We start from the raw sequence: 115,343 nt of genomic DNA, 5'->3' as shown, positions 1-115,343 counted from the left end.
AGCGGGTAAAGAAGTAGGCAAAAAGCCGCCCGGCATACCGTTGGTACAGTACGCTAAAGGCCGCTTCGTCACCCTCCGCCGCCCGGGCCATCAATTGTTGATCCGTAGGGGTCACCGTTACTAATCTACGTATTCCATAATTAAGCGAAAGCCCACGGCGGGATGGGGGGCCGGACGTTCCTGCACTACCCCAATTTGTAGGTAATAATTGGAATCCATCCAGCTACCACCGACAACCTTACCGGGCTCCGTCAGCATTTCCGCGGCGTTGCCGCTGGTCTGGTAAAGGCCAAAATCATTGGGGTAGTAGGAGTCTACGGGAACCGTCAGCCATCCCCCGTCATCACAGCGGTTCTCCGGGGCAGCGGCCCGGTCATACTGGTCTTTTTCCTGCCGGCTGGTCAGATCCTGGGTCACGTCAAAGTTGGCCAGGTAACACCCTTTGGAGTTCCGGAAATAGGGTCCGCCCCAGGGGTAGACCGCATAAGCCCGGCCAGCCGAGGCTGCATAGACCCACTCCTCGCGGGTCGGCAACCGAAAGCGAACCTCCCGGCCGTCGCGTCTTTTGGGGTCCTGGTTGTACGCCTGGGTCAGCCATTCCGCGTAGAGGGTGGCACCCCGGTGGCTGACGTTCAGAATGGGATGATCGTCCATGGAGGGGTGGCCACGCTTCACGAGATCATTCACGGGCAGGGAACGCACGGAATCGGGCAGCAGGCTCATCCAGTCCGTATCCGCAATGGAGGCCGAGTCAATCTCCCGGAAGAGTCGCTGCCGCAGTAAGTCCCGCAGGAAGAGTTGGTAGTCCTGATTGGTCACTTCGGTTTCTCCCATCCGAAACGAGCGTTCAACGCTAATTTCTTCCCCATCCGGACGGGTAATCGCGCCCGCGGGAATGAGGGCGTAGGCCCGTTCTATTTGTCGGGCCTTCAGCCCGTGCTGGGTGCTGGCCAGCTTCCGCCGCGGAGGGGTAGCGGGGGTACTAAGCAATTCCTTAACCGCTTCCTCGATACCCGCCCGGCGACCAATGGATACGATGGTCGCTTCCAGGCGGGCGGCTTCGGCGGGTTCTCCGGTTCGATATTGCTCCCACAGCTCCACCAGGCCCGGCAGGTAATTCCGGTTGAGTTGATCGGCCACGCCCTGGGCGGGGCCATCCGACAGCGGCTGCCGCAGATGGTCGGTGCGCCAACGGTGGGTGTAATTTTGTTGCAGGCTACGCAAGTTGTTTACCGGCAGGTCCGCGTACTGAAAGGCCAGGCCCACGATGTATAACTTTTCCCCCGTCAGCTGAGGAAAAAGAAACTGGCCGGTCGCCGCCAGAAAAACGGGGCGATTTTGTTCGTGGAGGCGCCGAAGGACCTCCTCAGCGTTGTCCATGCCTTCCCGGGGCAGGGGGTCGGTGGAGAGCCCCATACTGGAAAAAATTTCGTTGCGGTATTCGTGGTAGCCAATCAGCAGGGCTAAATTCAGTACCCGCACGTCGGGCCGGACACCGTAGGCGGACTGCAGCAACCAGCTGGGATAAGTATCGGCATCCCCCATCGTCAGCAGGATACCATTCGGTGCCACGGACTGCAGCTGGTTGTGGTTGTACTCCATGACTCCGGCCGGAATGGACTCCGCCCGGTGAAGTTTACGGAGCATTTCGTTTCTCCGTTCCGGAGCCCCCGTAATCTCAAAGTAGGTGGTCATGGAGGTATAGGATTCCGAACGTTCGGGGTCTGCCGCGTAAGCCTTCATCAATTTTGGCCAACGGGAAACGGGGTTTTGGTCTTGCACGAAAGTCAGGTAGTTCATCACGAAGCCTTCCGGGTCGAGTACTTCGCGGGCCGCGTGGTAAATGGCGTCCAGATCATAATTCCCTGAGCCGAAGCGATTGGAATAGTTAGCCGTTTTATAGTAATGGAACCAGGCATCTTCTTCACTACATTCCCCCCGGGCCACGGCCTCCCACCGTTTAGCCTGCTGATCATAAAAACTACCGTCGTGACGGGCGCGCATGATGTCAACGAAGGGTGGCGGATAGTTTTCTTCGGCCACCGGAACGTTGCCACCCGCGAAAAGGGTGCCAATTACGCACCAGAAGACGGTTACCAGAATCGGACGCATGGATTACTTTTTGCCCGGGTGTAAACCAATAAACCTCTTGGGTTCAATTCTGTCCAAGTATTATTGCAGAGCTTACCTCGGGGCTACGGACAAAGAGATTATTGCCTGGGTTCCAATTGCCACCGCTGGTAGGCCACCGATTCAATTTTTTCCCGGGAGAAAAACAATGGGAAGTACTGGTCTTTGCTCCAGAGGTCAAATAGGTTGCGGTAGTGCGGGTGGTCAGGATTACCGTTTTGTCCTGGCGTGTTGGTCCCCAGGCAATGATCCCAATTACCGGTATCCACCAAAATGCGAAAGGAGCCACCTGAAGGCTGGTTATTTCCGTTTCCGGTACTGTTGACCGTGTAAGCATTCCCTCCCCGGGGGGCAGGCCCAACGTCAAGTCGGTTTCTCCACTCTTCGGTTACTGCCCCCGACAAGGGATGCCGCAACAGGATATGCTTGTAGTCTGCCTGTCCGTACGACCATTTCTTCATGTCTGCCCCCAGCTGCTTTTCTAATTGGGTGAGGGCTCGTTCAAGTGCTTCAAGGAGAACTTCATTTCTGCCCACAATGGCATCCTGGCCAAACTTCCCATCCGGAAGTTGTAGGAACTCGATGACCCTTTTCAATTGAATATTGAGGTAGGGACCGGCAGTAGCAGCGAGCCGTTGTTGGGTAATTAGCTTTCTGAGCTCTCGCTCCCACTGATTGTAAATTCCGGCGGGGATGGATTCCGGGTTGAGGCGGCAATCCCATTTTAGTAGCATTTGCCGGGCCAACTCGACCCTGGCGTTGGAAGAGGAACACCCCCCGAGCAGCGGAACCAACTCCCTGGCGGGGATCGACAGATAATCTGTCTGATACTGTGCGAAATCCATCAGGCTGTGTTTTCGCCCACTACCCAGCAGCTCCTGCACCCGGTCTCCTCGGTATGGGTCCGCCCAACTGTACCCGACGGCATCCCAAAATTCGTAGGATTCTGGGGTTACATTTTCGTTGGCCGTATGGATAATTCCACTAGTGGGATCCTTTACGTTGGGCTTTGCGATGATGGGTAAGTATCCTTCCCATTCATAGCTTCCATCTCCGGGCACCGGCACTAGGCCACTCCAATTTTTTCGGACCGGAGCAATACCGACGGCCTGCCAGCCGATGTGTCCGTTGCGATCCGCCCAGACCATATTCTCCCCCGGGATGTGGCTGTAGTTACAGGCGTCACGGAATTCCGCAAAATTTTGGGCCTGGTTCATGCGCAGACTAGCCAGATAAGGAGAGCCCCCTACCTCCAACCACCCACAACGGACGGCGTAGGCCAATTGGTGACCCGAGTCAAAATAAACCACGGGACCATGACGCGTATACCGATGCGTCACGATCTCCGGGCGGGAATCCGCTACGGGGATGGTGTCCCGCTCCAGGGTCATATTTTCCCAATGCCCCTTGTACCAGTATTGATTCTCGTTTTCCGGATTCAAGCGATAGACGTATAAATCCTCGGCGTCGGTGCGGTATACGGTTAGCCCCCAGGCCCCCTGCTCGTTGTGGCCGATAGAAATGCCGGGAATTTCCGGTTCACCCCCACCGATTACGTTCCAGCCGGGGGCCACCAGGTGTGCCATGTAGCGCAGAGAAGGGACCGCCTGCCGGCGGTGAGGATCGTTAGCCATCATCGGGAATCCACTCTGGGTGTGTTCACCACTCACGACCCAGTTATTGGAGCCGATGTGCAGCTCATCGTCCAGAGGAAAATCAGACTGCTCGACGTAGTAAGTGTCATCGTGTATTTTAGTTGCCCCGAGCGTGAGGTCTTCCCGTTGAAAATCGATGGGCTTACGGTAGGCATCATAGAGTTCCAGAATGGGGTCAAATAGTCGATCGGGGTCAATTTTTGGGTCAAGTTCCAATTTGGCCGTCTTGGGATGAAACCAGGCCAACTCCTGCACCGCTTCGGCCCCGAGTCGGGCTACGGCCCGCGCCGTATTGAGCTCTAGTCCAATATTTCCCAGCAGCCCCTGATGCCTGGAGATGACCACCTCGGGGGTCCACGGCTCGGGACGGGTATTCAACAACAAAAATTCCACCGGTAACTCATCAGGACTGGCATTTACGTACCTGATGTAGGCGTTTACTCCAGCCACGAAGGATTCAATTATCAACTTGCCTCGGGGGTGGTAGTGGGCCATTTCGGCCTCCATATCGCCGCGAAACCGAAACAGCCTGGTGCCAATATCCCTCTTGAGCTCACGCTTCCCCAAAAGTTCGGCTACGGTTCCCGTTGCCTGACGTCGCCACACTTCAAATTGAAATAAGCGGTCCTTTGCCGCGTAGTACCCCTGAGCGAAGAATAAATCTGCTTCATTCTTTGCGTAGATATGGGGAACGCCCCATTGATCGGTAATGATTTCTACGGGTTCAGATAGGCCCTCCACCCGGAGGGTAGTGGTTGACTGGGAGTAGCCCAATCCACTTAGGAAGAGCAAGGAAAAGAAAATGATCTGAGGCCACGGAAGCATAATCGTTTGGGTATGAGATTCCCAGAAATGTAGCGAATTATCGATCTTTCTTCCGATAGACAAACTTGAGCGCGCTCCAATCCGCGTCCACGGCACAGACCTTGACGTCCACCAATCCCGCGTTCAGACCGATCTCCCGTACCGGTTCCCGCTTCAGATTAGTGTGGAGTGAAGAGCTGCCCTTGGGCCAGCTGACCCAGAGCATTCCGTCTTTTCGCAGCAGGGGCTTCAGCGCAGCGAATTGTTCGCGCAGGGCCTCCTGATCGGTTGCGAAAAGGTGGATAAAATCTACTGATCCGTCGTCGGCCCGGGTGAGTACTTCGACGTTTTCCGGCCAGTCGGCAAAGAGGTCGGCGTAATGCTCCGGGGCGTTTCGGAGCAGGCAACGGGTTGCAGGCTTAAGGCCAAGCTTGCGGGCCAGGGGAGTACCGGAATAGCCGGCGGGTGGTGGACCAGGCATAACGGCAGAGGCGGTTACGGGAGAAAAGATGCGAAACGCAAACGGGTGCGTTCGCCGCTAAATTTACCATATTACCGGCGTTTCGCCGGACTTTTCCGGTTCATTACCTTAGCCAACCCAAATCCTGATTTGATGCACCGTCGTGAGTTCCTGGCTACCAGCCCCGCCTTATTCTTTGCTCCCTCCGTCATTACCCGGCACCTGCGGCCACGCCCCCTGCAAAATTATCGGGTAGCCCTGATCGGTACGGGTTGGTACGGAAAAATGGATTTACTACGTCTGTTGCAAGTAACGGAAGCCGAGGTGGTCGGTCTTTGTGACGTGGACCAGAAAGTACTGGCGGCAGCCGATCGCCTGATCCGAACCCGCCATCCCGGACAACGCCCCCGGCTCTACGCCAACCACCGGGAGTTGCTGCGCAAGGAACAGCCGGAAATTGTGCTGATTGATACGCCCGACCACTGGCACGCCCTGCACGCCATCGATGCCCTGGCCGCGGGAGCTAACCTTTATCTGCAAAAGCCGATTTCGGTAGACGTAAGGGAGGGACAGGCACTGGTGGCCGCCGCAAAGAAGTATGGCGGAGTAATTCAGGTCGGGCTCCAGCGACGCAATACCCCACACCTGGTCCGGGCAAAGCGGGAGTTTGTGGATAGTGGTCGGCTGGGAAAAATCAGCCACGTGGACCTGTGTTGTTACTACAAGATGCGCGATACGGCCCGCCGGCCGGTTACCGAGATACCGGACCATTTTGATTACGAAACCTGGACGGGTCCCGCCCCGCTGCTCCCCTTCCGGGGGATCCCCCACCGCCGGTGGCGCGCCTTTCAGGAATACGGCAACGGCATTGTGGGGGACATGTGCGTGCACATGTTTGACGCTGCCCGGTGGATGCTGGGGCTGGGCTGGCCAAGCCGCGTCAGCAGCACGGGAGGAATCATCGTACAAACCGAGGCCGACGCCACGACCACGGACACCCAGACCGCCATTTTTGAATACCCCCACCTGCAGTGTGTCTGGCAACACCGTACCTGGGGCACGCCGGCAGACCCCGAATGGCCCTGGGCCTTCATGATCTACGGTAGTGAAGGCACGCTGAAGGGAGATACCCAAAAAGTATCCTTCATCCCAAATGCGAGAGACGGGCAGACCATTACCTACGAGGCCCTCTACGAAAAGGAAAAATATCCCGAAGACCTGGAAGAACAAGGTATCGAGCTGCACGTCGCTTCGGCTACCCGGGCGCACCTGCGCGATTTTCTCCGGGCCATCGACGAGGGCCGCCTACCGGCGGCGACCATTGAGGAAGGTCATATATCCACGGCCAGCTGTATTCTGGCCAACCTTTCCCAGGAACTGGGGCGCCCCCTGGCCTACGATCCGATTAGCGGTAAGGTGATCAATGACCCCGAGGCAACCGCCCGGCTGGCCCGCCCCTACCGGAGCGGATACTCCCATCCCTGGCACGCATAAACCGGAACCCAAACTTCGCTTCATTCGTTCTCCCGGTATGCTGATCAAAACCCGTGGCCTCATTTTCCGGACCATCAAGTACGGAGACTCCAGCCTTATCCTGGAGGTCTATACGGAAGAAAAAGGCATCCGGAAGTACATCGTCAGCGGCGTCCGTAAGGCCCGGAGCCGCACGCCGGCCAGCCTGGTTCAACCCATGAACCTGGTGGACCTCGTGGCCTACGAACGTGGCGGGAAAGATTTGCACCGCCTAAAGGAAGTTAAGCCCGCCCTGGTCTACACCCGAATCCCCTTTGACGTCATGCGGGGTACCCTGGGATTGTTTATGCTGGAAGTCGCCCGCAATGCGATCCGGGAAGAGGCCGAAAACCCTATTTTGTTCAACTTTTTATTCGACAATTTTCGTTTTCTGGACCAAACGGAAGGGCAAATCGCCCACCTGCACCTCCATTTCTTACTGGAACTCTCTGCTCACCTGGGGTTTTTACCCTCGGGCATTCATGATCAGGAGCACCCCCTTTTTGACCTCAAGGAGGGGCAGTTTATCGCGGGGTTCCCCGGCCACACCCACTACCTGGATGAGAAGCGCTCTGCCCTGATGTCCAACATTTTACACACGCCCAAAGAATCCCTTGACGAGATAAAATCCTCCCGGGAAGAGCGGGTTGGTTTGCTGCAGGACCTGGTGCAATACTACCAGTTTCACGTTGAGGGCATGCGCGAAATCAATAGCCTGGACATCCTTCGGGAAGTGATGAAATAAAATTTTCAAAATTTTCTGAAAATTTTCGCTTTCCCCTGAACCAAAGGAGAAATCGGTAGTTTGATAGCCTGAGTAGAATTAAAAGCATCTACCGGGTTTTCAAAACAAACTTTATTCCACCTTTCGCGGACTGTACAAAATTATCTGCCAACTGGCGGAGAGGAAACTCTTTGCCAATTGCGAACAATAATCTTACAGACCTTTGGAATCTACCTGCCAATCAAACCATAAAACACCCGCAGGCGTCCCCCGCCTGGTGTTGGTGCTAACGGGAATTTTCACGTTGTTGGGGCTGCTGGCTCCAGCCTTCCTGTCTTCCTGGGAGCCCTACCTCGTTTTGGGATTGATGCTGGTCCTGGGACTACCCCATGGAGCCACCGACCACGGTCTGTTTCTGGCCATGGAAGACGAGGTGTCGGCCCTGAAGGGAAGGCACTTTTTCGGTCTGTATTTTGCGATTATTGGCCTCTACGCCCTGATCTGGCTCCTGGTTCCATGGTTGGCTTTTGGCATTTTTATGGTAATGGCCATTTATCATTTTGGTCAATCCAACTGGATCAATCTCCGGCACCAAAATTTCTGGGTCGAAAAATCCCACTATTTGCTCTGGGGGGCCGGCGTGCTGCTCACGCCCATCCTCTTACACAGTGAAGAAGCTGCCGCCATCGTTGGTGGCATGACCAAGGGAACGATGGAAGGGCTGTCCGAAACTACGAGTCTGAGCCTCATCGGATTGCTGGGGGCGATGAATGTCGTGATGATCATCGCCGTCTGGCTGCGCGGAGAAATGAATGCCCCCCGCGCCGGTCAGGAACTATTGAGTTATGGCCTATTAATGGCCATGTTCTTCACTAATGGCCTCCTGCTGGGTTTCACCATTTATTTCGTTTTCTGGCACTCCCTGAGTTCCGCCAAGGACCAACTATACTACTTCCAGAAAAAGCTTTCCTACGATCATCGACGCCAGCTGTTCTGGGAAATCGCCGTGGTCGTACTGGGCGCCCTGATGTTTTGCCTGATCGTGTGGTTTGGTCCCGGTCCCGAGGCCGCCCTGCAGCCGGGGATTATCGGAGGAGTATTCATGTTCATTTCTCTGCTGACCCTGCCGCACATGCTCCTCGTCGAGCAACTGTACGGGGTATGGCTACCCACCGCTAAACCAGCTAAAGGGACCGCCCGGAGGCGGTCCACCAAACAACTTTTCGGATCAGCCCAGACGACAAATACTGGCCGCTGAACTACTCAATCTTTCACTAAACATTCCAGATCATGGATTTTCTTTCCACTATGCCCCATTTCCTGGGCGCCCAGATTCAATCCGGCGACTACGTAGGGTTCACGTTCTTCATCGGATCCATGGCCATGATGGCCGCTACGGTCTTCTTCTTTTTCCAGACTACCCAGGTTGAAGGTAAATGGCGGGACAGTATGCTGATTGCCGGCCTGATTACCTTCATTGCTGCCGTGCACTACTTCTACATGCGCGACTTCTGGGCTACCACGGGCACCTCTCCCACGGAGTTCCGCTACATCGACTGGATCCTGACGGTTCCCCTGATGTGCGTAGAATTCTTCCTCATCCTACGGGCCTTTGGGGCTACCCAGTCACTGCTCTGGAAGATGATCGCCTACTCCCTGCTGATGCTGGTTGCCGGCTACCTGGGGGAAACCGTTTTCCGTGAGCAGTCCGTACTCTGGGGTTTCATCTCCACCATCGGTTACGTAGGCATCCTCTACGAAGTATGGTTTGGCTCCGCCAGCAAACTTGCCGGCAACAGTAACGACCCCAAGCTACAGGGAGCCATGAAGGCGCTCGGATGGTTCGTGTTTGCCGGCTGGGCCATTTACCCCATCGGTTACATGACGATCCCCGGTGGATGGCTCGACGGCGTACTGGCCGCCGAAACCCTCGATCTGTTCTACAACATCGGCGATGCCATTAACAAGATTGGCTTCGGTCTGGTCATCTATGCCCTGGCCGTGTCCAAAACCAGCACGCCGGACTATTCCGTAGGTTCAGAATCTTAAGAATATTCGGGATTGCGCGCCCGAATCGGGAGTTCATAGCGCCCGACAAAACCTGGTCGACGTTTCTTCGGGAACGTCGACCATTCTTATTTCAGTTCCAGCCGGACCACACTCTCCACGTGACTGGTCTGGGGGAACATATCCACCGCCCGGGCCCGAACCACCCGGTATTTTTCGGCCATCATCGCCAGATCCCGCGCCTGGGTGGCGGGGTTACAACTCACGTAAACGATGACCGGCGCGGCCAGCTCCAGCAGCATCTCGACAACCTTCGGGTGCATCCCCGCCCGCGGCGGATCGGTAATCAACACGTCGGGTTTGCCGTGGCGCTGGGCAAATTCATCGGTCAGGATATTGCGTACCTGCCCGGCATAAAAAGTGGCATTGTCAATGCCGTTGAGGGTAGCATTCACCTTGGCGTCCTCGATCGCCGCAGCGATTTCTTCGATGCCGACCACCTGCCGACAATCCCTGGCCAGGAAGAGACCGATGGAACCAATGCCGGTGTAGAGATCATAAACGTTCTCCTCCCCCGTCAGCCCCGCAAAGTCTGCGGTGATTTCGTAGAGTCGTTCGCCCTGCCGGGTGTTGGTCTGGAAGAAACTCTTGGGTCCGATGTTGAAGCGGACGTGGCCGAGGCGCTCTTCAATGGCCTTACTACCCGCGAAGTGCACCATCTCCAGGTCCATCATGTATTCGTTGACCTTGGGGTTGATACAGTAGTAGAGGCTCGTGATCTGCTCGCCAAATTGCTCCATTACGGCGGTGAGAAATGCCTGGATGTCGTCCTGCCGATCCTCAAAGAACGCCAGCACGAGCATACACTGCCCGGTGGTGGTCGTCCGAATCATGAATTGCCGGAACAAGCCGGTCCGCTCCCGCATGTCGAAGAACTCCACCTCCATCTTCACCGCCAGTTCACGGATGCCGTTGCGCAGTTCATTGCTCGGTCCGTGCTGCAGGTGGCAGCGTTCAATCTGAATGAGTTTATCGTAAGCGCCCGCCTTGTGGAACCCAATGACGGGCACCTCGTTGGTGATCTCGGTGCCCACTTCCTCCTGGGTCAGCCACCGGCGGTTGGCCACCCCGAATTCGAGTTTGTTTCGGTAAAAGGAGGTCTTCTCGGAGCCCAGAATGGGTTCCCACTCCCCAACTTCCACTTTGCCAATCCTGGTCAGCGCGTCGCGTACAATCCGGTCCTTTTCCCGCAGTTGGCCGGCGTAACTGAATTCCTGCCACTTGCAGCCACCGCAAACGCCAAAATGCTCGCAGAAGGCTTCGACCCGGTCCTCCGACCGCTGGTGAAACGCCAGCGGAGCGGCGAAGAGCACTTTTTTCTTCTTCTTGAAGGGGCGAACGTCCACCACGTCTCCCGGTACGACCTTCTCCACAAAGACCACCTGACCGTCGGGGGTCTTCCCCACACAAAATCCTTTGTCGGCCAGTCCCGTAATGGTAACCTGGTCAATGCGTTCCGGAAAGCGGTTGCGGCGTCTGCGGGCCATGGGGGACAAATATCTGGTGTAAAATGAGCCGCAAAGGTACGAAGCGGGCGGGGAGTTTACCCCGCAAGAGAATACCCGAAACCTTTTTTGCGTGACGCGACCAAAGGCCCCGAAGCACCGGGCTCCACCTTTTGCTAAGGGCAGTTGCTTGTGTTTGGGCAACGGGGTGCAGGTGCCAGGGGATCGTCGAAGGAGCCGTGCGTCAGGTATCCCAGAATTTTTTGTGCCGGTCCTTCTTTGACCGGAAGGGGTAACGGTGAAGCACTTCCAGTCCTTCCGCATCCAGCAAGGGGCCATCGACCACAATTTTTTGCTTTCCCGGATTGATGAGTTCCGGGCAACTGGGTTTCTGGTTACCACCGCTTACTCCCTGAAGCTGGTATTGTGCTACCCCGAAGACCACCCGATCCAGTCGGGCCCAGTGGATGGCGCCACTGCACATGATACAGGGTTCCACGTTACAGTAGAGGGTGTACCCTTCAAGACTGATGAGCTGCCGCTGACGGCAGAATTCGCTAATGAGCACAAGTTCGGCGTGGGCGGTGGGATCGGAATAATCGATGCAGCGATCCCGGGTTTCCGCGACCAGGCTACCTTCCCGGACCAAAACGGCCCCGAAGGGGTCGAAGCCGGCCTCCGCGGATAGGGTCGCCAGTTGAAAAGTTCGTCGCATCCAGGTTTCGTCCATTATGCCTGTTTCTTCCGGAAATTAGGTGTTTTCGCGTAAGCGCCGGGCCAAAACACGTTGCATGACCTCAAATTGGACGTACAGCACCAGCAACAATATCCCCCCCAGGAAGTAGGCACTACCCATTCCGGGTTCCGCGATGAAGCGATCCATTCTGGTCGAGGAATACATGCTTAACAGCAGCAGCACAAAGAGCATCCCTCCACTGATCAGGGCATGCTTTCGGTGCTGTCGGGCACGCGCCCGCTGTTGTTCCATTCGGTAAATGGACTCCATGATGGAAGCCGTCACCTCCGGATCGGGTTGCTCCGGTTCAACCGACTTCATCCACTTGTTGAATTCCTGTTCCTTCATCATTGAATTACTTGAGGTTTTCCTGAGCGTTCTTCACCATAACGTGCTGCTGGGCCTTTTTCCGCCCCCGGTGCAGCAGGGTTTTCACGTTGGATTCGGATAAATCCGTCACCCGCGCTACTTCCCGCACGGATAGTTCTTCGAGGTAGTGCAGCCGCAGCACGAGGGCTTCGTTCGTGGACAGCGAACCCAGCACCGATTCGATGAGTGAATACCGGTCTTGCCGTTCCAGACGATCTTCTCCGACGTTCGCCGAAACTGCCTGCTTACCGACCAGGCTACCTTTTCGCTGCATCCGTTTCAGCTCCTTTTCCCGTCGGCGCAGGCTGATCCTGACGACGATGCGGTACAGCCAGGTGGCAAAGCCGGACTCTCCGCGGAAATCGGCCAGCGACAGGTAGGCCTTCAGGAAGCCTTCCTGCACGGCATCCTTGGCCAGGTGCTGGTCACGCAGCACCGCCATGGCCACCCCGGTGGCTCCCGACTGGTATCGGTTGACGAGCAGTTCAAAGGCCCGGGTGTTTCCGCTCAGTACACGGTCAATACACTCCTGGTCGGTCATGATCAGTCGCGGGCTTGCAGCTGACGAATCACGAAGTAGGAGGCCAGCAGACTGACGCCGCCAAAGAGCAACATAAAGGCGGGATAAAACACTTCCCCTTCGCGGAAGTGAGTCACCTTATCGAAGCCCAGCCCTACCATCAGTCCGACGCCAACGCCCAGCATCATCATGCCCAGTTTGACCTCCAGGTAGTTATTGGCCAGCAGGTTTCCTTCCTCGATCAGGCCCCGCTCAATCATGGCCATTTTTTCCAGATGGCGGCTTCTCAGGTAAAAGGCAAGGGTTACGCCTGCGGTTACGACCAGCAGGGACAGTACTACGCCGGGTCCGATCATCATGTCCATTGTTTATTGCTTAGAGCCTCTTGCGGCAAGAAAGGTTACAAATGGACGAAATTCTTTTCCTCCTGCAGTGGAAATTATCAAATACTCCCAAAGGTAGAGGTGACCGCTAAGGACGATCCGCCGTGTACTCGACGTAGGCCAGGATGGCGGCTACGTCCTGGTCGCTGAGGTGGAGGTAATTCGGCATGGTGGACTTGTATTCCTGCCAGACGGCTACCGCCCGGGGGTGTTCTTCGGCGATGAGTGCGCCACTGTTGCGCACCCAGCGGTAGAGGTCTTCCCTGGGGAAGCGCTCCCACCGGACGCCAACGCCGCCCAGTGCCGGGCCGATGGCCCGGTCCCGCATCCCCTGATCGTGGCACGCCCCGCAGCCGTTTTCCCGCCAGAGGGACTTTCCGGCGAGAATTTCCGGGGACGGTGGCATGACCGTCGCGACGGTCCGCGCCTCGGGCGCGAGGGGTGGAGCCGGAGTGTCGGCCCAAAAATGCCAGCCAACCAGCATGGCCAAAGAAAAAAGGATGCCGAGTACGCCAAGCTGCAGCATGGAAAGAAAGAATCGAATACGCATTGCCGTGGGGTTTAGTGGACGTTAAAAATATTCCCCAAAAACCCGCAACCCTACTGTTGCTGAGACATTTAGATCCGTTGTAAATAAACACCAACGGTCAACCTTTATTGAATACGAGGCAGGAGTTTCCGAACGTTGTTACCCGGGGCGGTCATCAGCTAAGGGGGCGGGAACGCGAAGGCGCTACCCCACTACCCAACCCGGGCACCCGGAGCTTCCCGGATCGCCCATCGGCGGTCGTCGGGGCACGCTTTATCACCGATCCGGGCGACACGACATATCCACTCCGTTCATTAAATTGCGCGCCATCATGCAAAGACTACCCTGGATTTACGCCGGACTGGCCGCCCTTTGCCTGGGCGCCTGGATCTTTTTTGGCAACTACGCCGGTCCCGCCGGTCTGCCGGTTCCCGCGCTGGGGCCCTTCTTCCACCCTCCCCAGGGTTTCTGGACCAATACCCTGACCGACATGACGGACCGCACCGGATCGCGTTCCATCACCATTGATCACCCTTTGGCCAAGGGGGATATATTCTTCGATGAGCGCAGCGTGCCCCACATCTTCGCCGACGATCTGGAAGCGGCCTGTTTCCTCCAGGGGTACGTCATGGCGGCTGATCGTTTGTGGCAGATGGACATCAGCACCCGGTCCACGGAGGGCCGGCTGAGTGAAATCCTGGGTCCCCGCACACAGTCCCGCGACATCGACCAGATTCGCCGGGGCTACCGGGTGGCCGCCCGGCGCACCGTTGACACCATGAAAGTGTACTTCCCCGACGACTACCGGGCGACGGTTGCCTACGCCGACGGCGTCAATGCCTTCATCGACCAACTTACCCCGGACCAATACCCCTTTGAATACAAGCTTCTTGGTCACGCGCCGCTCCGGTGGTCTCCGTATCGGTCCGCCCTCCTCCTGAAGGGTATGGCTCAGGGGTTGAGTGCGCGATACGAGGACGTAGCCGCCGAACGCACCCTGGCCTACCTGGGAGAGGCTACTTACCGAGAATTGTTTCCGGCGCGCTTTCCCGACGCCAGTCCGATTGTCCCGGACGAGGCCTACGCCGGGAAGAAAAAACCAGGGACGACGGCTGCGCGCAGCGCCGCGGTGAGCATGGCACCCGCACCCGTTGCCCAAAAAATTCCGCTTCACGCCTCGCCTCGTCTCCCAAAAACCGATCAATCATCACCAGCCTGGCCTACCGTGGCGGAATTTGCGGAGGAAAAGCTTCCCTACACCATTTTCCCCCAGGACCCGGACAACGGCTCCAACAACTGGGCGGTGAGCGGCAAAAAGTCCAATACGGGCCGGCCATTGATGGCCAACGACCCGCATCTCGGGCTCAGCCTGCCCAGCGTCTGGTACGAAGCCCAGATCAAGTACGGCGAGGTGAATGCCCGCGGGGTCGGCCTGCCCGGTGCCGCCGGACTGGCGATGGGCTTTAACGACCACATCGCCTGGGGAGAAACCAACGTGGGTCACGACGTGACCGACTGGTTCCGAATCACCTGGACGGACAGCTCCCGCACGCATTACCTCCTGGACGGAGAAACCGTGGCTGCGACCATCGTCCGGGACACCCTCCTCGTCAAAGGCCAGGAAGACATGGTGATCGAGACGCCCTGGACCATTTTCGGGCCGGTCCCCTTCACCGAGGGGCCCTACGCCGACATGGCGATGCGCTGGATAGCCCACGATGCTCCGGGGAAGGAGCGCCCCCACTCCAGCAGCGGTACCTTTTTACGCCTTCCGGCGGCTACGGGGTATGATGATTACGTCGATGCGCTGCGGGGGTACGTCAATCCCGCCCAGAACTTCCTGATGGCCTCCCGGCAGGGAGATGTGGCCATGAGACCCAACGGTTATTTCCCCCTACGGACTCGGGGAGACGGGCGGTATCCCTACGCCGGCGACACCCGTGCCTCGGCCTGGAAGGGCTACATTCCCTTTAACGAGCGCCCCGTCCATAAGAATCCATCCCGGGGTTTTGTGGCCTCCGCCAACCAGGTGACCACCGGTCCGCAGTATCCCTATCCCTACCAGGGGCGCTTCGGGGAGTACCGCGGCCGGATCATCAATCGTCAGCTGGCGCGGGAAACGACGATGAACCAGCGGAAAATGAAGGAACTGCAGTTGTCCAGCTATTCACTGCTGGCCGAGGAGCTCGTGCCCTGGCTCATTGCCCGGGTAGACCGGGGCTCTCTGGACGAGGAGGGCCGCAAGCTGCTCCGGGTGCTCTCCGAATGGGATTACAACTTTTCGGCCGAGAGCCGGGGGGCAACCCTGTTTGAAATGTGGCGCAAGCGGGTGTACAACTTCACCTTCGACGAGCTGCCCCGGGATTCGGGGTACCTCCAACCGGAGATCTGGAAGTGGAACGACCTGCTGTCCGAACAGCCGAACCATCCGATATTCGACATTGACTCCACCCGAAACTTCCGGGAGACGGCCGCTACGCTGACCCAGCGGGCCTTCGAAGAAATCCTGGACGAGCTGGACGGCAAGTTGCCCGAGCCCTGGTACATTGCCCGCGACGCCCGGATTCAGCACCTGGGACGGATTCCCGGCTTCGGCACGGATCGCATCAAGGCGCCCGGTGCGCGAATGGTGCCCCGCGTTTTCGACGACGGATTTGGGGCCAGCTGGCGGATGGTGGTGGAGTTGGGCGACAATCCCCGCGCCTGGGGTGCGTTGCCCGGCGGCCCCTCGGGGCAGCCCTCCAGCCAGCACTACACCACCGGACTGGACGACTGGATCAACGGACGCTACCACGAGTTAATCCGGTGGCCCTCCCCGGAAGCGGCCGCATCGCTAGCGACCGGCCACTGGTCCTTTAACTAAAAACTACGCCCGCTCCGGCGGCACTCACCTCCCGACAATCTTTCTGGTATGTATCGCTTTCTTCTGCTCCTGGGGGTCATCACGGCAACCTCAATCTGCTTCTGGACCGGCGCCAGCTGGTGGTCGCCGGCGCTCGCCGCCGCCGCCCTGGGCTTCCTGCTGCCCGTGTGGAAACGCGGGGGCTTCTGGTACGCCTTTTTGGGGGGCTTGATTACCTACGGCGTCTACACCGGCTACCTCCACTTTGACAGCGAAGGGGCGCTGACGGACCGCCTGGCGGTCACCTTCGGCTTCAGCTCCGGCTGGGCGCTGGTGGGGGTCACGGCCGTGTGGGGTGCCATTACGACCGGACTGGGGGGCTTCTGCGGCGCGAGCCTCCGGCGCGCCGTGCGGGGGCGCAATTCCCCCGACAAAGCCGCCGTCGGAGGAGACCTTTAATGCTTCCTTAAGCACTTTGCCCGACGGTAAACGACGTCTTTTTTGTTTCTTTAGCCCATCTAAACGCGAATCATGGCTACAACTCTTTCGCCCACCCCCGACCAGGGTGGCAGCATTTTCGGGCACAAGCCCGGCCTTTTTGTGCTCTTCTTTACCGAAATGTGGGAGCGCTTCAGTTACTACGGCATGCGGGCGCTGCTCGTGCTTTTTCTGGTGCAAGCGGCCTTCGGGGAGGGCCCCTGGGAACGTAGCGAAGCACTGGAGCTTTACGCCATTTACACTGGCTTCGTATACTTTACCCCCATGCTGGGTGGTATTATTGCTGACCGCTTACTGGGATACCGCAAAGCAGTGGTACTCGGTGCCTTCGTAATGACTCTGGGTCACGCAGCAATGGCCGTAGAAACCGAGTACGTCTTCTACCTGGGCCTCCTGTTGCTGATCATCGGAAACGGGCTCTTCAAGCCCAATATTTCCAGTATCGTAGGGCAACTCTATGCCGGCGAAGAAGATCGGAAAGACGGTGCTTACACCATTTTCTACATGGGCATCAACAGTGGTGCCTTCCTCGGAATCCTCCTCTGTGGCTACTTCGGAGAGCAGTGGGGCTGGAGCTGGGGCTTCGGCCTGGCCGGGGTTTTCATGCTCTTCGGACTCATCCAGTTCTGGCTGGCGCAAAACATCTTCGGCAAAATTGGTCTTCCCCCGGAAAATGATGGGGACACCATCAAAGAGGCCGCCAAAGCCGAAGACGAACTGATCCAGGTACCCAAGGGTACGGACATCACGGGGTCCAACAGCGGAGCGGGACGGATTGGCACCTGGGCGGCCATTGCCGCCGCCATTGGTGTGGTACTTTATCTGCTTACCGGAGAAGCTATGGCCGCCGTAATCTTTGCTACCGTCATTGGCTTTATTGGCTGGATTGTCAGCGATCCCACCCTGAAGGGCATCGAAAAGGATCGGGTTTGGGTGATCGTCATCCTTAGCTTCTTCATCATCTTCTTCTGGTGGGCCTTCGAGCAGGCTGGTGGCTCCATGACCATCTTTGCGGCCGACTATACGGAAAGGAACCTGTCGGGGAGCGGAGCGGACATTTACCGCATCGCCAATACGCTGATCACCGTGCTGCCGATGGCCGTATTGACTTACGTACTAATCAAGCTCTTCAACATCACCTTTACTAATTACAGTGCTTCCAACATTGTATTGGGCTTAGCCTTCGTCATCGTTTGGGCGCTGGTCGGCATCATGCTGTACGAGCAATTTAGCACGGACACCACCGAAGTTCCCGCGAGCTGGTTCCAGATTTTCAACAGTCTGTTCATCATTTGCTTTGCTCCCTTGTTCAGCAAGTTGTGGGAGAAGAAAATTTCTTGGCTCAACAGCGGGCCCATCAAATTTGCCCTCGGACTCACCCTCCTTGGTCTTGGCTTTGCCATCCTCGCCTTTGGTTCTATGAGCATTCCCGAAGGGGCGAAGACCGCGAGCGTCAGCATGTTCTGGCTCATTGCCGCCTACCTGCTGCATACGCTCGGCGAACTCTGTATCTCGCCGGTGGGACTGAGCTACGTCTCCAAACTAGCCCCCGTCCGCCTGGTGGGCCTCATGTTCGGGGTATTCTTCGTAGCCAACTTCGTGGCCAACTACGCCGCGGGTAAGACCGGATCGTACATTGATCCCATCGCCGAGGCGGTCGGGCTGAGTGGGTTCTTCCTCATCTTTGCCGCCGTCCCCATTGCTGCGGCCATCGTGCTGGTGCTCATCAATGGTTGGATGAAGCGCATGATGCACGGTATCGACTAGAGCTCGTGTAAGACATTTCTTGTTAAGCGGCCAGATGATTTCGATTGTCTGGCCGTTTATCGTTGGGCACGGCGTGCGGGTGCCGAGAAGGCCAGCGGGAGCAAAGCTTTTACGCCCGGTCGGCTCCCCCACCATCGTCGGACGATTCCCATCGCCATCGGCGACACCATCGTCCGACGAATGCGCCCACCAGCTTTATTGCCCTTCACTCACGACCGGCCGGCAATTGACCGACCAATTATCGACCGGCCTGCGGAGCAAGCCTATTCCGGTATTTCTGCCTCGGCATTTCCCCCACGAACGGCCTGAGCCCCCACGATCGTCGGACGATTCCCATCGCCATCGGCGACACCATCGTCCGACGAATGCGCCCACCAGCTTTATTTCCCTTCACTCACGACCGGCCGGCAATTGACCGACCAATTATCGACCGGCCTGCGGAGCAAGCCTATTCCGGTATTTCTGCCTCGGCATTTCCCCCACGAACGGCCTGAGCCCCCACCATCGTCGGACGATTCCCATCGCCATCGGCGACACCATCGTCCGACGAATGCGCCCACCAGCCCCCTTTTCCCCTCCCGGGCAACCCTCCGGGCTTGCCGAATGTTGACCTGTTTTGATCACCCGACCAAGTTGTAGTCCTTGTCCACCACTTTACCACTCCCACTGGGTATATTTTCTACGGCGACCAACCAGCGCCGCCGTGCGGGCCTGCGGGCCGGCGATGAGGTCATCGACCTGAGCGCCTGTTTCAATCACACGACCGTATCGGCCCGGCTTCCGGAACGGAAGCGCCTCCGGGAAGCACTCCTCCCGGAGGTGCTCAACGACTATCTCCGGCTGGGCCGGAGCTACCACCAGTCCCTCTGCGAAATACTCGAGGAGGTGGGCATGGACCTGCTGCGGGAAAGCGGCTGCCTCCACCCCCTGGCCGACTGTGACCTTCACCTGCCCGTTGCGGTCGGGGATTACACCGATTTTTACGCTAGCCGGGAACACGCCACGCGCGTAGGCTCCCTTTTCCGGGATCCGGAAAATGCCCTCCCGCCGAACTGGCTCCACCTGCCCATCGGCTACCATGGCCGGGCCTCTTCGGTGGTGGTTTCGGGCACCGGTATTGTGCGGCCGAAGGGACAGTTTAAAAAGCACGGGGATGCCGCACCCCGCTTTGGCCCGAGCCAGCGCCTGGATTACGAATATGAACTGGGGGCGGTGATCGGAAAAGATTCTACGCTCGGCCAGCCGGTCCCCCTGGAGGAGGCAGAGGACTACATCTTCGGCTTCGTCATCCTGAATGACTGGAGTGCCCGCGACATCCAGAAGTGGGAATATCAACCATTGGGACCATTCCTGGGGAAAAACTTTGCCACCAGCATTAGTCCGTGGATCATCCCCCTGGACGCACTAAAGGACGCCCGGGTCTCCACGCCCCACCAGGACCCCACCCCACTCCCCTACCTCCGTCAGGGAGCGTTTCCCACCAATTTTGACATTGAACTCCGTACGGAACTGATTACGAAGGAGGGCAAACGCAGCACCATCAGCGAGGGCAACGCCTCGACACTATACTGGAGCTTTGCCCAGCAGCTTACCCACCACACCGTAAACGGCTGTAACCTCCGGGCGGGAGACCTACTGGGTAGTGGCACCATCAGTGGTCCGACGCAGGATACGGCGGGCTGCCTGCTGGAGCTGACGATGGGCGGCCGCGAGCCGCTGACGCTCGCCGACGGCAGCCAGCGGACCTTTCTCGAAGACGGTGACACCGTCATTTTACGAGCCCGGGCTGGTGAGGTGGATTTCGGGGAAGTTCGCGGCACCATCCGGCCCGCCAACGAATAAATAGCCGGTATGCTGCGTAACTTTGCTCCCGGCGCACGCCACGGCACCTGCGTTCTCGCCACCCTACCCTAACATTGAGGTCAATTTTCTACCTAACCTCCGTTCTCACCATGCCTACCATCAAGGACATTACCGATTACCTAGAATCCATTGCTCCGGCCCACCTGCAGGAGAGTTACGACAATGCGGGACTCATCGTCGGGCACCCGGACACCGAAGTTACCGGGGTGCTGACCAGTCTGGACTGCACCGAGACCATCATTGAGGAGGCCGTAGCCCGGGGCTGCAATATGGTAGTGGCCCATCACCCGATTGTGTTCCGCGGCCTGAAGCGCCTCAACGGCAAAAACTACGTGGAGCGAACGGTGATTAAGGCCATTAAAGAAGGCGTGGCCATTTATGCCATTCACACCAACCTGGACAACGTGAGGCACCGCGGCGTAAATGAGCGCATTGCCCAACGACTCGGGCTGGAAAAGCTACAACTCCTCGCGCCGAAAAATGAGGAGGGAACCGTGGGGTCCGGCATGCTGGGGGTGCTCCCGGAGGCGAAAAGTGAAGAGGAATTCCTGGCGCACCTACGCGATCGTATGGGGGCGAAGGTGGTGCGCCATACCGAAAAACTGGGCAAGAAAATCACTACCGTCGCCGTTTGTGGAGGGTCGGGCGGGTTCCTGCTGCCCCAGGCCAAAGCCGCCGGAGCGGAGGTATTCGTGACGGCGGATTACAAATACCACGAATTTTTCGACGCCGACGGGGAGATCATGATTTGTGATATCGGCCACTATGAAAGCGAACAGTTTACAACTCAATTACTTGCAGAGTTGTTAATTGAGAAATTCCCTACCTTTGCGGTCCTTTGCACGGAACGGATCACCAACCCGGTCCGATACTTCGTGTAAGTCCGCTCCACTAACGATTAAAAATATCCTTCCGCATGGCTCAGACCGAAAAGACGGTAGAAGAAAAAATGCGCGAACTGTACAGTTTGCAAGAAATTGACAGCCAGATCGACGAGATCGAAATCCTGAAGGGCGAACTGCCCATGGAAGTCAGTGACCTGGAAGATGAGATTGCCGGTCTCGATACCCGGATCAACCGCCTGTCCGCTACCGTCAAGGAGCTCCAGCAGGAAATCAGCCGTCACGAAGCCAACATTGCCGAATCTGAACAACTCATTCTTCGTTATGAGGATCAGATGAACAACGTGAAAAACAACCGGGAGTACGAGGCCCTGATGAAGGAGACCGAAATGCAACGGCTCGAGATTCAGCTTTCCGACAAGAAGGCCGGTGGTGCCGCCCGCGAACTGGAAGCCAAGCAGGGTACCCTCTCCGCTACTCAGGAACGCCGGGACGACAAAGTAAAACTACTGGAAGTAAAGCAGGAAGAACTGAAGTCCATCATTGCCAAAACGGAGAAGACGGAGAAGAAACTGCGTCGTCAATCCGAAAAGCAGCGCAAGACGATTGAGGATCGTCTGCTGCGTGGCTACGATAAAATCCGGAAGTCCTACCGTAACGGACTGGCCGTGGTGACCGTAGAGCGGAATGCCTGCGGTGGTTGCTTCAACGCCATCCCCCCCCAGCAACAGCTGGAAATCAGCCAGCGCAAGCGGATCATGATCTGTGAGCACTGCAACCGCATCCTGGTGGACCACAACATCAACGAAGAAGTTCCCGCCGAATAGCGTCCGGGAATTCGAATACATCCGGGAAGGGGAGTAAGTCGACCGACTTGCTCCCCTTCTTCATTTTGTATTGTCCACAATGCCAGGGTGCTACCTTCCGGTTGGGAAGGAATTCCCGGAGCTTGGCCACCTAGCTCCCCCCAGTTGCTTACATTTGCCCCAGCCCTTCTGAACGATTTATTCCAAATGCCCGCAAGAATTCTCATTATTGGAGCTGGCCGCTCCTCCTCCGCCCTGATTCAATATGCTTTGAATAAAAGTTCCGAGTTAGGATGGAACGTCACGGTGGCTGATGCCGACCCTTCCGCCGCCGCCAACAAGGTCAAAGATCATCCCCGGGGTAATCCGGTCTGGTTGGACGTCATGAAGACCAATGACCGCCGGGAACTCATCGGACGGGCGGATATTGTGGTTTCCCTCCTTCCCGCCCACCTTCACCTGGAAGTAGCTCAGGATTGTATCCGGCTCAAAAAGCACCTGGTAACGGCCAGCTACGTCAGTCACGAGCTGTACCGACTCGGAGACGAAGCCCGGAACCGCGAACTGATCTTCATGGGGGAGATGGGGCTCGACCCCGGCATCGACCACATGTCCGCGATGCAGCGCATCAACGAAATCCGGGAAAAGGGTGGAAAAATCAAGGCCTTCCGTTCCTTTACCGGCGGACTGATTGCGCCGGAAAGCAACGACAATCCCTGGGGCTACAAATTCACCTGGAACCCCCGCAACGTAGTGCTGGCTGGCCAGGGAACCGCCCAGTACCTGAATAACGACAAGCTCAAGTTCATCCCGTACCAGCGGTTGTTCAAAACCACCTGGGACGTACACATGGAGGGAATCGGCGACTTCGAAGCCTACGCCAACCGGGACAGCCTGCTCTACCGCGAGCAGTATGGGTTGGACGACATCCCGACCATTCTGCGGGGCACCCTCCGCTACCCCGGATTTGCGGCCGCCTGGGCGGCGCTGGTACGCATCGGCCTGACCAACGGAGACTTCCCCATCCTGGACAGCGAGAAAATCACCTACCACGAGCTCATGGAGGCCTTCGCTCCCGCCGGACCAGGTTCCGTCAAGGACCGTATCGCCCAGATGCTGGGAGTAGACCCCAACGGCGACGTGATGGCCCGTCTCGTCTGGCTGGGCTTATTCCGCAAGAAGAAGATTAAAATTCCCAACGCTACGCCCGCGCTGATCCTGGAACGCCTGCTGCTGGACCGCTGGAAGCTCAATCCGCAAGACAAGGACCTCATCGTCATGCAGCACCAGGTCGACTACAAACTGGACGGAAAGCTGTACCGGGACATTTCCAACCTCACCATGAAGGGTAACGACGCCGAAGACACGGCGATGTCTCGTCTGGTGGGGCTACCGATGGGTATCTTCGTGCGCCTGATCAGCCAGAACAAAATTTCCTCCACCGGCGTCCACATTCCCACGATGCGGGAAGTATATGAGCCCGTGCTGGAGGAGATGGCGGAATACGGGCTAGCCTTTACTCACAAGACCGTGCCGCTGGAATAAGGCGGTGCCGGACTGACGAACAGCCCGTATGTCCAGTCGATCCAGCCTACTCATCCGAGCCGGACAAATCGTCCAGGCCTTACGCCAGGGTGCCCTTATCCTGATTGCGCTGGCCTTGCCCCGTCTCGGACTGGGGTTGACGGAAATCGGACACTGGGAAAGCTTACTCTTCGTTGGTTACATTTTAGGATTTGGCTGGCTGACGGGTTTGCTGCAGGCCTATTTGGTGCGAATTCGGCTTACGCGGCCGGAGGCCGCGCGGAAGTTCTCCCGCCTGGCGCTGGGCACCATTTTTGTGGTCTCCCTGCTCCTGCTGGGCGTGGCGGCCGGTGCCCATCAATGGTTTTTCGACCTGCTCCGACTGGGAGAAACGCCCCCGGGCTGGTGGTGGTACTTCCTCTTTTTACTTACCCAGTGGCCGGGACTGTTCTTCGAGCAGGTGCTGGTGGTTGAGGATCGTCCGCGCGGTCTGCTGGTCTTCGGCACGCTCAGCGCCCTGGGGATGATCATGGCCATTCTCGGGCCGCTACTGGCCGGCGATAGCCTGGAGGGCGCCCTGTACTGGCTGGCGGTTTGTGGCGTCGTGAAGGGCATCCTCATCCTGGGCTGGACCCTCTGGGACTACGTGCTGGACAAGCAAAACAAGCAGCGGGCGATCACCGTGAAGCGCCATGGAAAGCTCACCGGAGCCATGACGGGGGGCCAGGATCGCTGGCGGGAGCTGCTTACGGCCTGGTGGTCAGCGGCCTGGCCGCTGATGATCTACGCCTCCCTCGGAGCGATGGTCACGGCCTTTGACCCCTGGTTTGTGAACTACTGGTACGAGGGGGAAGAAGACACCTTTGCGCTGTTCCGCTACGGTGCGCGCGAACTCCCCCTCCTGGCGGCCGTCACTAACGGCATGATCACCGTGGTGCTACCGCAGTTGACCGAATCCCCGACGGTCGGACTCCAGTTACTGCGAAACAGCTCCCGTCGGCTGTTTCACTGGATATTCCCCGGCACCATTTTACTGCTGGCCACGACGGGCTACTGGTGGGAGCCCCTCTTTACGGCCACCTTCGCGGAGAGCGAACCACTCTTTCGGGCCTATCTCTTCGTGATCGTCAGCCGGTTGTTGTTTCCCGTCCCCGTGCTGACGGCCCTCGGGCACACCCGGATGCTGATGGTTTTCGGCGGGCTTGAGCTCCTACTCAACGTGGCTCTTTCCTTTCTGTTAGCACCGGCCTACGGCCTCCTGGGCATCATCTGGGCCACGGTACTGGCCTACTTCCTGGACAAACTCCTGCTGATGTACTATCTCTACCGGCGCACGGGTATCCGTCCGGGTCACTACCTGGACTTGCGTTGGTATGTGGGCTACGTTGCGGTGTTGATGTTGGTGTATTTATTCTTTTGACGGTCCGATGGCAGGCGGACTACCCTGAGCTTGGGGTGCCAGCATCTCCAACCTCAGATTAACAAAGCTACCGTGGCTTACCTTTAGGAGCGACCACCTACACCCAAGTGATGACTGACCGCCAAGCCCGGATACTTACCCTGACTCTATTCTTTTTCCCCTTGCTACTCCACGGACAGCCGAGCCTGTCGCTAATGGGTGGCTATGAAAACACCACGGTAGTAAAAATGGGGGATACCCGGGATCGTCCGGGCAGGCTACTTGAAGGAGAAACGCGGGGGAATACCAACTTCAGCATCGCCTACACCACCGCTCGCGGACGATTGCTTCGGTATCAAATCAAGCTGAATTTTTCCAGTACCCGGCTCTATTTTGAACAGGGGGCCTTCGGGAGGTTAGGTGGAGGAAAGACCAGTGGCGTGGCGAGCATAAATCGCCTGGCGATGGCCTTCATTCCCGAATGGAGGATGGACCAGGGGCTGTACTTTGGAACGGGTATTTACTTCAGCCAAACCCTCAATAACCCGAGCTTCACGGCTACCTCCACGGGCCAGCTTCGCACGGATTCCACCGTCCAGGAACGTCAGTCGGTCCGGACCGCGCGGCGAAATGAATTCTGGGCCGATCACACCTTCGGCCTCCGCGCCCAGCTATCCTACAGCTGGCCGATCAGTAGCCGGATCGCCCTGGTAGGAGAAGCGGGTTTTGATTACGGCCTTACCCGGGCAACCTCGAGCGATCGGTTCGAGGCCAGCTTTCAGCACCTCTGGGGGAATCTGGGTGTAAAGTATTTCTTCGCGGCTCGACGGACGCTTCAACCTTCGGGATAACCCTATCTTTAGACAAAAGATTACCACCACTATGAGAAGCTATTTACTTGCCCTTACCCTGACCGGGTGCCTGTTCGGCTGTACTGCGCCGGAAGAGACCGCCACCGAAGCAACAGACGTCGCCAAGACCGAAGCCCCGGCGGAAGAGCCCAGCGCCAACCTGCAGTCCATTGACACCGACGAAGCGTTGGTCGCCACGGCCCTGATGGCCGCACCGGAAGAAAGCCGGGCGGAATGCACGGTGATCGGTTACAACATGGCCGGAGCGTTCGTCACCTTCCGGGAAGGGACGAACGATTTAATCTGCCTCACCGACGATCCCAGGAGGGATGGCTTTAATGCCGCCTGCTACCACAAAAGTCTGGAACCCTTCATGGCCCGGGGCCGGGAGTTGCGGGCAGAAGGTAAAAACCGCCAGGAGATCTTTGACATCCGGGAGGAGGAAGTCAAGTCCGGTAAACTCTCGATGGGCAAAGAGGGCACCACCTTGCACATCTACTACGGGAAAGAAACCCAGTACGACCCCGAGACCGCCATAGTGGAGGGTGCCGTCTACCGCTACGTAGTCTACCTTCCCTTCGCCACCGCCGCTTCTACGGGGCTGCCCGAAGCCCCGATCGCCCCCAATCACCCCTGGATCATGGACCCGGGCACGCACCGAGCGCACATCATGATTTCCCCGATCAATGAGCCGATGGAATAAATAGGTGGCGGTTCGGAGCTGGCGATCGTCCCTATCTCATTTTTGCCGGCATGGCTCCTTCAGATAATCACTGCTCCCCGGCTGAGCACGAGGGTTCCGTTATCACTGCACCTGCCGCAGGCCAAAATTCAGCTACGGATTTACCTGCGGGCACTACCGCAAACCAGCGACTGAATCTCCGCTACTGGAGAACTATGTATTCCGCCCGGCTGTTAAGGAGGCGTTGACGAAATAAGACGTTCCGTATCCCGCTCCATGGCGAATTCCCCCGATCCGACCCAAACACTACTGCAACGCTACACCGACAGTGAGCGGGTGGCCAAAATTTCCCGTCTGAGTAAGGAGGGAAAGGCCCCGCGTTTGCAGCTTAAAGGTCTGGCGGGTGCCCTGGAGAGTATGCTCATTGCGGCGACCTATCGTCACCGGGGCGGCCACCACCTGGTCGTTGCCGCCGACAAAGAGGAGGCCGCCTACATTCAAAATTCGATTGCGGCGCTTTTGCCAAAAAAGCAGGTGCGGCTGCTGCCGGACAGTTTCCGCCGCCCCCTCTATTTCGAGGTGCTCGACCCCACGAACGTCCTGCTGCGGACCGAGACCATCAATTACCTGACACATTCCAAGTCTAAGGGAGAAATTGTGGTTACCTATCCGGAAGCCCTCTTTGAGCAGGTCGTTGCTCCGGCGGAATTGACCAGCTCCCGGATCGAAATGACCAAAGGGGAGACGCTGGACGTGGATACCATCATTACCGTCCTGGCGGAGTACGGTTTCAAGCGGCAAGACTTCGTCTACGAGCCCGGCCAGTTCAGTATCCGGGCCGGCATCGTGGACATCTTCAGCTACGGCAACGAATTCCCCTACCGAATTGAATTGTTCGACGACGAGATCGAAAGTATCCGAACCTTTGATCCCCTGCAACAGCTTTCCATCGACAAAGTGGAGTACGTCAGTATCGTCCCGAACATCAACACCAAATTCGGACGGGATCAGAAGACCAGCATCTTTGAAGTCCTGCCGGAGGATTCCACCATCTGGATGCGCGACTTTCAGTTGCTGCTGGACCGGCTGGGAGAATGCTTCAAGCGCGCCGAAGCGTTTGCCAAGAACCTGACGATCATTGACGACGAGGAGCTGGCCAACATCTTCCGGGACCGGGCCTTCATCCGGCCCGGAGAAGTACTGGCCGACGTGGAGCAGAAGCCGATCATCTTCATCAGCGATTACCAGCAGAGCATGGGCATCGATCACACCATCGATTGCCGCGCCAAACCCCAGCCCAGCTTCAACAAGAATTTTGAGTTGCTGATTCGCAACCTGAACGAAAACACCAGCAACGGGCTTACCAATTTCCTCTTTACCGATAACCCGAAGCAGATTGAGCGCTTCTACGCCATCTTCAACGACCTGGACGCCAGCGTTCGCTTCGAGCCCATACCCATTGCGATTCACGCGGGCTTTATTGACTCCGAACTCGGGGCCGCCTGCTACACGGACCATCAGATCTTTGAACGCTACCACCGCTACAAGCTTCGGCGGGGCTTCACCAAGGACAAGGCCCTCAACCTGCGGATGCTGCGCGACCTTTCCACCGGGGATCTGGTCGTACACATCGATCACGGCGTAGGAAGGTTCTCCGGCCTCGAAAAGCTGGAAATCAACGGGCACACCCAGGAGAGTGTCCGACTGGTCTACAAAAATAACGACATCCTCTACGTCGGCATCAACTCCCTGCACAAGCTGTCCAAGTACAGCGGAAAGGACGGTGCGTTGCCCCGCCTGGACAAGATCGGTGGGGAAGCCTGGAAGAACCTGAAGAGCCGGACGAAGAAAAAGATGAAGGACATGGCCGGAGAGCTCATCAAGCTCTACGCCAAACGGAAAGCTACGCCGGGGCATGCCTTTCCACCCGACGGCTACCTCCAAAACGAACTGGAGGCCAGTTTCATCTACGAAGACACCCCGGATCAGCTCAAGGCCACCAACGACGTGAAGGAGGACATGATGAAGCCCCATCCGATGGACCGTTTGATCTGCGGTGACGTAGGTTTCGGGAAAACGGAAGTGGCCCTGCGCGCGGCCTTCAAGGCCGCGGCTGACGGGAAGCAGGTCGCCGTGCTGGTGCCCACGACCATCCTGGCCCTGCAACACTACCGTACCTTCAGCGAGCGGCTGGGTGAGTTCGGGGTGGACGTAGACTACATCAACCGCTTCCGCACCGCGAAGCAAAAAACGGACATCTTCAAACGGCTGAAGGAGGGCAAGATCGACGTCCTGATCGGGACGCACGCCATTCTGTCCAAGCGTACCGAGTTCAAGGATCTCGGCCTGCTGATCGTGGACGAAGAGCAAAAATTCGGGGTGAAAGCCAAGGAAAAGCTGCGTTCCATGCAGGTGAACGTAGACACCCTCACCCTAACGGCCACCCCGATCCCCCGAACGCTACAGTTCAGCCTCATGAACGCCCGGGACCTTTCCGTGATCCGCACACCGCCGCCCAACCGTCAGCCCATCCACACCGAGGTTCGGGTCTTCAACGAGGAGGTGATGAAGGAAGCTATCGAAAACGAGGTGTATCGGGGCGGGCAGGTCTTCTTCGTTCATAACCGCGTAAAGTCCCTGGTGGACATGGTCACGATGCTCCGCCGCCTGTGCCCGGACGTACAGTTTGCGCAGGCTCACGGACAGATGGACCCGAAGGAACTCGAGAAAACCCTGATCGAATTCATCGACCGGAAGTACGACGTGCTGGTGTGCACCAACATTATTGAAACGGGACTGGACATCGCCAATGCGAACACCATCATCATCAATAATGCCCACCAGTTCGGGCTCTCCGACCTGCACCAGCTTCGCGGCCGGGTGGGACGCTCCAACAAGAAGGCCTACTGCTACTTGATTGCTCCGCCGCTGAGTGTACTGACGCCCGAAGCCCGTAAACGACTCCGAACACTGGAAGAATTCAGCGATCTGGGCAGCGGCTTCAACATCGCCATGAAGGACCTCGACATCCGGGGAGCGGGCAACCTCCTGGGCGGTGAGCAATCCGGCTTTATCGCCGACATCGGCTACGAGACCTACCAGCGAATTCTGGAGGAAGCCGTACGGGAACTCAAGCAGGGTGAATTCAAGGACATCTTCGCCGATCAGATGACCGAAGCCAGTGACTTCGTGCGCGAGGTAACCATCGAAACCGATACGGAGATGCATCTGCCGACCGCCTACGTGGAAAGTACGCAGGAGCGGCTCCGGCTGTATCAGGAGTTGGACAATATTCCCGACGAGGAAGGACTGCAGCAGTTCGCCGCCGGCCTCGCCGATCGCTTCGGCCCCATCCCCCCCGAAGCGGAAGAACTCTTCGACGGCCTCCGCTTGCGGTGGTTGTGTAGGGAGCTGGGCTTCGAACGGCTCATCCTGAAAAACGATAAGCTGATTCTCTTCTTCGTGGAAGACGCGCAATCGCTGTACTACGATTCCGACACCTTTCGCGCCATCAGTAAAATCATCGCCGAAGAGGGTATGCTGCGGGGACTGCGCCTCAAGCAAACGCCCCGACGCCTGTCGCTGAGCAAGGAAAACGTAAAGTCTCTCGCCGCAGCTCAAGACGTACTGGAGGGGCTCTCCAAGCGCGTAGCGACCATTCGGGAGGAGGAAAAAGTCACCCTCTAAATGCCATAAACGGTTATCAAACAGCGGTATAGGTCATTGTTTCGTTACTTTAGGGTAACTACATCACGCTTCCGATGAAACACCTCCTACCCCTTATCTGTATTTGTGCCCTGCTGTGGACCTGCGACCGGGGAGAACCCTTCACGCCAGAAATCCCGGAGGGACTGGGAGAAAGCGACCACGTCTTAATTTTCGGAGCGGTTGGCGGATTTGGTTTCCGTGATTTCTATCGTTTTGCCGACGGCAAAACTTCCCGTGACCGGTACCCTACTACGCCCGGAAGCCCCACTGCATCGGCTTTACCCTTTACCCAGCCGGAAGCCATTGAACGACGGCACTGGGAGGTAATCCCGGAGGTTGAAGCGGCTTTGATTGGACGGGACCTTCTTGCCGACTTCCCCTTCGAAGCCTTTTCCGAACTGGCATCCGCTCACTATTGTGGAGAATTAGCCGTGGATGGCGTATGCTCCGCCGTGGCGGTTTATGATAAGAAGGAAGGTACTTACTCCTGGTTTAGCGGAAACTTTGCGGATCATCCCGTGCTGGAAGACTATATGAAAAAAGTTTGGCGGGCCTGGGGGCGTGTACATTGAATAGCTGCATTGCTTTTAACAAAGCTTTAGCTAAAAGCCCCCCAACGCCCTTTGGTGATTTTACGTCTAGCCGGATAGATAACCGCCCAAATCACCAAAATTCCTTCAACAATGAAATATCTAGTAATTATCCTTTCTCTGGTATTCGTGTGCTTCTCCGGCTGCGACCAGGAAGACATTCGTAAAAGCCCCGACCAGAACGACGAAGTCTTTATCGTCGGTCACGTCGGTGGTTGGCTGGGTTCCCGGGCCCTGATGCTAAACAAGGGCGTGCTTCTGGTCAGTAAGGAGCAGGCCGGTGTGGAAATGAACGCCGCTCAGATCGTCAACGATCTGGAGTGGGAAGTCCTCGCCGATAATGAGGCAAGAAACCGGATCGAGGCCCTTGCCGCGGAATTCCCCGCTGACCTTTTCACCGATGATCGTCAATCCACCGCCTGCACGGTAGCGGCCGTGGACGGACAGTGTCCCTTCGTCATCAAAGTGGACACCAAGGACGCCATCCGGGTGTGGACCTGGGACAGCCCCTCCACTACCGGTCCGAGCGACGTTTACATGCGCGGACTCAGCCAGGTGGTGTACGAGGTGCTCGAGTAGACCCGATTATGCCCGCAAATAAGTCAAGGTGGCCCCGTTACGATGTCGTAACGGGGCCAGCTATTTTATTCAATACCCAGATGCAGAATCCTGCCGCCACTCTGGTTCACGGGGTTAGTTGATTTCCCGATGACCACCCCGTTTTCCGGGGCGTGGTACTGATCGATCACCCGCCCGAAGACGTCGCGCAGGCTGGCGATCAGGTCGCCCTTTTTGATCCGTTCGAGCAGATCGACGTGCACCTGCAGCAAGCCGCCCTTTCTGGCGTAAATCCAGAAACTACGCTTGCAGAGAATGACGGGCTTCTCCGGACCGACAATCTCGTCGTCCGTCATCTTCAGGTGACTAAGTACGTTGTGTACCCCCACCAGACCACTGCGGATGAGCCGCTTCTGGTACACACTGGGGTTGCCTACCTCCAGGGTGATGGCGGGAATGTCCATATCGTCCGCTACCCCGCGGAAGGTGCCGTCATTAGGTGGGTTATGAACGATCAGCTGGGGATTCTGCAGTAACGCCAGCTGACGGGTAATTTCCTGGCTCATGTCCGCCCGGACGTAGTAACTGTTCACCCTGCCCCGACTGGCGGTATGCAGGTCGAGCAGGAAGTCCAACTTCTTCAAAAACCGATCCACCAGCCGGAAGGCGTACACTTCACTGGCGTTGCCAAATTCGTTGCCGGGCATGAGGTGGTTGAGGTCTTTGCCGTCGGCAAAGAAGCGCTGCTGGCGAAAGAACCCGGGTATATTGACCACCGGAATGGCCACCACGGTCCCCGCGAGTTCATCCACTTCCAGGTCGGCAAACAATCGCTGGATGACCGACACGCCGTTCAGTTCATCGCCGTGGAGGGCGGCGGTCAGGCCCAGCACGGGGCCATCCTTGACGCCCCGTGCCACCATCAGTGGCACACACATGGGTTCGCCCAGACCGTCGCTGGCCAGCTGAAGCCAGTAGTTCTGGGTGGTGCCCTTAGCCGTTTGCTCGGGCAGAAATTCGAGGATGTGGGGCAGGGCCCCTTCCCTATTCGTAAAGGAAGTCATAGATTCCGTTTATCGTTTGTTGGAGAACCGGGCGACCGGACTGGGCTTCCGCCTGCGGGAAGCCGCCAATACTATTCGTATTCAGTTCCGATAAAACCCGAATGCCGTCGTCATTCATCAGGGTATCCGCCCCGTAGATCACGATACCTTTTTCCTTTAACTTGGGGCTGATGGCGGCAATCATATCCCGTTCTTCGGGGGTTACCTCGGCGGGCACCGACCGCCCCCCGCGCGCCACGTTACACAACCACTCACCCGGAGGAGGCAGACGCAGACTGGCGCCGAGGATTTGGCCGTTGACCACGAGGATGCGCTTGTCGCCCTCGGTCACCCGGGACAAGTATTCCATGGCCAGATAGTGCCCCGCCTCAATGCGCGTTCGGGCGGCGTCGAGGAAGGACGCCAGGGTCATCGTCTCCCCGTCCCATTCCACTTCCTGTCCGGAAATCTTCACCAGCCCGCGACCGCCGTAATCGCGTAGTGGTTTGAGGACGATCGGGCGTTCGTCGGCAAAAGCCTGCACCTCGGAAGTTGTTTTCACCCTGCGCACCGCCGGCGTAAAATTCGGAAAATGCAGGAGAAATTCCTTGCTTCCGGTTTCCAGGATGCCGGTGGGGTCGTTGATAATTTTGGGCGAACGGGGCGTGTAGTGAAACGGAATACTCGGCTCAGCCGGTGCAGGTGCCATGGACGTCAGAAAGGCAAAGAAGGCGGGATCCGCCGGCGGCGGCAACCGCAGCCAGACGACGTCAAAGGTTTCCCAGTCCGCCAGCAGCTTGCCTTCCGACCAATCGGTGGTCTCAAAAGCAAAATCCGTGTCGGCTTTCAGTCCGTAAAGCGGCGCCGGCTGGCCCGCGAAGAAGGTGGCGTTGCGGGCGTCGCCCCGACTGGCCACCGAAATACCGGCCGTGCGGTCGTCACCCGCCAGGGTACGCAGGAGGGCGTACAGCGAGTTTTCCGGGCTGTGTCCCCGGTGGTCGGTCAGGACCAAAAATTGTCGTTTACTCATGATAGGATTTCGCTCAACAGGGCGGCATCGTCATTCAGCGAGCGGAACAGCCGCATACTGAATTTCCCCTTCTTGGTGAATAATTGCGCCGCCATCTTGTCGATTGCGATGGTAGATAATACGGTCTGGATGTAGGCTTCGATCAAATCATCGATGCCGATCCCGAGGCGGTTGAAGTCCCGGCGGTCCATCAGGAGCAGTCGGCTCACGTCACTGGTCCACTGGTTGTCACCGAGTTTTTCGGAGAGGTTGGTTCCCAGGATGGCCCAGGAATCCGTTCCATCGGTCAGTTCGTCCGCCAGGGGAGCCCGGGCCCGCCGGCTGTAGCAGGCCAGGGGACGAATCCCCTTGGGCGTACTGCTCACCATCATTCGGACGTCGCAGACGTAGGTGTTACCCTGTTTGTCCGGCACGGTACCCACGTGAAAGAAGCGACCGGCGGCGCCCGCGGAGCTCCACTGGTAATTGCCGATCAAGCTCTGGACGATGAAGCGGTCGTAGGAAGTTTCCATCGCCATAAAGGCCTCCAACTCCCGCTCATTGGTGATGGTAAATACTCCCTGCCCGGCGTTGCTGTAGGGAATCTTCACGACGGCCTGCCCGCCCCAGCGGGCAATCCACAGGGGGATTTCCTCCTTGGCCACGTCCCGGATGGTTTCCGGGGCGTGGATGCGCAGGCCACTCCCGGCCAGCTCTCCGTTGAAGAAGTCGTAGGCCTTGGCCGCCACCAGTTTATTGCGCCCTCCGGCCAGGCAGGCGGAAATCGGATTGAGGATGCGGGTCCGGCAGGTGATGGGCAGCCGCGTCCAGGGACGTTGGGTCAGGTAGCGGAAAGCCGCCCGCAGCGGCACCCACTCTTCGTTATGCCGGGCCCAAAGCTGCTGGTCCTCCAGTTTCAGGTTCCGCGTGGGCGCATCGTCGTAGTCGGTAATCAGCAGAACTTCTTCGTCGAAGACGTCGGCAATGACTTCCGCGTAACCCGTGGCCTCCATGGCATTTTTGTCGTAGATCACGGCCAGTTTTCCGTTGATCCGGGATCCTCCACTGCGTTTGTTTACGTAGGGTAGGAAGGTCCGCTCGACGAGGCGGCGGTAGCCGCCTTCTTCTTCATGATCGTCCAGCAACGGCATGGATTTTTGCCCGCTTGGACAGCTGTTGTTTTCGATCACCACCATCCGCCGTCGGCCTTCGGCCGTGGTGGCGTGGATAAGGTCGGCACCGCTCCAGAGAAAGTGTTTGCACTCGTAGCGCAGCAACTCGAGCAGTTTTACCCGATCAGTTTTCGGGTTGAGGTGACAATATCGATTTACGATCCGCTCCGGGGCCAAATTCAGGAAGAAACTTACCAGCGGATGGATGGTGGCATTAAGTGCCTTGGGATACCAGTGGGTCTCGGGGCTAAAGGAGCCGGGAGAAACCACCTTGACGGGTGCATTATTGGTCAATCGTGTACCGATTAGGTTAGGCTAAGAGGAATCAAAGTTACCCGCATTTCGCTGATTATGGCAAAAATTATTTGCCCCTTCGTGGATAAGCGGTAGGCTTAATACTGCCTTTACTTACGGTACTGATCGTTCAGCCCCTTTCCCTCCGCGATGAGTCCGAGGGACTTCTCCAGACGGGAGGCGCGGGTGGCCGCGCGTTTGGCCGAGCCGATGTATTCGCAGTAGTCCCGTTGCCGACCGGGCGTTAGTTTTTCGTAGGCCGCCGCCAGGGCGGGTTGGCTGGCCAGCGCCTCCCTGAGTTCCGCTGGCATCGGCACCTCCGGGGCGGGAGCGGGCTTCATTTTCAGGCCCATGGCCTGGTTTTCTACGGCCTGAGCCATAAAAGTCCGGACCAGCTCTTCGTCCACCGCTTCTCCAGGACCGAATCGGAGCTGACGTTGCGAGACCGTCTTCCCCGGACTGGCGTTCACCAAACGTTCGTTGGGATCGGGGAGCAAAGCACCCTGCATGAACCACACCCCGACGTACTGCTTGGTGTGAAAAAGACCGGCCACGTTCTTTTTCCCCAGGCTGTACACCGGAAAGGCCCACTTGATGGCTTCCTCCAGGTCGTCGAAGGAAAGCATGATCTCCCGTATTTTGATTAGCTGTGGGCGCCAGTGATCGGGGGCTTCGGCCAGGTAAGCCGCAACGGAAGCAGGTTTTTTCACGGTGGTAGCTTTTGTGGACGCCCCTTTCCTCCCACTTAGGGGTAAGATTCATCCGCTTGAATGGATACTTGCTTGAAAATAATTAACTCAGAGAAAACGCGCCTGGGTTTGGAACTCCACGGAAGAACCCTACCTTGTGACAACCTGCCTGATTATTCGACCTGAACGAACCCTGAACATACTGCCTTAGCGCTTATCCCAAGAACTATGAAATACATTTTCCTGATGCTTTTGCTGATTGCCCTGCTGTTTGGGTAATCAACGAACGCCTGCCTACCACAAGCTCGGGTACCCGTTCAGGGGCTACCCGACATTTTTCAGCCCCCCCCCCTTGAAGGACAATTGTCCAACACCGATTCCGCCTGTTGGGCAGGATCCGGTCCGGGTGTCGTATGGGAGTATTGATTTTCCCACACTCCGTGATAACTCTTTCTATTTCAGTTCTTCCTTCAGGAAGCGTCCGGTATGGCTTTCCTTCACTTTGGCGACCTGTTCGGGCGTGCCCTTGGCCACCACGGTACCTCCTCCCCGGCCCCCTTCCGGCCCCATATCGATGATGTAATCCGCTACTTTGATCACGTCCATGGTGTGTTCAATCACGATGACGGTATTGCCCTTGTCGACCAGTCCCTGCAGTACCTTGAGCAGGTACTGGATGTCTTCAAAGTGTAGTCCCGTCGTGGGTTCATCAAGAATGTAGACGGTTTGCCCGGTGGCCCGCTTACTGAGTTCTTCGGCCAGCTTTACGCGTTGGGCCTCTCCGCCCGACAGGGTGGTGGCCCGCTGCCCCAGGGTGATGTAGCCCAGGCCAACGTCCGCCAGCGTCTTCAGGCGGCGGTAAATCTTGGGGATCGGCTGAAAGAATTCACAAGCCTCGGCCACCGACATATTGAGCACGTCGGTAATGGATTTGCCCTTATACAGGATTTCGAGGGTCTCCCGGTTATAGCGTTGTCCCTGGCAGGTTTCGCATTCCACGTCTACGTCCGGCAGGAAGTTCATCTCAATGGTGCGGTAGCCGGAACCCTTACAGGTCTCACAGCGCCCGCCCTTGACGTTGAAGCTGAAGCGACCGGGTTTGTACCCCCGGATTTTCGCCTCCGGAAGCTCCGTAAACAGGGCCCGGATATCGGTAAAGACACCGGTGTAGGTAGCGGGATTCGACCGCGGCGTCCGCCCGATGGGCGACTGGTCAATGTCGATCACCTTGTCCACGTGCTCCAGCCCCTTGATTTTCTTGTAGGGCATGGGACGCTTCAGGCTCTTGTAGAAGTGTTGCCGAAGAATGGGATAGAGGGTCTCATTGATCAGCGTCGACTTGCCGGACCCACTCACCCCGGTCACCAAAGTGAAAGTCCCCAGTGGAACCTTGATGTTGATGTCCTTCAGATTATTTCCGCTGGCGCCCCGTAATTCCAGGAATTTACCACTACCCTTCCGCCGGGTTTCGGGCACCGCAATTTCACGGCGCCCCGCCAGGTAGTCACTGGTAATGCTCCCCGCATTTTTCTTCTGCAGAAAAACCTTTGGGGGGCCCGCGGTAACGACCGCACCCCCACGAACTCCGGCCCCGGGCCCCAGGTCCAGCAGGTAGTCACTGGCCATCATGATGTCCTTGTCGTGCTCCACCACCAGGACGGTGTTGCCGATATCCGTCAGTTCCCGCAGGGCACTGATGAGCCGCTGATTGTCGCGCTGGTGCAGTCCGATGGAGGGTTCGTCAAGGATGTAGGTGATGCCGGTTAACTGACTGCCGATCTGCGTAGCCAGCCGGATGCGCTGGGCCTCCCCGCCGGAAAGCGACCGGCCCGGCCGGTCGAGGCTCAGGTAGCCCAGCCCTACGTGCAACAGGAAACGCAGGCGGAAGCGGATTTCCTTCAGAATGTCGGTCGCGATCAGGGTCGTCCTTTCGTCCATCCCCTCCTCGGCGGTTTCCATCCACTCGCCCAGCTCGTTCAGGTCCATCTGCGCCAGGTCGCTGATCGTCTTGTCCTTGATCTTGTAATGCCGGGCCTCTTTGCGCAGGCGGGCGCCCTCACATTCGGGGCACTCATCGATGGTCATGAATTCTTCCGCCCACTGCCGGATGCGCTCGCTGGTCGTCTCCTCGTACCAGCGGCTGAGCATGTTCATCAGGCCGTTCTTCTCCACGTCCCAGACCATGTCGTGGGCAATCCGGTCGTACTTACTCTTCTTCTTTCGTCCCTTCTCCCGCTTGCCGTAAAGAATGACGTTGAGGGATTCTTCGGCGATGTTCTCAATGGGCTCGGACAACTTGAACTTATACGTCCGGGCCATCTTCTTGATCTGAGTAAAGGTCGTATTGTCCCGACTTTCCCCCAGGGGTGCCAGGCCACCCTTACTGATGCTTTTGCTGCGGTCCGGGATCACCTTATCGATGTCCGGAGCGTTCACCTTCCCCAATCCCTTGCAGGTTGGGCAGTAGCCGTAGGGCGAATTGAAGCTGAAGGTATTCGGACTGGGTTCTTCGTAGCTGATGCCGTTTTCGGCGTCCATCAGGTTTTTGGAAAAGGGCGCTACTTCCCCACTTTCCATGTCCTGAATGAAGATTAACCCGTCGCTCATTTTCAGGGCGGTCTGCAGGCTTTGACTCAGCCGGTCCCGCCGGTCCTCGCTCATTTTGATGCGATCGACGACCAGCTCGATGTCGTGAATTTTGAACCGGCTCACCTGCATCCCTTCCGTGAGGTCCTGGATTTCTCCGTCCACCCGCATCTTGGTGTAGCCCTGCTTGCGCATCTGCTCGAACAGTTCCCGGTAGTGCCCCTTCCGCCCCCGCACGAGGGGGGCCAGGACAATTATTTTCTTGCCCGCGTACTGGTTGGCGATCTGGTCGAGCATCTGCTCTTCCGTGTAGCGCAACATGGGTTTGCCGCTCACGTAGCTGTAGGCCGTGCCCGCTCGCGCGTAGAGCAGTCGCAGAAAATCGTAAATCTCGGTTACCGTGCCCACCGTGGAACGGGGACTGCGATTGGTGGTCTTCTGTTCGATGGAGATCACCGGACTGAGCCCCGTGATCTGCTCCACGTCGGGTCGCTCCATGGTGCCCATAAACTGCCGGGCGTAGCTACTGAAGGTCTCCATGTAGCGCCGTTGCCCCTCGGCGTAAATCGTGTCGAAGGCCAGGCTGGATTTCCCGCTCCCACTCAGTCCCGTAATCACGACCAGCTGGTTGCGGGGAAGCTCGACGCTGATGTCCTTAAGGTTGTGCTCCTTGGCCCCGGTAACGGAGATGAACCGTTCGGCGTGGGGCAATTCGGGCGCGGACGCAGGTGCAGCGGTCTTCCCGGTGGCCGGGGACTTTTTCTTAGCGGCGGATTTTGCGGAGGGCATACTTTTTCTTTCCGGCCCCGAATCCAGTTATCAGAGCCACATCTTGCAACGGATCAAAGATAATAAGGTTGGACCACGTTTCGTGTCAAAAAATATAAATATTCAACAATTCGAACTTTATTCGGCAGTCAAAATGCTTTTCAGAAGCCACATGGCTAACCTAACTACTGTTTTACCCATTTCCGTACTACCCCCTGACCCAACCGGACGCTCGCAGGACCGCTTCGCGGATGCTAAGAGATCCTCATTTCTACCGTTGTTTTTTGCCGTTCCCCCTTTTCAAAACCTCACCGATTCTTGTCAGAGATTCATCCCCATTACCGTACTACCCACTACCCCCTATCCAAATACCTTGCACCTGCGCGCCGTCGCAATTTTTGAAAATCAACGACTCCGATGAGTTACGGAACTCGGGACCGCCGCCAAAAGAAATTCCTTATCCCATCCCCGCCAGCCTAACCTCATCGGCGTAATACCCGCCCCGGTCCTGCCGGAGGTAGAAGCGCACCAGATCCCCCTTTTTAAGGGAGGGGCTCCGCACGTTCCGGGTTCGGAAATGGAACTCTTCCCGCGTGCCTTCCAGTCGGAGGTACCCATAGCCCCGTTCCGGTAAAAAGAAGATGATCACACCTAATTGCATGGCTTAAAGATAGACACTCGGTCCTTCCTAGTTGGTCACCACGATGCCGATGGCGACGTAGCCCCAGCGGTGGTACTGAAGCCGTTCGTTGATGGCGGATTCCCCACCACTGAATATTGGTCCGGTGCTGTTGCGTACGTGGATTTCGGGACGAATCCGGAAACCGCTCCAGGCGTATTCCACCCCCACGCTCACCTCCAGGTAGGGAAGCACGGGCTCGGGGACCAGTCCGGACCGCAGCTCTTCCCGGGCCACGTTGATCAGGAACCCGCCGCCGAGACCGAGGCTGGGCCGGAAACGTTGTTCCCCGAAGGTGTAGTCTACCCGTAACGGCAGGAGCGCGGCCACGGGATAAATGGACTCCCGTGACCCCAGGGGCATCCCGTCTGAGGGGCGAAGCTGAGCCGCGGTGTTTTGCAGCATCAGCGTGGGTCGCCCACTGATCAGAAAGTTATCCAGTCGGTACCCGATCACGGTACCCAGCTCGAATCCACTCCCTCCGATGATGGCGTCGTTGGGGTCCGGAAACTGATTCGGGGGGAAGCGCTCCACCTCCCAGCTTCGGCCGACGCCCAGGGAAAGCCCCGCCACAAATTCCTGCGCCGAAAGGGGGAGCAACCACAAAACCAGGAAGAAACAAACCAAGCCTCCACGTAATACCATGAGGAAATAGCGTTCGCGCCTACGACGGTCGTCTGATGGGATGGACTTTTAACATTTGGGAAAAAAAGAAGCCCCTTCTTCCGGCGGAAGAAGGGGCTCCACATTCGTGCGGTCCGTTAGCGGGCGGAGCCCGGGGTGGCCATCACGTCGGCGTCGAGGATGACGTCGGCGGCCGACACTTTCGGCCGGTTACGCATGTAGAAGTAGAGTGCGATGAAGCAAACGATCAGGATGGCGGGGAAGTAGGCGATGGAGCCCAGCGTTGCCTGCCCGGTGGCCAGTTCGGCGGCTTCACCGGAGAGTCCCATGGCGAGGGCTTCTTCCCGTCCGGAGTCAATCCAGCCGCCAATGATGGGGTTCCAGATGCCGGCGCCGAGCATCCCGGCACCACCGATGAGGGAAAGTCCGAGGGCCCCGGACTTGGGAATGTATTCCGCCGTGAAGCCCAGCATGGTGGGCCAGAAGTAACAGATGCCCAGAGCGAATACGGCCGTACCGAGGTAGACCATGGGGCCGGTAACCTGACTGAGCATAAAGAGGCCCAGGCAGGCCAGCACGGCGGAACCGATCAGGACGCCAACGGGATTGAGTCGGTGCACCAGCGGGCCGGCAAAGAAGCGTCCCGTAGCCATAATGCCCGCCGTCATGGCCAGCAGGATCATGGCGTTGGCCCCCGCATTACCCAGGATGCGCTCTACCCACTGGGTAGCGCCGAATTCGGTGGTGGCGGTCATGGTCATCAGCAGCGCAACGACGATGAACAGCCCGGAAAATACTCCGCTGAGGTTGGTCTTGGTGTCTCCGACGATGTTCTCCGTCTTGGGGAATTTCTGGCCGAAAATGAGGATGCCGTAGATCGCCGTAGGAATCAGCATCGTGGCGATGAGGACCTGCCAGGATACGCTATCACCCAGCGCAAAAGTCACCAGGGACCCGATCACGATACCGCCGGGGAACCATACGTGGAACTTATTCAGCATCTCGGTTTGCTTATCCGGGTACATGTCCGCAATGAGCGGGTTACAGGCTGCTTCCACGGAACCGTTGGCAAATCCAATGAAGAAGGTCGAAATAATCAGTCCCCAGAAGCCACCGGCCGTCATGGTCAGCACCAGGCCGAGGATGTGGCTGATGAAGGCAATCCACATCAGGTTGCGGGGGCCTACCTGATTGTAGATGGCCCCGCCGATCAGCATGGCCAGGGGGAAACCGTAAAAGGCCATGGAATTTACCCAGCCCAGTTGGGAGTCGGACAGACCGAACTCCACCGAGAGGTCTCCGAGAATACCGGCCCGGATGGCAAAGGTCATTGAGGTAACAATCAGCGCCACACAACTGGCGAGGAATAGCCGGTCACGATTGGCGGGAACACCAGCCGGTGCGGCAGAGGAAGAGCTTGACATTACTTTAAGCGTTTAGTTGTGGTTAAAAACGAATTGGGGGAAGAGGTGCTGCAAGAAAGGCAAAGGATGCCCTTATTTACTCAGTTCACGGATTCGGATGTTCCGGTACCATACCGGGTCTCCGTGGTCCTGCAGACTGATCTTTCCAGAGGTAGACGAACCGAAGGAGCCGAAGTCCTTAAATTTTGAGTCGGCAATCATCGCGGCCCACTCCTCGCCCTTGTTGGGGTATTCGACAACTTTCGTGCCGTTGAGCCAGTGTTCGACCTTACCGTCGGTGACGACGAGGCGCACCTGATTCCATTCGCCGGCGGGCTTCACGGTTTCTTCGGAGCAGGCGATCATGTCGTAGAGGTCGCCGGCCCGGTGGGTTTCAATCTTGGCGTCGGGGTGACAGGTATTGTCCAGCACCTGCATCTCGGGGCCCGTGAGCCACGGATAGGCAAACTCTTCCGTTTCGAGCACATTGTAAATGACGCCGCTGTTGCCGCACTCTCCGATCTTCCACTCGAGTTCGAGTTCGTAGTTGGCGTAGCTTTCGTCGGTGACGATGTCACCGCCCTGGTTCGATTGCCAGCCGTCTTTGTCGGTGACGTCCAGGTAGATGGCCCCGTCGTCGACTTTCCAGGCCGCCCCCACGGTGTCCTGCCCGTAACCGTGCCAGCCGGAGAGGTCTTCGCCATTGAAAAGGGCCGTCCATCCATCGTTGGGCATTTCCGCTTCGGCCGTCATCGCAGCGTCTCCGGTTTCGGTCTCCGCCTCCGCGGGTGCCGTGTCACCACAAGTGTAGAAAAGCCCCGTCATCAGGGCCAGTAGAAAAATTTTGATCCGCATGATATTTTTTAAAATTTGACCAGTAAGGTAGTGAACCCTCCCATATAAACGCAAAAAACGATTTTACCCCGTTACTCACCGCTACCCGGAGCTAATGGATTCTTGCTTACATTTAGCGTCCCGTACCCAACACCCATAGCATGAACGCCAAAGAACAATTGATTGCCCTGGCCCAAACCGACATGGTCAGAGCGATGGAAGGAGCCAGTTTATTCGTTGACCCTAAAGACCGTAGTAACTCCACCACCCTCATTCAGCTACAGGCCCAAGCTAAAGCCCTGCAGGAAAAGGAAGCCAACGGCCTCATTCCCCCCTGGAGTACGGAGCCGGCCAGCCTACGGGTACGGATGGTTACCTGGATTAATCGCCTGAACACCCCCGACATCCGGGGATACGCCAAGGTATTCATCAGCTACAGCCGCCGGGACCAGCCCTACGTAGAGCAACTACGGAAATCTTTGTCCATCCTGGAGGAGCTTGAGTACATCACAACGGTCAGCGATGCCGATCTGCTACCCGGCCCGGAATACACTCCGGCCATTAAGGAATTCATTGGCAGCTCGGACGTCATCCTCTACATGGTCAGCGAAAATTTCCTCAACTCTTCCTTCATCACCGAAAAGGAACGGGTTTGGGCCGAGGAAAGGAAAGCCAGTTCTCATGCCGTGATATTGCCCATTTACTGCGATCGCTGCGAGTATAAGGAAACGGAGTTTTCGGCCTACAACATCATCCCCCGGTCGGACCACGACAGTCGGCTTTCCCCCATCAACGAATGGCCCAAACCGGAGCGGGCCTACCGGGAGATCGTGCGCCAGCTCAAACGCCTCATCGAAAGTTTCGGGTAATCGATGAAATCAAGAGAAGACATCCTGAAACTTCACCGCGATGGTCACATGCACGGGGTGATGGAAGCTCTGGAGGAACGCTTAGCGGTGGAAGATGCTCCAAAGCAGCACGAATTGATCACCCTGCTTTCCCAGTACAACTCCCTGGAACGCAACCACCACCTAGGGGCGGTGGAAGAAAATGATTACAAAACGGAGATCAACCGGCTCCGGCTGAGTTCTTACGATGCAATTCGCGACTTGAAGAACGTGGACACCACTGCGGCCGAGCTGCCTCCGGAAGTCGAGAATAAACTTTACCGCCGGGTAGCCAGTCAGGCCCCCATGGCCGAATCCAAGAAATCTTCGGCACCCGCGCGCCAGCGCCCAACGCCTCCGGACGAAACAACCGAGTCACCCGAAGCACCCGCCGAAGAAGAAACGGATACGGGAGCCCACCTCTTCATTTCCTACGCCCGGGAAGACCGTAGCTTCGTCGACGAACTCATCATCGCCCTGGCCAGCCTGCGGGCGAAGGGATGGATCAGCAGCTGGACGGATTCCGACATCCGCGGCGGGGATGAGTGGCGGCCGGCCATTGAGACCAATCTGCGCAAGGCCGACATTATTATCTATATGGTCAGCCCGGACTTCCTGAATTCGCGGTTCATCCGTAATACGGAGATGGTCTGGGCTGAGGAGGAGCGCGCCAGCCGGATGATCACCATCCTGCCCGTCATCGCCCGGCCATCCACTTGGAAACTAGAAGACTTCAGCAAGTATAACGTGGTCCCCCGCACGGATGATGGCGTCAAGCCCATTTCACGCTGGGAGGACGAAGACGAAGCTTACCTGGCCGTGGTGATGGAATTAATCGAATTGGTGAAGGCCATCCGGGGACGCGAAGCCTAGTGGTCCGTTATCGGGACAGTAGCTGCTGATAGGCTTCGTGCAGTCGCTTTACGGTAACGTCCGCCCGGTAATGCTCGGTCATGTAGTCCCGGCCCGCCGGTCCGATCCGTTGCCGTAGCTCCCCGTCTTCCGCCAGGCGCACGATGGCGTCCCGCAACGCTTCTTCGTCCCGCGGGGGAACGATCAGCGCCGTTTCTCCGTCAATCCCCAAGCCCCGGTTACCGCCGATGTCCGTCATGATGGTCGGGCGCCCGAGAAACATACTCTCCAGCAATACCTTGCTCAGCCCTTCCCCCTTCACGCTCGGCAGCAGGCTGATGTCGGCGGCGGCCACCAGATTGAGCACGTCCGTACGAAAACCCGCAAAGGTGTACTGGTGCCCGTAGTAGCTGTCGGCAAAATCCGCCAGCAGGTCCTGGGTATCGAGTCCACGGCCGGCAAAGAGGAAGTGAATGCCGAGATCGGGAGGGAGTTTGCGGACGGCCGACCCGAGGTATTCCATCCCCTTCATCTTGCGGGCGTTGGCCACAATGACGATCACCGTCCGGTCGTCCGGAATATCAAATTCGCGGTTCAGGTCAAGGGCCTTTACCTCCGCGTACCACGCGGGATCGTGCCCCTTGGCGACCACCACGGTTTTGTTGCGGTCGAAGAAGGGCAGGCGGTCAAAGCTGTCCTTCACGGCCTGAGAAACGCAGGTGATCATGTCCACCCGGCGATTGAGGTGCTGGGTGTAGGCCGAGGGGTCCCACCAGTGCACGTTACCGGTATAGCCCCGGTAGGTAACCACCTTGCCCGGCCAGTTGCTGGCGGCCATGATGCCCGCTACGATACTCTTGTTGTTGAACAGGTGCAGCAGATCGTAGTGATTTTCCCGCAGTTCCCGACGGATCCGCTGTCGGTCCGCCTTGCCGAATTTGGAGGAAGGATGCCAGTCGATGATCCGCACGCCCGCCGCCCGCATCTCGTCCACGTAATTGGCCCCCTCGGTTCGGGTCATCACCGTCACCTGGTAGCCAAAATCGCGCACCAGTCCCACGAACCATCTGCCCTCGGGACGAACGGCGTTGAGGCTGTCGCGGTAATCACTGACCACGAGAAGAGAGGGAGCGGTTGCTGACATGGCGCGAAGGTAGGGAGAAGTAGTGGGTAGAGAGGTAGTGGGTAGGGAGGTAGCGGGTAGCGGGGTAGCGGGGTAGCGGGGTAGCGGGTAGGTTAAAAGTCAAAAATGTTCACCCCCTATTTCCCTTAGCGGTCGTCCGACAAATTCTTTATTTCTGACGCAGTCAATATAAAGTTTGTCTGACGAATCGCGGTCCTTAGCGAGGTAGCGGGTAGCGAGGTAGCGGGTAGGGATTTATACGATGAGTTCACCGTTAGCGTCGGTGGTGAGTACGTCGCTGAAATAATCGAAGAAGGGGCGCAGGGTGAGTAGGGCTTCGAGGCTGAGGTCCACAAATTCGTCGGAGAGGACTTCGGCTTCAGTGAACTCACGGAAGGCGTAGAATTGTTTGCGGCGCAGGAGGTCGACGTTGGGGTGGTCCTTGTCGTATCCCCGGGGAGCGGTCTTCAGCTCCTCCCCGCGCATGTAGCCGAAAACGCGAACGAAGTCGGGGTCCGCCATGATTTCCCGGAGGGGGACACCGTCTACCGCCAGTTCCTCCCGGATGCGTTTCAGGTCGTGGGATTCGATCCCGTAGAAGCCGCCTCCCACCACGAAGTCGCCCGGCTCCAGGTGGTAGTAATAGCCCCCACGGCGCAGCTTGCCGTCGCGTTTAAACTGCCCGGAGAGTGCCGTTTTATAGGGAGCCTTATTCTTGCTGAAGCGTACGTCCCGGTAGATTCGGAACAGGGATTTTTTACCGTTTTCCGTCTCGAGCACGTCGCTTTGGGCCAGTTTCCCCAGCAACTCATCGGCGAAGGCGGCTACGTTATCGCGGGCGGCTTCGTACCTGGGCTTGTTTTCCTGGAACCAGTTACGGTCGTTGTTCCGGGCCAGCTGGCTGAGAAAAGTTAGGGTGGACTTCTTGATCTTGCTCATGCGCTTACTACAACCCAGCTTCAATTCTGGTTGCCGGAATCTGAGCAATAATCGGCCGTCGCGACCATTTTGTCCGGAAAGTAGAGGGCGGAATGGTGTCAGTATCCGAAACGGAGGGACTGGTTTGGCTGACGCAGGTGCAGTGAATTCAGTGGGGCCGTGATTAGGTACTGACCAAACTACCACTACCTTTGCCCCATGCGAAGTTTCCGCCGCCTGTTGGCCTACATGGGAAATTACCGTTCCCTGGTGGTGATTGCCATCCTGTGTAACGTACTGACGGCCATCTTTACGGTGGTCAGCATCCCCATGTTGCAGCCCTTCTTCAATATCCTCTTCGAGCAAACCGAGCCCGTTACGGATGCCCCGGCCTCCGTCGGCAACGCCGATGAAGTGAGCCAGTACGCCGGCTATCTGGTGACCAAATGGATTGCTGAAAACGGGAAGGAAACGGCCCTGGCCTACGTCTGCGGATTCATTTTGCTGTCATTTTTGCTCAAGAATTTGTTTCGCTACCTGGCGCTGTTTTTCATGGCGCCGGTGCGCAACGGCATCATCCGTGATTTGCGGGACGATCTTTACCGCACCCTCCTTGGCCTTAACCTGGGGTACTTCACCGAAGAGAAAAAGGGCAACCTGCTGTCCCGCATCACGGGCGACGTGCAGGAAGTGGAGGCCAGCATCCTCAACGTGCTTGAGGCCGTCTTCCGGGAGCCCTTCATCATGATCGGCTCCCTCGGCATGATGATCTACCTGAGTCCCCAGCTCACGCTTTTCGTTTTCGGCCTGATGATCTTCACCGGGGTGGTCATCGGCGGCATCGGCAAACGCCTGAAACGTAGCAGTAGTGCGGTGCAGGAGAAGCTGGGCGAAATTGTGGGCCGCACGGAGGAGAGCCTCGGTGGCCTCCGGATCATCAAAAGCTTCGGCGGCGAGCAATACCAAGCGGAAAAGTTCGGTGAGCTCAATGATGGCTACCGCAAGCTGCTGACCCGCTTGCTGTGGCGCAGAGACCTTTCCTCCCCCCTCACCGAATTCCTCGGCATCGCCACGGTGGCACTCCTGCTGTGGTACGGTAGCCGGCAGGTATTCAGTGGGCAGATGGACGCGGGGGCCTTCCTGTCCTTCATTTTTGCCTTTTACACGGTGATTGATCCGGCCAAGAAGTTCTCCAAGGCCTGGTACAACATCCAGAAGGGACTGGGGGCCATGGAGCGGGTGGAGGCCGTGCTGGACACGCCCAACCCGATCGCCGAACGGGCCGGCCAGCGCTCCCTGTCCGGGCTCCAGACGGGACTCACCTTCGAGAACGTCTCCTTCCGTTACCAGGAGGAGGGGCCCGACGTACTGCAAAACCTGAGTTTTGCGCTGCCCAAGGGGAAAATCCTCGCCCTTGCCGGGGGCAGTGGTGGCGGCAAAAGCACCATTGCGGACCTGATGCCGCGCTTCTACGACCCTACCGCCGGAAAGATCCTGCTGGACGGCCACGACCTCCGCGAGTATCAACTGAAGGATCTCAGAGCGAGATTCGGGATTGTTTCCCAGGAAGCCATCCTCTTCAACGACACGATCTACAACAACATCGTTTTCGGTCTGCCGGACGTCTCCCAGGCGCAGGTGGAAGTAGCAGCGCGCATCGCCAACGCCCACGATTTCATCATGGCCGCTCCGGCGGGATACCAAACCAACATCGGCGACCGGGGCACCAAACTGAGCGGTGGCCAGCGGCAACGCATCACCATCGCCCGGGCCGTTTTGCGTAACCCCGACATCCTGATCCTCGACGAGGCGACTTCCGCCCTCGACAGCGAATCCGAACGCCTGGTGCAGGATGCCCTGCAGAAGCTCATGGCCGGTCGCACGGCCCTCGTCATCGCCCACCGGCTCTCCACCATCCAGCAGGCCGACGAAATCATCGTCCTCGACCAGGGCCGGATCGTTGAGCGCGGCACCCACGCCAGCCTGCTGGAGCGGGGGGGGGCCTACCGGAAACTGGTGGAATTGCAGGAGGTGAGTTAGGGGGTGATGGCAAAAGATGGCTGAGGGCAGCAACGAATCACCGGAACCGGTTTGCTCCGCAAGCCGGTCTCGCGAGTAAGGTCTTATCTCGCAAACCCCTCCGGTCGGGACACTCGTTTTCGCCGGTGTAGCCTAAAAGTTGATCCGGACGATAGACCAATTGGGTAATGACTCCACGGGTCGGGCCAGCAGCCGTTTGGCTTGGGCCAGCACGGCAGACTGTTCCGATCAGGGCGGAAGCGCAGGGTCGTGAGGCTGACCGGGAGTATCGCTCGGCCGACCAGCCAGCTCGTGCCTCGCGTCTGGGCGGACGAGCTATTCCTCCGCCCCAAACCAGCCGATCAGCAGCCAGAAAAAATGCTCCTTTTCAAGACGGTATGACCGGGCTGCGGAGCAACCCGGCTCGGGAAACCCCACCAAGCCGAAAGACCGGCCTGGAGAACAACCCGGCTCCGGAAACTCTCTTCAGTCTTTTCCTAGCACTACTACTCGCTAGCATACAGCACGACCGGCTTGCGGAGCAACCCGGCTCCGGAAACCCTCCTTAGCCTTAGACTTCCCCTATCTCCGCTCGGCGGACCAGCCAGCTCGTACCTCGCGTCCGGGCGGACAAGCTTAATTACAAAGACCGAATCTTCTCAATGATCGTGCTGCTGCTGTAGCCTTCCACGAAGGGGATGACCCGCACGTCACCGCCCCAGCTACGGACTTCCGGGGCCCCCACGATGGTCTCTTCGGTGTAGTCGCCGCCCTTAACCAGTACGTCCGGGCGGAGCGTGGTGATGAGATCGAGGGGGGTATCTTCGTCGAAGGGGATGACGCCGTCGACAAAAAAGAGGCTGGCCAGGAGTTGCATCCGGGCGGCCTGGGGCATGATGGGGCGGGAATTTCCCTTGAGGCGGCGGACGCTCTCATCGGAGTTCACCCCCACGATCAGGCGCTGGCCGAGGCCAGCGGCCTCGGCGAGGTAGGTGAGGTGGCCGGGGTGGATCAGGTCAAAAACGCCGTTGGTAAACACGGTACGGTGGCTATAATTGCGCCAGCCGTTCCGGCGGCGGAGTAGCTCCTCCAGGGGCAGCTGCTTCTCGGCAACGAGTTCAATTGGTGACATGGGGGGTGTTCGGTTTATGGTTTGGTTAGCGTGGATTGGGGCCGCAAGGTAATCAATCACCACCAAGCACCTACCCCATGGTATCCTGGCCGTACCGACCAACCCGGCACCTGGGCTCCGCCCCCAAATTATCCTCCGCAGTGAGATCATGCCTAAAAATTTGACCACGCGAATGGGTGGATGATCCGGCCGAAGCAACCAATCCGTTTTCTGGGTGTTAGCAGAGTCGACCATTGATCAACCCCACCTCGGAGACCGCTCCCTGACCACTAATACGCCCCGACTTGCGCGAGTTAAAGTTTCTAAACCGGTTTTTCTGGAAGTACCGCTGGCGTCTGCTGCTGGGGATCATCTTTATTTGCGTCTCTAACTACTTCCGGGTACTGCAGCCTCAGGTGATCCGGGAAGCCCTCGACCTGGTCGTGGAACACGTGAATACCTTCCGCATCTACCAGGGCTTTGAATTGCAATCGGAATATTTCGGCGTGCTGAGCTACACCCTGATGCTCTTCGCCGGACTGGTATTGTTGCTGGCCCTGCTGATGGGATACTTCCTCTACCTTACCCGGCAGACGATCATCGTGATGTCGCGACTGATCGAGTACGACCTCCGCGAACTGATTTTTGACCACTACCAGGTCCTGAGCCTGGATTTCTACAAACGCAACAATACCGGGGACCTGATGAACCGGATCACGGAGGACGTCAACAAGGTACGGATGTACCTGGGGCCCGCCGTGATGTACTGCGCCAACCTCGTTTCCACAATTGCGCTGGTCATCGTCAGCATGATCACCGTGAGCCCCAAGCTTACCCTCTATACGCTGCTTCCCCTACCCTTGCTGGCCATCAGTATCTATTACGTCAGCAATCTCATCCATACCCGATCGACCTTCATCCAGCAGCAGCTCTCCAAGCTGACCAGCATTGCCCAGGAGGTCTTTTCCGGGATCCGGGTGGTGAAGAGTTACGTACGGGAGCGGCAGCAGGTCCGGTACTTCGCCGACGAGAGCGAGCAGTACAAAGAGATGAGTATGGACCTGGCCAAGATCGACGCCTGGTTCTTCCCGCTGATGGTCTTCATGATCGGTGCGTCCACCATTCTGACGGTCTACATCGGCGGGTTACAGGTAGTTGCCGGGGAGATATCCGCCGGTAACATTGCCGAGTTCGTCATTTACGTCAACATGCTCACCTGGCCGGTGACGGCCATCGGGTGGATTGCCAGCATCATTCAGCAAGCCGCCGCCAGCCAGAAACGCATCAACGAATTCCTGGACACCGAAACCAGCATCAAGGACCCCAATCCGGAGGCGTCCGCCCCATTGGACGGCGCAATCAAGTTCGAAAACGTGCGCTTCGTATACCCCGACACGGGCATTGAGGCCATCAAGCAGCTCGACTTTGCCCTGAAGCCCGGCGAAAAGCTGGCCATCATCGGTCGGACCGGATCGGGAAAAACCACGGTAGCCGACCTGCTGCTGCGGATGTACGACGTGACGGAAGGTCGGATTCTGCTCGACGGAAAGGACGTGCGGGAACGGGGGCTGGCCAACCTGCGCCAGCGCATCGGCTACGTTCCCCAGGACGTTTTCCTCTTCTCCGATTCCATCCACGCCAACATCGCCTTCGGTGCCGACCACGAGCCCACCCGGGAAGAAGTGGAAGAATTTGCCCGACATGCGGCCGTCTACGACGACATCGCCGGGCTGACCCTCGGGTTTGACACCCTCGTCGGAGAACGGGGCGTGACCCTGTCCGGTGGACAGAAGCAACGGGTGAGCATCGCCCGCGCCCTGATCAAAAAGCCCGACATCGTCGTGCTGGACGACTGCCTCAGTGCCGTGGACACCAACACCGAACAACAGATTCTGGGGTACTTCAATTCCGCCCTGGCGGATAAGACGGCCATCATCATCACCCACCGGATTTACGGCCACCTCAAGTTCGATAAGATCATCGTCCTCGAAGACGGCAAAATTGCCGAAATGGGCACCCACGAAGAACTGATGGCCAACGGCCAGTACTACGCCGATCTCGTGGAACGACAGCTGGCCGATGAAGTACCGGAAGACTGACCGGATTTACCGCCCCTGCCGGTAGGGTTTACCCCAAATATCCTATCTTGCAATTCCGAAAATTTCAGCACCTGATTTGAGTATTTGGGATTCCCTTTTTGGTCGCACGCCTGGCTATGACCCCACCGACGGGCCCGAATTTAGCTTCGGGAGGTACACTGATGCCTACAAGACGCCCGAAAACTACGCGGCCTGGGACCTGGCGTTGCTCTCCTTTGAAGAAGGCAAGTACCTGAAGAGCGTTGAAGCCTTTCTGGCTTACCTCCGGGATCAGGAGGCCGACAACGTAAAGTGGAAACCCGAAGAGGAAAGACTGTACTTCGAATTCTATCAGGGCAGTAAGCGGGTAACCGGTTTTGCCGACGAGCAGCAGCTACGGGCTACCGCGCGGATTGCCAAACTGAACGAGGAAAACCTGGACCTGCTCAAGCGGCTGACTACCATGAACTACGAGATGAAGTACAGCCGCTTCGCCATTGATGACAATGGCTGCCTGACCGTGGTTTTCGATACGCCGATCAATGACGCCAGTCCGCACAAGCTCTATCACGCCCTGAAGGAAATCGCCCTCAGAGCCGACAAGCAGGATGACCTGCTGCTGGATGAATTCGGGGCTTGCCTGAGTCCGGTAGAAGTAACCCACCTGGAACAATTATCCGAAGCCGACAAGGCCCTGAAGCTGGGTTTCCTGCAGACGAAGATTCAGTCGGTCATCGATTATCTATCCATCGGCAAACTGAATCCCGAAGAACAACCCGGCGCGGTAGCCTACCTGCTGCTCGACCTGGTTTATCGCCTCGATTACCTCCTCATCCCGGAAGGCTACACCATGGAGGCCCTCGAACGGATGCACCGGATGTACTTTGCCCGGGAAACGGAACAGGCCGTAACCTACAAGAACGTCCGCCTGCTCGGGGAGCTTCAGCACCTGTTGCGGCGGGCGCCAGAATCTTTTTCCGAAGAACTCTACGCTGGAAAGTCCACCTTCGGGATCACCCTCCCCGTGAGCCACGACCGGCTGGTGAACCTGATCGACAATGAACTGCCCAATATGGACTGGTACCAGGACAACGGCTTTCCGGAGGTCGCCCGGGCCGTGCCGGGCTACATTGCCGGTTACGCCCTGTTCAACTACGCCGTGCCGCCCCCCGACCGGGATTTCCTGCAGCTCTACTACCGCGTCAGCGAAGACGCGTACTTCCGGGACCTGGGCTATAAGCAGCAGTTCCTGGACCGGGACGGACGCCCCGCCCGCCGCGCCATCCGCGCGGCCATCAGTGATCTCATCGATCGCCACCGGGAGGATTATCCCCGGATGCGGCCGGCGGTAAGCCAGCTCAACTTCGACAACCTGGCCAACTTCGGCCGCAGCTACCTTCAGATGCTCCGGGAGACCGACCTGAGTAAACCCTAAATCTTTGAAGTCTTACCCTTGTTGGCGGGCGACTAGCCTGCTCCTGTGTATATGGTTCCTTGTTGGTTGCGGCTCGGAAGAGCAAGACGCCCCGGCCCCCGTCGTACTGGAGCGAGGTCCGGTCAGCCTCACGGTCCTGCCCGCCCGTGGCGGGCAGCTCAGCATCCTCCGCTATCGGGGAGAAGTCGTGCTGGAAGCCGACACCACCAACGGTAAATTCCTCAACGGCTTTTACGTCGCCCAAGATTCGCTTCTGGCATCCCACCGCCCCCTCATCAGCCCGCTCACCGTCGTCCGGCAGCGAGAACACTCCCTGCTGATGGAAGGCCAACCCGACGCGCGGGGCATTCGCCCCCGCCTGCGCATCATCCTCGGTCCCGAGGAAGACATCGGCTTCACCTACTGGTTCAGCAACGAGGGCCTGGGTGCCCTGACGTCATCCGTCGTTGAACGCACGGACTTCCCCCCGGACTGGACGGTTCAATTTTCGTCGGCGGAATTCCGCAATACCGGGACAAAGCCACTACTCTCCGCCAGCGATTCAACGCATCTGCTCGCCCTCCATCCGGAGGTGGTCCGCGATACCCTCCTCGCCAGCGTACTGGACATGCCGGTTGTTTTTCAAAACGAGCGCTTCCGCCTCGAAAAACACACCGCCACCAGGGAGTACTATCGCGTGCTTCCGGGACTTTCTCCCCTGAGCATTTATCCGACGACGGGTGGCCAACGGACTACGGTGTTGATGACCGGTGACCAGCGCAGCGTCGGCTACGGGGAAACCACCAACTTGAGGACCCGCTGGGTCCTGAGAACCAACGGTAAGCGGGAGTAACCTCTAGGGTATCTTCAGTCACGGAAGCGATTTCACCCGAAATATCCTGCTATGTGATCAGCATTACGCTTCGGCTCAGCATATCTGCTGACCTTCGGCCTCCAGAACAGAAAATGTTCTAATCGGGATCTCCATTTATATTTGATCTGAATAGATTCGTTGGTTCCGCATTTCTCCACAACCGAACGTTCTTCCTACAACCCAAGCCCGAAGATATGGACGTTGAAATCCTCGCACGCCTCCAGTTTGCCTTTACGATTGCCTTTCACTACATCTACCCGCCCCTCAGTATTGGTCTGGGTCTGCTGATGGTCATCATGGAGGGGCTCTACCTCCGCACCGGTAATAAGGTGTACGAAACCATGGCCCGCTTCTGGACCAAGATATTTGCTCTCACCTTCGGCATCGGTGTCGCCACGGGCATCGTGATGGAGTTTGAGTTTGGCACCAACTGGGCCACTTACTCCCGCTACGTCGGGGATATTTTCGGCAGCGCGCTGGCGGCGGAGGGCGTCTTCGCCTTCGCGCTGGAGAGCGGGTTCCTGGGGGTCCTGCTCTTCGGGTGGAACCGGGTCAGCTCCCGGGTTCACTTCATCGCCACGCTGGGCGTATTCCTCGGGTCGATGTTTTCGGCCATCTGGATCACCGTCGCCAACAGCTGGCAGCAAACCCCCACGGGCTACCAAATCGTTGGGGAGGGCATGGAAGCCCGGGCGGAGATTGTCGATTTCTGGGCCATGGTCTTCAATCCCAGCAGCGTAGATCGCCTGATGCACGTCTGGATCGGGGCCTTTCTGGCCGGAGCTTTTCTGGTGCTCAGCGTACACGCCTACTATCTCCTCCGCGGCCGCTACGAGGAGCTCAGCCGGAAAGCCTTCAAGATTGCGTTAGGGGTGGCTACCGTATTTAGCCTCAGCCAACTCTTTACCGGTCACCGCAGCGCCGAGTACGTGGCCGAACACCAGCCCGCGAAGCTGGCGGCGATGGAAGGTCACTTTGAGGCGGAGGGGCCGGCGGACCTGTACATCATGGGCTGGGTCGACAAGGAAGAACAAACCACCACGGGCATCGCACTGCCCGGTGGCCTGGGCTTTCTACTCGAAGGAGATTTTGATGCCCCGGTAACCGGACTCAATGCCTTTCCGGAGGAAGACCGCCCCGGCCAGGTAAACGCCGTCTTTCAGTTCTACCACCTGATGGTGGCCATTGGCATGGCCCTGATCGGCCTGACCCTGCTGGCCTGCTTCTTCTGGTGGCGGGGCACCCTCTTTCAGCAGCGCTGGTTGCTCTGGCTGTTCGTCTGGGCCGTTATCCTTCCCCAACTGGCCAACCAGTTTGGGTGGTTTGCGGCGGAAATGGGGCGGCAACCCTGGGTCGTCTATGGTTTGCTGCGGACCTCCGATGCCCTGAGCAAAGTGGTCACGGCCAATCAGGTGCTATTTTCCCTCATTGGCTTCAGCCTGATCTACGCCCTGTTACTGACCCTCTTCCTGTACCTGCTGAACAAAAAAATCAAGAAAGGCCCTTACGATGAGGACATGATCGATGATCGTCCCCGACAACGCGAAATGGCCAACGTGGCCGGCGGCCAGTAACCCTTCCCCTAAGCGCCTTTACACTCCCGATAAGATGAAAATTCTCGTACGTCTTTTCCCCCTCCTCCTGATGGCCGTGATCCTTACCTCCTGCGGTACGGACGCAGATTCGGGGTACTCCACCATCGCGGGCATCGACTACCCTACCCTTTGGTTCCTCGTGGTCGGGGCCGTCTTCACCGGCTACGCCATTCTGGACGGCTTCGACCTGGGTGCCGGTGCCTGGCACCTATTCTTTCGGAAGGAAGAAAGTCGCCGGATTGCGCTTAATGCCGTCGGTCCGGTATGGGACGGCAACGAAGTGTGGCTCGTCATCGGCGGGGGCACCCTCTTTGCCGGCTTTCCGGTCGTTTACGGCACCCTGTTTTCGGCCATGTACATTCCCTTCATGCTTTTCCTGTTTGCCCTCATTTTCCGGGCCATCTCCATTGAATTTCGCAGCAAGGAGCCCATGCGGTGGTGGCGGCAAACCTGGGACGTGGCGTACTCCGTCTCCAGTATTCTACTGGCCGTGCTCCTGGGGGTCGTGTTGGGCAACGTCCTGCTGGGCATGCCGCTGGATGCGCAGCACGAATTCACCGGAAGCTGGTTGAGTTTCCTCAACCCCTACGCGCTTTTGGTTGGATTGACCTCCCTGGCCCTGTTCATGATGCACGGTGCCATTTACCTCAGCATGAAAACCCAGGGACGCCTCTTCGTCAAGGTGAACGTATTGCTCAAGCGCGCCATCATTGCTTTCGTGATCCTGTTCATTCTGACGACGCTGTACACCTTACTGTACATCCCCCATCTTTCCGATGACTTCAAGGGCAATGCGGCCCTGTTCATCGTCCCTACCCTGGCGGTGCTCTCCATTGCCAACGTACCCCGCCACGCCAGTAAGCAGCAGTATAAACGGGCCTTCCTGTTCTCCTCCATCACCGTGGGTTTACTACTCATCACGGTGGCCATTGAGCTCTATCCAACGGTGCTGCTGGATAGCAGCGGCATGGGCAACAACATCAGTGTCTACGATGCTGCTGCTTCCGACAAGTCATTGGGCATCATGCTCCTGTTTGTCGCCATCGGCGGCCCCCTGGCGGTTTCCTACACCGCCTTCGTTTATAAGACCTTCTGGGGGAAAGTGGAGATGGATGAGTTCAGCTACTGACGGCAGTGGCGGCAGGCGGAAGCCAGCGTGATTTTGGCCGGTGGCGGGTGCCGGGAACTGGGTATGGCCAGGTTTTTCCGGTCAGCGGACAAACCAGCTCATTCCTCGCGTTTCGGCCGATTACCGGAAATTCACAACTAGAACCGTGTCAACTCGTCCGCCGAGACGTCTCGGTGCAACCGATGACGGGCTCGTCGGCCGAGTGATCTTTGTACCAATCTGAATCCTAAGACTTTATCCACGGACCAAACCGTCCGGTTTTCCGGCGGTAATCCCGATACTCCCCGTACTGTTCCTCCAGCATCTTCTCTTCGTAGCGCGATTTGAAGAAGAACAGGATGAGCAGCATGCCCGCCATCACCAGTCGGGTGGCGGATGCCGACCAAAGGGCATATCCAAAGGCAAAGAAGAGAATTCCGGCATAAATCGGATGCCTGGCCCAGCGGTATACTCCATGCTGGATAAGTTCACCCTCCTTCCTTGGGGTGGGAAATGGCGTCAGGCTTTTGTCCAGCTGCACCAACCCAAGCACGCTGACCACCGCCCCCAGGATGGCCAGAAACAGCCCGCCCCAGGCGACTGGCGGAATCACCGCCAGTACTACGGGATAGGAATCAAGGGCGTACAGCATGAACAAAATGAGCTGTAGCCCAACGTAGAAATAATCCCAAAATTCTCTGGCCATAATCGACGGGTGGTTGACCAGGCTAAGCTAAGGAAAACGTCCCACCTAATCCCGGTCGCCTTTTGGGAAAAGACGACACCAGGAACTACTTTTCCTCCAGCTCCGCCACCAGGCGCATCCCTTCGTCGATGAAGGCCTCCAGCGAGAGTTCAGAATTGTCTAATTCCACCGCATCCTCCGCCTGGCGGAGGGGACTATCGTCCCGGGTGGAATCGATGTGATCGCGTTCCAGCAGATTTTGCTTGACGGCTTCCCGGGTGGCCGAGCGGCCGGCACTGGTCAGCTCGGCCAGGCGGCGGTCTACCCGGGTTTCCAGGTCCGCGGTAACGAAGATTTTGAGGTCGGCGTTCGGAAAGATGACCGTGCCGATATCCCGGCCGTCCATCACGACGCCGCCGTCTGCACCCCACTGCCGCTGTAAGGTTCTCATGGCGGCACGCACCCGCGGCAGCGCGGCCACGGGGCTCACAAAATTACTGACCGCCAAACCACGAATTTCTTCTTCGACGTCTTCGCCGCAAAGTAAGGCCCGGTTGGTGCCGGGGGTAAAGTCAACCTCCAATGATTCCACGGCACCTGCGACCGCGCCATCGTCTTCAATGTCAACCCCATCCCGCAAAAACTGCAGGGTCACCATGCGATACATGGCCCCCGTGTCTACGTACCGATATCCCAGGCGCCGGGCCATAGCTCTGGCCAAAGTACTTTTTCCGCAGGCACTGTATCCGTCAATGGCAATGGTGTAGCGTGGGGTATTCCTCATGGTGGTGCAATTTATCGGGGGAAAGGAGTGGGCATAAAAAGAGCCGGCGGAATTCGCCAGCTCCATATTTTTTTGGGATGATACATCGGCTTTCGGAAAGCTTAAAGTCCGTTCCGAAACCTAGTATTCATCTTCGTTGAAAAGAAAGTCATCCTTGCGGGGGTAGTCCGGCCAAATATCATCGATGATCTCGTAGGTTTCCCCTTCGTCCTCCATTGCCTGGAGGTTTTCGATCACCTCTAGTGGAGAGCCCGAGCGGATGGCATAGTCGATGAGCTCGTCCCGGGTGGCAGGCCAGGGAGCATCTTCTAAGTGTGAAGCGAGTTCAAGGGTCCAATACATACTAACGCGTCGTTTTATACTTAAAAAAAGCCGCCAGGGGGCATTTTGTTTTCCCGGGACTGGGGGACAAAAGTAATAATTCACCGATTCCGGGCAAGTATCGGGCAAAAAACTTTTGCTAGCAGCTGAAAATCAGCTACTTGTAAGCACCGATAATCGTAAACTTTTTGTCTTCGTATCCCGGAGGAATAATACCGATCCGGCTGGACGCACGCGGCCCCGTAGGATCGCAGAACACGTATCGCTGCCCGTTCATGCGGAAAGCATCACCGGGAATGGTTTCACTTCCCACCGCAACGGTGAGGTGATCGTCGTAGGCCACCACGGCCATGGGAAGGTCCAGCAAGTCCCGGACGAGGGCAAAGAAAAGGGCCGAACGATCTTCGCAATCCGAGTAGGAATAGCCGAACAGCTCTTCGGGCACCATCGGCTTGGAGCGACCGAAATATTCACTGTCTTCCTTGTAGGCAAAGGCCGACCGCGTGAAGCTCGCCAGCAGTTCCAGTCGCTGCTGTTCGTCCATGCGTTGCATGTAGTGCTCCAGTTGGGGCAGCAGGCTCTTTCGCAGGGTATTAGAGAGCGGGGTTTCAAGGTAACAGTATTCGTGAATGAAGGGATAGTCCTTCATGATGTCGACCATCGTTTTGTCGTAGGTCACCTTCATGCTCTGCTGCACGCCGTGGTAGAGGAAGCGTAGTTCGCGGTCTACGGGTTGTTCCGCCAGGCGTGGCCAGCGGGTCAGTTGAAAGCCAAAGGACCGTCCCCGGGGATTCGGATGACCGTCGTAAATGTATAGTCGTTGCCGGCCATTGCAGTCCTGTTCCATACAACTCAGGTTCGCGTAGGGGCGGTTACCGGTGTCGATGATGGGCACCTCAAAGAGGTCTTCAGAAGTGTACACATTAACGAAGACCCGACCACCACGGAAGGTAAGGCGGGCATCAAAACCGACGTCCACCAGCATTTTGTAGAGGCCCAACTCCTGGGCGTTCCGGTTACGGCCTTCGTAGATGACGCGCAGAGAAAGACGGGCGAGTTTGTAAAAAAGAAAATCGTTGAGTTCATACCGTTCTTTGGCGGCCAGCAAGCTGTTCAGCAGCGGACGCGTGGGGCTCCGGTCAGCGCGCCGAACCGCCGAACGGATGTTGGCGTGCTCAATACTTTGCAGGGACGGCAGCCGCATTCCCGGATCATACTCAATCGGGACGGGCTGACCGTAAAACGGGACCTCAAACCGATTGTAGGTAGTCGTTTCTCCCACGTCCGAACGATCAGAACCGACGAGGAAAACAACGGAGAACACCAGGAAAACCAGGCGAACAAGGAGATTTTTCATGGAAACCGGGGTGTACGGACGCAGGCAAACTCTGTAATCCAGGAAGATGAAATACCGAATCGTAGCGTCGTGGGGTGAAAAAAAACTGACGTTCTCAAGTGCGCTCACCGGCCGGACCGTACAGGATGACGGCACCGAACCGGAAATCTTGTGCACTAGTATACGCCCCAGCGCCAAAAAAAGTATATCGCTTTCCGGACTTTACCCCCACTTTAACGACAAATTCACCCTTCGGCCAAATTTAATTGGGCCAACACCCATTATTCGCCCAGCGCTTCGCTGGCCGTCTCCCAGGCTTCCATGGCCGTTTCCAGATCCGCCTGTTTTGCGCTCAGTTCCCCACTCGTTTTGGCCACCCGGGCCTCATCGTTGTAAAAGTCCGGATCGGACATCAACAGGTGCAATTTCTCGATTTCCTTTTCCAGGCGTTCAATTTTCCGCTCGGCGTTGCCCACGTCTTTTTGCAGGCGGCGGCGCTCTTCGTAACTCAGTTCTACCTTTGGCGCGGCGGCTGCCGCCGCCGGGGTAGGCGCACTTTCTTTGGCGGCCTTCTCCAGCTCCACGCTCCGCATATCCTCCAGCTTACGCTTTTCGAGGAAGAAGTTGATGTCCCCGAGGTGCTCGTAGAGTTGGTGATCCCGGAACTCGATGGTCCGCTCCGTCAGTCCCGCCAGGAATTCCCGGTCGTGGCTCACGACGAGCAGCGTGCCGTCGTAGTCCATCAGGGCCTGCTTCAGCATGTCCTTGCTGGCCATATCCAGGTGGTTCGTTGGTTCGTCCAGTACCAGAAGATTGAAGGGCCGCAGCAGCATGGCCGCCAGGGCCAGACGAGCGCGCTCCCCACCGGAAAGCACCATGACTTTTTTGTCCACGTCTTCCCCGCTGAACAGAAAGGCCCCAAGGATACCCCGTAGCCGGGTCCGCATTTCCGGTGGGCTGACTTCCTCCAGCGTCTCCAGCAGCGTTTTTTTACCGTCCAGGGCATCGCTCTGGTTTTGGGCGTAGTAGCCGATGCTGACGTTGTGGCCGAGTTCCACGTCCCCGGCCGTAGCGGGAAGTTGACCGATGAGAATTTTTGCCAGGGTGGTCTTACCCTGTCCATTTTGCCCCACAAAGGACACCCGGTCCCCGCGGTCAATCTTCAGGTCCACGCCCCGTAAAACGTTAAGGTCTCCGTAGGATTTGGTGATGCTCCTGGCGGTAACGGTGATGGCACCGCTGCGCGGCGCCTTCGGAAACCGCAGGTTCATCACGGCGGTGTTTTGCTCGTCGAGTTCAATGCGCTCGATCTTATCGAGCTGCTTTTGCATACTCTGGGCCATCTTGGTCTTGGTGGCCTTGGCCATGAACCGGTTGATGGTACGCTCCTTGTCGGCGATGACCTTCTGCTGGTTCTCGAAAGCCGCTTCGGCCTTTTCCCGCCGGTCCGCCTGCAACTCTACGTATTTACTGTAGCCCGCCTTGTAGTCGTGGACCTTCCCCAGTTCAATTTCCAGCGTCCGGTTGGTTACGTTGTCCAGGAACTGCTTATCGTGACTGATGGTGATGACCGCGCCCGTGTAGGTCGTCAGCCACTGCTCCAGCCAGATGATGGATTCAATGTCCAGGTGGTTGGTCGGTTCGTCCAGCAGCAGGTAATCTGGCCGCTGCAGCAGCATCTTGGCCAGTTCGATCCGCATCTGCCAACCACCGGAAAATTCGGTGGTCTGACGCCCGAAGTCTTTTTGTTCAAAACCCAGTCCCTTGAGTACCCGCTCGGCCTCCGCTTCCATGGTTATGCCCCCCACCAGGGCAAAGCGCTCCGTCAGGGAGGTAAATTCCTCGAGCATCTTGGCGTAGGAGTCGGTGTCGTAATCCGTGCGGGTTTCCATCTCCCGGTTCAGTTCGGCCAGTCGCTCCTCCATGGCCTGAATGTGCGCGAAGGCCGTCAGGGTTTCCTCCATGACGGTCCGGCCGGTGGGCAGGTCCATTTCCTGGTGCAGAAAACCGAGGGTGGTGCCCGACGGGCGGGTGACGTGCCCCTCGTCCGGCGTCTGATCGCCGGCAATGATTTTGAGCATGGTGGACTTCCCCGCTCCGTTGCGCCCCACCAGTCCCACTTTATCGCGGGGCATCACGACAAAGGAAACCTTATTGAAGAGGATACGATCTCCGTACTGCTGATAGATGCCAGTGGCGCTGAGCATGGGACAAGATATTGGGGTTAAGCGGCCGCAAAGATACGCAATCACCCCTGGAAGCTGAACACCCGACGTCGTACACATTCCTTCGGGTATTGGTCGGGGCGCCTGCACGAGAAAGTTAAATTTTATAAAAATCAATATCTGACGTACGACCTCCACTTTGGCGGGACGTTAGGTCTGCCCACTTCAACTCGTAATCCCCTTATCGTGCAAAGAATATTCTCGTTTCTGCTTTTTGCTCTGCTGTTTACCGCTTGTCAGACCGATCTGACCTTCGGTGACCCGGTATTCGAAGACCCCGAAGCACCAACGACCGAAGACACGAATTCCGACGTCTCCAACGAGGAGCTGACCATGGCCCAGCAGGCCCTCAACCTGGTGAACGCCACCCGGGCCGAAGGTTGCCGGTGCGGCAACACTTTGATGCCCCCCGTTGCCCCGCTGGAGATTGATGAACGCCTCATGATCGCGGCCCAACTTCACTCGGAAGATCAGGCGCAAATGAACCGAATGCAGCATCAGGGGAGTGATGGCTCCCGGGTATCCGACCGGGTAACGCGTACCGGATACCGCTGGCGCCGGGTGGGCGAAAACGTCGCCTGGAACTATCCCAACATTGCCAGTGTGGTGCAGGGATGGTTCAACAGCGAGGGCCACTGCCTCAACCTCATGAACGCCAATTTCCAGCACATGGGCTTCGGGGAAAGTAATCGCTACTGGACGCAGGTTTTTGCTACGGAGTAGCCTAATCTCCTCGCCTCCCTACTCGACCCGGAAGTTGTTACACAGCAACTCCCGCCCCGCGCGGAGACAGATGTCTTCGGCTACCGGACGAAGCCACAACTCGTCCAGCCAGTAATGGTAATAAAAATCTCCTTCCAGCGTCAGCCGGGTCGCACCGGGAGGCATCCTGAAGGCCATGTTCACCCGTAGCCACCCCCGATCCGTATCGAAGGACTCGTTCGTCCAGCGACGCATTTTGTGGATACGCTCGTTCTCCTGTCCGAATACGCGCAGGGTAAAGCGGGGGCCGCCGGAACGCACGGGATCGGCGTAGGTCCAGACGCTTACCTCTACGGAATCGCTCCATAAATCCGGATTGATCGGGAGGTCCCAGATTTCAGAAGTCCCGGAAGGGAATTTACCCGCTTGCTCCCCGAAGTAGGTCCGGTCGGTTCCGGTGGAAAAGTCGTGTCTCCGGGCACGGCCCAGCGTGTCCGCGGCCTGGTTGAGGGTACTGTCCACACTTGTCCGGTGCAGACTCCGCAGGTCCGCAACGGAAATTTTCCGCAGTCCAATTTTTTCGTCTTCGTATACCGGAGTCCCCGCCGCGAAAAGGTTCGCTTCTCCGGGATCCAGGTCGTCTTCCCTGGAGGCCAGGAGGAGGATGTCCCGGTCGGCATCGAGGATATCCAGGAGTGGCCTTTTTAACAGGGGGTGGCTCACCAGCTGCATGCTCGCCAGCGACTGCGCCAGCGACATTCGGGAAAGCTTGCCGTTGATGAGCGGCAGGCCGGTAATAACCGAAAGCTGGTAGCCATTATAGTTGCTGCGCCACACGCCGGGGTGTTGCAGTTTATCGGTCCAGCCATGCTCGGTCGGGAGAAGGTAAATTCCCTGGTACTCAGCGGAGTTGATGGCGTGTTCTTCGGCAATAGCCTCCAGCGGGGCCAGCGAACTCGGACGAAATCCATTGTGGTGAATCCGCCCGTCCAGGCTGCTGGTCACGTACTGATGCGCCTGCAGCGTCCACACGCCGAGCACGACGAGGATAATTATTTGTCCAATCCGGTTTTTCCGTTCGGTAAAGTGCGACCAGGCCAGGTGCACGCTCAGCGCCGCAGCCACCGCCAACACGTAATAAAATGGCCAGGCAAAACGCGCCGGTGCCCGAAACTGAAGGATGCGCCCGAGGTGATCGTAAGACCACTCCCGGAACCATTCGAAGGGCAGGCCAAAGGAAAACAACAGCGCCAGCAGACCGCCACCCAGCAGCAACCAAATCCGGGGGTTATCCGGCAGGAAGACATCGGTTAGAGCGGGCCTTGCGGAGTCGCCTTCATTTGGCGAGGACGCAGGTGCCAGCCGTTTTCGAAAGAGCCACGCGAAGGGAGCCACCAGCAAAAACAAAATCGAAATCCAACCGAGAAAAGTGCGGCTCTCCCGGGGCGGGTCCGCTTCGTTTCCGTCAATCCAGTTGGCCAGGTCCGCCCCCAGCACGTCCGGACTGGACAGCAGTCCCTTCAGCTTCATCGTGTTGGTGAAAAAACCGTAGGGTACCTGCACCCGATCTTCGACGATATCGGTGGCCGCCAGCACCCACATGATGGCCCCGCCACTGATCACGACCACCCCGAGCCAGTGCAGCATCCTTCCGGTGCCGAGCACTGGTTTACCCAGCAAGCGCATCAGCACCGCCAGACCCAAACTGGCCAGAAGGAAGGCTCCCGTAATGGCGAATAAGTAGGGATTGTTGAGGCCAAGGATAAAGATGACGCCAACCATCAGGGCCGAAAAGCCGAGGAGCCTCCACCCCTCCGACCGACTGAACAAATAGAGGAGCAGCAGCGGAAATAGGAAACTGTATCCCAGGGCGTAGTGCCCGCACACCTGCCGATAAATGTGGGGGGAAAGCATGCTTACCAGCAGGGCAAAAACCACCGCCCATCCCGGGCGTACGCCCAGGCGAAAAAACAGCAAAAAGAGCAGTAGAGCCGCAATTGGGTTACTCCAGAAAACCAGGACGTTCGAAATGCCCGCCGAGTAATCTTCGATACCCGGAAAGACGTCGCGCAACTCCGCCAGGGCCACGGCCAGGACGCCCTGGGCGTCCGTCATGAAGATGCTTTCCCGGTGGGGGTAATACTGCGAGGTGAGAAAGGGCCCCTTGCCGTAGGTGGCGTGGTACTGCAGGTTGTAATGGATCGTCAGTCCGTCCCCGCCGAAGGTGGGGGCCTTCTGGTTGGGATTCAGCATGAGGCCATCGAAATACCAACAGAAGATGATCGACGCCAGCAACAGGGTTACCAGAGCTCCCAGGCGAAGCCAGGTGGGGTTACCCGACAATGAGTTCTCCTCAGACATGATGCGAAGGTAGCAATCTGCCCGGGGAAGATTTTGTTCCCCCGTGACCAATTCACGTTTATCCAAACTTCTACCCTCACCAGACAACTTCCCCGGCCTTGATTTGTGTACAAATAGTGAATCAAGCTCGGGCGTAATACTTAGAGCTTGTTTGGATTTTGGTCGTCTGGCCGAATTTGAGATTTTTTTGGTGGTAGCAAGGCGGGGAAACCGGAGTTTAGCAGCGCTAAATGAGGATTTCCCCAACGAAGCTAGCGCCAAAAAAGGCTAAATGGAGGCCGATTACTAAATTCCAAACAAGCTCTTACTTTTGTGCCCCTGTTCTTAACGTCCAACCAAAAGAAAAACCCATGAGCGCCACCCGCCAGGAAAAAGACTCCATCGGATTCGTTGATGTACCCGCAGACCGTTACTGGGGAGCCCAAACCCAGCGCAGCCGGGAAAACTTCAAGATTGGTGGACAGCAAATGCCCATCGAAATCATCCGCGCCTTCGCCATCCTCAAAAAGGCCGCCGCCCGTACCAACGCTGCGCTCGGGGTACTAGACGGTGCCAAGTCCGACCTCATCGGCCGGGTAGCGGACGAAATCCTCGCCGGGAAACTCGACGACGAATTCCCCCTCGTGGTATGGCAGACGGGCTCCGGCACTCAGTCCAACATGAACGTCAACGAAGTGATCGCCAATCGCGGGCACGTCCTCAACGGCGGCGCCCTCACCGACGAGAAGAAGGCCCTCCACCCTAACGATGACGTGAACAAGAGCCAGTCCAGCAACGACACTTTCCCCACGGCCATGCACATCGCCGCCTACACCATCCTGATGGAAAACACCATCCCCGGAGTAGAGCAGCTGCGGGACACCCTCAAGGCCAAGAGCGAGGCCATGAAGGACGTCGTCAAGATCGGCCGCACCCACTTCATGGACGCGACCCCACTGACCCTCGGTCAGGAATTCAGCGGTTACGTCAGTCAGCTGAATCATGGCCTGAAGGCCGTTCGTAACTGCCTTGACCACCTCAGCGAGCTGGCCCTCGGGGGGACCGCCGTGGGCACCGGACTGAACACGCCCGCCGGCTACTCCGTCGCCGTCGCCAAGGAAATTGCCGACCTGTCCGGCTACCCCTTCCGGACGGCCGAAAATAAATTCGAGGCTCTAGCCGCCCACGACGCCATCGTGGAGGCCCACGGAGCCCTGAAGACCCTGGCCGTCAGCCTGACGAAAATCGGTAACGACATCCGGATGCTGTCCAGTGGTCCCCGCTCCGGAATCGGCGAGATCATCATTCCCGCCAACGAACCCGGCTCCAGCATCATGCCCGGCAAGGTGAACCCCACCCAGAGCGAAGCCCTCACCATGGCCATGGCCCAGGTCCTGGGCAACGACGTGGCCATCAACGTGGGCGGCGCTACCGGTCACTTCGAACTCAACGTGTTCAAGCCCATGATGATCTTCAACTTCCTCATGAGCGCCCGCCTCATCGGAGACGCCTGCCGCAGCTTCGAGGCCAACTGTGCCGCCGGGATCGAACCCAACCACAAAAAAATCAACGAGCACCTCAACAACAGCCTGATGCTGGTGACGGCCCTGAACACCAAAATCGGCTACGATAAAGCCGCCACCATCGCCAAGAAGGCCTACCAGGAGGACAGCACACTCAAGGAAGCCGCCATCGCGCTCGGCTACCTGACCGCCGAAGAGTTCGACAAATGGGTACGCCCCGAGAAGATGATCGGCAGCCTGGATTAATCCCGGCCCGACACTTCGTGAGATTTAAGTTCCGCGGACGTGAAAAGATTGCCCTGGACGGTGGACTGCAGTCCACTGACCAGCGCCTTCCAGTAGAGGTTGAAGAATGATTTCTGGGGGTCATGCACGTAGTAGACCTGGCCCATCTGTAGGTCACCGTTGGGGCGAGGATTGGAATTCCGAACCACGATCCCCTCAAAAATATTTTTGATCCAGGCGCCCTTCCCCTTCATCTTCAGGTCCAACTCATCGTAGCGGAACAAAAGTTCGCCGTCTGCCCGTGAACCATCCGCCGAAAAATTATAGGACAATTCATGTAAGTGTCCCGACTGAATACTCGCATCGGCCGCCACTTCCATCAGGGGATTGACTTTGGGCAGCGCGTAGTCCTTCAGCCGGCCGGAAGCAAAAAATGCCCGGCCGTCGCCCGACTGATCAAAGGTAAAGGTGATGGAAAGTGGAGCGGTTTCTTCAAACATGAAGTCACCGGTTACGACCAGGGAATCTGCGGTGGGTCGGGAGCTCAGATGCTCCAGTCTGATGGTTCCGCGATCAAAGGTGATGTCCGGTGCGGGCGTCCCGGGCTTCAGGACCCCGTAGTTCAGGTTGGCCCGATTAACCTTCAGCAGGGCCAACTCCATGGGAAAGGGAATCTTCCGCAGCTCCTCCACCGGGAAGGGTTTCTGCTGCGCCTGAGGCCGCGACGGTAAGGCGGGGTTTTCGAATACCGCCAGGTTCAGGTCACTGACCGTGACCAGGGGAAAAGCTGCCACCCCGCCCCGGAGAAGACTATCCAGCGGTAAATCTTCTACGCGAATAGAATCCAGCCGGAGGGCCGTCCAGGCCCGCTTATACGATTGTTGGGTAAGGAATTGTCGGGAACCCTCGCGGGGATGCAGGCGCATGCAACCTACCTCCAGACTGGAGTCCCGGGTTTCCAGCACAACGTCCTTCATCGACCAGTAGGCCGGCCGGTGGGGCCGGACCAGCGTAAAACTGTCGAGGGATATTTTGGCGTTGGGCATTCGGGCCGGCGCAAAGGGGTAGCGAAAATCTCCCATGGCCAGGCTAGCTCCGGAAGCCAGGATTTTGGTCTCGTCCTCCTCGTTCATCAGGCGGAGCGCCCCCGAGTGGAGCAGTATCGAGTCGACGACGACATCCGGCAAGGAAGCGGCTGAATCTTTGGGATTGACCAAAGAGTCCACTGCCGGGAACAACCGAAAGTCCGGGGTTTGAATCCGCAGACTTGCGGCCCTGATTTTGCCGGAAGTCAGCAGGGGCAATAACCGAAGCCCATTGATTTCCAGACGTTCCACGGCACCTGCGCTCCGGCGCCCCGCTAATCGCCGTTGTAAAACAATGGTATCCGCCGTCAGCGAAATCGTCCCCAACCCCATCGAAAATTGGTAGCCCGCCAACGAAAGGGAGTCTTCCCCCCGGTTGGCGTCTTCCAGCATGGCCTGCAGTCGCTGCCCGGCGTAGTGCGGCACGCCCACCCAATAGGTCAGGGCCAGCGCTAGTGCAAGTCCTCCGGCAATTAAGTATATTTTCATGGTGCCCCTTTACGTCATAGCAATAATACGGGATTGAAGTTCGGTCCGTGCCCCGCCCACGGCAAATCATTACCTTTGCCTGCCCGTACGAAACAAAGCGGGCGCTACGTTCGTCTTTTACCTCAGTATGCAGTTTCTCTACCCCTCCTTTCTCTGGGCACTGGCCGCCCTGGCCATCCCGATCATCATTCACCTCTTTTACTTTCGCCGGTTTAAGAAGGTCTACTTCAGTAACGTGAAGTTTCTTCAGGAAGTGAAGGAAGAAACCAGTATGCGCAGTCGGCTGCGCAACCTCCTGGTGCTGATGGCCCGCTGCCTGGCCATCATTGCCCTGGTGTTTGTTTTCGCCCAGCCCTTTCTGCCGTCCGCCAAGGAGGTCCTCAAGGGAAGAAAGGCCGTCAGCCTCTACCTCGACAACAGCTTCAGTATGGGAGCCGAGAGCGACAGCGCCCCCCTCCTCCAGATCGCCAAGGACCGCGCCCGGGACGTAGTGAACGCCTATGGCGTCGAGGATCGCTTCCAGATTCTGGACAACCGCTTCACGGGCCGCAACCAACGACTGGTGGGTCAGGAGGAGGCCCTCAACCTCATCGAGGAAGTAAGGCTGACCCCGGAATCCCGCACCCTGACCTCCGTCATGGGCCGCCAGGAATCCGCCCTGCGGACCGAAAGCATCGACAACCGCATCGCCTACCTGATTTCCGACTTCCAGGAAAACATCGTAGACATTGATCCGGCCACCGTCGACACCAACATCCGGACCAACCTGGTCCCCCTCCGGGCGGTGCGGGAACGTAACGTGTCCATTGATTCCGTCTGGTTCGAAGCCCCGGTGCCGCAGCTCAACCAGAACAACCTCCTGCTGGTCCGGGTGAAAAACTACGGCGCAGAAGACCTCGATAACGTCCGGCTGTCCCTGAGTTACGGCGGACAAAACAAGCCGGAGGGCACCCTGACCATTCCGGCGGGTGACTACGTGGTGGACAGCGTTTACCTGAACATCAGTCAGCCGGGCATCGGGCGGGCGGCGCTGCGCATTACGGACTTCCCGGTGCAGTTTGACGATGTGTACCACATCACGTTCCGGACCGCCGACCGCGTCCGCGTGCTGAACATCGACGACGATGGTCAGGCCAACCGCAACCTGCGGGCCGCCCTGGGCGGGCTGTCCGTGTTCGCGGCCGACTACGTCAACGCCCGCAACATCGATTACGGGGCCCTGGGCAACTATGACCTGGTGGTGATCACGGACCTGGTGCAGGTAGCCAGCGGACTGGCCGAGCAACTCCGGCAGTACGTCGCCAACGGTGGTAATCTGCTGGTCTTCCCCTCCCGCAACGCGGACCTGGCCTCCTACCGGACCTTCCTCCAACGCTTCCCGGCCGACGAGCTGCGGGAGTTCGATCCCGCTCCCCGGGAGGTGAGCGCGATCAACACCAACGAGTTCATCTTCCGCGACGTGTTCCGCAACCGCAACGCCAACCTGCGGCTCCCGACCACCCAGGGTAACTTCCCCATCGGTCGCCTCGGCAGCCGCCGGCAGGAGAGTCTGCTGACCTACCGGGACGGGAGCACGGCCCTCGGCAAATACCGCGTCGGGAAGGGCAACCTGTACCTCAACGCCGCCCCGCTGGACAACGAGCTGAATGACCTGGCCCTGAACGCAGAAATCTTCATCCCCATGCTCTATAAGATGGGCATCAGCAGCGGGCGTCGTCGTCCGGCGGCCTACACCATCGGCCAGAATGAGGTCATCGAAACCAACCGCCGGGGAGCCACGTCGGAGTTGGTGTATAAACTCCGCGGACCGGGCGGCGAATTTATCCCCGGGCAGCGCATCGTAGAACAGCGGGTTTTGCTGAGCCTCGACAATCAGGTGCCCGAAGCCGGGGTCTATGAACTGGTGCTCGGAGAGGAGGTCGTGGACGCCTTTGCCTTCAACTACGACCGCCGGGAATCCGACCTGACCTACCTCAACGAAGCCTCGCTGGAGGAGCTCACGGGCGCCGGTACGCTCGGCTTGCTTTCCGCCGACAACCAGGCCAGCCTGATCGGAGAAATCCGGGAAAGCAACGAAGGCACTCCGCTCTGGCGCTACTTCCTCTGGGCCGCCCTCGCCTTCTTCCTCGTCGAGGTGTTGCTGTTGCGCTTCTGGAAGGTGTAGAGAATGGCCGGAGGCAGGTGCAGTGAATTCTAGCGAGAAGCAAAGTAAATCCGGGGAAGAGCAGGGTTTAGCCTCTTCGTCGGCCGAGGCGGGTTAGTATGAACTTTCGCGACATCTCTGAGCAGCTCGTTGCACTCGACAGATACGAGGAGCGCTCAGAGAGATGGAAGTAAGGTCGGTCCTCGGAGCAGTCTCTGCAGGGCCGCAGGCCCGAATTGCTGCTCCGAGGTCTCGACTTGGAGGCCCACATAATCGACAATTTTCTTCCATTTTAGCATGCCGTGGTCGCCTTTCGGCGAAAGGCGACACCATTCCTGAAGGTAGGCTTTTACCCCCTCAGCTTATCGTCAATCTTTTTACCTTTGCTCCACCATGCTGCTTCGCTCCCTCCACATCCTAGATCCGGACGGTCCTCACCATCAGGAGACCGTCGACCTGCGCATTCAAGACGGACACTTCACCGAGCTGGCCGGCGGCCTGACGGCCGAGGAAGGAGAGCAGGTTATTGACCTTTCGGGATGCTATGCGGCGCCGGGCTTTCTCGACCTGGGCACCTACCTGGGCGACCCCGGTCACGAAGACCGGGAAGACATCGCCAGCCTGACCGCCGCCGCCGCGGCGGGCGGCTTCGTGGCCGTCGCTCCCCTACCGGACACCCTGCCCGTGCGCCAGAGCGTGGCGGACCTGGGGTACCTGCGGAGCCACAACGGAAGTGGGCCCATCGACTGGCTGCCCCTGGCGGCCCTGAGTCAGGACCTGAAGGGGAAAGACCTGACCGAGATGCTGGAACTCCACCGCGCCGGCGCGGTGGCCTTCACCGACGGCCCCCACCGCCGCGTCAGCGGCAGCCTGCTGAAGCGGGCCCTGGAATACGCCAAAGCCACCCAGGCCCGGGTGATGGTCTCCCCCTACCACCCGGAACTGATTCCGGACGGCCAGATTCACGAAGGACTGGTCAGCACCCGCCTGGGCTTACGGGGTATCCCGACCATGAGCGAGACCATCCCCCTGAAGCGGGATCTTGAACTCCTGGCCTACACGGAAGGCCGGCTGATCGTCCACCTCCTCTCCTCGGCCGAGGGCGTCGAAGAAGTGCGCCGCGCCAAGGCGGCGGGGCACGAGGTTTTTGCCACGGTCAGTGCCCATCACCTGTTGCTGTCCGTGGAGGCCCTGTCGTCCTTTGACACCCACGCAAAGATGCTTCCCCCGCTCCGGGAGGAAAGCGACCGCCTGGCCCTGATCGCCGGCCTGAAGGACGGCACCATCGACGCCATCGTGAGCAACCACCAGGCCCGCCACGGGGAGGAAAAGGATCTCGAATTCCTGTACGCCGATTTTGGTGCCCGGGGTATCCAGACGGCCTTCAACGAATGCCTCGCGGCTCTGGGGGAAGAATTTGCCTTGGCGGACATTACCGAAAAGCTGGGTAACGGTCCCCGACGGCTACTGGGCCTACCCGCCCTGCACCTGCGCTCCGGCGCCCCGGCCAAACTCAGCATTTTCCGCAAGGACGCGGAGATCAGCCTGCACGACAACGATCTTAAGGGTAAGACCGTTAATAATCCCGTGATTGGTCGGGCCCTGCCCGGCAAGATCATCGGTACGGTCAATAATGGCCAGTTTTTCCCCGCCGGATAAGCGTACCCTATGGACATCAGCGTAGTCGTTCCCCTCTTTAACGAAGAAGAATCCCTGCCCGAGCTTACGGCCTGGATCGACCGGGTCATGAAGGCCAATGATTTCTCCTACGAAATCTGGATGGTCGACGACGGCAGCACGGATAAAAGCTGGTCCGTGATCGAGGACTTGCGCAAGGAGTACCCCCAGCTGAAGGCCGTGAAGTTTCAGCGCAACTACGGCAAGAGTCCGGCCCTGCACACCGGCTTTCGCCACGTACGGGGGGAGGTGGTCATCACGATGGATGCTGACCTGCAGGACAGTCCCGACGAAATCCCCGAGCTCTACCGGATGATCAAAGAGGAAGGTTTTGACCTGGTCTCCGGATGGAAAAAGAAGCGGCACGATCCGCTGGGCAAAACGCTTCCTTCAAAATTCTTTAATGCCGTCACCCGGATGGCCAGTGGCATCAAGCTACACGACTTCAACTGTGGGTTGAAGGCCTACCGGCGGCAGGTGGTCAAGTCCATTGAGGTCTACGGAGACATGCACCGACACATGCCGCTGCTGGCCAAGTGGGCGGGCTTCCGAAAAATTGGCGAGAAGGTGGTCGAACACCGCGCCCGGAAATACGGGTATTCAAAATTCGGCGTAAGCCGCCTGGTGACGGGCTTTCTGGACCTGCTGACGCTCCTGTTCGTGGGCAAATTCGGCAAACGGCCCATGCACCTCTTCGGCACGCTGGGCACGCTGATGTTCCTGGTTGGGCTCGGCAGCACCGCCTACGTCGGCGGGGCCAAACTGTATGCGCTGGCCAACGGGATGCCCAAAACCCTGGTGACCAACAACCCCATCTTTTTCATTGGCCTGACCGCCATGCTGCTGGGCACCATTCTTTTCGTGACGGGCTTCCTGGCGGAACTCGTGGTGCGGTCTTCCTCAGACCGCAACAATTATCTGGTGGAAACCGTACTGGACGATGCTTGAGGTATACGATGATGCCTACTTCATGCGCCAGGCCATCGCCCAGGCGAAGCTGGCCGCCCGGGAAGGCGAAATACCGGTGGGCGCGATCGTAGTGTCCGGGGGCAGGATTATTGCCCGGGGGCACAACCAGACCGAACGGCTTAACGACGTGACGGCCCACGCCGAAATCATTGCCCTCACCGCAGCGGCCAACCACCTGGGAGACAAATACCTGCACGACTGCACCCTCTACGTCACCCTGGAACCCTGCCCCATGTGCGCGGGCGCCCTGGGTTGGGCCCAGGCAACCAGAATCGTCTACGGCGCCAGTGACGACAAGCGCGGATTTATGCGTTTTGGCCGGGAACTGCTGCACCCCAAGACCATTCTGGAATACGGCATCCTGCACGAGGAATGCGGTCAATTGATGACGGAATTCTTCCGTAAGCGCCGATAAATTAGTTCGCCTTAGAGCTTGTTTGGGTTTTGGTTTTCTGGCCGAATTTGAGCATTTTTTGGTGCTGGTAAGGCGGGAATACCGGAGTCTAGCAGCGCTAAATGAGGATATTTCCAACGCAACCAGCGCTAAAAAAGGCCAAATGGAGGTCGATTACTAAAATCCAAACAAGCTCTTAACAATTGCCGTTAAATATGGCTTAAACACGAGCAACCATTGCACCTGCGTTCGCGCCAATGCTTTAGTATTGTATCATCAAACAGCCAGCCATGACAAGATTACTCTTCCCCCTTTTCCTGCTTTGCGTGCTCGTTTCTTCCTGCGGTCCCAAGTTAAGTCCGCTTTCCCAGCGCCTGATTGAAGACCAGGGTTGGAACGAAGATGATCTCAAGCGCATCCAGTTTTATCTTTCCGAAGACCTGATTCTGAACCGGGAACTCCGGGGAGGATCTTCCGAAATCCGGAACGGACAGGTAAAAATCGTGGACGGACGTGAGGTGGAACAAATGGTCTTTAAACGCAACACCCCCGGGGTATTCATCTTCAGCCCGAAGACCCAACGGATGGCCATCAGCTTCGAGCGACAGGATGACAACTATCTGGTTTTCGGTCCGAACCCCAAAGCGGGTAACCGGTATACCCTGCTGGCCAGCGACTGGAATCGCCGCCGGGGAACGGTAACCTACGCCGGTCAAACCTGGCAGGTGAGCAGTAATGACGCCTTTGCCAGCCTCCTCATTCCCCTCAAGCGCCTACGCGACAATGAGGTACGGGGCCGGGTGGCCGGAGGCCGTAAGCTGAAGTAATTAGCCTTTCCCCATCAGGAAACCGTGCCGGGATAGCAAACGTATCGGGTGATGATTATTCCCCGGCGTCCATTACACCGATAAATTCTCCGACGATGGCCTCCGCCTCCGCCAGTGCGGTGGCGAGGTCATCGTTGACCAGTACCCGGTCAAAGCTGTTTACGTAGCTGAGTTCCTCCCCCGCCCGTGCGATGCGAACCCGTAGGCTGTCTTCGCTCTCGGTATTACGGTCGCGGAGTCGTTGAAAGAGGACTTCCGGACTGGGAGGCGCCACGAAAACCGCCAGGCTGTTGTCGGGGAAGAATTTTTTGAGGTTGGTGGCTCCCTTCACCTCAATGTCAAAAACCACGGACCGGCCGCTGGCGAGGATGCGATCAATTTCGCTGCGCAGGGTGCCGTAGAACCGCCCGGGGTAAACCTCTTCGTATTCCACGAAATCGCCGGCGGTGATCCGGCGTTCAAATTCCTCGGTGGAAAGGAAGTAATAGTCACGCCCGTCTTCTTCTCCGGGGCGGGGCGGGCGATTGGTCGCGGAAACGGAGAACGACAACTGGCCATACTTTCCCAGCAGGTGTCGTACGATGGTCGTTTTTCCGGCTCCCGAAGGGGCGGTGAAAATCAATAGTTTTCCGTGCGGCATATCAGGCGACGTTTGCGAGCTGTTCCTTGATCATTTCCAGGTGCTCCTTCATGTTCACCACCAGCTTCTGGATGTCCGCAGAATAGGCCTTGGCGCCCAGGGTGTTAACCTCCCGGCCAATCTCCTGGCTGATGAAGTTAAGCTTCCGCCCCTTGATTTCGTCGTCGTTACCCAAAATCTCCAGGAAGTACTTACAATTCTGGGCCAGGCGAATCTTTTCTTCGTTGATGTCCATTTTCTCCAGGTAAAACAGCACCTCCTGCTCGAATCGGTTTTTATCCACGTTGGAGCGACCGAGGAAATCCTCCAGCTGCTTACTCATCCGGTCCCGGACGGCCTGCACCCGTGCCTCTTCGAAGGCGGATACCTGGTCGAGAAGTTCGACGATGGCTTCACAGCTGGTGCCAAGATCATCGGCGAGGACCTTACCTTCCTGTAGGCGGTAGCTGTGGAGACGCTCCAGGCACTCCCGGGCGGTCCGCTGCAGGGTGAGCCACTCCGTTTCCGTGAGTTCACTGGTTCCCGCTTCGATAACGCCGGGAGTCCGCAGAAGTCCGGCAATCACTCCCTGAAGGTGATCATCCTGAATGGGGTACTTGGTGTGCTTGCCCATGCGGTGGGCCACTTCGTCATAAAGGCCACCGAGGAGCGGGAGATTTACGGCAACCGTACCGCCGCCGGTTTCGTCCTTGATGTCAACGATCATTTCCAGTTTACCCCGCTTGGTCGCGTTGAGGACTTCTTTTCTCAGCACCACCTCGTACTTATGGAGTTGCTGCGACGTTCTTAAGCGTAGGTCACTTTGTTTACTGTTCAACGACCGGATTTCTACGGTGTAAGTTTTGCCCGCTTCGGACGTGCTGGCCCGGCCGTAGCCGGTCATGGATAAAAGCATAGGTAGTCTGATTATTCGACTGGCGACAAAGATAGACTACCCGATGCGACTAGCCCAACCGGTGGGAGCGGGTTTTGGCCGTCGGGCCACGGAGAGATATCTGAAGTCATGAGAATCCTTCTAAGTGATTGATTGCAAAAGAAATAGTTCGGTTCATTACCCGTAACCGAGTAAAAAATGCGATATTTGCGTCGCTTTTGTACGCCCCCTCCGGCGATTCCCCCTGCGGGAATCGATTCAGCTGGGGTTAAGAGCTTCAGAAATTGTTGTTTCACAGGGAATTACCCCTGCGTCACTCACGAATTATTTTGGTTCCCCCGACCACCAATTGTACGATAACGAAAACGAAAAATGAGGAAAGCTGATTTAGTTGCAAACATTTCCGAGAAAACCGGTATTGCTAAGGTAGATGTACTGGTTTCTTTGGAAAGCTTTTTCAAGGAAGTTAAGAGCAGCCTGGCGGAAGGTGAAAATGTTTACATCCGTGGTTTTGGCTCTTTCATCGTAAAGAAGCGTGCTGAAAAAATCGGCCGCCACATTAAGGAGAATAAAGCCATCGTTATTCCCGAGCACTTTATCCCGGCCTTCAAGCCCGCCAAAGTTTTCGTTGAGCAGGTTAAGGATAAGGTGACGGCGCTTCCTGAGGAAGAAAAGATCGACTAGTGGGAAAAACCCAATGGATTGCCGCCGGCCTTGCTGCCGCCCTGCTTTTGCTTACCTACTGGGGCTGCCCGGTGCGTCCGGCAGAAATGGAAGCAAGCTTTCAGCGTGGTCCAATGGAAACGACGGGACTCGAAACCCTCATTCGCGAGGCTCGGGACCGTCTCAACCCCGCTCAGCTGGCCAACCTGGCCAGTCTTGAAGAAGTACTCTCCGCTACGGAAGGCGATTCCGCCAGGACGAGCATTCTTGAGCAACTGGCGGGAGAATGGTATCGGGCCGGAGAACCAGCCATTTCCGGGATTTACGCGCGGCAGATTGCCGAAGTCGTGAACACGGAGGATGCCTGGTCCATCACCGGAACGACCTTCAGTCTTTGCCTCCAACGGGAGGGAATTGACGCCAAAATAAGGCAGTTCTGTGCCAGCCAGGCCGAACAGGCCTATCAGGCGGCCATCAGTCTTGATCCGCAAAATGCCGACCACCGGATTAATCTGGCGGTCAGTTATACGGACTTCCCGCCACCGGGTGAACCCATGAAGGGAATTCTGATGCTGCGGGACCTGGAAAAGCAGTATCCCGAGAACGCTCGGGTGTATCTGACCCTGGCCAGACTGGCCATAAAAACGAACCAACTGGAACGGGCCGTGGAACGGCTGGAAAAGGCAGCAGAGCTAGCTCCAACCAACCCCGATGCCGTCTGTCCGTTGGCTCAACTATACGAACAACTTGGTCGCCCGGAAGCACCGGCCATGGCAAGTCGCTGTACGGAAATCGTGCAGCCGTCGGGCCGATAATGCTCCGGAAAGCCAACCTAATCAGCATTCCGGTTGTATCCAATCGGGTATGCTGTTATACAGCAACCATATTATTAACCTAAACGACACTACTATGCCGTGTGGAAAAAAGCGTAAGCGTCATAAGATCGCCACGCACAAACGGAAAAAGCGTCTTCGCAAGAACCGTCACAAGAAGAAGAACAAGTAATTAACTACGGTTACATTACCACATACCAACTCCAGCCGGCACGCTAAAGGCGTGTCGGCTGGTCCCGGTAGAAGCAACCTGCATCCCAACTCATAAGCAGTTGTGGGTTGTACGGTCAAAAGCCCATCGGCGTTGCTTGCTCCGGTTAGCTCGTTCCTCATCTGTGTTCTTTTCAGGATGTATACCTCCTCAGCCCCATTATACCGTATACGATCAGTTTACAATACTTTAGGAGGGCTGCTAAAATTCCGGCCTCAATACGTGCCCCTAGTTTTACGGATCGCCCCTGGCATCACATCCGTTACCAAGAACTTAACCGCCACTGCCACCCTATTTGGGGGCGGCGGTTTCTAAAACACCGTATTCCCCAAGGCCCCGGCAAATCACTTTAGGTACATCCTGCCAGACTACTGCTGCGAACGATAATCGCGCGCATCCCTTCGGGCCGGCACCATTCTACCATGCTGGTGTGTTTTATTGGTATTGATGACATTGTTTTGTCCGTAATGGCCTCGTCCGTTATGGCGATTCACTGTATCAGCAACCACAACCTTAAGCGTGGAAAAAGAAATGATAGTATCCTCTACCGGAAAAACGGTAGAGGTAGCCCTGGTGGAAGACGGTAAACTCGTCGAAATCCACCGACAGCGTTCTACGGATCAGTTTACCGTAGGAGACGTTTTCCTGGGCAAAGTAAAGCGCGTCACGGCGCCCCTGAACGCCGCTTTTGTGGACATTGGCCACAAAAAGGATGCTTTCCTGCACTACACCGATCTGGGGCCGCGGGTTCGTTCGCTGCAAAAATATGCGCAGCTGACCCGCAACAACAAAATCCAGACGCACAAACTCGACAAGTTCAAATTTGAGCCCGAGATCGTCAAAACCGGAAAGATTGACGAGGTATTCGACAAACGCCAGGTGATTCTGGCGCAGGTCCTCAAAGAGCCGATCAGCACCAAGGGACCCCGTCTCAGTTGCGAGATTACCATTCCCGGTCGTTACCTCGTGATCACGCCCTTCAGCGAAGCGGTGGCCGTCTCCAAAAAGATCAGTACCAGTGAAGAGCGTAAGCGACTTCAGCTTCTGGTGGAAAGCATCCGGCCCAAAAACTTCGGAGTCATCGTGCGTACCGCCGCCGAAGGCAAGGGGGTAGGTGATCTGCTGGAGGAAGTCGAGTTGTTAATGGCGAAGTGGAAGAACATCTACGAAGCCGCCAAAACGGCTCAACCACCCACAAAACTGCTCAGCGAAGTAGATAAGACCACCGGACTTTTGCGCGATCTGTTAACGCCAGATTTCAGCAAGATCGTCGTTGACGACCAGGCGCTCTTTGAAACCGTCCGCCAGTACGTTACGGACGTGGCCCCCAAAGCCGCCAACATTGTTCAATTGCACAAGGGCAAACGCCCCATTTTTGATGCTCACGGTATCACCAAACAGATCAAAAGCAGCTTCGGCAAAACGGCCACCATGCCCAGTGGTGCCTACATCGTGATTGAACACACGGAGGCCATGCACACCATTGACGTCAACAGTGGTAACAAAATGCCCAGCCAGAACCAGGCGGAGGCCGTCCTGAAGATCAATATGGAGTCCGCCGAAGAAATCGCCCGTCAGCTGCGTCTACGGGACATTGGCGGCATCATCGTGATTGACTTCATCGATATGCGGGATGCCGAGCACCGGAAAAAGCTGGTGACCCACATGCGCCGGGCCATGAAGAACGACCGTGCCCAGCACACCGTCCTTCCCCTGAGCAAGTTCGGTTTGATGCAGATTACCCGCCAGCGGGTGAGACCCGAGGTGAAGATCACGACGGCCGAAAAGTGCCCCACCTGTAATGGAACGGGTAAGATCAACGCCACCATCTTACTGACCGACGACATTGAACGCGACCTGAACTTCATCATGGAGGCTCGCCCGAAGGCGAAACTCAAGTTGAAGGTCCATCCCTACGTGGCCGCTTACCTGAAGCGTGGGTTGCCCAGTCTGCAGATGAAGTGGTACATGCGCCACTATCGCTGGCTGGAAATTCAGGCCGACAATGACTTCCCCGTCACGACCTACAAATTTTACGACGGCCAGGACGACGAGATTAAACTCTAATCGTTCAGGTCATCCCGACACAACAATAGCCCGCACACCATGGTGTACGGGCTATTCTTTTTTTTGCGCTGACCAAATTATTTTTTGGCCAACTGATCGCGGATTTCCTTAAGCAGGTCGATCTCCGTCGGCCCCGGATCCGGAGCGGGAGCTTCTTCTTCCTTCTCTTTTTCGGTCAATCGGTTGTACGATTTAACGACCATGAAGATGATGAAGGCAATAATCAGAAAGTCGATGATGGTTTGAATAAACTTTCCGTAGCGGATGGCCGCACCTTCCGCCACCACGTTACCTTCTCCGTCCATCACGTCTTCGGTCAACTGATAGGACAGTTCGCTGAAATCAACGTCCCCCATGGCAGCTCCGATGGGTGGCATAATGATGTCGTTCGTGAAGGAGGTAACGATGGCCCCGAAAGCTCCGGCAATAATTACGGCAACGGCCAGCTCCAGCACGTTGCCCCGCATAATGAACTCTTTGAATTCCTTAAGCATAGTGTATAAGTGGTTTGTGTGAAGAGAATTTCCATCTTCACGTTCCAGAAAACACTCCAATATAGTTCCTTCACCCCAATATAGCCATGGGCAAGCGCCGCCTACGGCTCCCTAAAGAGCACAAGCCATCTTTCAACCCTACATCCGGGTGGACGAGGTGTAGATATTCAGTGACAAAATATTGGCGCTAAGCCCGGACTTACCGCAGACGATCCGCACTGCGTACCAGTTGCTCATCCTGCTTCACGTACCGTCGGCCGAGTAGGGCCAGAATGATCGCCAGTACGGGAAGAACGATACCGACATCAGGAGACGCTACCTTACCCGCCAGGTCGTTGAGCCACAGAAATACCCCGTAGCCCAGACCGAATAATACTACAACCACCGCAGCCAGGCTTAATTTCATCTGCAGCGGCCGGTTCTTATACAAAAAGACGACCACCAGCAAGAGAACGCCCGCCAGCGTAAAGGCCCCCATCAGCACGGGATCATCGAAAATATTGAAGCTCCCGTCGGCAAACAGATTGCTGTCCGCCATCGCCCGATCAGTATCGGCAGCGTCGGTAGCAAAAAGACCAAAGCAGGCCAGTGCGGCCAAAAACAGAAAGACGGATTGAATACGTTGTAGCATAATCGAAAGGGTTTATCTGCCCGCAAAGGTATTAGCGCCCGCCGGAAGTTCTTTCCGGCGGGCGCTAATCTTTTTCTAAGTTTAAAAATCGAAGCTCGTTTTCCCCCTAAAATCGCAGCATCAGGGGCAAACGGGCCTGGGCGCCCTCGGCGTTCGTGAGGTCCCGCATCATGCGGTAGTATTCGTAGTTTTCGGGGCCCAGTTGTTGCTTTACTACGCCCTCGGTTACGGCCGGCGTAAACTCCTGACCAAACAGTTCTTCCAGCAACTGCTCTAAGGGAGGTTTGATTTTGGGGTAATGACCAATGGAATAGTCATTGTCCAGATTAGCCATATTGGCGGCACTTTCAATGGCTTCTTCCAGGCCGGCCAGGCGATCCACCAGCCCTAGTTCTTCGGCCCGCATGCCGGAATACACGCGACCACCGGCAATTTCGCGGACCCGCTCCACCGGAATATCACGCCCCTCCGCTACGCGGCTCAGGAAAATATCGTAGATGTTTTCCGTACGCGCCTTGAGGATTTCTCTCTCTTCGGGGCCCATGTCCCGGAAGGTACTGAAGGCCGTGGCGTTGCGGGCCGTATTGACGGTATCAAAGGTGATGCCCAGTTTGTCGTTCATGAGCTCCTTCATGTTAGGGAACATCATGAACACCCCGATGGAACCCGTAATCGTCGAGGGTTCGGCGAAGATGGAGTCCGCTCCGGCGGCGATGTAGTAGCCGCCGCTGGCGGCGTAGTCCCCCATACTCACCACCACGGGTTTTCCGGCTTCCTTAAGTTGTTCCACGGCGTACCAGATGTTCTCCGAACTGCTGGCGCTGCCCCCTCCGCTGTTTACCCGGAGAACCACCGCCTTCACGTCGTCATCATCGATGAATTTCTCCAGTTCCTTGACGTACTTGTGGTCGCCGATGCTGCCGAGGTCTCCTTTGCCATCCACGATGGTGCCTTCGGCGATGAGGACGGCCACTTCGCTATCGCCCCCTCCCTTTAATTTCTTCATGCGGGCGGCGAAATAATCGTCCACCTCAATCGTATTCAGTTTCTCGTCCGGATCGAAGCCCACCAGCTCGTGCAGTCGGCGATCGATTTCGGTACGACGCTTGATGCCGTCCACCAGGCCCGCATCCACGGCCGCCTGTCCTTTCCAACCCGTCAGTGCCCCGGCCATTTCCCGCAGCTCTCCGGCCGGAATATTTCTGCCTGCGCTCAGGTCATCCAGCATCACCCCAAACAGGTCTTCCAGATATTCCTTGGTTTGCTCCCGGCTGGCGTCGCTCATCGACGTCCGGCGGAAGGGCTCCGTAGCACTTTTGTAATCTCCGGCCCAGAAAACCTCCATCTTCACGCCAACTTTATCCAGCGCCCCCTTAAAGAAGGGGATTTCGGCGCCAAGTCCGCGAAAATCCACCGCCCCGAGTGGGCCCATGAAGACCTCGTCACCGGCGCTGGCCAGGTAGTAAGCCTTTTGTTCGTAGTAGGGCGCGTAGGAGAGGACGAATTTCCCGGAAGTCCGGAAGTCTGCTACCGCTTCCCGCAGCAGGCGGAGGGAAGTAAAGGGAATGGCGTTGAAGGAATTGTTCAGGTAAATCCCCTTGATGTCATCATCGTCTTTGGCGTTTTCGATGGCCCGGATCAGATCGTGGAGGCCGAGTACCTCATCGGTATCAAAGCCACCGGCCAGGGGAGAATCCAGGGGTTGGTTGCCGGAAAGTTCGGGAACGGAGACCAGATCGATTTCAAGAATAGAATTCGCGCTCACGCGGGGTTTTTCTTCCGTCGAGGCCGCCAGGCCCGCGATGGTGGAAATTCCAATAAAAAACAGCGCCCCCAGGGCGAGAAGCGTACCCAGACAGGAGCCGAAAAGTATCTTGAAAAAATTGGACATGCCGTGAATTTTAGAAAGTTGTCACAAGAACGCCATCAACCACAGACTGTTGGTGGCTTTTCGATCAATGGCGGAAAAAACTAGGCGAAAGACAATCAGGAATCCAAAAGTGTGCCGGATTCCGGGGTTTAATCGGGGTTGCGGACGATTGTCTACGCGAAGAAAAGGCAGATTTCCCCTCGGAGTTTCATCCATTTCCCTTCTCCTGGTGTTGGCTTTCGAGCCCGTCAAACTAACTCCTAGAAATGGCCGATTCCGCCCGTTCCATCTCCATCGATGACTACGATTACGATCTGCCCGACGATCGCATCGCCCGGTATCCACTCGCGGATCGCGCGGCGGCCCGGCAGCTTCACTTTAAGGACGGCAAAATTTCCGAGCGTCCCTTCGGGGAACTGCCCGAGGTACTACCGGAAGGCACCCTGCTGATCGGCAATCAAACGCGGGTAATTCACGCCCGCCTGCACTTTCCGATCGGGGAAGGCAAACGCCCCGTGGAAATATTTTGTCTCGACCCGCTTGCCCCCCATGATTACGCGCTTTCTTTGGGCGCCGTTGCGCAGGTGCAGTGGAAATGCCTCATCGGCGGTAACCGCCGCTGGAAGCAGGGCGCACTCGAACTTCCCCTGGAAGTCGCTGGCCGACCGGTGACCCTCCGGGCCACCCGCCAGGAACGTCTGGACAATGCTTTTTCCGTAACCTTCTCCTGGGAAAGCGACCAAACAATCAGCTTCGGGGAAGTACTGGCCGCGGCCGGCACCATTCCTCTCCCCCCCTACCTCGGCCGTCAGGCCGAGGCAAGCGATGCCCAGCGCTACCAGACCGTTTTCGCCAAGGAGGAAGGTTCCGTTGCCGCCCCCACCGCCGGACTGCACTTCACGCCGGCCGTCCTGGAAGCCATTGGCCGACGGGGCATTCGGTGGCGGGAACTCACCCTGCACGTGGGTGCCGGAACCTTCAAGCCCGTATCTTCCGAAACCCTCGGGGACCACACTATGCACCGCGAGTTTTTTACCGTGAGCCGGTCCCTCGTAGCTTCCCTGGCCGAACAACTGGCAGCCGGCCACCCCATCGTAAGTGTCGGGACGACCAGCCTCCGCTGTCTGGAAAGTCTCTTCTACCTCGGCGCGAAACACTTCCGGGGGGAATTAACCGAGGTGAGGGGACCGGTGTTTGTCGACCAGTGGGTAACGGAACAAGACACACTCTCTGCGGTCAGTACCTCAGACGCCCTCCGGAGCCTACTGGCCCTCATGGACAACAACCAACTGGAAGAACTATCGGGTTACACCCAGTTGCTGCTCACGCCCGCTACCCGCTTAAGGGTGGCGGATGGTATCATCACGAACTTTCACCAGCCGCGCTCTACGCTGCTGTTGCTGGTAGCCACCCTCGTGGGGGACGCATGGCGGAATATCTACCGCTATGCCCTGGACAACGATTTCCGTTTTCTCAGCTACGGAGACAGCAGTTTACTCTGGAAAAACCGGTAGCCGCGAGGGGCCTTACGGGGTCACCCGGCCCAACCAGAAAAGAAGGCACCTGCGCTCCGCGCCCAACTACGCTCGGCACGGTACTATTCAGCATGAACCTATTCCGCAGAATCGTCCGTATTCCGTAACAGCACCACCCTGCGCTCGGCCGAATCGGCACGCATCCGCAGAATGAGCGAATCGATGGTCAGCCGGTCGATGGCCACGATCCGTTCGGGCAGGTCGGGATGAGTGGTATCGGTGGCGAACAAAAATCCGTGATCATACCGCCACCGTCCCGCCTCGGCGTACCGGAGCGTAGAACGGAAGGCGTACCGATTGTCCTCCTGGAAGGTGAAACCGATTTCTGCGGGATTAAGTCGCAGGCTGTCTCCATTTTCGGTTACGGATACTGCCTGCCAGTCACCCACGAGTAACTTATCCTCCCGGGCACAATGCCACAGCATTCCCGCCAGCAGCAGGCAACCAAAAACTCTTACCATTATTCTGATCATCCCATGACGCTGGACAGGGCCAGGAATACGATCGCACCGGCGATGAAGCCCGCAAAGGCCAGCCAGGCAATCTTTTTGAAGTACCAAATGAAGTCAATTCTTTCCATGCCCATGGCGGCCACGCCGGCAGCAGAGCCGATGATGAGCATACTACCTCCCGTACCGGCAGAATAGGCGATGAAGTGCCAAAGCTTGCTGTCAACCGGGAAGACGGCCATGTCGTACATACCCATGGAAGCGGCCACGAGCGGGACGTTGTCAATGATGGCCGAAAGGAAGCCAAGGATAATGATGACCACATCCTGATTGGGTACTACTTCCTGCAGGCTTTCGGCCACCGCACGCAGGGCGCCAACGCCATTGACCACCACGGACTCGAGGGCCGCAACGGCCATCAGAATACCGAGGAAGAACAGGATGGAAGACATCTCGATCCGGCTCAGGGCCTTATGCGCGGAGTAGGCAGCCTTACGTTCTTCGGTAAAGTCTTCCTCCGGATGGATGTACTCGGAAACCAACCAGACCACCCCGAGGCTGAGCATCATGCCCAGGTAGGGAGGAAGGTGGGTGATGGTCTTAAAAATGGGCACAAAGACGATCATTCCCAGACCGAGGAACAACATGGTCTTACTGGAAAGCAGCTGTCGTGCTTCTTTTTCTTCCCCGTCCGTCAATACCGGCAGGGCTAACTCGCCCTTAAAGGGTTTCATCATACTGGCAATCAGGAAGGGCACTACGAAACATACAATGGAGGGAATGACCAGGTTAACGACCAGTCCCTGGGTAGATACCCGCTGCCCAATCCAGAGCATGGTGGTGGTGACGTCGCCGATGGGCGACCAGGCGCCGCCAGCGTTTGCGGCAATGACGATGAGCGCAATGTACCAGATGCGCTGTTCGCGATCGGGTACCAGTTTACGCAGCAGAGTAACCAGTACGATCGTAGCCGTCAGGTTGTCGATGATGGCGGACAGGATAAATCCGAGGATACCTACGATCCACAGCAGGCGGGTCTTGGAGCGGGTTTTGATCCAGCTCTTGAGAATATCGAAGCCCCGGTGCAGGTCGACAATTTCCACGATGGTCATGGCACCGATCAGGAAAATCAGGATTTCTGCGGTTTTCCCCAGGTGATGCAGCAGCGTATTGATGAATCCTTCTTCTGCGCCGCCGTGCCCACCGTGATCGGCGGCATGATCCGCCGCGTGTTCCGCGGCACTGTACACGACGCCGTGGGTGTCGATAACTTCGAGGGAGCCGGTATTGAAACCAATACTGAGCAGGGCCCAACAGATGGAGCCCATCAGCAGGGCGGGAACCGTTTTATCGAGGCGAAGGGGGTGTTCAAAAACGATTACGACGTAACCGATGATGAAGCAGGCAATGACGGCTGAAAGCATATAGATAGAGGTAAAGTAGGGGCGGTAAATTAAGGCTCGGTCCGCAAAACAAGAAATGAAAGCAGAAAAGGAGGCCCGCAAAGGGGTATAAAATCAATAATGCCCGTCTTTTATGCTGGTGACTCACCGGAGTGCACTAAAGGATAATCGACAAATCCCACCGCTTTCCCGACTAGTCGTCGCAACTATCTCCAAAAAAATTCCGTTTTTGTGGTATGGATTCCCATCACAACAAGGGCCCCCAATCAGCAGAGTATCTCCTTTACCTCATCGGAGGGGTATTGTTGTTGGTCATTGTTTTTCGCGTTCACCCTCCACTGGGGTTCGCCCTGTTTGCCCTGGCTGCTGGTGGCATCGTTTCCCTCATCATTTACCGGCTCTTTCGACGGGCCAGGCACTCCGCCCCGCGCATCTCTGAATTTCAGCAACGGGTAGAGACCCGCCTCCGGGAGTGCCGGGAGCAGGAAGATCGTTTTCGGGAAGAGGCCAAATCCATCATGACCAGTGTCCGCACCCTGCGGGATGACCTCAGTCGTAGTAATGCCGCCACCGCGGAGGAAAAAGGACGGGCGGAAGAAGTTATTCGGGAGCTGGAGGCCGAATTCAACCTTCGCCACGCCAAGGCTGCCTTCTTCACCGACTGTGCGGTCAAGCTGGAGGAACTGCTCCAACGGCATCGACTACAGGAAAGCATTGCCGCGCGCAAAAAAGAGCTTACGACACTCCGTAGTACCAATTTTGACGACGAAGCCCGGGTAGAAGAACTGCGGTACCACCTGGAGCAGGACCGTATTCAGCTCGACACCATTACGGAACTCAGTCGGACCATGGCCGTCAGTTTTAAGGCCGAACAAGCCGAAGAACTCCGGGTGCGTCTGGACGCCCTGCGCACTACCCTTTAGGCAAAACATCGCCGCCCGTTACCAATACTATCGCCAAAACGAAAAATTTTTGAACCCTGTTTGCACAGTGGTGTTCGGGTCGTATATTTGCACCCGCTAAAGCCGAAACGTCGGTTTTATTAATCATTTATGGCCCGTTCGTCTATCGGCTAGGACGCTAGGTTTTCATCCTGGAAAGAGGGGTTCGATTCCCCTACGGGCTACCATATGATGTTTGACGTCAGATGTTTGATTTTTGATAGGAGACGTTTGATGTGTTTGTATGGTCGTTAGTGCAGAGCGCTTTTACCGTTTAATCGGGTTTGACGCTCCTCCGGCTTGACTCCCCTCTACATCAAATCTCAAACATCAAGTTTCTTCTACCCGGCCCGTTCGTCTATCGGCTAGGACGCTAGGTTTTCATCCTGGAAAGAGGGGTTCGATTCCCCTACGGGCTACCATATGATGTTTGACGTCAGATGTTTGATTTTTGATAGGAGACGTTTGACGTTTGATGTGTTTTGTAAGGCCGTTGGTGCAGAGCGCTTTTACCGTTTAATCGGGTTTGACGCTCCTCCGGCTTGACTCCCCTCTACATCAAACTTCAAATCTCAAACATCAAGTTTCTTCTACCCGGCCCGTTCGTCTATCGGCTAGGACGCTAGGTTTTCATCCTGGAAAGAGGGGTTCGATTCCCCTACGGGCTACCCAACGAACCACTTTCAACTTCGGTTGGAGGTGGTTTCTTTTTTCGGGGTAAACCGGAAAAGTGCTCAATATTCTCACACTGACTGGGAAAAATCCGGGTTATTGGGCAGAAAAATTGGTCAGAAGAAGCTTAATTATTGTATATTTTACACTAAGTAATTACTTTTGATCAACTTTGGTGCTTACCGGCAGTTTTCTTAGGGAGGCTGCCTGGACTACACACCTACTATTGGTGGGCATTCGGTAAGCACTTATCTTTGCGTCCTTTCCGGCGCAAGCGGCTCGAGAACCTAACGAATAATAAGCTCCGAGCGACATAAGTGCTGGAATAACCAAGACGCAACCTCAAAAGACAAACGAGAAAATACCCTCCATTCATGGCAAAAATTGCAATTAACGGCTTCGGCCGGATCGGTCGCATCACGATGCGCAACCTCCTCGAAAAAGGCCTCGACGTAGTAGCCGTTAATGACCTGACGGATAACGCTACCCTGGCGCACCTCTTCAAGTACGACAGTGTTCAGGGTAACTTTGCCGGTGAAGTGAGCGCCGACGATGACTACATCTACATCGACGGAAAGAAGATTTCCGCCCTTTCCCAGCCCGACCCCAGCAAACTTCCCTGGAAGGAACTTGACGTAGACGTCGTGCTGGAATGTACGGGACGTTTCCGCGACCGGGATAAGGCCGAGCTCCACATCCAGGCTGGTTGTAAGAAGGTTTTGATTTCCGCTCCCGCCGGTAAAGGTGACGTGAAGACCGTAGTACTCGGTGTAAACGATGACGTCCTGACCGGTGACGCCAAGGTGATCAGCAACGCCAGCTGTACGACGAACTGTCTGGCCCCCATGGTGAAGGTCCTGGACGATGCCTTCGGATTTGATTCGGGCATCATCACAACCGTGCACGCTTACACGGCTGACCAAAACATTCAGGATGGTCCCCACAAGGACCTCCGCCGCGCCCGGGCCGCTGCCATTAACATCGTTCCCACCACGACCGGTGCCGCCAAGGCCGTCGGGCTGGTGCTTCCTCACCTCAACGGCAAACTGGACGGTGGCGCCATGCGGGTTCCCGTACCCACCGGTTCGTTGACGGACCTCACGGCTACGCTGAAAACGGAGGTTACCGAAGAACAAATCCACGAAGCATTCCGTAAGGCCGCCGAAGGCCCCCTGAAGGGAATCCTTGCCTACGTGGATGCTCCCTACGTAAGTAGTGACATTGTTGGCAGTAAGTACAGCAGCCTCTACGACGCCGGTCAGACCAAATCTTTTGGCAAACTCGTCAAGGTAGTCAGCTGGTACGATAACGAAGCAGGCTACAGCGCCCGCCTCGCCGACCTCTGCGAACGCATCGCAGCACTCTAATCATTACTGAAATTGTGGAAATGGTGGGTTGAAGTAAATTCGATCCACCATTTTCATTCCTAAACTATCCCCATGTCCCTAAAAGATCTCGACGTTTCTGGTAAGAAAGTGCTCGTCCGGGTGGATTTCAATGTTCCCCTGGATGGTGATAAAAAAATCACCGACGACACCCGTATTGCCAAAGCCGCCCCCACCATTAAGTATCTGCTGGAGCACGGAGCGGCGGTGATCTTGATGTCTCACCTGGGGCGTCCCCAAAAGAAAAAGCTGGAGGACGGGAGCATTGATCGCGAGGCCTTCAGCCTGTCTCCCATCGTACCTACCCTGGAAGATTACATCGGTTGTCAGGTCCAGTTTGTCCATGACACCATCGGGGAAGACGCCAAAGCAGCCGTGGCCGTTCTGGAGCCCGGCCAGGTACTTCTCCTGGAGAACACCAGGTTTTACTCCGGAGAAAGCCAGGGAGATCAGGACCTCGCCAAAGGAATGGCGGACCTGGCGGACATGTACGTTAACGATGCCTTTGGTACCGCTCACCGGGAGCACGCTTCGACGGCCACCGTTGCCCGGTTCTTTGATGCACACCACAAAGCATTCGGTTTCCTGATCGAAGCCGAGCTCAATGGTGCAGAGCGGTTGCTCAACAACCCCGTTCACCCGGTGACCGCCATCGTGGGAGGAGCCAAGGTCAGTGACAAAATCCTGCTGCTGGAGAAACTGCTGGACTTTGCCGACAACATCATCATCGGTGGCGCCATGGCCTACACCTTCAGCCTGGCTAAGGGGGGCAAAGTAGGTAACTCCCTCGTGGAGCCCGACAAAACCGACAAGGCACTCGAGCTACTGGAGAAGGCCGCTGCAACCGACACCAAGGTGTACCTTCCGGTAGATACGGTTGTGGGAAAGGAGTTCAATAACGAAACCCCCACCAAGATTGTCCCCGCCGGTTCCATTGAAGACGAGTGGGAAGGGCTGGACATTGGTCCCGACAGTGTAAGCCTCTTCGCCGGGGTGATTGCCGAAAGCAAATCCATTCTCTGGAACGGTCCCATGGGCGTCTTTGAGATGGCTAATTTCGCCAAGGGAACCAACGGTATTGCCGAGGCAGTAGCCCAGGCCACCCAAAACAACGGCGCCTACAGCCTGATTGGCGGAGGAGACTCCGTTTCGGCCATCAATCAAGCTGGATTGGCCGAGCAGGTGAGCTTTGTTTCTACCGGTGGTGGCGCCATGCTCGAACTACTGGAAGGAAAGGAATTGCCCGGCATTGCCGCCATCCGATCCTAAGACCAGTTGACCGAAGAACCAATGATGCGCGTGGTCAGTACCTGACTACGCGCATTTTTTATCTCCCCTACCTAATCCTGTGACATAAATTCCTCCGCAACCCTACGCTTATTCGGGGTGTTCTATTGCCGTTCTCTTTCTACCCTGATTCACCTTACCCCACAAACGAATTTCTCACCGTACCCTGTTCGTCGAATACCGCTTATTACTGATCGACCACCTCGCGATAATTGCCGACTACGTTTCACCCAAGGTCCGGCCCCTCCATCTTTTTTCTCCGTGAAAGCGTTTACCCCCTACCATGGAACTCGAAGTTACCCTCAATAACGATCCGGAAGCTACCGTGCTTCCCGTTAGTGTCCCGGACCTGAAGCAAGCTCAGGCACTGGAGGACCCCTTTGCCGTTCCCTACCAGAGCGTCCTCTGTTTCGACTATGCTTTCCGGCAAATTGAGGTCATGGCAAAGGACAACGGAGCGGGGATCAGGGTCCTGGCCGATGAGTTGTTCCGGCGGGTCGAAGCTGCTCCGGAACTCCGTGCGCCCATTACCGACTACAGCCTGATCGAGAAACACAAAGACACGCTCGAACTGCTATGGATGTTTTTGGTGCCCCCCAGTCGGCACGATTCAGAACTTTTCAAGTTTGGTATTCCCTTCGGTTTTATGCCGCTGTACGTTAGCCCGGCCATGAAAAAGCTCATGGATCAGGAGAACGCTTGCTACTCTTTTGGTAGCAAGATGCAGGAAATAAAGGCCCAGAATCTACTGATGGCCGGCTGCACCATTCTTCACCGTTTCTACGGGGTGGAAGTAAACGTTAAGCCCTCAGCGATGCTGAGTGTCCCGGATCCGGTCACCGGACTGAAGCGCTTTTATAAACCTACGATGGACGAAAGTTTCATCGAAGTGATTGCCAAGGGAGATATTCCTAAGCTGGATCAAAAGCAGATTCACCTACTGCTGAACAACATATCCAACACGGACCTGTGGCTGGAAATGCTTCCTCCGGAAAAATTTGAATTCCACGGTTTTCACGTGGCTAACCTGACCGAAGTCACGGAAGAGGAAGCCCTCGGGCGGCTCAAGCACCGGCTCATCAGCCGGGACGCCATCCTGGATGTGGAGCGCGTCCGGTCGCTGGCCGATCTCGTGCGTATCCATTTTCAGAAGGCCGACCTGCAACTCGGGCTCAGTGCCGTAGACTTCCCCTCAGACCGGGCCGTCGACCATGAATACCGCATCCGTTTCAATTTGCTCAGCGAGCACATCGGCAAACTGACCGACGACCGCTACACCGACAGCATTTACCACCGGGCCTTCCAGAGTCGGGAGGTGGTCATGGTCGAAGACCTGAAGGCGGTATCCAACCCCACCAAACTGGAAAAGCTGCTGCTCAAGCTGGGAATACGAAGCATTTTGGTAGCCCCCCTACTCGATCAGGCAAAGAACGTCATCGGGGTGGCCGAACTCGCCAGCCCGGAACCTTTCGGCGTCAATGCCTTTATGGAAGCCAAGTTCGGAGAAATTCGGGGGCTCTTCCGCACGGCCGTGGAACGCAGCCGCGAGTACATCGACAACCGGATTGAAGCCATCCTCCGGGACCAGTATACCCGACTCCATCCGAGTATTGAGTGGAGGTTTACCGAGGCCGCGTTCAACATCCTGCAACGGCAGGAGGAGGGCCTCCCCATGATGCCCGAAACCATTTCCTTCCAGGAAGTCTACCCGATTTATGGCCAAGCCGATATCGTGGGCAGTTCCAGACTACGGAACACGGCGATCTATCAGGATTTATTTGACAATCTCCGGGCCGGCCGCTTCTTTCTGGTGCGCGCCATGGACCTGGTTTCCTTCCCGCTCATCGGGCAGGTGATCATGCAGATTGACAATGCCCTGGCGACCAGCGTGGATGATTTTGACAACAGCCACGAGATCAGCATTAGCCAGTTCATTATTCATCAACTCACCCCCATCGTTACCCAGCTGGGGGAACATCACGCCGATTTGCGCCAACTGGCCAAAAATTATCGGGATAAGCTCGACCCCGAGCTCGGACTTTTCTACCGGGTACGGAGGGATTATGAAGAAAGCCTCCAGCGTTTGAACCGCCGGCTGAGCGATTTCTTTACCGAACGGGATAACCTCTCCCAGGCCTCCCTCCCCCACTACTTCGAGAAATACCGTACCGACGGGGTGGAGTACGAAATTTATGCCGGTCAGAGCTTGCTGAAAAATCAAACCTTTTCTGACATCCATCTGCGCAACCTTCGCTTATCCCAGCTGATTGATATGTGCGACGCCACCCGCCTGGTCAAGGAGGTCAGTGAAACCCTACCCATGCCACTGCGCACGGCACAGCTCATTTTTGCCTACACTACTCCTCTCGACATCCGGTTCCGCATGGACGAGAAGCGCTTTGACGTCGATGGTGACTATAACGTACGCTACGAAATCCTGAAAAAGCGCATCGACAAGGCCACCATCAACGGCGGCACCGAACGCTTAACGCAGGCCGGTATGATCAGTATCGTCTACCTCCAGGAGGCCGCCCTGGAAGAATACAATGATCACCTACACTACCTGCATCAAGCGGGTTACGTGGAAGGGGAAATAGAAGAACTCGTCCTCGATCCACTCCAGTCCGTCAATGGCCTGCGGGCTCTGCGCTTCCGGGTAAAAACGGATTAGGAATAGTCACGATATCGGTGGTGAGGTCAATATCACCGTGTCCAACCCAAAGACGTTCCTCCAAGCCGGGAAACGTCTAACCTCCCGTCGTTTGCCCCCTTATTTCTTGGGGTTCCCACCTGCTTTGTTACCATTATCACCAATTCCCGTCTTAATGGGTAGCGGGAAGGTAGTCCCCCTTGGCTCGTAACACTAAGCGGCCCCACCAACTCGTTTTGGAAGCACCCCGAAAGAACACGGTAAGCAGTGCAGCTGTATGAATAATGACCGTGCTATCTTTAGGAAGTGCTTACGGATACTGCTGGTCGCTGAATTTTCAAGCCTTATCAATCAAACGTCAATTCTCATTATGCGTCTACTCCCGCTCCTCCTGTTGGTGGCCCTAACGTTCGGCCCGACCACCAGTCCGGTTTTTGGTCAGCTGACGCTGGAGCAGGGAAACATTGAAGCCATCTCCGGTGATTGCCCATACTACTGCCGTCCTGGCGTACGCAATCGGAGCCAGAGCCGTGGGGTGGTGATCCGTCGCGAAACGCAGTTCGGGTTTGATTGGGATACGCAGAATTCCGTTGCCGGTGGTGTTCAGCGCGTAAACCGTCTGGAGCAATTTACCTTCAAATTCAAGATCCCACTCGTCAATAAGGAAAGCTTTAAGGCGCTGCTGGGCTATGAGTGGGATACGGAAAAGTACTTCTTCAATACGCCCTTCAAGAACAACGTTGAATCACCAACACTCTTTCAGTTGCTTAATGAACGCCGGTTGAAGGCCAACAAGTTATCGGCTTACGTCTCTAAGAGCTGGAACGAGAAGTTCTACACCACGGCACGCTTCCGGATGTCCCTGAACGGCGACTACCAGGGCCTGATCAATTTTGACAACATCTACCGCACCTACAGTGCGGCGGCGGCCTTCGGCAAAAAGGTCAGTGAAGACGAAGAATGGGCGGTCGGCTTGACCTTCAGCTCTAACAAGGCCCGCACCATTGCGATCCCCTTTTTCGTGTACAATAAGACCTTCAACGACCGCTGGGGCATCCAGACGGCCCTGCCGGGGCAGGCATTTATCCGCTACAACCGGGGACGTGACCTGAAGAATGCCTTCCTGCTCGGCGCACAATTTGACAGCCGTTATTACGCCATCAATACCGGGAACAGCCGGGAACAAATCCCCGGTCTTGACCAATTCTTCCTACGGAACAATGGCGTACGTCTCCAACTGCAATACGAACACAGTCTGGTGCCCTGGGTCTGGGCCTTCGCTCAGGGGGGATACTACCTGCCCGTAGCCACCCGCTTCAACCGCGCCGACAACATCGACCTCGACCTTGACACGAATCCCGGCGGGCGCCCCTTTTTCCGTTTTGGTATTTTCCTGGCACCGCCCAAGGAGTTAATTCGCTAGGTTGTAGGAGCAAATTTTTTTGGCGACGAGCGCAGGTGCAATGAAATGGAATCCTAGCGCTTAGCCAAGGTGGAAAACTCGTGAGTAGCCAGAGTGCTGATACTGACCGGCAATGCTGAGTGAGAAGTAAGGCCGGCCCTCCTAGCTGTCTTTCCCGGGCCGGAGGCCCGAATTGCTGATCGGAGGTCTCGGCGATCGCGACGGAAGCTGGCCCAAACTTTCAGGAACTGCCCCCCTATGTCGCCCCCCCTCGTACCTCGCATTTCGGCCGACGACCTCCCCAAACTCGTCCGCCGAGGCGTCCCGGCGCAGCCGTGGACTGACTCGCCGGCCGAGTGATCCCGCATTTTCACCCTTCCGCGACGCCTAGGAGCAGCTCGTTTCACTCGACGGCTTCCCCAACTCGTAAATTTTCATCTTCCCGACTTCATTGCCATAGGAAATAGGCTGGCACCTGCACGCCGTTGCATTGTCATACAATCAGCGACCCCGACGAGCTTAACGACCACCGAAGGTAGCTGCGAAGCAAAACTCGGGACCGTTGCCCAAGGCTAGTCGCCTAAACCCGCCGGGCCAAAACCCTAAGCGCTAATGAAAAAGGCCCCCGCCCGACGAATCGGACGGAGGCCTTTCTGATAAACAGCTTATTGATCGTTTTTAGCGCAATACGATCTTTCGGGTAACCATGCCATCATCCAGTCTGATCTGAACGATGTAAGTGCCGCGCGGTAAATCACCGCGATCTACGCGGAAGCGACTCTGATTGACTCCCGTAAGGGTAGCCACGTTACGGCCGTTGATGTCAAAGATGCTGATCTGGCGAATGGGGTGAGCCTCATCGGTGGTCAGCTCAAAGTACTCATTAGCGGGGTTGGGCACCACGGAAAGTCCTACGGACTGAGCGTCTAGCAGGTCTTCGGTGCTGACCAGGTTATCGAGGTCCATGGCGTACCAGGCCCGTGGGTAGAAGTAGGCCATAATGGTATCGATATTTTCCCGGGCCTTCGCCGCATCAAAAGTGTTAGGGTTCGTGGCCAGTTCATTGTCAATGATGTCATCGGCGCTGAGGTCGGCATCGGGAACCTGCATGTTGATGGCCGCAACCGTTCCCCGGAGGATGGTTTCGTTCGTCCAGTTCCAAATGCCGGTGGTCGTACCGGTGGTTCCGGTAGGAGCATTGGGCGGAAGGCGAACAATCGTCCAGAGGTTGTTGACCCCGAGGGGGAAGGTATCCTGCGTATTCGTGGGAATGGGTGAAGTAACCAGCGCCCCTGAGCGCGCTGCGGTGATCTGGTTGAGCACGCTGGAAAGTGGATCAAAGATGGTGGGCAGTGTGGCCTCGTTGGCGGGTTCCAAGACGTCATTGATGCCGGTTTCATTGGCCCGGCGCAACACCAGATTGGAGCCCTGCACGTCAACTACGGGCATGGGGGGAATCGTGGGCACTACTACCGTTCCCGCGTTGAAGGGAGCCAGGGCATCGGTAAAGGAGTGCACGGACGCAACGGGAGCTTCCTGACCGATACCGTTCATCCAGAGCGTGTCACCGAGGGCGCCACCTAAGTTGAAGGTGAAAGCAACGTCAGAGCTGTACCCGGGGTGATTCACCACGTGCTGGGATGCGGGCTGCAAACCTTCGGGGTCGGAAAGAACGGTGGTGTCCACCAAGAGGTTACCCATGGGGTCATAGAACTGAGCGTTCTGCTCAATTTCGGTGACGTTGTCAAGGAAATTGTGCGCCAGGGCAACGTAGCCACCGGAACCAATACCGAGGTAAGTGATCCGTTCGGGATCAATGCCGTAGGGGTTATCTTCCTCAGCCACGGATTTACGCAGGAAGCGCGCCAGGGCGTGAGCATCCTGGGAAGCCCGGTAAACGGCCTGGAGCAGGGAGCCCGTCCGTACGGCCTGATCGGTAGCCGTAGGCTGCCAACCCGCCCGGTAAGTGGCGGCAATGGCTACGTAACCCCGCGTCACGAGACGATTGATGATCTCAATGTTTACGGAGTCCGTTTTGGAACCATAGGCACTCCCGTTGAAATACTGGGGCAAGAAATTACCCGTATGCCAGATAACCACCACCGGACGCTGAGTAACCGTATCACCAACGGGTGCATAGACGTCCATGGTGAGTGGGGTTACGGCCCCCTGCGCGATGATGTTCACGTTTTGGGCGTATTCGACGGTTACCGCCTCTCCGACCTCCGAGAAAATGGGGTCAAGGTAGCGGGTCTGTGCCTGCAATTGGCTGACCAGGGTGGTCAGCAGCACGGCACAAAAAAGGTAATACTTACACATAATTCGAGTTTAAGAGTGAACTTTATTAAGCACGGCAAGCGGCGCTAAAGCCGCTTAAAATCATACGTTGCGGAAAGGTAAACCAGGCGACCGATCCGGGGGCCTCCGTACACCTGGAAGACCTGATTATCCAGCAGGTTAGAGGCACCGAGTTTTACCACCGTATTCAGGTTGGGCAGCTGGAAGTTAATCTGGGCGTCCAACATCCCGTAAGCTTCCACGATACCCGTGAATTGGGGGGAGCCCTCAAACAAGAAACTATCCACCCATTTGTAGTTGATGCTAAAGCCCATGCCATCAATTCCGCCGTTAAAAGCATTCAGGGGAACATCTCGGCCGCTGATGCCAATATTGTACTTGTGCTCGGGCGTATTGAAAGCCGGGATGATGGGATCATCGGTAGCCGTATTCAGTACGTTCCAGCTGTAGTTACCGTTGATGGTAAAATAATCTCCGAAGTAATAGTTTCCACCAATACTAAAGCCCTGGGTGGTCACCCGATCAGTGGCGTTGGCCGCTACGCGGAAGGCCTGTCCACCGGTGATGGTTTGATTCACAAAATTGAGGTCTACCCCAATGTTGAAGCCGATGAAGTTGGTGTAGAAACTATAGTAGTACGTGGCGTCCAGGTAAAAACGTTCTCCGATGGTCGTTCGGTAGCCCGCCTCCAGGGTACGTACCTGTTCGGGTTGAATGGGGGCAACGTCAAAGAAAACGAGATCGTCCGGGTTGCCCGAGTTGGAGAAAGCCTCTACGCTCTCTACCGTATTGAGGCCAGTCACCCCATCGATGTTCCCCAGGAGGATGGCCCGACCTACGTTGTAGAACAGGTACTGGTCATTGAGGGTCGGGTTGCGAATCGCACTGGAGAAGGATACCCTCGCCGTAGTATTTTGGTTGGGAGTAAACACAAGACTAGCCGCAGGGCTGAACAAGGTGTTGAAGTTCTGGTTCCGGTCAACCCGCAGGCTACCGCTGATTTTATAGCGGTTGTTCAGGTGGAGGGTACCTCCACCGTAAGCACCTACTTCCCAGGTATCGATGTTCCGCCCCATGGTGTCCAGAAGGATTGATCCCCGGCTATTTGGCGTGAACAACCGGCCGTTGGCCCCCACCGTAACTTCCAGGCGACTTTCATCGTTGGGCTGCCAGACGTTGTCAAATTTCTTTTCCCCGTGTAAGTGATAGAGCGCACTACGGTCAAAAAACCGCGTTCCTCCCTCGTCACCGTTGGCCACTAAGCTGGTAATGCTATCAAAAGCACGCTGGAAGCGCTCCGTTCCCACTTCGTAGAAATCGTCGGTGAAGGTGCTCGATTGGCGCGCAAAGTCACGCGCCTCGGCGTGGTATTCAACCAAGAGGTCCTGGATATCGTCACGCTGAAAAAATTCATTTCGTTGAGCATCCTGCTCTAAAAGCGTACAGTTTCGGGGAAAGCAGTTGGGATATCCCTCGATGTTATTGAATCGCGGCACGATGTTGCTCTGCCAGAAGGAGGAATAGCGACCGGCCCAGTCACCGTCCGAAGCGTGCAACTCCTGCAGGCGAATCGCGGTGAAGTAAGGATCATAGCTGTTACCCGCATCCTCGTGGGTTACGTAGCCACGAATGAAGAAGTCATCCCGATTACGCAGTTCCAGCCGGTGCTGGAAAAATTGAATATCCCGTAGGCTGAAGCGGTTGTCCCCCTGGAATACGGTAGTCCCCGTGCTGTAGTTACTGGCTACGATAAGCTCCGTGCTTTCCAGCGTTTTTGCGGGGTTGAGGCGGAAATGTAATGCCGCACCGGCTTTGAAGTTTTCACTATCATAATCAACCAGGTCTTCCTCCCGGTAGCCTCCCCGGCGGATGATCCCCAGACCGGGACGCGTACGGAAACCGCTAAAGTTGAAGGCGTTGTTACCTTCGTCGCCGTAAATGTTGACCGCATCGTATCCCCCGGGATTATCACGACCGACTTCGGTATCGAATACCGGGTCAAAATTATCCGCCACCCAGTCGTCGGCCCGAAAACCGGCCAGGTTGATCTTGTAGGCAAACCATTCTTGTCCTTCCTTATTGGTCACGGCATCTGCCCAGCGGAGTCCTCCCTCAAATAGATTACGTTCGGCCACCTTAACCATGGCACTTAGTCCTTGCTGCAGGAAAGGATCCTTGGTTTCCATCGCAATCACTCCGTTAAAAGCGTTGGGGCCGTAAAAGGCCGAGCTGGCACCGACCACCAGGTTCACCCGGTTCACGTCCAGTTCGGAAGCCCCCAGAAAGTTCCCCAGGGAGAAGTTGAGGCCGGGGCTCTGGTTGTCTACCCCATCGATGATCTGCAGGGAGCGCACCGGGTTGGTGGAGTTGAAGCCCCGGGTGTTGACAATTTTGAAGCCGAGGCTCGCGGCGGTCAGGTCAACGTCCTTCAGGCTTCCCAGTCCGTCGTAGAAGTTGGCGGCGGGCGTTTCCTTGATGGCAATGGCGTCCATCGTTTCTACCGTCAGGGCAGCCTGCCGCTGTTTTTCGCTGATGCGACGGCCCTTCACCTCCACGATTTCGGTAGTGATGGCGTCTCCGCCCAGTTTGACGTTGAGGTCCTGATCTGCGCTGCTCACCTCGACTTCCGTAGGGGCGTAGCCGATGTAGGAGAATTGCAGGATGATCGGGAGGCCGCTCACGGTAAGTTCCCAATTTCCGTCCAGGTCCGTCACGGTACCCGTCGTGGTTCCCTTGGCCAGTACACTTGCCCCAATGAGGCCTTCATTGGTCACACCGTCCGAAATAGTGCCCCGCAGGGTCACCTGCGCCGAAACGGCATTGCTCAACACCAGACATAGCAGTAGAGCGAAAAAGGTCGATAGCTTCATATAGTTGTCACAACATGATCGAAAAAGCGTGCCAGAGTGATCTGGCGGGCTGCAATTTAGTGAAAATTCGCTGTAGCGGGATTGTTAGGACAATTATATATGCCTGTTCAAACAATTTAACACTGCACCTGCCTCCGGCCATCATCAGGATTTTCCCGGAGCTATTTGGCTTATTATCATGGTTTTACCCGGACACCCGAGTATTGGTCAGTAGGCCACAAGGGTAGTATCGCCCGCCCAACAACATCTTCACATTGCGATAAGAAAGATAATAAGTAGCGAACTGGATTGTGCAATCGATTGGCCATTTCCCGCAATTATGCCAGTTCCCGGACAAGCTTACGACGGTTTCGGACCAAATCAGGGGCGCATTTCTTCGCGCGGCTCCACGTAATACACAATGTAGATATCCCGCTTCCCGTATCCGTCCTTGCGGTCGCTGGACAAAAAGCCGGTAAAGGTGTCGGGCGCCAGGCGAAAGTGGGTGTCGTCGCCCGCCGAGTTCAGGGGCATGCCCGCGTTTTCCGGCTGGGTAAACCGTCCGTCCCCTCCCAGTACCCGGTAGCTGCGTACAACGTCGAACCCACCGACGCTGTGGGCGGGGTCGTTGGTGCTGAAGTACAGGGTGCGGCCATCGCGGGCCATGAAGGGGCAAATTTCATCGTAGGGTCCGTTGACGTTAGGCCCCAGGTTTTGCGGCGGTCCGAAACTTCCGTCGGGCATGCGCTCGGCCCGGTACAGGTCCAGTCCGCCGTAGCCGCCGGGCCGCCGGCTGGCGAAGTACACGGCATCGGCGGCGCCGAAATACGGCGTCACGTCCCCAAAGGCCGCCGAAATGGGGGCTCTGGCGGCCAGGGTGACCAGCTGGTCCGCCCCCGCTACGCGAAAAGTATCCACCAGGTAACGACCGTCGGTGGCGTCCTGTCCGCGGTAGTAGTAGAGTCGTTGCCCGTCCGCGCTGATGTCCAGCAGTTGCTCGTGGGCGGGCGTGTTGAGCAGATCATTCAGCGAGCTGGGGGCCGCCCAGGCACCCTGTTGTTGTCCGGCGACCATGATGTCGCTGTCGGCCCGGCCGGTGGCCAGGGAGGGGCTGACGAGGCTGAAGTAGAGCCGCCCGTTCCCCGTCGGACTGGGAATCGGGCCATATTCATCGTGTTCGGTATTGACCGCCGGCCCGAGGTTTTCGGCCACCATCTGGTCGGTGACGAAACCCGCGCGGATGCCGTTGTCCACGTTGCGCAGCAACTGGACCACGGTTTGTCGCTCCGGGCCGTTCGCGTTCAGGCTGCGCAGGTAACGTTTGAATTCCGTAGCGGCCCGGGGAAAGCGGTGCTGGGCGTGGTAGACCTTGCCCAGATAAAACCAGACCAGGGGAAAATCATCGGATTCCCGCTCCAGCAATTCCAGCAGGCCGCGTTCGGCGGCCAGCAGATCATTGGCGTGAAACTGGCTTACCGCCAGCAGGAGGCCGGCGTCGGCGTCGGTTTCCACCAGGCGCCGGGCGCTCTGGAGGGTACGAATGGCCCCGGCGTAATCACCGGCGGCAAATTCTCGCTGGGCCCGTTCCAGTTTATCCTTCCGCTGGGCCTGAACTTGCGTCCCGACCAACAACAGCAGTAGGAAAATCACCAGTGGGCGCCAGTACTTATACATCCGAACGGTTTTTGTCAAAGGCTTCGAGGTAGTCCCCTATCCGGCGCAGGAAGCTGCCGCCCAGCGCGCCATCCACCACGCGGTGATCGTAGCTCAGGCTCATGTACATCATCTGCCGTACGGCGATCAGGTCTCCGTACTCCGTTTCCATCACGGCGGGTTTCTTCCGGATGGCCCCTACGGCGAGGATCGCCACCTGGGGTTGGTTGATGATCGGGGTGCCCATGACGTTGCCAAAGGTGCCCACGTTGGTGAGGGTGAAGGTACCGTCCTGAATTTCGTGGGGCTTGAGGCCGTTGGCCCGCGCCCGTCCGGCCAGGTCATTGACCGCCCGGGAGAGGCCAAGCAGATTCAGCTGGTCGGCGTTCTTGATGACCGGAACAATGAGGTTGCCGGAGGGAAGGGCCGCCGCCATCCCGACATTGATGTTCGGCTTCTTGATGATCTTGTCTCCGTCCACGGATACGTTGATCATCGGGAAGTCCTTGATGGCCTTGGCCACCGCTTCGATGAAGATGGGGGTAAACGTAATCTTTTCGCCGTGCTGTTCCTGGAACTTCTTCTTTACACCATTGCGCCAGTTGACGATGTCCGTGACGTCCACTTCGATGAAGCTGGTCACGTGGGGACTGGTGCGCTTGGAGTTGACCATATGCTCCGCAATCAGCTTCCGCATCCGGTCCATCTCGATGATTTCCGTGTTGCCGGTCCAGGTGGCTCCGGTGGGCTGCGGTTGGGGCTTGCTGGTCGGTGCCGTGGTGGCCTGCGCTGCGGTTGCTCCGTTACCGGTGATGAAGCTGTTGTCCCGGCGGCGCAGGTAGGCCTGCATGTCGGATTTATTCACCCGACCGTCTTTGCCCGTTCCGGGAATCTGGTCCAGTTCGGCCTGGGAAATGCCTTCCTTGGCGGCCATCTGGCGCACCAGTGGGCTGTAGAAGCGTCCGTTGCTTTCCTTACTGATGGCGCCCGCCGTGGCGGTGGCGGGCTTGGCCGGAGCGGGGGAGGCTGAGGGTTTGGCCGCAGGCGGGTGCCCGGTGGTGCCCGAAGGAGCCGCGGACGCGGGTTTTTCGGCGGTCTTGGCCGCGGGTTCCGGGCTATCCTTTTTTACGGCGGGGCTGGCCGAGACTTCGGCTCCGGCCTCCGTCTCGATGATGGCAATGACCTCGCCAATGGCTACGGTGGCGTCAACTTCGTGCAGAATCTTGGTAATCGTTCCGGCTACCGGAGCGGGAACTTCACTGTCTACCTTATCGGTAGCGATTTCTAAAACCGTATCGTCTACTTCAACGGTATCACCAACTTGCTTCACCCAGTTGAGGATGGTCGCTTCGATGATACTTTCGCCCATTTTGGGCATGATGAGCTCCACTTGAGCCATAATGCTTGTGCTTTAACTTGGTTACTCGGGGCTGGTTAGGCCTAATTTGGTTGGGTGCCGCAAAATTACGCTTTACGCGGCAGATGGATAAAGGCTCCGTAAATTATTAGGTCACCGGGATGCCATCAAGTACCCGTCGCAGTTCGTTCAGGGCCTGGAGGGCCGTGTAGGTAATGTTCTGTTGCCGATCCTTTCCCGCACGTAGCAAACGGGCCGTGGTTCCCTCGGGCCCCGCAATGGCAATCCAGATCGTCCCCACGGGTTTTTCTTTCGTGCCGCCCCCGGGGCCCGCGATCCCGGAGGTCGCGATGGCGTAATCCGCCCCCAGGCGTGCGCGAGCGCCCGTGGCCATGGCCACCACCGTCGCTTCGCTCACTGCTCCGTGGTCAATGAGGGTTTGTTCCGGCACCCCGAGCAGACTTTGTTTGAGCTGGTTGGAGTAGGCCACTACCCCACCCTGGAAGTAGGCACTACTGCCGGCATTAGCGGTAAAAAATTTGGCAATGGTGCCACCAGTGCAGCTTTCGGCGGTCACGACGGTTTGCTCCCGCTGCCGTAAGCGCTCCCCAACCGAAGCGGCGATGTCCTGCTTACCGTAGCCGAAAATCAGTTCCCCGATGAGGGCTTTCAGCTTATCGTGAAAGTACTGCAGTTCGCGGGCCATGACCTCTTCGTCCGTGCCCCGGGTACTGAGCCGGAGGCGAACGGTTCCGAGATTGGGCAAATAGGCAATTGACATATGCTCGGGCAGCGCAGCTTCCACCGCTTCAATTCTTACCGCAATGGCACTCTCTCCTTCTCCAGCGGTCAGAATGGTCAGCGACCGCAGGCGGGTAGTCCCGGTGTCCAGATTCTTCAACCGGGGCATGACCTCGTCGTCCACCAGGTTCCGCATTTCGTAGGGAACTCCGGGCATGGAGACCACGATTTTCCCTTCCCGCTCAAACCACATTCCGGGGGCAGTGCCGAACTTATTGGTCAGAATGGTCGCCGTTTCGGGCAACATGCACTGCACGCGGTGGCTCTCCTGTGGCTCCCGGCCAAACTTCCGGTATAGCTTGCTGAGGCGTTCCCAGGTTTCCGCGTGAAAGGCCAGCGTGGAACCGAAATAATCCGCCAGTACCTTCTTCGTGATATCGTCCTTCGTGGGGCCGAGCCCCCCGGTGATCAATACGACGGCGGCGGCGGCCAGTGCGCGATCAAGTCCATCGGTAATGGCCTTACGCTCATCCGCTACGGAGAGGTGCTCCACAACGTCGAAGCCCTCGTCACTGAGTGCGGAAGCCATGTAGGTAGCGTTGGTATCCGTAACCTGTCCGATCAGGATTTCGTCGCCAATGGTGAGGATGTAGGCTTTCATGCTGGTTGCTGGTTGCTGGTTGCTGGTTGCTGGTTGCTGGTTGCTGGTTGCTGGTTGCTGGTTGCTGGTTGCTGGTAAACCTGATTGAGGAGGCTAAGGTTTTACAGGATCGCGGCCCCGAAAAGATTTGTTGACCGAACCCTAGTCTTTGGTCTGGCTTTAGCCCTGGCCCTTCGGTTTCCCGACGGCACCCTCAAGGGAACCGTTCGCCTGCGGCAGAACGGCACACCTCGAGGTGCCCGTTACTTTCTCCTTAGGTGCTCGTGTACATCGGACAATACCTCCCACAACCTGATTTCCCTCCGCCTTTACTTCCCCTCGTCTCAACTTTTCCCCCGGCCGCCGCCTTTCCTTTTTCTAAGCCCGTACTATTTCTATGCACCGTAGCGGTTTTGTCAACATTATTGGTCGGCCCAACGCCGGCAAGTCCACGCTCATGAACGCCCTGGTGGGTGAGCGGATGAGCATCATTACCGCCAAGCCCCAAACCACCCGTCACCGGATTTTCGGCATCCTGACGGGGGAAGACTTCCAGGTTGTGTTCTCCGACACCCCGGGCATCATTGAGGATCCCCGCTACAAGATGCAGGAGATGATGAACCGCTACGTCAACTCCACCTTCGAGGATGCGGACCTGATGATTTACCTCATCGACCCTCAGGAAACCTACGGGGAGGACGACCTGCTGGTGGGGAAATTGCGGCACTTCAAAGCACCCCTGTTTTTGGTCTTTAACAAGATCGACACCGTATCCGCCGAACAGCTCGACGAGATGGAGCGACAATTCCAGCAGTGGATCAAACCCGAAAAGGTGCTGCGAATCTCTGCCCTGAACGGCGAGGGGGTGGACGAACTGAGGGCAACCATCATCGATTCTCTGCCGGAAGGGCCAAAGTATTTCCCCGAGGAACAGCTTACGGACCGTACCGAGCGTTTTTTCGTCACCGAGATCATTCGGGAGCAAATTCTTGAGCAATACCATCAGGAAATTCCCTACTCGGTGGAAGTAGACATTGAGAGCTTCAAGGATGTGGAAACCAAAGACGGCGAGCCACTGGCGCGGATCACCGCCCTGATATACGTATCACGGAAAAGCCAGAAACCGATCATCATCGGTAAGGGGGGCAGCGCCATCAAGGCGCTGGGTACGGCCGCTCGTAAGCGTATGGAGGACTTCCTCCAACGAAAAGTCTTTCTGGAGTTGCACGTGAAAATCCGGGAAGACTGGCGCGATGACGAGCAGCAGCTCAAGCGCTTCGGCTACGAACGGTAGTTTTTATTCCCCGGTCCAGCAAAAAGTCAGCATTCCCCCTTCTTCGGTACCATCTTTCCATCCCGCCCGCCGGAAAACACGGATCGCGGAACCGTTATTTTTGGATAGGTAGGCCCTGATCTCCTTCCCTCCCAATTCGGGGAGGAGCACGATTTCACGAAGCAGCTGAAGTCCAATCCCCTTATTTCGGTTAGCCGGATTTACCGCAACGTTACTGATCACATGATACGGATGATCGGCGGTGGCGTATACAATCCCCACTTCGCCTACGACGATCCCGTCCTGCATGACCACCAGCTCCATCCCTTCCTCCCCGGAGAGGACCGACGCCAGCCACTCCTGATCTACCTCCCCCAGGAAGGTCGCCATCTCCTCATCCCGGAACCAGGAGGCGTACCAGGAAAAGTCTTCTTTCGCAAATTTTCTGAAGTGCAGCATCGTGACCACTTTTTTATTCTGCCCAAATAATCAAAGGAAGAGATTCCGTGTTGTAAGGAAAAACCACAACTGCTTGCTCTTGAGAATGATCTCCTGCATCCTGCACCGGCTGAGCCGAGTATTCCGCTTCACTCCACGCTCCGTCGCACGCCACACAAAATTGATGCTCCCGACGCACCTGGCGAAATTCGTGACCATCGCCAAAACCTGCCCTGCGCCAAAACTAGGCACTTCCCCCTTCCTTCACCGGGCACCAGGTCTTTACCTCATCCTCTGCGGGCTGATGGTGCTGCTGATGGGTTGCGAAGGCCCGCGTGACGTTCGGGACTTTTACTTTCCCGTCCGGCCACTCGAAGACGGACGCGTATACGCCTACGAGAACACCGGGACCCTGCCCGGACCGGACATGGAATACACCTACTACCTGGGAGTGGACGTCGATACGGCGCTGTACCTGAGCGTCACCCGCTACGGTCCCGATCTTTCTCCCCAGCAACAGGGCCGGGAAGAAATCACCAATGACGCCGTGGAGCTGCGGGAGCTCACCCTGTTCACGACCGACAGCGCGGGCATTTCCGCGCCCATTCCGACCGAACTAATCCATGACCGGACGTTCCCCTTTTACGTCGACGAGGCCACGTCCGAAGCCTACGGATACCGAATTCGCTTCGTGGCACCGGATCAACCGGAGGTCGTCAACTACGTCACCCTCAACCGATACTTCGCGGGGGATACCACGGTTACGGTAATGGGTGAAAGTTACCCGGCCATCCGCTTCAACCTCGAAGGAGAGGTCAGCCTGCGGGACCCCGAAGAAGGAGACATCAGCCCTACCTTTTCCGGCTACGAAATTTATGCCCGCGGACTAGGCCTGGTGGAATACCGGCGCATCCTTCGACCCGGGGCCAGTCTGGGCGGAAAACTGGTGGAAAGCATTCCGATGCCGGAATTTGCCGAACGGATGAAGGGGATGTAGGTGCTGGTTGCTAGTTGCTGGTTGCTGGTTGCTGGTTGCTGGTTGCTGGTTGCCGGTTGCCGGTTGCCAGAAATTATTTTCTGGATCCTAAATCCTCAAGCCTAAACCCTAATTTCTCCCCCCTGGTCGGAAGTCTGTTCTGCGCAGCCGTAGGCAAGGAGGACGACGTCCGAACAGTGAGCAAGGAAAACTTGATGTCAGGCGCTAATCCAATGTTTGTACGAGGGATATGATCTTGAGTGCTGAATCCACTGTTCGGGCGAAGGCTTGATTTTTGGTCCTACGTCCACCGTTTGGACCAGGGCACTTCCTTCTTCTATCTTCCTTCTCAACTTTCCCCTCCTTAGCCTAAGCCTTTTCCTAAATCCTAAAACCTTACTCCTAAAACCTAACTCCTGAATCCTAACTCTTGAATCCTAACTCTTGAATCCTAACTCGATCATTCTTTGACGTAACGCCCACAATTCATGAAGCGAAAATTCGCTACCTTTGCCCGCAAATAGCCCGACCATGCAATTTACCTTAACCGAAGAACAGTTGGCCGTCCGCGAAGCGGCCCGTGATTTTGCTCAGCGCGTCCTCAAGCCGGGGGTAATTGAGCGTGATTCCAAGATGATTTACCCCACCGATGAGGTACGGCAGATGGCTGAACTCGGCTTCATGGGTATGATGGTGAGCCCCGAATACGGTGGCGGTGGCATGGACAGCCTCAGCTACGTCCTGGCCCTGGAAGAAATCAGTAAGGTAGACAACAGTTGCTCGGTGATCATGTCCGTCAACAACAGCCTCGTTTGCTGGGGAATTGAGCACTACGGCACGGAAGCCCAGAAGCAGAAATACCTGCCTAAACTGGCCTCCGGAGAATGGATCGGAGCCTTCTGCCTGAGTGAACCCGAAGCGGGTTCCGACGCTACGAGCCAGCGGACCACCGCCGTAGACATGGGAGATCACTACCTCCTCAACGGCACCAAGAACTGGATCACCAACGGTGGCACCAGCAAGGTCCACCTGGTGATGGCCCAGACGAACCCCGAAGCCGGTCACCGGGGCATCAACTGCCTGATCGTGGAAACGGACCAGGAGGGCGTGAAAATCGGCGCCAAAGAAGATAAACTCGGTATCCGCAGTTCGGATACGCATACCATCATGTACTCCGACGTGAAGGTGCCCAAGGAAAACCGCATCGGCGACGATGGTTTTGGCTTCAAGTTTGCCATGAAAACCCTCGCCGGGGGCCGTATCGGTATCGCCGCCCAGGCGCTCGGCATTGCGGGCGGAGCCTTTGAGCTTTCCGTAGACTACGCCAAGCAGCGGGAGGCCTTCGGTAAACCCATCGCGCAGCACCAGGCCATCGCCTTCAAGCTGGCCGACATGGCCACCGACATCGAGGCCGCCAAAATGATGGTTTACCGCGCCGCCGCCCTGAAGGATGCCGGAATGGACTACAACCAGGCCGGCGCCATGGCCAAGCTCTACGCCAGCTCCGTGGCGATGAAGCATACCGTGGAGGCCGTCCAGATTCACGGAGGCTACGGTTTCGTCAAGGAGTACCACGTGGAGCGCCTCATGCGCGACGCCAAGATCACCCAGATTTACGAAGGCACCAGTGAGGTGCAGAAGATCGTGATCAGTCGTGACGTGCTGAAGGGAAACCTGTACGTGCCCACCGAAGGGACCGCGGAAATGGCTTAACCACCCACTATCCCGGAACCCGGAAGGCCCTTACCGCAATACTGCGCGGTAAGGGCCTTTTCATTGACGGGCATGCCTCTCCAATCCGGACCACAATGAACGTAGCTTGCCCCGAAGAAGTTAAGGCGACTTTACCGCTGATGAATCCATTCGGTAATGGCTATTTTGGCGGCAGATGAAGCCCCGCAATCCGCACTCTACCCCATCGCCCTGGCTTTGGCCCCTGCTTGCTTTGCTCTGCGTAGCCTATTTCCTCTATTACTACCAGCAGGTACTGGCTCACCCCTATCGGTTCAACGATGACGTTGTGCAGCACTACCTCTGGCTGGTCACCGTTCATTACGACATACCCTGGGCCGATGATTTCCTGGCCCGGAGTTCGGCCATCATTCAGCCCTGGGGCTTCCGGAGCCTGCTGGGCACTCTGGCCATATTCTTTGACCCCGTAGCCATCTCCCGCTACGGCGTACTGCTGATCATCGGGCTCAACGTTGGGTTCGGTACGGCCATCCTGCGCAGATACTATCCGCTGGTCCTCGCCGTGGCGGGTGCCTTCCTGGTGGCGCACATTAGCCTGACCATGACGGTGGGTTTTCTGGCGCGGTCCTTTTGCGTCCCCCTTCTCCTCGGCTTCACCTACTTTTTGCTCCGGGGCGACCGGCCCCGTACCCTGGGCGTTTGCCTGGTCCTCTCGGCACTCTTCTACCCTCCGGCGCTGCTGATCAACGCGGGAGTGGGGGGGCTATGGTGGCTCAGCGAATGGGTACAAACCCGGAAAGTACCGCTCCGGTGGTGGCCAGCCTTCGCAGGGGGCTTGGTCGGCCTATTCATTGCGTGGTTGCAGTCGCGGCAAATTGCCGCCGCGGCGGAGTTCGGAGAGATGTTCTCGGCCAGTGAAATTGCCGCGATGCCGGAATTCCGCAGCGGCGGCCGGGTGGATTTTCGGAGCCTGACGGACCAACCCAGTATCCGGTATTACCGCTATTTCCTGGGGTCCTTTCTTCCGCCGGGGCGTGATTACTACTTCGCCTACCTCGTCATGCTGCTGGCCCTGGGGGTAAGTTGGTGGCAACGCTCCGTTCTCGGCCGACTGGGAGGCTGGTTGGTCACCTTTGGCGTCGTAACGGTGCTGCTTTACGAAATCGCCAAGCAGTTCATCCCCATGTTCTTCCTCCCGGACCGCTACCTCGTCTACCCCTGGCGGCCCTGGGCCGCAATCGGTTTCGTGGTGGCCCTGTCTGGCCCGTATTGGTGGCGTAAAAAAAAATGGATGTCGATTTTGCTGGCGGTCGGTATCCTCGCCTACGGCCACTACTTTAAAAACCCCACCCAGGTCGGACACGTCAAGGGCGATCAGGTCGCGCCGCTGTTCGAGGCCCTGCAGGCCCTACCCGATACGGCCATGATTGCCGGGCCTCCACAGTTGATGAACCACGTACCGATGGTCAGCCACCGCACGGTGCTCATCAGCAATGAATCCGCCCACGCCCTCTACTTCCGGCGATACTATGACTACGTCACACCCCGACTGGCGGATTTAACGGCCGCCTACGCCGCTCCCGGGGATAGCCTCAACCAGGTGCTGGACTTCGTGGACAAATACGAGATTGACTATCTGGTCATTCAGCCCGATGCCCTGCAAAAACGCAACAGCCGCACCTTTGACCCCCACGCCAAAGACTTCACCCGCCGCACCGAGGGCCGGAGCCCCGGGGATTACGCGCTGCTGCAGATTCCGGACTCCATCAAAACCGTGATTCAGGAGAAGTACTGGTTGGTCCGAACCCGCGACTTGACCCAGCAGTAATACTTTGGGGGAGGCAATAGGGCGAAACGCAGGTGCCGGGTAGTTCCCCGGGGCCGTGACCACGGATATTCCCGCACGTCTTAAGGTCAGTCCACAGGGGAAAACTGCACTTTACACTTAGTTTAACAATAAAACTAAGAACCATAATCCCCCCTGGTACGTTATCTTGTCAACTCAACTTACCGCATATGTCCGCCGAACTTAACCTGGCTACCAAGAATCTTCACCGGAATGGTTTTCTGGATATTGACGTAGATCCCACGCTGGATCTGGTGGCCGAGATCGAGCGCCTCAAAAAGGAGCGCAATGCCGTCATCCTGGCGCATTACTATCAGGAGTCTGAGATTCAGGACATTGCGGATTACATCGGAGACAGCCTTGGCTTAAGCCAGCAGGCGGCCAGTACCGATGCGGACATCATTGTTTTTGCGGGCGTGCACTTTATGGCCGAGACGGCCAAAATGTTGAGTCCGCAGAAAAAGGTTTTACTTCCGGACCTTAAGGCCGGTTGTAGCCTGGCGGATAGTTGTCCGGCTCCGGTTTTCCGCAAATTCAAGGAAAAGTATCCCGACCACGTGGTGGTGTCCTACATCAACTGCTCGGCGGAACTGAAGACCCTGACGGATATCTGTTGTACGAGCACGAATGCCCGTCACATTATTGATTCCATTCCCGAAGACCAGCCCATCATTTTCGCTCCCGACGTAAATCTTGGTCGCTGGCTGGTGAAGGAGACCGGTCGGGACATGGTCCTGTGGAACGGCAGCTGTATGGTGCACGAGATTTTCAGCCACGAGAAGATCACCAAGTTGAAGATTCGTCATCCCGAAGCGGCCTTCATCGCTCACCCCGAGTGCGAGGCCCACATCCTGGACATTGCGGACCACATCGGATCTACCTCCAGCCTGCTACGGTTTACCCGCGACAGTGAGCACCAGGAGTTCATCGTGGCCACCGAACCGGGCATCATCCACCAGATGGAGAAGGCCAGTCCGGACAAAAAATTCTACCCCGCACCGCCCAACAACAGCTGTGCCTGCAATGAGTGCCCCCACATGAAGCGTAACACCATGGAGAAACTCTACCTCTGCATGGAGCACGAACTCCCCGAAATCACCCTACCCGACTGGGTGATCAAGGAAGGCGTAAAAAGTATCGACCGTATGCTGGAAATTTCGGCAAAAGCCGGGCTGTAAACCAGCATCGACCAAAAGCAGGAGGGGCGGCCGCATCAGCGGACCGCCCCTCTTTTGATTCAGCAATCAAACTTTAGGTTCTTGCGATGCTGGGGTTTAGTTGCCGAGCACGTAACGGACACCAAGTCCACCGTATCCGCCACCAAAGCCGCCGAAGCCGCCGAAGCCGTCCCCGATGAAGAAGGTCGGCACCCAGTCGGCGGTAACCGAGATCGGGGTGTCCTGGAAGGTGTACTGCAGCCCGAGATAACCCGATACCGTAATGAGGGTACCGCTTACGTCCGAGCTTCCGGCGTTCCAGAACTGGATGCCGCCACCACCACCGTAGTACCACTGGAGGCCTTCGGTTGACCCCAGGTCATTGTGGATCTGGTAGGCACCGTTCAGGCCGATCCAGCTCCAACCCGTGAAGCCGCGGTAGCTGGCGTAAACTTCTACGGCATTGGTTTCGGAAACGAAGGTTTTGTAGCTGGCCGCCCAGGGGTATCCCAAACGGAGACCAACGGCGGATTTGAAGGGCTGAGCGAAAACTTCAGATTGGCCGAAGAAGGTGATTACGGCCACGAGAGCAAACAAGCGAATGAATCTTTTCATAATGGAGTATTGATGAATACGTTTCGACGATTTCTCGTCAGTTTAGGGTAGTTACGCGAAGGAGCATAGGGATCCTCGCTCCGCGATTTGGACAATAATATATGCCCGGAAAATTAAAATCGTTACGGGAATGATTATTCGGTTAGCAAAAAATGATTAATCGGGCCCCGGTTTCACCACGCTATTTGGGAGGTGCCCGGCACCTGCGGTCCCCCGCCCACGTCGAGCCTTTCGCCTCGCTTCACGCCCCGTCGGCTACCTGAGCCTCCGATGAATGCTTTTACCAGTCCCGTTCACGAAATGTAGGACGATACCCCGGTACGAAATCCATACGCCAAAACAAATAATTTCCACGCTAGTGTTCCAACGCTTCGATCGATTTTCGTAGTTCGCCCAGGCGGGAGCGCCAGATCCAGACTTGCACCCCAAAGGCGATGATCAGCCAAACCACAATGGTACCAAACAGCCACAGTTTTGGTCTTTCCCATAAACCCGAAACATTCGAGAGCAGGAAGCCCATCAGGATCGCCAGGGTTCCCGTTTGCAGCAGGACGGACACCCAGCTGTAGTTGGTTAGCTCCTTCAGGCGCTCCTTCATCGCCAACAGCAAGGGGGCATCACTGACCGGCTTGCTGGATAGGTGGTAGCCCATGAGCCCGTGGACGATGAGCAGGATGAGGCCAATGACCAGGGCAAGATTCCATCCCATGGGCCGCAAGTCACCGTCGAGTGCGGAGTAATAAAGAAAAAGAAACAAAATCCAGGCGGTAGTTTCCACGATCAACTGGCGGCGAATGTGCCGCAGGGAGGGGTGGGTCCAAACCCGCCGTAGATGCTGGTCCATCCAGGGTTGTTCTTCCTCCGGGCCGGCTTCCTGCCAGTATTTTTTCTGCTCTTCAAAGTCCATGCGATTAATTATTGAGTAGGTTTTTGAGTTTGTTTTTGATGCGGTGGAGCTTTACCCCCACGTTGTTTTCGCTCAGTCCGAGGATGCCACCGATTTCCCGGTGATGCATACCTTCAAGGTAGAGGGCCATCAGGGCGCGATCTGCCCGGGGAAGTTGGCGAATGGCGGCCATCAGCCGCACACTCGGCTCAGCCTCTTCCTCCGAAGGAATACCCGGTTCGGGGAGCCGCTCCCGGAAAATGAGCGTTGGACTTCTCCGGCGAAACCTCGTCAGGGCCGTGTTCAGCGCCACCCGGTACATCCAGGTCCCGGGCGCACTTTCTCCCCGGAAGCTGCCGAAGGACTTCCAGAGCTGGTAGGTGATTTCCTGCCGCAGGTCTTCCCGGTCCGCTTCGTGATCACAGTACAGACCCGCCACTTTGTGGATGATGCCTCCGTGTGATTTGAGTAAATCCAGAAATGCTGATTCTTCCTTCATGGTATCCCGTTAGTAGACGGTCCGGTCAAAATCTTACACCAGCAGACGAAAAAAATCGTTATTGATTAATGGGGTACTTCCTGCGCGATGGGGTGCTCCATACTCCTTGCCTAGCCCGATAGCTATCGGGGGGATAATCTACCGTTCAGACCGGGGTTCCACGGTGATCAAAAGTCTGTTTCACGGGGACATCATCGAATGAAGCGACCTTCACCCATCGAAAGCAGAATATCCCAAAAGGAAATTTTCACCCCTTACATTGGGTAAACGATTTAATGTCCGGGGCCCGGAGGGTTTACGCGACTAGCCTTTGGCAACGGTCCCAAGTTTTGCTTCACAGCTACCTTCGATGGTCGCTAAGCTCGTCGGGATCGCTGATTGTATGACAATGCAACGGCGTGTGCAGCGTAGCGGAATACTCGGCTCAGCCGGTGCAGGTGCAGAGCCCTTTCGTAACGCAGGCTGATTAGGACGAATGAACGGATACCGACTCACCCAACTTATTCCACATGGCTAAATCAAAAAATCACCTACCGGTGTGTAGCTCCTGCAAGCAGGGAATTTCCCGGACGCAGATGAAGAGGACGCTGGCCCTGTTGCCCTTTGACGGCATCTTCCTGGCTCACGAAGGCGACTCCCGTGAAGACAGCCTGTATCGAACCCTGGTCTCCAACCCTCTCGGTATTCGCTGGGCCTGTGATGCCTGTCTGGAAGCGGGAAATGCCCTCATCGGTCGGCCCCGGAAGCAACGTTATACCTTTAACCCGATGGACGTCAACGCGCCCTACCTGGCGTATACGGATCGCCACCTACCCTGTGACCGGTGCGGAGAAAAGTTCGTGTTCAGGAAGGAGGAGCAACGGTACTGGTACGAAGAGCTGAACTTCGTGGTGATGAGTTATCCGAAGCAGTGCGCTCCCTGTCGTCGTACCTTGAGGGAAGGCCGTAGCCTGAACACGGAACTTTCCCAGCTCCTGGCGGATGGTGAACCCCAATCAGTCTCCGACCTACGCCGGGTAATTGAAATTTACACCCTGATGGAGAAACCCGAGCGGGTGGCCTACTACACTTCCCGGCTCCCCCGTAATTGAGTGGGAAGAAAACCTGAACGTAGGGTCCGGGGTTAGGAAGCTGATATGAAGCGAGAACTCATCAAATACCTGGAGCACCTGGAAGAGGAGGAACTAAGGCAGGAAATCCTCCAGCTGTACCGGAAGCTTCCCATCGTTCGGGAGTACTATCAGATGGAGCTCGCCGTGGACGCCGCGGGCCTGGTGGAGAAATACAAAAAGGACCTCCGGAAGGCCTTCTTCCCCGCCCGGGGGCGGGGCCGGCGGGGACGTAGTGAATCCCGGAAAATCATCCGGGCGTTCGAGCGCATCTCCGTCCACCAGAAGGACATCCTCACGCTGCTGTTCTACCGGGTATCCATCATGGTGGATTACCTGACGGCATACCGGCTGGTGAGCGAATCCTTCCATGCTTCCATCGTCACCAGCTACGCCGAAGCCTGCCGGCTGGCCGAAAAGGAAGTGCTGACCGACTACTTTCGGGAGGAGGCCCGCCGGGTGGCCATCAAGCACGAGGAAGCCAAACGACTGTACGGCCACTCCCTACTCCCCCACTGGGAATCCACCTTCGGATAGGGTTACCGAAAGTGGACGTCACCGTCCTGCACCCAGGCGTGCCGCTCGAAGCCGTAGGTCATCCCCAGGTATTCCGCCGACAGGCGGAAGGCGGCGTAGAAGCTGTCGTTTACCGTATCATCGTCCGAACAGGAGAGGACGGACATTTGCTTTCCCCGCAGTTTGCGGCCGGTGGGCTTTTGCGACTTCAGCAGGTCGGAAAGCCGATCGAAGAAAATCTTGAGCGGTCCGCTCATCGCGTACCAGTAGACCGGGCTGGCAAAGACGATCTGATCGTACCGCAATAGACCATTGATCAGCCGCAGAAAATCATCCTCCGCCGGATACTCCTGCTCGTAACTGAAGGGTAGAACGTGGAAGTCGAGCAGGTCAACGACCTCGGCGTCAATTTCCCGTGCCAGCGCCCGGACAACCTCGGCGGTATTCCCCTCCGCGCGAGCGGAGGCCTGTAGGATGATGGTCTTCATGGGGCTTCAACAAATTGAATCCAGGAAAAGACGATCTTACACTTTGCTCACCGCAATCGTGACCGACTCTTCTCCGGGCAGTTCGATGGTCTCCCCTTCGATGCTTTCGTCCATGACCAGGGCATCGGCCAGGACTTCCTGCATCAGGTAGTCACGGAAAGCGTTAGCGGATTCTTCAACGGCCGGTGACCCGAACAGGCGCACCCGGATGCGGTCCGTCACCTCAAAGTTTTG

95 protein-coding genes and 3 tRNA genes (2 of these 98 running past the window's edge) are annotated in these 115,343 nt (G+C 57.2%); 51 read left to right on the top strand and 47 right to left on the bottom strand.

The features are described from left to right. The 4 genes from E1J53_RS01215 to E1J53_RS01200 form a co-directional block, all read right to left on the bottom strand. A protein-coding gene (locus tag E1J53_RS01215) for a sigma-70 family RNA polymerase sigma factor (RefSeq protein WP_134270155.1) crosses the window boundary here: on the bottom strand, positions 1 to 115 show its beginning. It extends 434 nt beyond the left edge of the window; only the first 115 of its 549 coding nucleotides appear in the window; the start codon lies at positions 113 to 115; its stop codon lies beyond the left edge, outside the window. Positions 116 to 120: 5 nt separating this feature from the next. After that, positions 121 to 2,112, bottom strand: coding sequence for an SUMF1/EgtB/PvdO family nonheme iron enzyme (locus E1J53_RS01210; protein ID WP_134270154.1), 1,992 nt, complete (start codon positions 2,110 to 2,112; stop codon positions 121 to 123). A gap of 98 nt (positions 2,113 to 2,210) precedes the next feature. Then, positions 2,211 to 4,610: a penicillin acylase family protein gene (locus tag E1J53_RS01205; RefSeq protein WP_134270153.1), complete on the bottom strand. Its 2,400-nt coding sequence runs from the start codon at positions 4,608 to 4,610 to the stop codon at positions 2,211 to 2,213. 37 nt (positions 4,611 to 4,647) lie between these two features. Further along, a complete protein-coding gene (locus tag E1J53_RS01200; RefSeq protein ID WP_134270152.1) occupies positions 4,648 to 5,070 on the bottom strand; it encodes a DUF3052 family protein in 423 nt (140 codons plus the stop codon). A gap of 132 nt (positions 5,071 to 5,202) precedes the next feature. Between E1J53_RS01200 and E1J53_RS01195 the strand changes: the two genes are divergently transcribed. The 4 genes from E1J53_RS01195 (at position 5,203) to E1J53_RS01180 (ending at position 9,334) form a co-directional block, all read left to right on the top strand. After that, a complete protein-coding gene (locus E1J53_RS01195) occupies positions 5,203 to 6,543 on the top strand; it encodes a Gfo/Idh/MocA family protein (protein ID WP_134270151.1) in 1,341 nt (446 codons plus the stop codon). Positions 6,544 to 6,580: 37 nt separating this feature from the next. Further along, positions 6,581 to 7,306, top strand: coding sequence for a DNA repair protein RecO (gene recO, locus E1J53_RS01190; protein ID WP_134270150.1), 726 nt, complete (start codon positions 6,581 to 6,583; stop codon positions 7,304 to 7,306). A gap of 202 nt (positions 7,307 to 7,508) precedes the next feature. Further along, positions 7,509 to 8,543: a Brp/Blh family beta-carotene 15,15'-dioxygenase gene (locus tag E1J53_RS01185; protein ID WP_134270149.1), complete on the top strand. Its 1,035-nt coding sequence runs from the start codon at positions 7,509 to 7,511 to the stop codon at positions 8,541 to 8,543. Positions 8,544 to 8,575: 32 nt separating this feature from the next. Then, positions 8,576 to 9,334 (top strand): bacteriorhodopsin-like, encoded by a 759-nt coding sequence (locus E1J53_RS01180; RefSeq protein ID WP_134270148.1) that lies wholly within the window; start codon positions 8,576 to 8,578, stop codon positions 9,332 to 9,334. A gap of 86 nt (positions 9,335 to 9,420) precedes the next feature. Here the strand turns inward: E1J53_RS01180 and rlmD are convergent, their stop codons facing one another. The 6 genes from rlmD to E1J53_RS01150 form a co-directional block, all read right to left on the bottom strand. Then, positions 9,421 to 10,839 (bottom strand): 23S rRNA (uracil(1939)-C(5))-methyltransferase RlmD, encoded by a 1,419-nt coding sequence (gene rlmD, locus E1J53_RS01175; RefSeq protein WP_134270147.1) that lies wholly within the window; start codon positions 10,837 to 10,839, stop codon positions 9,421 to 9,423. 202 nt (positions 10,840 to 11,041) lie between these two features. Further along, positions 11,042 to 11,512, bottom strand: coding sequence for a nucleoside deaminase (locus E1J53_RS01170; RefSeq protein ID WP_173021321.1), 471 nt, complete (start codon positions 11,510 to 11,512; stop codon positions 11,042 to 11,044). 36 nt (positions 11,513 to 11,548) lie between these two features. After that, positions 11,549 to 11,884 (bottom strand): hypothetical protein, encoded by a 336-nt coding sequence (locus E1J53_RS01165; protein WP_134270145.1) that lies wholly within the window; start codon positions 11,882 to 11,884, stop codon positions 11,549 to 11,551. 4 nt (positions 11,885 to 11,888) lie between these two features. Further along, positions 11,889 to 12,443 carry an RNA polymerase sigma factor gene (locus tag E1J53_RS01160; protein ID WP_134270144.1) on the bottom strand — a complete coding sequence of 185 codons (555 nt, stop codon included), beginning with the start codon at positions 12,441 to 12,443 and terminating at the stop codon, positions 11,889 to 11,891. A 2-nt stretch (positions 12,444 to 12,445) separates the two neighbouring features. Continuing rightward, a complete protein-coding gene (locus E1J53_RS01155) occupies positions 12,446 to 12,781 on the bottom strand; it encodes a DUF6249 domain-containing protein (RefSeq protein ID WP_134270143.1) in 336 nt (111 codons plus the stop codon). 112 nt (positions 12,782 to 12,893) lie between these two features. Beyond that, positions 12,894 to 13,355 (bottom strand): cytochrome c, encoded by a 462-nt coding sequence (locus tag E1J53_RS01150; protein WP_134270142.1) that lies wholly within the window; start codon positions 13,353 to 13,355, stop codon positions 12,894 to 12,896. Between the two features lie 310 nt (positions 13,356 to 13,665). On the opposite strand from E1J53_RS01150, the gene E1J53_RS01145 reads away from it, so the two are divergent. From E1J53_RS01145 to E1J53_RS01085, 13 genes are all read left to right on the top strand, one after another. Continuing rightward, a complete protein-coding gene (locus tag E1J53_RS01145; RefSeq protein ID WP_134270141.1) occupies positions 13,666 to 16,197 on the top strand; it encodes a penicillin acylase family protein in 2,532 nt (843 codons plus the stop codon). Between the two features lie 48 nt (positions 16,198 to 16,245). Next, positions 16,246 to 16,635, top strand: coding sequence for a hypothetical protein (locus E1J53_RS01140; protein ID WP_134270140.1), 390 nt, complete (start codon positions 16,246 to 16,248; stop codon positions 16,633 to 16,635). Between the two features lie 72 nt (positions 16,636 to 16,707). Then, the gene (locus E1J53_RS01135) at positions 16,708 to 18,441 is read left to right on the top strand and encodes a peptide MFS transporter (RefSeq protein ID WP_134270139.1); all 1,734 of its coding nucleotides are present in this window, start codon (positions 16,708 to 16,710) and stop codon (positions 18,439 to 18,441) included. A 642-nt stretch (positions 18,442 to 19,083) separates the two neighbouring features. Further along, positions 19,084 to 20,283 carry a fumarylacetoacetase gene (fahA, locus tag E1J53_RS01130; protein ID WP_134270138.1) on the top strand — a complete coding sequence of 400 codons (1,200 nt, stop codon included), beginning with the start codon at positions 19,084 to 19,086 and terminating at the stop codon, positions 20,281 to 20,283. Positions 20,284 to 20,393: 110 nt separating this feature from the next. Then, positions 20,394 to 21,185 carry a Nif3-like dinuclear metal center hexameric protein gene (locus tag E1J53_RS01125; protein WP_134270137.1) on the top strand — a complete coding sequence of 264 codons (792 nt, stop codon included), beginning with the start codon at positions 20,394 to 20,396 and terminating at the stop codon, positions 21,183 to 21,185. Positions 21,186 to 21,220: 35 nt separating this feature from the next. Continuing rightward, on the top strand, positions 21,221 to 21,973 hold the full coding sequence (locus E1J53_RS01120; RefSeq protein WP_134270136.1) for a zinc ribbon domain-containing protein: 753 nt from the start codon (positions 21,221 to 21,223) through the stop codon (positions 21,971 to 21,973). A gap of 186 nt (positions 21,974 to 22,159) precedes the next feature. Further along, positions 22,160 to 23,497, top strand: coding sequence for a saccharopine dehydrogenase C-terminal domain-containing protein (locus E1J53_RS01115; protein WP_134270135.1), 1,338 nt, complete (start codon positions 22,160 to 22,162; stop codon positions 23,495 to 23,497). Positions 23,498 to 23,525: 28 nt separating this feature from the next. After that, positions 23,526 to 24,896 carry a lipopolysaccharide biosynthesis protein gene (locus E1J53_RS01110; protein WP_134270134.1) on the top strand — a complete coding sequence of 457 codons (1,371 nt, stop codon included), beginning with the start codon at positions 23,526 to 23,528 and terminating at the stop codon, positions 24,894 to 24,896. Between the two features lie 110 nt (positions 24,897 to 25,006). Further along, positions 25,007 to 25,726, top strand: coding sequence for a hypothetical protein (locus tag E1J53_RS01105; protein WP_134270133.1), 720 nt, complete (start codon positions 25,007 to 25,009; stop codon positions 25,724 to 25,726). A gap of 31 nt (positions 25,727 to 25,757) precedes the next feature. Continuing rightward, a complete protein-coding gene (locus tag E1J53_RS01100) occupies positions 25,758 to 26,429 on the top strand; it encodes a hypothetical protein (RefSeq protein WP_134270132.1) in 672 nt (223 codons plus the stop codon). Positions 26,430 to 26,684: 255 nt separating this feature from the next. Then, positions 26,685 to 30,095: a transcription-repair coupling factor gene (mfd, locus tag E1J53_RS01095; protein ID WP_134270131.1), complete on the top strand. Its 3,411-nt coding sequence runs from the start codon at positions 26,685 to 26,687 to the stop codon at positions 30,093 to 30,095. Between the two features lie 74 nt (positions 30,096 to 30,169). Further along, positions 30,170 to 30,688 carry a hypothetical protein gene (locus tag E1J53_RS01090; RefSeq protein WP_134270130.1) on the top strand — a complete coding sequence of 173 codons (519 nt, stop codon included), beginning with the start codon at positions 30,170 to 30,172 and terminating at the stop codon, positions 30,686 to 30,688. Positions 30,689 to 30,799: 111 nt separating this feature from the next. Then, positions 30,800 to 31,285 (top strand): hypothetical protein, encoded by a 486-nt coding sequence (locus E1J53_RS01085; RefSeq protein WP_134270129.1) that lies wholly within the window; start codon positions 30,800 to 30,802, stop codon positions 31,283 to 31,285. A 65-nt stretch (positions 31,286 to 31,350) separates the two neighbouring features. On the opposite strand, the gene E1J53_RS01080 is transcribed toward E1J53_RS01085, so the two are convergent. The 9 genes from E1J53_RS01080 to E1J53_RS01040 all read right to left on the bottom strand — a co-directional run bounded on the left by E1J53_RS01080 (position 31,351) and on the right by E1J53_RS01040 (position 42,386). After that, entirely contained in the window at positions 31,351 to 32,328 is a 978-nt protein-coding gene (locus E1J53_RS01080; RefSeq protein WP_134270128.1) for a succinylglutamate desuccinylase/aspartoacylase family protein, read from the bottom strand. After that, the gene (locus tag E1J53_RS01075; protein WP_134270127.1) at positions 32,309 to 33,337 is read right to left on the bottom strand and encodes a RimK family alpha-L-glutamate ligase; all 1,029 of its coding nucleotides are present in this window, start codon (positions 33,335 to 33,337) and stop codon (positions 32,309 to 32,311) included. The genes E1J53_RS01080 and E1J53_RS01075 overlap by 20 nt, the downstream gene beginning before the upstream one ends. Continuing rightward, positions 33,334 to 34,782, bottom strand: a complete 1,449-nt coding sequence (locus E1J53_RS01070; RefSeq protein WP_134270126.1) for a hypothetical protein — start codon at positions 34,780 to 34,782, stop codon at positions 33,334 to 33,336. Before E1J53_RS01070 ends, E1J53_RS01075 begins: the two co-directional genes overlap by 4 nt. A gap of 110 nt (positions 34,783 to 34,892) precedes the next feature. After that, the gene (locus tag E1J53_RS01065) at positions 34,893 to 35,492 is read right to left on the bottom strand and encodes a YdeI/OmpD-associated family protein (RefSeq protein ID WP_134270125.1); all 600 of its coding nucleotides are present in this window, start codon (positions 35,490 to 35,492) and stop codon (positions 34,893 to 34,895) included. 432 nt (positions 35,493 to 35,924) lie between these two features. Beyond that, positions 35,925 to 38,846 carry an excinuclease ABC subunit UvrA gene (gene uvrA, locus E1J53_RS01060; RefSeq protein ID WP_134270124.1) on the bottom strand — a complete coding sequence of 974 codons (2,922 nt, stop codon included), beginning with the start codon at positions 38,844 to 38,846 and terminating at the stop codon, positions 35,925 to 35,927. Positions 38,847 to 39,282: 436 nt separating this feature from the next. Next, a complete protein-coding gene (locus E1J53_RS01055) occupies positions 39,283 to 39,486 on the bottom strand; it encodes a cold shock domain-containing protein (RefSeq protein ID WP_134270123.1) in 204 nt (67 codons plus the stop codon). Between the two features lie 27 nt (positions 39,487 to 39,513). Continuing rightward, on the bottom strand, positions 39,514 to 40,149 hold the full coding sequence (locus E1J53_RS01050; RefSeq protein WP_134270122.1) for a hypothetical protein: 636 nt from the start codon (positions 40,147 to 40,149) through the stop codon (positions 39,514 to 39,516). A 116-nt stretch (positions 40,150 to 40,265) separates the two neighbouring features. Continuing rightward, positions 40,266 to 41,552, bottom strand: coding sequence for a sugar MFS transporter (locus tag E1J53_RS01045; protein WP_134270121.1), 1,287 nt, complete (start codon positions 41,550 to 41,552; stop codon positions 40,266 to 40,268). Between the two features lie 72 nt (positions 41,553 to 41,624). Then, positions 41,625 to 42,386 (bottom strand): DUF1080 domain-containing protein, encoded by a 762-nt coding sequence (locus E1J53_RS01040; RefSeq protein ID WP_134270120.1) that lies wholly within the window; start codon positions 42,384 to 42,386, stop codon positions 41,625 to 41,627. A 140-nt stretch (positions 42,387 to 42,526) separates the two neighbouring features. Between E1J53_RS01040 and E1J53_RS01035 the strand changes: the two genes are divergently transcribed. Next, positions 42,527 to 43,234, top strand: a complete 708-nt coding sequence (locus tag E1J53_RS01035) for a toll/interleukin-1 receptor domain-containing protein (RefSeq protein ID WP_134270119.1) — start codon at positions 42,527 to 42,529, stop codon at positions 43,232 to 43,234. Between the two features lie 3 nt (positions 43,235 to 43,237). Then, positions 43,238 to 44,125, top strand: a complete 888-nt coding sequence (locus E1J53_RS01030; RefSeq protein WP_134270118.1) for a TIR domain-containing protein — start codon at positions 43,238 to 43,240, stop codon at positions 44,123 to 44,125. Positions 44,126 to 44,132: 7 nt separating this feature from the next. Here the strand turns inward: E1J53_RS01030 and E1J53_RS01025 are convergent, their stop codons facing one another. Together E1J53_RS01025 and E1J53_RS01020 are read right to left on the bottom strand one after the other, a co-directional pair. Beyond that, positions 44,133 to 45,248 carry a glycosyltransferase family 4 protein gene (locus E1J53_RS01025; RefSeq protein WP_134270117.1) on the bottom strand — a complete coding sequence of 372 codons (1,116 nt, stop codon included), beginning with the start codon at positions 45,246 to 45,248 and terminating at the stop codon, positions 44,133 to 44,135. A gap of 234 nt (positions 45,249 to 45,482) precedes the next feature. Beyond that, positions 45,483 to 46,166, bottom strand: coding sequence for a DUF2461 domain-containing protein (locus E1J53_RS01020; protein ID WP_134270116.1), 684 nt, complete (start codon positions 46,164 to 46,166; stop codon positions 45,483 to 45,485). 198 nt (positions 46,167 to 46,364) lie between these two features. On the opposite strand from E1J53_RS01020, the gene E1J53_RS01015 reads away from it, so the two are divergent. Beyond that, on the top strand, positions 46,365 to 48,185 hold the full coding sequence (locus E1J53_RS01015) for an ABC transporter ATP-binding protein (protein WP_134270115.1): 1,821 nt from the start codon (positions 46,365 to 46,367) through the stop codon (positions 48,183 to 48,185). Positions 48,186 to 48,804: 619 nt separating this feature from the next. Here E1J53_RS01015 and rfaE2 read toward each other — a convergent pair. Beyond that, on the bottom strand, positions 48,805 to 49,296 hold the full coding sequence (gene rfaE2 / locus E1J53_RS01010; protein WP_134270114.1) for a D-glycero-beta-D-manno-heptose 1-phosphate adenylyltransferase: 492 nt from the start codon (positions 49,294 to 49,296) through the stop codon (positions 48,805 to 48,807). Positions 49,297 to 49,580: 284 nt separating this feature from the next. Here rfaE2 and E1J53_RS01005 point away from each other — a divergent pair, with 284 nt between their 5' ends. The 5 genes from E1J53_RS01005 to cydB all read left to right on the top strand — a co-directional run bounded on the left by E1J53_RS01005 (position 49,581) and on the right by cydB (position 56,365). Then, complete coding sequence (locus E1J53_RS01005) at positions 49,581 to 51,374, top strand: ABC transporter ATP-binding protein (RefSeq protein ID WP_134270113.1); 1,794 nt, start codon at positions 49,581 to 49,583, stop codon at positions 51,372 to 51,374. Between the two features lie 76 nt (positions 51,375 to 51,450). Beyond that, positions 51,451 to 52,788, top strand: a complete 1,338-nt coding sequence (locus E1J53_RS01000; protein WP_134270112.1) for a hypothetical protein — start codon at positions 51,451 to 51,453, stop codon at positions 52,786 to 52,788. 4 nt (positions 52,789 to 52,792) lie between these two features. Further along, positions 52,793 to 53,620: a hypothetical protein gene (locus tag E1J53_RS00995; protein WP_134270111.1), complete on the top strand. Its 828-nt coding sequence runs from the start codon at positions 52,793 to 52,795 to the stop codon at positions 53,618 to 53,620. A 215-nt stretch (positions 53,621 to 53,835) separates the two neighbouring features. Then, positions 53,836 to 55,215 (top strand): cytochrome ubiquinol oxidase subunit I, encoded by a 1,380-nt coding sequence (locus tag E1J53_RS00990; RefSeq protein WP_134270110.1) that lies wholly within the window; start codon positions 53,836 to 53,838, stop codon positions 55,213 to 55,215. A 70-nt stretch (positions 55,216 to 55,285) separates the two neighbouring features. Further along, on the top strand, positions 55,286 to 56,365 hold the full coding sequence (gene cydB / locus E1J53_RS00985) for a cytochrome d ubiquinol oxidase subunit II (protein WP_134270444.1): 1,080 nt from the start codon (positions 55,286 to 55,288) through the stop codon (positions 56,363 to 56,365). A gap of 226 nt (positions 56,366 to 56,591) precedes the next feature. Here the strand turns inward: cydB and E1J53_RS00980 are convergent, their stop codons facing one another. From E1J53_RS00980 to E1J53_RS00960, 5 genes are all read right to left on the bottom strand, one after another. After that, the gene (locus E1J53_RS00980; protein ID WP_134270109.1) at positions 56,592 to 57,050 is read right to left on the bottom strand and encodes an isoprenylcysteine carboxylmethyltransferase family protein; all 459 of its coding nucleotides are present in this window, start codon (positions 57,048 to 57,050) and stop codon (positions 56,592 to 56,594) included. Positions 57,051 to 57,135: 85 nt separating this feature from the next. Then, positions 57,136 to 57,813 carry a (d)CMP kinase gene (gene cmk, locus E1J53_RS00975; protein WP_134270108.1) on the bottom strand — a complete coding sequence of 226 codons (678 nt, stop codon included), beginning with the start codon at positions 57,811 to 57,813 and terminating at the stop codon, positions 57,136 to 57,138. Positions 57,814 to 57,933: 120 nt separating this feature from the next. Next, a complete protein-coding gene (locus tag E1J53_RS00970; RefSeq protein WP_134270107.1) occupies positions 57,934 to 58,155 on the bottom strand; it encodes a DUF2795 domain-containing protein in 222 nt (73 codons plus the stop codon). Positions 58,156 to 58,291: 136 nt separating this feature from the next. After that, positions 58,292 to 59,491, bottom strand: coding sequence for a hypothetical protein (locus E1J53_RS00965; protein ID WP_134270106.1), 1,200 nt, complete (start codon positions 59,489 to 59,491; stop codon positions 58,292 to 58,294). A gap of 260 nt (positions 59,492 to 59,751) precedes the next feature. After that, positions 59,752 to 61,677 carry an ABC-F family ATP-binding cassette domain-containing protein gene (locus E1J53_RS00960; RefSeq protein ID WP_134270105.1) on the bottom strand — a complete coding sequence of 642 codons (1,926 nt, stop codon included), beginning with the start codon at positions 61,675 to 61,677 and terminating at the stop codon, positions 59,752 to 59,754. A gap of 204 nt (positions 61,678 to 61,881) precedes the next feature. Here E1J53_RS00960 and E1J53_RS24195 point away from each other — a divergent pair, with 204 nt between their 5' ends. Continuing rightward, a complete protein-coding gene (locus E1J53_RS24195) occupies positions 61,882 to 62,418 on the top strand; it encodes a CAP domain-containing protein (protein WP_134270104.1) in 537 nt (178 codons plus the stop codon). Between the two features lie 18 nt (positions 62,419 to 62,436). Here the strand turns inward: E1J53_RS24195 and E1J53_RS00950 are convergent, their stop codons facing one another. Then, positions 62,437 to 64,758 carry a hypothetical protein gene (locus tag E1J53_RS00950; protein ID WP_134270103.1) on the bottom strand — a complete coding sequence of 774 codons (2,322 nt, stop codon included), beginning with the start codon at positions 64,756 to 64,758 and terminating at the stop codon, positions 62,437 to 62,439. A gap of 350 nt (positions 64,759 to 65,108) precedes the next feature. Between E1J53_RS00950 and fumC the strand changes: the two genes are divergently transcribed. After that, a complete protein-coding gene (fumC, locus tag E1J53_RS00945) occupies positions 65,109 to 66,506 on the top strand; it encodes a class II fumarate hydratase (protein ID WP_134270102.1) in 1,398 nt (465 codons plus the stop codon). On the opposite strand, the gene E1J53_RS00940 is transcribed toward fumC, so the two are convergent. Further along, complete coding sequence (locus E1J53_RS00940; RefSeq protein WP_134270101.1) at positions 66,503 to 68,059, bottom strand: hypothetical protein; 1,557 nt, start codon at positions 68,057 to 68,059, stop codon at positions 66,503 to 66,505. The two genes, fumC and E1J53_RS00940, sit on opposite strands and share 4 nt — an antisense overlap. A 127-nt stretch (positions 68,060 to 68,186) precedes the next feature. Here E1J53_RS00940 and E1J53_RS00935 point away from each other — a divergent pair, with 127 nt between their 5' ends. The 5 genes from E1J53_RS00935 (at position 68,187) to E1J53_RS00915 (ending at position 74,069) form a co-directional block, all read left to right on the top strand. Then, complete coding sequence (locus tag E1J53_RS00935; RefSeq protein ID WP_134270100.1) at positions 68,187 to 70,223, top strand: BatA domain-containing protein; 2,037 nt, start codon at positions 68,187 to 68,189, stop codon at positions 70,221 to 70,223. 372 nt (positions 70,224 to 70,595) lie between these two features. Further along, positions 70,596 to 71,861, top strand: a complete 1,266-nt coding sequence (locus E1J53_RS00930) for a dihydroorotase (protein ID WP_134270099.1) — start codon at positions 70,596 to 70,598, stop codon at positions 71,859 to 71,861. Between the two features lie 9 nt (positions 71,862 to 71,870). After that, complete coding sequence (locus E1J53_RS00925) at positions 71,871 to 72,827, top strand: glycosyltransferase family 2 protein (protein ID WP_134270098.1); 957 nt, start codon at positions 71,871 to 71,873, stop codon at positions 72,825 to 72,827. Beyond that, positions 72,820 to 73,263: a nucleoside deaminase gene (locus E1J53_RS00920; RefSeq protein ID WP_134270097.1), complete on the top strand. Its 444-nt coding sequence runs from the start codon at positions 72,820 to 72,822 to the stop codon at positions 73,261 to 73,263. Before E1J53_RS00925 ends, E1J53_RS00920 begins: the two co-directional genes overlap by 8 nt. A gap of 269 nt (positions 73,264 to 73,532) precedes the next feature. Further along, complete coding sequence (locus E1J53_RS00915; RefSeq protein ID WP_134270096.1) at positions 73,533 to 74,069, top strand: hypothetical protein; 537 nt, start codon at positions 73,533 to 73,535, stop codon at positions 74,067 to 74,069. Positions 74,070 to 74,124: 55 nt separating this feature from the next. Here the strand turns inward: E1J53_RS00915 and gmk are convergent, their stop codons facing one another. Beyond that, on the bottom strand, positions 74,125 to 74,709 hold the full coding sequence (gene gmk, locus E1J53_RS00910; RefSeq protein ID WP_134270095.1) for a guanylate kinase: 585 nt from the start codon (positions 74,707 to 74,709) through the stop codon (positions 74,125 to 74,127). A gap of 1 nt (position 74,710) precedes the next feature. Next, positions 74,711 to 75,604, bottom strand: a complete 894-nt coding sequence (locus E1J53_RS00905) for a YicC family protein (protein ID WP_134270094.1) — start codon at positions 75,602 to 75,604, stop codon at positions 74,711 to 74,713. Between the two features lie 351 nt (positions 75,605 to 75,955). Between E1J53_RS00905 and E1J53_RS00900 the strand changes: the two genes are divergently transcribed. The 3 genes from E1J53_RS00900 to E1J53_RS00890 all read left to right on the top strand — a co-directional run bounded on the left by E1J53_RS00900 (position 75,956) and on the right by E1J53_RS00890 (position 79,357). Then, on the top strand, positions 75,956 to 76,267 hold the full coding sequence (locus tag E1J53_RS00900) for an HU family DNA-binding protein (protein ID WP_134270093.1): 312 nt from the start codon (positions 75,956 to 75,958) through the stop codon (positions 76,265 to 76,267). Then, positions 76,267 to 77,061: a tetratricopeptide repeat protein gene (locus tag E1J53_RS24600; protein WP_134270092.1), complete on the top strand. Its 795-nt coding sequence runs from the start codon at positions 76,267 to 76,269 to the stop codon at positions 77,059 to 77,061. The genes E1J53_RS00900 and E1J53_RS24600 overlap by 1 nt, the downstream gene beginning before the upstream one ends. Before the next feature lie 748 nt (positions 77,062 to 77,809). Beyond that, complete coding sequence (locus tag E1J53_RS00890) at positions 77,810 to 79,357, top strand: Rne/Rng family ribonuclease (protein WP_134270091.1); 1,548 nt, start codon at positions 77,810 to 77,812, stop codon at positions 79,355 to 79,357. 77 nt (positions 79,358 to 79,434) lie between these two features. Here E1J53_RS00890 and mscL read toward each other — a convergent pair whose 3' ends face one another. The 3 genes from mscL to sppA form a co-directional block, all read right to left on the bottom strand. Beyond that, positions 79,435 to 79,851 (bottom strand): large-conductance mechanosensitive channel protein MscL, encoded by a 417-nt coding sequence (gene mscL / locus E1J53_RS00885; protein WP_134270090.1) that lies wholly within the window; start codon positions 79,849 to 79,851, stop codon positions 79,435 to 79,437. Positions 79,852 to 80,050: 199 nt separating this feature from the next. Continuing rightward, positions 80,051 to 80,482 (bottom strand): DUF4293 domain-containing protein, encoded by a 432-nt coding sequence (locus tag E1J53_RS00880; RefSeq protein ID WP_134270089.1) that lies wholly within the window; start codon positions 80,480 to 80,482, stop codon positions 80,051 to 80,053. A 106-nt stretch (positions 80,483 to 80,588) separates the two neighbouring features. Continuing rightward, the gene (gene sppA, locus E1J53_RS00875; protein ID WP_134270088.1) at positions 80,589 to 82,373 is read right to left on the bottom strand and encodes a signal peptide peptidase SppA; all 1,785 of its coding nucleotides are present in this window, start codon (positions 82,371 to 82,373) and stop codon (positions 80,589 to 80,591) included. A gap of 245 nt (positions 82,374 to 82,618) precedes the next feature. On the opposite strand from sppA, the gene E1J53_RS00870 reads away from it, so the two are divergent. Beyond that, complete coding sequence (locus tag E1J53_RS00870; RefSeq protein WP_134270087.1) at positions 82,619 to 83,866, top strand: S-adenosylmethionine:tRNA ribosyltransferase-isomerase; 1,248 nt, start codon at positions 82,619 to 82,621, stop codon at positions 83,864 to 83,866. A 98-nt stretch (positions 83,867 to 83,964) separates the two neighbouring features. On the opposite strand, the gene E1J53_RS00865 is transcribed toward E1J53_RS00870, so the two are convergent. Continuing rightward, complete coding sequence (locus tag E1J53_RS00865) at positions 83,965 to 84,348, bottom strand: hypothetical protein (protein WP_134270086.1); 384 nt, start codon at positions 84,346 to 84,348, stop codon at positions 83,965 to 83,967. Between the two features lie 8 nt (positions 84,349 to 84,356). Beyond that, the gene (gene nhaD, locus E1J53_RS00860; protein ID WP_134270085.1) at positions 84,357 to 85,760 is read right to left on the bottom strand and encodes a sodium:proton antiporter NhaD; all 1,404 of its coding nucleotides are present in this window, start codon (positions 85,758 to 85,760) and stop codon (positions 84,357 to 84,359) included. A gap of 215 nt (positions 85,761 to 85,975) precedes the next feature. Between nhaD and E1J53_RS00855 the strand changes: the two genes are divergently transcribed. The 8 genes from E1J53_RS00855 to E1J53_RS00820 all read left to right on the top strand — a co-directional run bounded on the left by E1J53_RS00855 (position 85,976) and on the right by E1J53_RS00820 (position 94,097). Continuing rightward, complete coding sequence (locus E1J53_RS00855; RefSeq protein ID WP_134270084.1) at positions 85,976 to 86,662, top strand: hypothetical protein; 687 nt, start codon at positions 85,976 to 85,978, stop codon at positions 86,660 to 86,662. Between the two features lie 131 nt (positions 86,663 to 86,793). After that, positions 86,794 to 86,868 (top strand) — tRNA-Glu (locus E1J53_RS00850). 159 nt (positions 86,869 to 87,027) lie between these two features. Further along, a tRNA-Glu gene (locus tag E1J53_RS00845) sits at positions 87,028 to 87,102 on the top strand. 174 nt (positions 87,103 to 87,276) lie between these two features. Next, a tRNA-Glu gene (locus E1J53_RS00840) sits at positions 87,277 to 87,348 on the top strand. A 378-nt stretch (positions 87,349 to 87,726) separates the two neighbouring features. Continuing rightward, positions 87,727 to 88,719 (top strand): type I glyceraldehyde-3-phosphate dehydrogenase, encoded by a 993-nt coding sequence (gene gap / locus E1J53_RS00835; protein WP_134270083.1) that lies wholly within the window; start codon positions 87,727 to 87,729, stop codon positions 88,717 to 88,719. A 72-nt stretch (positions 88,720 to 88,791) separates the two neighbouring features. Next, the gene (gene pgk, locus E1J53_RS00830; RefSeq protein ID WP_134270082.1) at positions 88,792 to 90,006 is read left to right on the top strand and encodes a phosphoglycerate kinase; all 1,215 of its coding nucleotides are present in this window, start codon (positions 88,792 to 88,794) and stop codon (positions 90,004 to 90,006) included. 301 nt (positions 90,007 to 90,307) lie between these two features. Continuing rightward, complete coding sequence (locus E1J53_RS00825; protein ID WP_134270081.1) at positions 90,308 to 92,695, top strand: GAF domain-containing protein; 2,388 nt, start codon at positions 90,308 to 90,310, stop codon at positions 92,693 to 92,695. Between the two features lie 349 nt (positions 92,696 to 93,044). Beyond that, positions 93,045 to 94,097 carry a hypothetical protein gene (locus tag E1J53_RS00820; protein WP_134270080.1) on the top strand — a complete coding sequence of 351 codons (1,053 nt, stop codon included), beginning with the start codon at positions 93,045 to 93,047 and terminating at the stop codon, positions 94,095 to 94,097. 657 nt (positions 94,098 to 94,754) lie between these two features. On the opposite strand, the gene E1J53_RS00815 is transcribed toward E1J53_RS00820, so the two are convergent. From E1J53_RS00815 to E1J53_RS00795, 5 genes are all read right to left on the bottom strand, one after another. Then, complete coding sequence (locus tag E1J53_RS00815; protein WP_134270079.1) at positions 94,755 to 96,395, bottom strand: T9SS type A sorting domain-containing protein; 1,641 nt, start codon at positions 96,393 to 96,395, stop codon at positions 94,755 to 94,757. A gap of 44 nt (positions 96,396 to 96,439) precedes the next feature. After that, positions 96,440 to 99,244 carry a TonB-dependent receptor gene (locus E1J53_RS00810; RefSeq protein ID WP_134270078.1) on the bottom strand — a complete coding sequence of 935 codons (2,805 nt, stop codon included), beginning with the start codon at positions 99,242 to 99,244 and terminating at the stop codon, positions 96,440 to 96,442. Positions 99,245 to 99,604: 360 nt separating this feature from the next. Beyond that, positions 99,605 to 100,897, bottom strand: a complete 1,293-nt coding sequence (locus E1J53_RS00805; RefSeq protein ID WP_134270077.1) for a tetratricopeptide repeat protein — start codon at positions 100,895 to 100,897, stop codon at positions 99,605 to 99,607. Continuing rightward, positions 100,890 to 102,275, bottom strand: a complete 1,386-nt coding sequence (locus E1J53_RS00800; RefSeq protein ID WP_134270076.1) for a dihydrolipoamide acetyltransferase family protein — start codon at positions 102,273 to 102,275, stop codon at positions 100,890 to 100,892. Before E1J53_RS00800 ends, E1J53_RS00805 begins: the two co-directional genes overlap by 8 nt. A gap of 106 nt (positions 102,276 to 102,381) precedes the next feature. Further along, a complete protein-coding gene (locus E1J53_RS00795; RefSeq protein WP_134270075.1) occupies positions 102,382 to 103,635 on the bottom strand; it encodes a competence/damage-inducible protein A in 1,254 nt (417 codons plus the stop codon). 376 nt (positions 103,636 to 104,011) lie between these two features. Here E1J53_RS00795 and era point away from each other — a divergent pair, with 376 nt between their 5' ends. Then, the gene (era, locus tag E1J53_RS00790) at positions 104,012 to 104,908 is read left to right on the top strand and encodes a GTPase Era (protein WP_134270074.1); all 897 of its coding nucleotides are present in this window, start codon (positions 104,012 to 104,014) and stop codon (positions 104,906 to 104,908) included. Between the two features lie 3 nt (positions 104,909 to 104,911). Here the strand turns inward: era and E1J53_RS00785 are convergent, their stop codons facing one another. Next, positions 104,912 to 105,346 carry a GNAT family N-acetyltransferase gene (locus E1J53_RS00785; protein WP_134270073.1) on the bottom strand — a complete coding sequence of 145 codons (435 nt, stop codon included), beginning with the start codon at positions 105,344 to 105,346 and terminating at the stop codon, positions 104,912 to 104,914. A gap of 163 nt (positions 105,347 to 105,509) precedes the next feature. Here E1J53_RS00785 and E1J53_RS00780 point away from each other — a divergent pair, with 163 nt between their 5' ends. The 4 genes from E1J53_RS00780 (at position 105,510) to nadA (ending at position 111,017) form a co-directional block, all read left to right on the top strand. Then, positions 105,510 to 106,322: a hypothetical protein gene (locus E1J53_RS00780; protein ID WP_134270072.1), complete on the top strand. Its 813-nt coding sequence runs from the start codon at positions 105,510 to 105,512 to the stop codon at positions 106,320 to 106,322. A gap of 510 nt (positions 106,323 to 106,832) precedes the next feature. Beyond that, the gene (locus E1J53_RS00775; protein WP_134270071.1) at positions 106,833 to 108,014 is read left to right on the top strand and encodes an acyl-CoA dehydrogenase; all 1,182 of its coding nucleotides are present in this window, start codon (positions 106,833 to 106,835) and stop codon (positions 108,012 to 108,014) included. A 175-nt stretch (positions 108,015 to 108,189) separates the two neighbouring features. Next, entirely contained in the window at positions 108,190 to 109,821 is a 1,632-nt protein-coding gene (locus E1J53_RS00770; RefSeq protein WP_134270070.1) for a hypothetical protein, read from the top strand. A 188-nt stretch (positions 109,822 to 110,009) separates the two neighbouring features. After that, positions 110,010 to 111,017 (top strand): quinolinate synthase NadA, encoded by a 1,008-nt coding sequence (gene nadA, locus E1J53_RS00765; protein ID WP_134270069.1) that lies wholly within the window; start codon positions 110,010 to 110,012, stop codon positions 111,015 to 111,017. 96 nt (positions 111,018 to 111,113) lie between these two features. Here nadA and E1J53_RS00760 read toward each other — a convergent pair whose 3' ends face one another. The 3 genes from E1J53_RS00760 to E1J53_RS00750 form a co-directional block, all read right to left on the bottom strand. After that, entirely contained in the window at positions 111,114 to 111,611 is a 498-nt protein-coding gene (locus tag E1J53_RS00760) for a hypothetical protein (RefSeq protein ID WP_134270068.1), read from the bottom strand. A 355-nt stretch (positions 111,612 to 111,966) separates the two neighbouring features. Further along, the gene (locus E1J53_RS00755; protein ID WP_134270067.1) at positions 111,967 to 112,518 is read right to left on the bottom strand and encodes a hypothetical protein; all 552 of its coding nucleotides are present in this window, start codon (positions 112,516 to 112,518) and stop codon (positions 111,967 to 111,969) included. Positions 112,519 to 112,522: 4 nt separating this feature from the next. Continuing rightward, on the bottom strand, positions 112,523 to 112,996 hold the full coding sequence (locus E1J53_RS00750; RefSeq protein WP_134270066.1) for an RNA polymerase sigma factor: 474 nt from the start codon (positions 112,994 to 112,996) through the stop codon (positions 112,523 to 112,525). A gap of 509 nt (positions 112,997 to 113,505) precedes the next feature. On the opposite strand from E1J53_RS00750, the gene E1J53_RS00745 reads away from it, so the two are divergent. Beyond that, positions 113,506 to 114,087 (top strand): zinc-ribbon domain containing protein, encoded by a 582-nt coding sequence (locus tag E1J53_RS00745; protein WP_134270065.1) that lies wholly within the window; start codon positions 113,506 to 113,508, stop codon positions 114,085 to 114,087. Between the two features lie 45 nt (positions 114,088 to 114,132). Further along, on the top strand, positions 114,133 to 114,642 hold the full coding sequence (locus E1J53_RS00740; protein ID WP_134270064.1) for a DUF6155 family protein: 510 nt from the start codon (positions 114,133 to 114,135) through the stop codon (positions 114,640 to 114,642). A 2-nt stretch (positions 114,643 to 114,644) separates the two neighbouring features. On the opposite strand, the gene E1J53_RS00735 is transcribed toward E1J53_RS00740, so the two are convergent. Then, positions 114,645 to 115,109, bottom strand: coding sequence for a flavodoxin family protein (locus tag E1J53_RS00735; RefSeq protein WP_134270063.1), 465 nt, complete (start codon positions 115,107 to 115,109; stop codon positions 114,645 to 114,647). Between the two features lie 36 nt (positions 115,110 to 115,145). Next, positions 115,146 to 115,343, bottom strand: partial view of an isoleucine--tRNA ligase gene (gene ileS, locus E1J53_RS00730; RefSeq protein WP_134270062.1) — the 3' end only. The gene runs 3,120 nt beyond the window's last position; the window shows 198 of its 3,318 coding nt (coding positions 3,121-3,318); the start codon falls outside the window, past its right edge; it ends in the stop codon at positions 115,146 to 115,148.

It is taken from the genome of Lewinella sp. W8 (genome assembly GCF_004375085.3).
Taxonomy (GTDB): Bacteria; Bacteroidota; Bacteroidia; order Chitinophagales; family Saprospiraceae; genus Neolewinella.
The sequence above is the reverse complement of the archived record's forward strand: the minus strand, read 5'-3'. Positions and strand labels throughout refer to the sequence as shown.

Bases quoted from the DNA above. Each gene is read 5' to 3' on its own strand.
- rfaE2 (WP_134270114.1), bottom strand. From the start codon at position 49,296: ATGTCACCAATTGAACTCGTTGCCGAGAAGCAGCTGCCCCTGGAGGAG.
- E1J53_RS00760 (WP_134270068.1), bottom strand. From the start codon at position 111,611: ATGAAAAGATTCATTCGCTTGTTTGCTCTCGTGGCCGTAATCACCTTC.
- E1J53_RS00980 (WP_134270109.1), bottom strand. From the start codon at position 57,050: ATGGCCAGAGAATTTTGGGATTATTTCTACGTTGGGCTACAGCTCATT.
- E1J53_RS00970 (WP_134270107.1), bottom strand. From the start codon at position 58,155: ATGTATTGGACCCTTGAACTCGCTTCACACTTAGAAGATGCTCCCTGG.
- E1J53_RS01165 (WP_134270145.1), bottom strand. From the start codon at position 11,884: ATGATGAAGGAACAGGAATTCAACAAGTGGATGAAGTCGGTTGAACCG.
- E1J53_RS00800 (WP_134270076.1), bottom strand. From the start codon at position 102,275: ATGGCTCAAGTGGAGCTCATCATGCCCAAAATGGGCGAAAGTATCATC.
- E1J53_RS00785 (WP_134270073.1), bottom strand. From the start codon at position 105,346: ATGCTGCACTTCAGAAAATTTGCGAAAGAAGACTTTTCCTGGTACGCC.
- E1J53_RS01090 (WP_134270130.1), top strand. From the start codon at position 30,170: ATGAAACACCTCCTACCCCTTATCTGTATTTGTGCCCTGCTGTGGACC.
- E1J53_RS01075 (WP_134270127.1), bottom strand. From the start codon at position 33,337: ATGAGTAAACGACAATTTTTGGTCCTGACCGACCACCGGGGACACAGC.
- E1J53_RS01160 (WP_134270144.1), bottom strand. From the start codon at position 12,443: ATGACCGACCAGGAGTGTATTGACCGTGTACTGAGCGGAAACACCCGG.
- E1J53_RS01050 (WP_134270122.1), bottom strand. From the start codon at position 40,149: ATGGTATTACGTGGAGGCTTGGTTTGTTTCTTCCTGGTTTTGTGGTTG.
- gap (WP_134270083.1), top strand. From the start codon at position 87,727: ATGGCAAAAATTGCAATTAACGGCTTCGGCCGGATCGGTCGCATCACG.
- cydB (WP_134270444.1), top strand. From the start codon at position 55,286: ATGGCCGTGATCCTTACCTCCTGCGGTACGGACGCAGATTCGGGGTAC.
- E1J53_RS00855 (WP_134270084.1), top strand. From the start codon at position 85,976: ATGGATTCCCATCACAACAAGGGCCCCCAATCAGCAGAGTATCTCCTT.
- E1J53_RS01055 (WP_134270123.1), bottom strand. From the start codon at position 39,486: ATGCAATTAGGTGTGATCATCTTCTTTTTACCGGAACGGGGCTATGGG.
- E1J53_RS00940 (WP_134270101.1), bottom strand. From the start codon at position 68,059: ATGAAAATATACTTAATTGCCGGAGGACTTGCACTAGCGCTGGCCCTG.
- pgk (WP_134270082.1), top strand. From the start codon at position 88,792: ATGTCCCTAAAAGATCTCGACGTTTCTGGTAAGAAAGTGCTCGTCCGG.
- nadA (WP_134270069.1), top strand. From the start codon at position 110,010: ATGTCCGCCGAACTTAACCTGGCTACCAAGAATCTTCACCGGAATGGT.
- era (WP_134270074.1), top strand. From the start codon at position 104,012: ATGCACCGTAGCGGTTTTGTCAACATTATTGGTCGGCCCAACGCCGGC.
- E1J53_RS01205 (WP_134270153.1), bottom strand. From the start codon at position 4,610: ATGCTTCCGTGGCCTCAGATCATTTTCTTTTCCTTGCTCTTCCTAAGT.
- E1J53_RS00960 (WP_134270105.1), bottom strand. From the start codon at position 61,677: ATGCTCAGCGCCACTGGCATCTATCAGCAGTACGGAGATCGTATCCTC.
- E1J53_RS00925 (WP_134270098.1), top strand. From the start codon at position 71,871: ATGGACATCAGCGTAGTCGTTCCCCTCTTTAACGAAGAAGAATCCCTG.
- rlmD (WP_134270147.1), bottom strand. From the start codon at position 10,839: ATGGCCCGCAGACGCCGCAACCGCTTTCCGGAACGCATTGACCAGGTT.
- E1J53_RS01140 (WP_134270140.1), top strand. From the start codon at position 16,246: ATGTATCGCTTTCTTCTGCTCCTGGGGGTCATCACGGCAACCTCAATC.
- E1J53_RS00825 (WP_134270081.1), top strand. From the start codon at position 90,308: ATGGAACTCGAAGTTACCCTCAATAACGATCCGGAAGCTACCGTGCTT.
- uvrA (WP_134270124.1), bottom strand. From the start codon at position 38,846: ATGCCCTCCGCAAAATCCGCCGCTAAGAAAAAGTCCCCGGCCACCGGG.
- cmk (WP_134270108.1), bottom strand. From the start codon at position 57,813: ATGAGGAATACCCCACGCTACACCATTGCCATTGACGGATACAGTGCC.
- E1J53_RS00870 (WP_134270087.1), top strand. From the start codon at position 82,619: ATGGCCGATTCCGCCCGTTCCATCTCCATCGATGACTACGATTACGAT.
- E1J53_RS00750 (WP_134270066.1), bottom strand. From the start codon at position 112,996: ATGAAGGAAGAATCAGCATTTCTGGATTTACTCAAATCACACGGAGGC.
- E1J53_RS01085 (WP_134270129.1), top strand. From the start codon at position 30,800: ATGAAATATCTAGTAATTATCCTTTCTCTGGTATTCGTGTGCTTCTCC.
- E1J53_RS00990 (WP_134270110.1), top strand. From the start codon at position 53,836: ATGGACGTTGAAATCCTCGCACGCCTCCAGTTTGCCTTTACGATTGCC.
- E1J53_RS01045 (WP_134270121.1), bottom strand. From the start codon at position 41,552: ATGTCAAGCTCTTCCTCTGCCGCACCGGCTGGTGTTCCCGCCAATCGT.
- E1J53_RS00815 (WP_134270079.1), bottom strand. From the start codon at position 96,395: ATGTGTAAGTATTACCTTTTTTGTGCCGTGCTGCTGACCACCCTGGTC.
- E1J53_RS00735 (WP_134270063.1), bottom strand. From the start codon at position 115,109: ATGAAGACCATCATCCTACAGGCCTCCGCTCGCGCGGAGGGGAATACC.
- recO (WP_134270150.1), top strand. From the start codon at position 6,581: ATGCTGATCAAAACCCGTGGCCTCATTTTCCGGACCATCAAGTACGGA.
- E1J53_RS01180 (WP_134270148.1), top strand. From the start codon at position 8,576: ATGGATTTTCTTTCCACTATGCCCCATTTCCTGGGCGCCCAGATTCAA.
- E1J53_RS00930 (WP_134270099.1), top strand. From the start codon at position 70,596: ATGCTGCTTCGCTCCCTCCACATCCTAGATCCGGACGGTCCTCACCAT.
- E1J53_RS00795 (WP_134270075.1), bottom strand. From the start codon at position 103,635: ATGAAAGCCTACATCCTCACCATTGGCGACGAAATCCTGATCGGACAG.
- nhaD (WP_134270085.1), bottom strand. From the start codon at position 85,760: ATGCTTTCAGCCGTCATTGCCTGCTTCATCATCGGTTACGTCGTAATC.
- E1J53_RS01100 (WP_134270132.1), top strand. From the start codon at position 25,758: ATGAGAAGCTATTTACTTGCCCTTACCCTGACCGGGTGCCTGTTCGGC.
- E1J53_RS00935 (WP_134270100.1), top strand. From the start codon at position 68,187: ATGCAGTTTCTCTACCCCTCCTTTCTCTGGGCACTGGCCGCCCTGGCC.
- E1J53_RS01145 (WP_134270141.1), top strand. From the start codon at position 13,666: ATGCAAAGACTACCCTGGATTTACGCCGGACTGGCCGCCCTTTGCCTG.
- mfd (WP_134270131.1), top strand. From the start codon at position 26,685: ATGGCGAATTCCCCCGATCCGACCCAAACACTACTGCAACGCTACACC.
- E1J53_RS00745 (WP_134270065.1), top strand. From the start codon at position 113,506: ATGGCTAAATCAAAAAATCACCTACCGGTGTGTAGCTCCTGCAAGCAG.
- E1J53_RS01170 (WP_173021321.1), bottom strand. From the start codon at position 11,512: ATGCGACGAACTTTTCAACTGGCGACCCTATCCGCGGAGGCCGGCTTC.
- E1J53_RS01150 (WP_134270142.1), bottom strand. From the start codon at position 13,355: ATGCGTATTCGATTCTTTCTTTCCATGCTGCAGCTTGGCGTACTCGGC.
- E1J53_RS01015 (WP_134270115.1), top strand. From the start codon at position 46,365: ATGCGAAGTTTCCGCCGCCTGTTGGCCTACATGGGAAATTACCGTTCC.
- gmk (WP_134270095.1), bottom strand. From the start codon at position 74,709: ATGCCGCACGGAAAACTATTGATTTTCACCGCCCCTTCGGGAGCCGGA.
- E1J53_RS01020 (WP_134270116.1), bottom strand. From the start codon at position 46,166: ATGAGCAAGATCAAGAAGTCCACCCTAACTTTTCTCAGCCAGCTGGCC.
- E1J53_RS01025 (WP_134270117.1), bottom strand. From the start codon at position 45,248: ATGTCAGCAACCGCTCCCTCTCTTCTCGTGGTCAGTGATTACCGCGAC.
- E1J53_RS00905 (WP_134270094.1), bottom strand. From the start codon at position 75,604: ATGCTTTTATCCATGACCGGCTACGGCCGGGCCAGCACGTCCGAAGCG.
- E1J53_RS01030 (WP_134270118.1), top strand. From the start codon at position 43,238: ATGAAATCAAGAGAAGACATCCTGAAACTTCACCGCGATGGTCACATG.
- E1J53_RS00950 (WP_134270103.1), bottom strand. From the start codon at position 64,758: ATGTCTGAGGAGAACTCATTGTCGGGTAACCCCACCTGGCTTCGCCTG.
- E1J53_RS01135 (WP_134270139.1), top strand. From the start codon at position 16,708: ATGGCTACAACTCTTTCGCCCACCCCCGACCAGGGTGGCAGCATTTTC.
- E1J53_RS01080 (WP_134270128.1), bottom strand. From the start codon at position 32,328: ATGACTTCCTTTACGAATAGGGAAGGGGCCCTGCCCCACATCCTCGAA.
- E1J53_RS01110 (WP_134270134.1), top strand. From the start codon at position 23,526: ATGTCCAGTCGATCCAGCCTACTCATCCGAGCCGGACAAATCGTCCAG.
- E1J53_RS00915 (WP_134270096.1), top strand. From the start codon at position 73,533: ATGACAAGATTACTCTTCCCCCTTTTCCTGCTTTGCGTGCTCGTTTCT.
- E1J53_RS01125 (WP_134270137.1), top strand. From the start codon at position 20,394: ATGCCTACCATCAAGGACATTACCGATTACCTAGAATCCATTGCTCCG.
- E1J53_RS00810 (WP_134270078.1), bottom strand. From the start codon at position 99,244: ATGAAGCTATCGACCTTTTTCGCTCTACTGCTATGTCTGGTGTTGAGC.
- E1J53_RS00775 (WP_134270071.1), top strand. From the start codon at position 106,833: ATGCAATTTACCTTAACCGAAGAACAGTTGGCCGTCCGCGAAGCGGCC.
- mscL (WP_134270090.1), bottom strand. From the start codon at position 79,851: ATGCTTAAGGAATTCAAAGAGTTCATTATGCGGGGCAACGTGCTGGAG.
- E1J53_RS00865 (WP_134270086.1), bottom strand. From the start codon at position 84,348: ATGGTAAGAGTTTTTGGTTGCCTGCTGCTGGCGGGAATGCTGTGGCAT.
- fumC (WP_134270102.1), top strand. From the start codon at position 65,109: ATGAGCGCCACCCGCCAGGAAAAAGACTCCATCGGATTCGTTGATGTA.
- E1J53_RS01210 (WP_134270154.1), bottom strand. From the start codon at position 2,112: ATGCGTCCGATTCTGGTAACCGTCTTCTGGTGCGTAATTGGCACCCTT.
- E1J53_RS01035 (WP_134270119.1), top strand. From the start codon at position 42,527: ATGAACGCCAAAGAACAATTGATTGCCCTGGCCCAAACCGACATGGTC.
- E1J53_RS00900 (WP_134270093.1), top strand. From the start codon at position 75,956: ATGAGGAAAGCTGATTTAGTTGCAAACATTTCCGAGAAAACCGGTATT.
- E1J53_RS01200 (WP_134270152.1), bottom strand. From the start codon at position 5,070: ATGCCTGGTCCACCACCCGCCGGCTATTCCGGTACTCCCCTGGCCCGC.
- E1J53_RS01040 (WP_134270120.1), bottom strand. From the start codon at position 42,386: ATGCGGATCAAAATTTTTCTACTGGCCCTGATGACGGGGCTTTTCTAC.
- E1J53_RS00805 (WP_134270077.1), bottom strand. From the start codon at position 100,897: ATGTATAAGTACTGGCGCCCACTGGTGATTTTCCTACTGCTGTTGTTG.
- E1J53_RS00880 (WP_134270089.1), bottom strand. From the start codon at position 80,482: ATGCTACAACGTATTCAATCCGTCTTTCTGTTTTTGGCCGCACTGGCC.
- E1J53_RS00770 (WP_134270070.1), top strand. From the start codon at position 108,190: ATGAAGCCCCGCAATCCGCACTCTACCCCATCGCCCTGGCTTTGGCCC.
- E1J53_RS01120 (WP_134270136.1), top strand. From the start codon at position 21,221: ATGGCTCAGACCGAAAAGACGGTAGAAGAAAAAATGCGCGAACTGTAC.
- E1J53_RS00755 (WP_134270067.1), bottom strand. From the start codon at position 112,518: ATGGACTTTGAAGAGCAGAAAAAATACTGGCAGGAAGCCGGCCCGGAG.
- E1J53_RS01115 (WP_134270135.1), top strand. From the start codon at position 22,160: ATGCCCGCAAGAATTCTCATTATTGGAGCTGGCCGCTCCTCCTCCGCC.
- E1J53_RS01195 (WP_134270151.1), top strand. From the start codon at position 5,203: ATGCACCGTCGTGAGTTCCTGGCTACCAGCCCCGCCTTATTCTTTGCT.
- sppA (WP_134270088.1), bottom strand. From the start codon at position 82,373: ATGTCCAATTTTTTCAAGATACTTTTCGGCTCCTGTCTGGGTACGCTT.
- E1J53_RS00740 (WP_134270064.1), top strand. From the start codon at position 114,133: ATGAAGCGAGAACTCATCAAATACCTGGAGCACCTGGAAGAGGAGGAA.
- E1J53_RS01155 (WP_134270143.1), bottom strand. From the start codon at position 12,781: ATGATGATCGGACCCGGCGTAGTACTGTCCCTGCTGGTCGTAACCGCA.
- E1J53_RS00820 (WP_134270080.1), top strand. From the start codon at position 93,045: ATGCGTCTACTCCCGCTCCTCCTGTTGGTGGCCCTAACGTTCGGCCCG.
- E1J53_RS00780 (WP_134270072.1), top strand. From the start codon at position 105,510: ATGCTCCCGACGCACCTGGCGAAATTCGTGACCATCGCCAAAACCTGC.
- E1J53_RS00920 (WP_134270097.1), top strand. From the start codon at position 72,820: ATGCTTGAGGTATACGATGATGCCTACTTCATGCGCCAGGCCATCGCC.
- E1J53_RS01105 (WP_134270133.1), top strand. From the start codon at position 25,007: ATGACTGACCGCCAAGCCCGGATACTTACCCTGACTCTATTCTTTTTC.
- E1J53_RS00965 (WP_134270106.1), bottom strand. From the start codon at position 59,491: ATGAAAAATCTCCTTGTTCGCCTGGTTTTCCTGGTGTTCTCCGTTGTT.